We start from the raw sequence: 108,153 nt of genomic DNA on the forward strand, positions 1-108,153 counted from the left end.
CGGCAGGGCAGAGGGGGGTGCCTCGCGATTGCATCAAAACAGGCCCCACCTAACTCGCCTCCGGCAGCCAGATCGAGAACGTGGTGCCTTTTCCAGGTGCGCTTTCCAGTGAAATCTTGCCGCCCTGACGCGTGACGAGTGTCTGGCTGATCGACAGGCCAAGCCCGGTACCTTCGCGCCGCTTGGTCGTGAAGAACGGATCGAACACCTTCGCAATGATCTCCTCGCTCATGCCGACACCGGTATCTGCAATCTCGATCACCAGACCGGCGCGGCCATCCAGATCCTGATCGAAGTCGCGCAATGTCAGCGTGCCGCCATCCGGCATCGCGTGAATTGCATTGACGATCAGATTGACCAGCACCTGCTGCAATTCCGTGCGGTTCATCAGCACGAGGCGCGTCGCGCGGTCGTCGCGCACCAGTTCGATTTGCGCCCGGTTCATCAGATGCTGAACGAGCGGCAGGCAGTCCGAAATCACCTCCGGCGCGCTGTGGCGTTCGACATACCCGGCATATTCCTCCGGCTTCGCGAATTGCAGAAGCTTGGTGACGATCTGGCTGATGCGATGAATTTGCTCGTCGATCAGCCGGAATTCAGTGCGCGCGACTTCCGTTTGTTCGCCAAGCAGGCTGCGCACGACTTCCAGATTTCCCTGCATGACGGCGATCGGATTGTTCATTTCATGCGCGACACCAGCGGTGATTTCGCCGATTGCCGCCAGCTTTTCGGACATTATGAGCTGTTTTGTCGTCGCTTCGAGCTGATGGTTCGCCATTTGAAGTTCATGCGTTCGCTCCTCGACCCGTCGATTGAGTTCCTCGTTCCATTCGCGAAGTTCCCGGTCGCGCTGCTGCAACCGGTCGAGCAGCCCATCGAGGTGAAGCGCGACCCGGCCAACCTCGTCATGCGCCCGCGTGACCCCGGTTCGGGCGCCGAGATCGCCGCTTTCGACCTTGGTGATGGTGCCAGCCATGTTTTCAAGCGGCTTGAAAATGCCGCGCGCCCAGCGCAGGAAAATCGGCACGCTGATCGCAGTCACGACGAGAAACGCGAACGCAATTGTCAGCCACGTCTCGTATTTCGCCGTTTTGAACGGTGCTTCCAGAAAGCCGACATAGAGCATGCCAACGCGCTTGCCGAAACTGTCGGTAATTGGTTCGTAAGCGGAGACATACCAATCGTTGACGACGAAAGCGCGGTCGAGCCACACCTTACCCTCATCCAGAACCGCAGCGCGGACAGCGCCTGAAACCCGCGTGCCAAGCGCACGGCGTCCCTCGAACAAGCGCACATTCGTACTTATGCGAACATCGTCGAGGAACAGCGTCGCGGTGCCTTGGCTGCCTTCGGGAAGGCTCGCCTCGCGATAGACGAGATCGTTGATCGTATCGATGAAAACCAGATTCTGGTTGAGCAATATGCCGCCGACCAGCGCCGCCTTGCTACCATCGGCCAGTGTAACCGGACTTGCCGAATGCACGACCATGCCCCGCGTTTCAGTGTCCTGCGCGGTCGGCACGGCATTGGGCGTCGGCACGAGTTCAAGCCGTGCACGCTCTGCAAGCACAGGCGCAATTGCTTGCAGTTCGTCATTGGAAAAAAGATCCATCGCTGTCGATGATGTACCCGCCAATGCGCTGCCAATGACCGGCCAGTCGGTGCGGGTCTGGCCAGCGCGAAATGGCGCGGAGGCAGAAATCCTGCCCTGACGATCGACCATAAACAGGAAATCGAGGCCCAGATTCTGGCGGCTGCGCTCCAGATAATTGGCGAGCGCGGCAGGCGTACCCGCGCCCAAAGTATCGCGGAATTCCGAAGAAGCGCCAAGTGCAAACACATGCTCGCCGGATGCTTCGAGAAGCCGTGAAAGATACTGGTGTGCGATGGTCAGATCGCCGTTTACCTTCGAGATCAGAAGGGAATCGAACTTCGCGCTCCAGCGATACATGGTAACGCCGAGAAGCAGCGGCAGGATGACCAGCGTCGGCAACAGCGCGATGGCCAGAAGCCGCACACGAACGGACCAGCCGCGTTTCAAAACAGGCTGGTTCGCGCCCGCTTCAGACATTCCACAACGCGCATTTGCGGTCGATTGTCTTGCGCGAGACGCCCAGCCTGCGCGCCGCCTCGTCGCGGTTTCCCCCGGTTTGCTCCAGCGTACCCAGAATATGCCGGCGCTCGACCTCGTCGAGGCTTAATGCGGAAGTTGCAGACTCGACGCCCCGCTGATTCCCGAAATCGACCGGAAAACGCCCAAGAATAAGCGAGCGCTCGATGAGATTGCGCAATTCGCGCACGTTTCCAGGCCAATCGTAGCGTGAAAGTGCGGCGCGCGCCTGCGCATCGATCAGCACCGGCGGCATGCCCAATTGCTGCGATAGCTTGCGCATGAACAGCGTGGCCAGATCCTGCACGTCATTGTCGCGCTCACGCAGCGGCGGCAGATGAAGCTGCATGACATTGATACGATAGAACAAATCGGCGCGGAAATGCCCCTCCTCGACCTGCTTTTCGAGGTCGGCATTCGTCGCGAAAATCAGGCGCAGATCGACCGGAACCTCGCGTTCCGAACCGACCGGCCGCACACGCCGATCCTCGATCACCCGCAGCAATTTGCTTTGTGTGGCAGGCGGCAACTCGCCGATTTCATCAAGGAACAGCGTGCCGCCCTGTGCATGCATGAACAGGCCTTCGCGCGCCGCGCCAGCACCTGTGAAGGCGCCTTTCAGATGGCCGAAAAGCTCGCTTTCGATCATATCGGGCGGGATGGCGGCGCAATTGATCGGCACGAAGGGCTTGTCCGCACGATCCGAAAGCGAATGCAGCGAACGCGCCGCGACTTCCTTGCCGGTGCCGGATTGGCCGGTGATCAGAACGGAAGTCGGCAAAGGTGCGACCCGCGCAATCGTATCGCGCACCTGCCGGATGGCGGCGGATTCGCCGATCAGCTTGTCACGCAGCAATATGTGGTCGGACGTCGAGCGCAGCTCATAGCGCAGCACGTAATTTTCGCGCTGCAGTCTGATCCGGTCGAGACAGCGCGCGACCGCGTTGAGTATCTGGTTGGAACGGAACGGTTTCAGCACGAAATCCACCGCACCGGCGCGCAAGGCGCGGATCGCGGTTTCGAGATCGGCATAGGCGGTCATCAGGATCGCGTCCGCGAAGAAGCCGATAGCGCGCTGCTCGGTCAGCCAGTCGACGCCACTTTTGCCGGGCATGATGTTGTCGAGGATCACGACATCGAAATGATGCGCGTCGAGCTTGCGCGTCGCCTCTTCCGTGTCGGCAGCCTCTTCGAGCCGCTTGCAGCGCGGACCGAGCGTCTTGACCAGAAAGTTGCGCATGCCGGGTTCGTCATCGACAACGAGGATCGACGCCTGCGCCAGCCACGGCCCGAATTCCGGATCGCGCGGCACGTCGGCGGCTTTTCGCATCGCGTCGGCGGTCATGCAGACTCTACCCCATTGGAAATATTTGCAATTCCGTTCAATCAATACCGGACAATCCCGGATTCCCAAACAAGGTAGACGCGCATTCTGGACAAAATGTCCGACCGGCATAAGCGCATGGCAACACGTTATGTTTCATCACATGCATCGGGATGTTGCGCATCGCTGCGCTTAACGCACCTCACGCAAGAATTTCTATCGCTCTGCGCTTCCCTTGTTATATTCAAGCGGATATATCGCTATTGAAGGGTTTCGGCACGATTGCCGTTTGCAGAGGGAGTGACATCATGATTTCACGCAGAATTTTCGGATTGCGCATCGCCACAACCGCCGCCGGTCTGGCCGCCATGCTTATGGCTGGCGTCGCGACATCGCAGGCTCAGGAAAACGTCACGGTCTTCGCCGCAGCGAGCCTCAAAAACGCCTTGGACAACATCAACACCGCCTGGCAGGCCGATGCAGGCAAGCAGGCAACCGTTTCCTATGCGTCGAGCTCCGCGCTTGCCAAGCAGATCGAGGAAGGCGCCCCGGCAGACGTGTTCATCTCCGCCGATCTCGACTGGATGAAGTATCTGGCGGATAAGAACCTGATCAAAGCGGACACCGAATTGAAGCTGCTCGGAAACCGCATCGTGCTGGTCGCACCTGCGGATTCGAAAGACGAAATCACCATCGCACCGAACTTCGACCTCGCAGGGCTACTGGGCGACGGCAGGCTCGCAATGGGCGATGTGAAGGCGGTGCCGGCAGGCAAATACGGCAAGGCTTCGCTTGAAAAGCTCGGCGTATGGTCCTCCGTCGAAGGCAAGGTCGCACAGGCTGAAAATGTGCGTGCCGCCCTCAAGCTGGTTTCAACCGGCGAAGCGCCGCTCGGCATCGTCTACGAGACCGACGCGGTAGCAGAACCGGAAGTGAAAGTGGTCGGAATATTCCCCGAAGACTCGCACGATCCGATCATCTACCCTGTCGGCGTGACGGCGGATTCGAAGAACGAGGGTGCTGCGGATTTCGTGACCTACCTTCAGTCGGCCAAGGCCAAGGAACTCTTCGAAGCGCAGGGCTTCACCGTGCTCGCGCCAACCAAATAAGGTCGGTCTGAAGCATGCAGTGGTTGGACCTTAGTCCGGACGAGTGGACTGCGGTCCAACTCTCCATAAAAGTCTCCATCTGGGCGATGATCGCGAGCCTCCCGCCGGGCATCGCGATCGCGCTTCTTCTGGCGCGCGGGCGTTTTTGGGGGAAGTCGATCCTCAATGGCATCGTGCATCTTCCGCTCATCCTGCCGCCGGTGGTCACAGGCTATCTGCTGCTTTTGAGCTTCGGGCGGCGCGGGCCGATCGGCGCATTTCTGGCGGAAAATTTCGGCATCGTCTTTTCGTTTCGCTGGACGGGCGCTGCCCTTGCCTGCGGCATCATGGGCTTTCCGCTCATGGTGCGCGCAATCCGGCTTTCCATCGAGGCGGTCGATCGAAAACTGGAAGCGGCAGCCGGAACGCTGGGTGCAAATCCGGTCTGGGTTTTCGCGACGATCACCCTGCCCCTCATCCTGCCCGGCATCATCGCAGGCATGATCCTGTCCTTTGCAAAGGCGATGGGCGAGTTCGGCGCAACCATCACATTCGTTTCCAACATTCCCGGCGAGACGCAGACCTTGCCGTCCGCCATCTACACTTTCACGCAAGTACCCGGCGGCGATGCAGGCGCAATGCGCCTTACCCTCGTTTCCATCGCCATCGCCATGGCAGCACTCGTCGCCTCGGAAGTGCTGGCGCGTCGCGTCGGCAAGCGGATGGACGTCGAATGACCCTCGAAGTCGCAATCGATCACCTTCAGGGGAAATTCGCGCTGAACGCCGCCTTTCAAAGCAGCGGTCGGCTGACTGCCTTGTTCGGGCCTTCCGGCTCGGGAAAAACGACGCTCATCAATCTGATCGGCGGGTTGATGCGACCTGAAAAGGGCCGTATCGCCATTGATGGCCGCGTTCTGGTGGACACCAAGGCGAATGTGTTTCTACCCAAGCACAAGCGCCGCATCGGCTATGTCTTTCAGGATGCGCGGCTTTTCCCGCATATGACGGTTAGCCAGAATCTGCGCTACGGTCGCTGGTTCACTCCAACGGGCGAGCGCTACGCCTCTTTCGAACAGGTCATCGAACTGCTCGGCATCGGCCATCTTCTGGAGCGGCGTCCGAGCCATCTTTCGGGCGGCGAAAAGCAGCGTGTGGCAATCGGGCGGGCGCTGGTGGCAAGCCCCAAGCTCATCCTGATGGACGAACCGCTGGCCGCGCTCGACGATGCGCGCAAGGCCGAAATCATGCCCTATATCGAAAGGCTGCGCGACGAGACGCGCATTCCTGTCGTCTATGTCAGCCACTCGATGGCCGAAGTGTCTCGCCTCGCGACCGACATCGTTGTGCTGTCGGAAGGAAAATGTGTCGCCTCCGGTCCCGCTTCCGACATCGTTCAACGATTGGATTTGCTGCCGGAGGAGGAACGCGGCGAAGGCGGCTCCATTCTCGATATGAATGTCGCGGAGCGCGACGAGCATTTCGGCATGACCGTGCTGCGCTCGGCGGCAGGTGAAATCCGCGTTCCCGGCAGTGCGACGGCACTCGGTCGCACCGTCAGGGTGCGCGTCAGAGCGCGTGACGTGATGATCGCGACCGAGCGTCCGCATGGCCTCAGCGCCCTCAATATACTTTCAGGCACGATCAGCACTATCGGTTCGGGCGAAGGCGCACTGGCCGATGTCGGCATCGATTGCAACGGCCAGAAAATCGTCGCCCGCATCACGCGCCAATCGGTTCACGCGCTGGATCTTGCCGTCGGAAAACCGGTTTTCGCGGTTGTGAAAACCGTCAGCTTCGATGGAGCATCCGCAGCACTCGGCATGCAATATTGAACGAATGCCGGAACGAAGCTGCGAACTCCCCGTTCTTCGCTTGATAATAACGCGGAGAAAAAAATGCCCTCGGCAAACGAACAAAAAGTAATCGAAATCCTGAACGACGGCTCGCTGTCCGACGACGCCAAGGTGATGCAGCTTCGCGAACTGGAAGTAGAAGTGCGCGGCCTGCAGCGCGCGGCATCCGAAAGCCCTATGAATGCCGATGACGGCCTTGAGGCGGATCTGCGCGAGGTACGGCTGGCTCTCGAAAAGCTCGGTGCCGAAGACAGCCCGAAGGGTGCCGCAACGCTTTGAGCCTCCAAAGGCGAGGCGCGCCCTCGCCTATTTTTTCGAGCGGGTGAACTCGACTTTCGTCTTCGCAACCGGGAAACCGAATTTCGTGACCCAGGCGTTGTTGAGCACCGTGCCATCATCCTTGAGAACCATCGTGTCGTGAAAACGCACGAGGTTCTTTTTCTCTTCCGGGCTCAGATAAACGAGGTAGGTGAATTTCGCGGTGTCGCCTTTGACAGTCACCAGCGTCTCGCCGACCACGTCCTCGCGCGTCCCGCTATAGGTGTTTTCGGTCAGCTTCGTGAAGCGCCAGGTCTTCGTGTCGCGCTTGCCATCGGCATAGATGAAATCTTCCCGTAGCGTCAGGACCTTGCCGTTCCACTTACCGGTCAGATCCACGTCGAAGCTATTGTTGGCACCATTGATCGCGCTGAAGCTGCCAACCGCGCGTGACTTTCCCGCGAAATACTTTTCAAGCACGAAATCGCGCGCCATTGCCGGAGCCGCGACAATCAAGGCTGTAAGGGCGAGCCCTGCTGCTACTGCTGGAGAAAAACGCATGGCGGGCACCTCGGTTAACATGGCTATTATACGCAGCTGGGACCGAGCCGGATCATGCCATTTCTTTCCAAAGCAGGTGGAGTCGACCGTTTGTGCACGACGGTAACAATCCGCTTCGAAACGACTGAACCTAAACGGCCATGCTTCGTTTTCGAAATAAAGGAGCACTACCAATGAAACTGTATTTTATCCCGATAGCGTTGCCGCTTCTGACCGCCTGCGTTGTAACAGAGTCTACACCCACCACTGGCGATCGACCACAGGACGAGGTGCCCAAGCAGCACCGTTCACCCGGCGGGGACCGGATATACAGTTTTGAAAACGGATGTTTGGTGATCCTGGAGGCAAGGCGTGCAGTCGTGAAATCTGAAGCCCCGGCCTGTGAGCTTTATCAGCGCGACATCGCATTGCTTTACGCATCGGGTGATTAGACACGTATAGTGGTGATAGCTGTGGACCACGGGCCGGAGTCCGAAAGAAATCGCAGCAGCGATTGATAAATGGCTGAAAAGCCAATGGTGGGCCCGGAGGGACTCGAACCCCCAACCAAGCGGTTATGAGCCGCCGGCTCTAACCATTGAGCTACAGGCCCCACGCGGGCTGGATAGTGGCTTTTTTCGGCGGACACAAGGGTCTCCGGCAAAAGGAATTTGCCGCTGCCCAAATCCGCACATAATCCACGAATATCGCTCGACACGGTGAGGTTGTTTAATGACCTCGCCGGGTTCTTTCGGATGAAAAGCGACGAATCGTTGCAACCCTTCCGCGAAAGCCGTTATTTTAGAGAGGCGACAGCCGCACGGGCTGCAAGACGGAGAATTTCATGACCAAAGCCTATTTGCCGCTAGCGCTCGCCGCCGCGATGACACTTCCAACCGCTGCGGCCTTCGCAGACCAGAACCCGCCGCCGCGCATTATCGTAACCGGCGAAGGCGAAAAGTCGGTCGAGCCCGATCTGGCGCTGCTTTCGCTGAGCGTCATGCGCGAGGCCAAGACCGCCCGCGAGGCGCTGACCGCCAACAACGACGCGATGGCGGCCGTGATTTCTGCAATGAAGGCGTCGAACATCGAAGATCGCGACTTGCAGACGTCGAGCATCCAGATCACGCCGCGCTACAACTACACCAACAAGCCCGATGGCACGCAGGATGCCGAACTCGTCGCCTATCAGGCAACGAACACGCTGTCGGTACGCGTGCGCGACATCGCCAAAACCGGTGAAATTCTGGACAAGTCGGTTTCGCTCGGCGTCAATCAGGGCGGCGGCGTATCCTTCGCCAATGACGACCCCTCGGCAGCGATGACCGAGGCACGCAAGCTCGCCGTTCAGGATGCGATTGCAAAGGCCAAGACGTTGGCCGAGGCTGCAGGCGTTGAACTTGGCAAGGTTCTGGAAATTTCCGACCAGGCATTCTCGTCGCCGCCCATGCCGATGATGCAGAAGGCGCGTGCTTTCGAGGCTGCGGATGCAGTGCCGATCCAGGCTGGCGAAAACTCTTACAAGGTGCAGGTCAACGTCACTTTCGAGCTGAAATAAGATACCAGCTCAAGCATGAAAAAAGCCCCGGAAGTCACCTTCCGGGGCTTTTTCTTTTCAGTTGGAATTAGCGGCCGCCGATGATCGGGCAGCCCGGCGCACGGGCATAGACGATGGTCATGCGCTCACCCCATTTGCGGCCGGTAACGCGAATGGAGTTGCGGTTCATGCCGGCGACACGCGCGCGGCGCAGACCCATGCGCTCGGCCTTGTTGACGGCGCGTTCTGCAGAGCAGCCGCGCGGACGATCCCAGCCGCGGCCAGGGCGCTGACGATGATGGCGATAGCCGTCACGGTGATCGACGAATTCGACACCTGCGCCCGACCGGTTTCCGAGATTGAAATAGACGCCTTCAGCACTTGCAGTGGCGGGCATTGCTGCCAGTGCGCCCAGACCGATGAGCGCTGAAAAGGCAACGGCTTTGAGAGATTTGAACATGAACATGTCTCCTTGTTGACATCGATCCTTCGTCGCCGAAGTGATGTGCAGACAATGCAGCAAGCTCGCTGAACGGATTACGAACCCGCCATTCATATTCAGTTCATTCGAAATTCGGCCAATTCATGTCGCCCGCAAGTCCTATGGCTCGTCAGCGAGCATATGGTCGAAATATTCGTCAGGCTCGGCAAGATCATCCTCATGCGCGGTGATGCGTCCGCGCATGGAAATGCCCGCCTCATGCACCGTCTCCGGGCTGCCTGAAACCAGCGGATGCCACCAGTAAAGGTCGTGGCCCTCCGAAATCAGCCTGTAGGCGCAGGTGTTTGGCAGCCAGCTTATCGTGTGAACGTTTTCCGGCGTCAGACCGACACAATCGGAAACGCGCGCAAGCCTGTTTTCATAATCGCTGCAACGGCAGGTATCGCCATCGAACAGGCGGCAGCCGACGCTCGTCCAGTAAATATCGCCGGTATCTTCGTCTTCCAGCTTGGAAAGGCAGCATTTGCCGCAGCCGTCGCACAGCGATTCCCATTCGACAGGGGTCATCGCTTCGAGCTTCGTGGTCTTCCAGAACGGCATTTCCATCGCCCGCATGTGGCCCGCTATGTGCCTGTCGTCAAGCATTTTGGCCCATTCAGGCTGCGTTCAGCCGCCTGTGACCTAAAGTAGCCGGAGGATTGCCACATGGCGGCCCTAATACAGGCCGCGCCGGAACAAATTCGTGACTAGTCTATTTTTGAAGCCAAGGGACACAGACAGGAGACGACCGTATGAAACGCCAAACCAGTATTCTGGCAGGGACGGCACTTGGCCTGCTGATGGCATCCGCGCCACTCGGCGCCAATGCTCAGCCCTTCGGCATCGACATGGCTGTGCAAGCGCGCGGCGTACCGGCAAACAATGAAGCGCGTCCGCTGATCCTCGCACAGGCGGAGGGAGAACAGACGGAAGAAGAACTGCGCAGGCAGCAGGAACAGCAGGCACCGGCGGAAGAAGCGCCTCCCGCGGCCGAAGAACCTGCACCGCAGCCGCAACCCGAACCACAGCCCGAGCCTGAACCGGAAGCCGCCCCCGCGCCTGAGGTCGAAGAACCTGCCCAGGCCCCGGAACCGCAGGTTGAAGAACCCGCTCCGCAGCCCGACCCGGCACCAGAGCCCGCTCCCGACGTTGAACAGCCGGCGCCCGAGCCACAGGCAGAACAGCCAGCACCTGAGCCTGCTCCAGAACCGGAAACTGCCCCGCCGCCCGTCGATACACCGGCGGCCCCGGAACCTGAGCAGCCTGCGCAGGAAGCTCCCGAGCCAGAGGCTCCAGCGGAAGAGCCTGCTCCCGCACCGGCTGAAGAACCCGCACCTGTACCTGAAGCCCCGGCTCCCGCTCCAGAGCAGCCAGCAGGAGAAGCCCCTGCCGCGCCTTCGCAGGAAGAACCGGCAGCACCAGAGGCGGAACAGCCCGCTCCTGCCGATCCCTCGGCACCGGCGGCACCATCCGGCGAAGCGCCCGCGCCTCAACCCGGTGAGCCTGCAGCACCCGATGCTCCTGCACCGGCAGATGGTGCAGCACAGCAACCTGCAGAACAGGCTCCGCCGGTGAACGATGGCAGTGCTGCGCCCATTTTCGACAGCCAGAAAAGCGAGCCGCAGCCAGCACCGGCCGCACCCGCACCGGCTGACGGAAGCCAGCCGCAACAGCCGGCACAGCAAGCACCCGCTGCAGAACCGGTTGCACCGCCAGCAGATGACGGCTCCGCGCAGATCGATCTCGTGCGGCCAGCCGAAATCCAGCGCGTGCTTTCGGAAGAAGGTGTGCGGGTTGAGCGCGCGCCCGATGCGCCGTTCCGCCGCGAGCGGCCACGCAATGCTGAAGTCGTCCGCGAAGTCGGCGACCGTACGATCATCCAGATCAACAATCAGGTCATCGTGCAGAGCAACGAGCGTCCCCGTATGACACGCGGCGCACGCGACGTCTATTACGAAGACCTTCCGCGCGGCCGCACACGCGAGACGATCGAACGAGAGGACGGCACGCGTGTCGTCACCATTCGCGATGAATATGGCGATGTGATCCGTCGTTCGCGCATCATGCCGGACGATCAGGAATATGTGCTCTTCTACGTGGACGAGGACAATTACGACCGTGGCCGTGACTGGCGCGATCCGGGCCTCGACCTGCCGCCGCTTCGTGTCGACATCTCGGCCGAGGACTACATTCTCGACGCCGAGCGCGTGGACGACCCGGAAATGTACTACACCTTCCTCGACCAGCCCCCGGTCGAGCGCGTCCAGCGCCTCTACTCGGTCGATGAGGTCAAGCGTTCGGCCCGTGTTCGCGACATGACCCGCCGCGTCGATCTCGACACGCTGACCTTCGAATTTGGTTCGGCGTCGATTGCCGAAAGCGAAATCCAGAGGCTGGAAGGCGTGGCGAATGCGATGGAGAAGATGATGCAGAAGAACCCTGCGGAAACCTTCCTCATCGAAGGTCACACCGATGCGGTCGGTTCCGATGTCGCCAATCTGGCGCTCTCGGACAGGCGCGCCGAAGCGGTGGCAGATGCGCTGACCAACGTGTTCGGCATCCCGCCGGAAAACCTCGCAACGCAGGGCTATGGCGAAACCTACCTGAAAATCAGGACGCAATCGCCGGAGCGTGAAAACCGTCGCGTCGCAATCCGGCGCATCACCCCGCTGGTGGCTCCGATCGCCAGCGCCAAGTAAACGGTCGAAATTCAGGCTGGCCACATTTCGTGGCCGGCCTGAGAGACGGTTTGATAATTCGCCCTGCCGCGGCAGATGGCCGGCAGGGCGAATTTGCAAGCAGTCTCGGAAACCTTTTTGCGTTCAAGACGTTATTGGAGCGATGTGAATCACTTTGAGAGATTGTTTGGACGTTCACAGTTTCGCGATCACGCCCATCGGCTGTTGAATCGAGACGATGAAACCACCACCTTGGTATCGAATTCAGTTCCCTGCCCCATCCCGAATATCGGGATTGAAGGCAAAATGACCCGGTCCACCTCCAGTGGCCGGGTCTTTTTTATGGGCGCCGTGGACTACAAAAACCCCACAACCTTCGTATCGCTCGCCTCGAACGCCGCATCCGGTACAAAGAAGTCCGCGGCCAGCGGCCCGGAGACATCCGGCGAATATTGCTTGAAATCGGTAACGCCTGCCTCGCGCAGCACCTGCTCGTCGATGAAGAAATTGCCCGTCGTCTCCCGCGAAGGCCGCGTGAGTATCTCATAGGCCGCATCCGCCATGATCGTCGGCAGGCGCGTCATGGCAGCCACCGTATCCCCGCCCAGAACATTGCGCACGGCGGCGGTATCTATCGCCGTCAACGGCCACAGCGAGTTCACCGCCACGCCCTCCTTGGCAAACTCCGCACTCATGCCCAGCGTGCACATCGACATGCCGAACTTCGCCATCGTGTAGGCCACATGGCCCTTGAACCATTTGGCCTCCATGTCGAGCGGCGGCGCCAGATTCAAAATGTGAGGGTTTTGCGCCAACAGCAGATGCGGAATACATAATTTCGAGATCAGGAACGTCCCACGCGTATTGACCTGATGCATCAGATCGTAGCGTTTCATATCCGTTTCGAGCGTGTCGGTGAGCTGGATCGCGCTGGCATTGTTGATGCAGATATCGATCCCGCCAAACGTCTCGACAGTCTTGTCGACGGCAGCACGTGACTGTTCCTCGTCACGAATATCGCAGAGAACGGCCAGCGCCTTTCCGCCTGCCTTTTCGATTTCAGCCGCAGCCGTATAGATCGTGCCCGGAAGTTTAGGATGGGGCTCAGCGGTCTTGGCAGCGATGGTCACATTCGCGCCGTCGCGGGCTGCCCGCAATGCAATCGCCAGACCGATGCCGCGTGAACCGCCGGAAATGAAAAGCGTTTTCCCTTTAAGTGACATTCTGCCCTCCTCTTTTACGGAGAGGCTACATTGGTTTTTTCAGAAAGCCACCGCAAGCGGTACGGCAACAACCAGAAAAACCACTGCAGACCATGACGGCCATTTGAGCCAAACCAGCATGGCAAAGGCGATGAGTGCCAGCACGAAGTCGAGCGGCGTCAGAACTGCACTCGTCCAGACCGGATCGTAGAAAGCTGCGGCCAGCAGCCCGACGACGGCAGCATTCGCGCCGCGCATTGCCGCCTGCGCATTTGCACGGCTACGCAACGCGCTCCAGAAGGGCAATACGCCATAGGCAAGCAAAAAGCCGGGGAGGAATATCGCAAAGACCGCAATAACCGCCCCTGCCAAGCCATTCGGCCAGGGCGCAGACAATGCGCCCATATAGGCCGCTATGCTGAACAGTGGGCCAGGCACGGCCTGCGCAACGCCATATCCGGCGAGAAACGCCTCCTGCGAAACCCAACCCGGCGAGACGACGCTCGCTTCCAGCAAAGGCAGCACGACATGGCCGCCGCCAAAGACAAGCGCACCGGACCGGTAGAACGCATCGAACATCGCAAAAGCATGAAAGCCGGTAGCGGCGAGCAACGGCCCCGCAACGAAAATAGCCGCGAACAGCGAAAGGGCCGTCACGCCTGCCCTTCGCGAAACCGAAAACATCAAGCCGCCCGGCTTCGGTTCAACGCCTTTCCGGCAAAGCACCACGCCTGCAAGAGCGCCAAGCGCAATGGCCGACAATTGTCCAATGGCCGCGCCAGCAAGCAGCACGATCGCCAGTGCCACAATGGCAATTGCAATGCGGGTCGCATCCGGCGTCAGTGTTCTGGCCATGCCCCATATCGCCTGCGCAACCACTGCAACGGCCACGAGTTTGAGACCGTGTAGAACACCTTCCGCAATCGGCCCATCGAAACTCGCCGCGCCATAGGCGAAAGCCAACAGCAGCAGCACGGAGGGCAGCGTAAACGCGATCCAGGCAGCAATGCCGCCGGCGAGGCCACCGGTACGCCCCACCCCGATCAGGAAGCCGACCTGGCTGGAAGCCGGACCGGGAAGAAACTGGCAGAGCGAAACGAGATCGGCATAAGCATCCTCGTCCAGCCATTTCCTGCGCAGAACGAAGGCATCGCGAAAATAGCCGATATGGGCGAGCGGCCCGCCGAACGAGGTCAGGCCCAGTTTGAAAAACGCCGCAAAGACCTCCGGGACAGATCCCGTAGCGGCTTCACTTGGCTCTGGGGTCGGCTGTGTGTTCAGGCTGGCGCTCGCAGATCGTTAAGCTGATCGCCATTCCGCGAAAGCCCCTCTGCGTCAAGCCTTAACCGGCTTTTGCGACAGTCTTGCGAAATCTGGAGCGCTTCGTTTCAAATAGAAACGTAGGCGGGACAGCACCCCCCTCTGCCCTGCCGGGCATCTCCCCCTCAAGGGTGGAGATTATCTTGTCATGAACGCGCGGCACCAATCGCTAACGTTGCAGAATAAAAGCCGAGCGCTGTGTCAGCCAATCTCCACCCTTGAGGGGGAGATGCCCGGCAGGGCAGAGGGGGGTGCATCGCGATTCCATCAAAACAGGCCACTCTAATAAACCGCATCAACCCGCGAGCGGCGCACATCCACGCCACCGGTTCCAGCCGTCACGCTTCCCGAACGACCGCTGGTACTGGTGGTGGTCGCGTCGCTTCGAACCCCGACCACAGTGCCTGAAACGCCAGCCGCGCAACCGGCCATCGGCAATGTTGCGGCGGAAAGTGCGATCGCGGTGATAATTCCTCGTGCCTGCATCTTTGCATCCTCGATTTTCGAAATCATGTGCTGCCACAGATTCATGGCAGCACATCGACAATCAGGGAAACGCCTGCGAATTGAATGCGTTCGGCGCGGCATTTGAATCAGATCATCACTTCAGGACAGATATTGCGCCTGAAACTCCGCACTCGGCGGTATCGGCTTGATCACATCGATCAGAACGCCATTCGGATCGGCGGTGATGAAATGGCGCTGGCCGAACGCCTCGTCGCGCAGTGGCAGCAGGATCGGCAATCCGGCAGCGCTTACCCTCTCATAGATGACATCAGTGTCGGCGACCTCGAAGTTGATGATGAAGCCGGATGCCGTCTTGCCTCGCGCTACTTCCGGGATCGTCTCATGATCGAATTGCACGATGCCGAGATTGACGCGCTTGTCCTCGCTCGACTGCAGATGAAAATACCAGTCGCTTTCAAACAGCGCCTTGAAGCGGAAATGCCGGATGTAGAAATCTGCCGTTTCCGAAACCTTGTCGGTCTGGATCACCGGATAGTAGCTGGTCGTTTTCATGACTTCCCTTCCTTCCCAAATAAACATACAGTCTGCATGTATATTGAATTAACATACAGGCTGCATGTATGCAAATGGAAAATACGCGTCGCTCCAATCGCGAACGCACTGAAACCACCCGCGCCGATCTTCTTGCGGCGGCACGGCGGCTTTTCACGGAAAAATCCTATGCGGAAACCGGCACGCCGGAGATCGTCGCCGCCGCAGGCGTGACACGCGGAGCGCTCTATCACCACTTCCCCGACAAGCAGGCGTTGTTCAAAACCGTCGTTGAGCAGGAAGCGAAAGCCGTTGCGGAAGAAATCGAGCAATCCAGCCCGGAAACTCTATCGGCTCGCGAAGCTCTGTTGCAGGGCAGCGAGGCATTTCTGAAGGCAATGCGCCAGCCCGGCCGTATCAGGCTGCTTTTGCTGGATGGGCCTGCGGTGCTGGGCCGTGCGGCCATGGATGAGATCGATGCACGTCACGGCGCACGCACCCTGCGTGCCGGTCTGGCAATCGCCATGCGCGAAGGCGCGATGAAGAAGCTCCCGCTAGATGCGCTGACCGCCCTCCTGTCATCGGCTTTCGACCGGGCAGCGCTTGCAATCGATGCTGGCGCATCGACCAACGAGCATATGGAAGTGCTGACTGGTATCATCGACGGGCTGATGACAAATCAACCTGCGGCTTCATAAAACGTTTGAATATGCGAAGCTGGTCTGTGTTATGGCAGACTTTACACTGCCCGGAGTAGAGAATGGCACGCGAAGCGCTGAATACCCCTGCCGAAATCCCTCAGGAGCTCGATCGATGGAATTGGGGAGCATTCTTCCTCAACTGGATCTGGGGCATCGGCAACAGCACATTCATCGCGCTTCTGGCGTTCATTCCGATCGTCAACATCATCGTCATGATCGTGCTCGGCCTGCGCGGCAGCCGCTGGGCTTGGCAAAACCGCTACTGGCGTGACGCGGAGCATTTTCGCAAAACCCAGCGCAGATGGGCCATTGCCGGTCTGATTGTATGGATAGTGGTCATCGGCGGCGCAGTCGCTACGATCATCAGCGTACCCTTTGCGATGAAAAGCAGCGAAGCCTATCAGATCAGCATGGAAACCCTGCGCGCCAACCCGGAAGTGCAGAACGCGCTCGGCGACAACATTGACAGCTCATTCTGGGTCAGCGGAAAGGTCGAGGTTCAGGCGGGCGGTACGGGTCAGGCACAACTCGGCATTCCGCTGAAAGGCGACAAGGGTGAAGGCAACGCCATCGCCGTCGCCATTCGTACCGGCGGAAATTGGGATATGCGCGTCCTTATCGTAAGGGTGGACGGCTCAGACGCACCCATCGTGCTGATAAACAAGGACAATCTGCCCGTGCCCAACAGCGCGATCGGGATTTAGTTTTTACTGAAACAGGCGGTCGCCCTGCTCGTTTACGAGCTGCTTGCCCTTGTTGAGCGAGACTTCGATTGCATCGTCCAGGCCGGCAAACCGGTCTGCGCGGATGAATTTGTGTTCCTTTACAACGCCGTCTATTTCTTTTGACACGACACCGCAGGTCTGGAACTGGCCGCCTTCGTTGAAGGGCGTCGCCTTGATCTGAAATCCGTTATGCTCGATTTCCTTGCCCGCCGGTGCCTCGGCCTTCGGCGCGTCGCCGCCACCGAACAATCGTTTCAGAAATGACATGAAGGCCTCCAACTGTACTGACTCTGGGCGTATTTTCTCGCAAACTTAAACGAATAAGTTCGAAAAATCAGGCCGGTTTTCGCGATTTTTTTGGGATTATGCCCCAAGATGCAGCACGATTTCGCGCCTGTGCGGGCGGTCGCGATGCTCGAAAAGATAAATTCCCTGCCAGGTACCCAGCGCCAAATGTCCATCAATGACCGGAATGGAGATGGAAACGGCAGTCAATGCGGACTTGATATGCGCTGGCATATCGTCCGCGCCTTCCATCCGGTGAACCAGATAATCCATCGAAGGATCATCGGCTGATGGCACCAGTCTGCGGAAAAACGCGTCCAGATCGCGCCGCACATCCGGGTCCGCATTTTCCTGAATGAGCAGCGAACAGGAGGTGTGCCGCACGAACACCGTCAGTAAACCGGTATCGATGCCCGCATCCGAAACGAAAGACGACGCCCGGTCGGTGAACTCATAGAGCCCCTGACCGGACGTCGTGATCGTAAATCTATCCGTATGATGAGCCATACGGATTAGCTGTCGAGGAAGCTCCGCAGCTTGCGCGAACGGCTCGGATGCTTGAGCTTGCGCAACGCCTTGGCTTCGATCTGACGAATACGCTCGCGCGTAACCGAAAACTGCTGGCCGACTTCTTCGAGCGTGTGATCGGTGTTCATGCCGATGCCGAAGCGCATGCGCAGCACGCGTTCTTCACGCGGCGTTAGCGAAGCCAGAACCCGCGTCGTGGTTTCGCGAAGGTTCGCCTGAATCGCGGCGTCGATGGGCAGTATCGCCATCTTGTCCTCGATGAAATCGCCCAGATGGCTGTCTTCCTCGTCGCCGACAGGCGTTTCGAGCGAAATCGGCTCCTTGGCGATCTTCAGGACCTTGCGGACCTTTTCCAGCGGCATTGCAAGCTTTTCGGCCAGTTCTTCCGGCGTCGGCTCGCGGCCGATTTCGTGAAGCATCTGGCGCGAGGTGCGCACGATCTTGTTGATCGTTTCGATCATGTGCACCGGAATGCGGATCGTGCGTGCCTGGTCAGCGATCGAACGCGTGATTGCCTGCCTGATCCACCACGTCGCATAGGTGGAGAATTTGTAGCCGCGGCGATATTCGAACTTATCGACCGCCTTCATCAGGCCGATATTGCCTTCCTGAATGAGATCGAGGAACTGCAGGCCGCGGTTCGTGTACTTCTTGGCGATGGAAATCACGAGGCGAAGATTTGCCTCGACCATTTCCTTCTTGGCGATTGTCGCTTCGCGTTCGCCCTTCTGCACCCGGTTCACGATCTTGCGGAATTCCGAGATCGAGATTGCCGTTTCGGTCGCCAGATTCTGGATCTCGGAACGCAGGTCGCGGATGGCGTCCTTGTCACGCGAGGTGAATTCCTTCCAGCCGCGCGTCGTCAGATTTGCAATCCGGCGCGTCCAGTTCGGGTCTAGCTCGGAACCCTGATATTCCTTCAGGAACTCCTCGCGGCGCACGCCATAGCTTTCGGCCAGACGCAGCAGCCTGCCCTCGTTCTGAACCAGCCGCTTGTTGATGTCGTAAAGCTGTTCGACCAGCGATTCGATACGGTTCTGGTTGAGCGACAGCGACTTCACAGCCGTAATCAGCTCATCCTTCAGTTCCTTCAGACGACGATCCTGGCTCGGCGAAAGCGTGCCGGCAGCCGCAAGGCGGTTTTCGACCTGCTGGTCCTGAAGACGGCGAAGCTTCTTGTAGGTGTCGGCAATCGTGTCGAGAAGCGTCATCACCTGGGGGCGAAGTTCGGCTTCCATCGCGGCGAGCGAGAGGCTTGCCTCATCGTCTTCGTCGTCTTCTTCCTCGGGGCGGCTGTCGCCGCCGACATTAGTGATGTCGTCGTCTTCGCGAATGCGGCGTCCGCGCTCATCGACCTTGGGCTTTTCGACTTCTTCCGTACGCTCGACAACCGGCGCCTGCTTGGCTTCGGGTCCTGCATAGGTTGCTTCCAGATCGATGATCTCGCGCAGTAGGATCTTCGATTCGTTCAGCTCGTCGCGCCAGATGATGATGGCCTGAAAGGTCAGCGGGCTTTCGCAAAGCCCGGCGATCATCGTTTCGCGGCCAGCCTCGATACGCTTGGCGATCGCGATTTCGCCTTCACGCGACAGAAGCTCGACCGAACCCATTTCGCGCAGATACATGCGGACCGGGTCGTCGGTGCGGTCTGTAGGCTCTTTCTTGGCAGGGGTCGCGGCAACGGCCGTGCCGGTACGTTCGGCGAGCTCGTTTGCCTCTTCCTCGGCGTCGTTTTCACCCGCCTCGGCTTCTTCGGCCTGCTCGTCGTCTTCAACGACATTGATGCCCATGTCGGAAAGCATAGCCATAGTGTCTTCGATCTGCTCCGAGGTCACTTCCTCGGATGGCAGAACCGAATTCAACTCGTCCATCGTGACGTAGCCGCGCTTCTTGGCGGCCTTGATCATCTTCTTGACAGCATCATCGGAAAGGTCGAGCAGGGGACCATCGGTCGCGCCCTCGCGTTCGTTTTCGACCTCTTCCTTTTCCTTTGTCGCCATGCCTTGCTTTCTCCAAGCATCCAGAATGCGTGGAAGCCCACTCAAACCGGAAAAATTCCAATTGCGATTGCCGCACCAACACTCTACGCCGTCACTAACGGCATCACCCTTAAGTACAGATTAACCGTGATAACTGGGGCGCGAACTTGCATCCGTCCAGTAGCCGGCATCCATTCCTGTGGCGGCGGCGCGGCATATTCCGCTGTTAACGTTTTCGAATCGATCTGATTCCGTTATTCTTGCGCTAGGTCAAGCGCATTGGCACGATTCGCGTGAAAAAAGCGAATCAATTGCCGACTCAGCGACCAATCATCACATTCTGCCAACCCTGCCGGACGAGACGCCGAAGCCTTCGATGAGCGCTTCTGTCGCCTGAACATCTTTGAACTGCGTCTGTATTTCGACCAGATGCCGGTAGTTTTCGTCGGTGGGCTCGGTTGCAAGCGCCGTCTCTGCGGCCTTGAGCTCCTTATGTAGAGAGTGCGCGCTTCTGTGCAAGTGCAGCGCCTGCGCAAAGGCTTCGCGGGCATCATCGACAGCCGCCGCTTCCATTGCGGGCCACAGACGCGCGCGGCGGATAAGCGCTTCGGCCTGTTCCCACACATCATCGAGACCAGCACCGGTGATGTATTTCAAAACGCTCTGCCGGTCGCGGGCATGGTGAGCGACCGCATCGATGAATGCTGCGTGAAGCTGTCGCAGGCCGGGATTGCTGAGATCGAGCGTCTCGACCAGATCGAAATACTCGTCGATCAGCGTCGGGTGGTTGATGAGCGTCACGACGATTGCCGTTTCGCGCAGCGGCATCAGCACGCCTGCCCGCTTCACCATTGCCGAGCGAGACAGGCTTTCCGAAACGGCCAAACGGCCCGCCGCCTGTCCGCCACGCGCAAACTGCCCGCCTTGCGTCTTTTTCTCGAAGCCCTGCCCCTTTTTCGGCGAAAAGCCCCGCTGCGACCCGAAAAAGGCCTGTACGCGCTCGCGCATGTCCTGCTGATAATGAAACCGCAGGCTTTCATCCTTGATGCGCCCAGTCAGTTCGCGCAGCGTCTTTTCGAGTTCGGCGCGGCGCTCCGGCGTGTCGAACACCCCGCCTGACGTTTCGCGCATCCAGAGCAGATCGGCCAGCGGACGTGCTTCGGCAAGCACATTCGTAAAAGCATCACGACCCTGCGCCTTCACCAGATCGTCGGGGTCTTGGCCCTCCGGCAGAAGCGCGAACCGTGCGGTGCGTCCGGGCTGCACGACCGGCAGTGCGAGATCAGCAGCGCGCCATGCAGCACGCAATCCGGCCTGATCGCCATCGAAGCAAAGCACCGGCTCGCCGGTCATGCGCCACAGAAGTTCAAGCTGGTTTTCCGTCAGCGCAGTGCCGAGCGGTGCGACCGCATTCGGGAAACCGGCCTGCGCCAGTGCGATGACATCCATATAGCCTTCAACGGCGATCACCGTGCCGTCGCGACCCATGCCTTTGCGGGCGCGGGCGAAATTGTAGAGCACATTGCCCTTGTGGAAGAGCTCCGTGTCGGGCGAGTTCATGTATTTGGCGGGCTGATCGGCCGACAATGCCCGCCCGCCAAAGGCGATGATGCGTTCGCGTGAATCCGGGATCGGGAACATGATCCGGTCGCGGAACCAGTCATAGGAAACCGGAATATCGTTGCCGTGCCGCACAAGGCCGCAAGCCTCGATCTGAGATTTCTCGACACCCTTGGACGCCAAAAACTCCTTCAATGCATTCCGGCTTTCCGGCGCATAACCAAGCCGGAATTCCTGCTGCGTGGCAGGCGTCAGGCCGCGTTCGCGCAGATAGGCGCGCGCTTTTGCGCCATCCGCGCTCTGCAGGCGATCCTCGAAAAACTTCGTCGCCATTTCCATGACGTCGTGAAGGCTCGCCCGTTCGCGCTCGCGCCGCTCCTCCTGAACGTCGCGGGCCGGCAGCGGTATGCCTGCCATATCGGCGATGCGTTCAACCGCTTCGGGAAAGCCCAAGCCATCGAGTTCGGTCAGAAATTTGAAATGATCGCCGGAAACGCCGCAACCAAAACAGTGATAGCGGCCTTTCTTGTCTTCGCAGTGGAAGCTTGGAGACTTTTCGCCATGAAAGGGGCAGCACGCCCAATAATCGCCGCGCGGCGCATTGGTTTTGCGCTTGTCCCACGACACGCGTGTACCGATCACGGCCGAAATCGGCACGCGATCACGTATTTCATCGAGGAATGAGGGTGAAAAACGCATTTGTAAGGTCTTCTCCGTGCTCCATATAAGCACGTTGGGCCGCGCAAGCGAGAACCCTATCAATCCTTCACCGGTATCCACAGGCTTTCAACAGCCCGAATAGCGGTGTCGCATCCATTTCCGACACAAAAGGTCGGATGTAATCAAGAGTCGGTAGTGGATATATTTTATTATCCGGCTAATGTAAAAATGTAGATCATGACGCCGATTCGCCACAGGGAATGTCCCGCTTCCAACATTAAAAACAAGCGTTGTTCGCCTGTTACGGGAAGTGCTGCGCAATGAGTGGCTCGGTCGTTCTCCTCAATCTCGCAGGCGCTGTTGCGCTGATGCTTTTCGCCACCCGCATGGTGCGCACCGGTGTAGAGCGCGCCTATGGCGACGTGCTGCGCCACAAGCTGCGCTCGACCATGCGCAATCCGTTTCTGGCAGTGATTCTCGGCACGGCACTGGCAATCGCTTTTCAAAGCTCGACCGCCGTCACCTTGCTCGTCGGCTCCTTTGCGGGTGCAGGCATCGTCAGCGGCATAGCCGGACAGCTTGCGGTGCGCGGAGCCGAAATCGGCTCGGCGCTGGTCGTCAAGATCCTGACCTTCGACCTGACACTGCTCGTGCCCATCTGCCTCGTTGCAGGCACGTCGATGTTCCTGGCGACCGAACGGCGCGACTGGCGCCAGATCGGACGCATCCTGATTGGCATCGGCCTGCTGGTCATGTCGCTCGAAATGATCGGCCACGCCGCCGAACCGCTGCGCGACAGCAAGCTCCTGCCGGTCATCGTCGATTATTTCTCCGGCGATCCGATCACCGCCTTTCTGCTCGCCGCGCTGATGACATGGCTTTTCCATTCCTCGATTGCCGCGGTGCTTCTGCTGGTGACTCTGTCGGCGCGCGGTTTCATTCCGGCAGAACTCGGCATCGTCATGGTGCTCGGCGTCAATCTCGGCAGTTCGGTTATCGCGCCGATACTCACGCGCGCTGCGGCACCCGGTGTTCGCGTCGTGCCGATCGGCAATCTTTTGATGCGCGGCATGGGCTCGCTGGTCATGCTCAGCCTGTTTTTATGGCTGCGCCCGCCGCTGGAATTCCTTGGCTCGACCGCCGCTGACCGCATTATCAACGCGCATATCATCTTCAACTGCGTGATTCTGATCGCGGGTATTCCGCTTGCCAGCCTGATCTACAAGGCATCCGAACGCATCGTCGCGCTCGGCACGCCGGCGATTGCGCCCGAAAATCTCTACTCGTCAGAACTCAGCGCGCTCAACGAAAGCGCCCTCGACACCCCTTCGCAGGCACTCGCCAACGCGACGCGCGAAGTCGTGCGCCTGTGTGAGATGATCGAGATCATGCTGAAAAACGTCATCGAACTTTATGAGAAAGCCGACCCGGACCGCATCAAGGCGCTCGCCGCGCTCGACGACCGGGTGGACGCCAGACATGCCGCGATCAAGCTTTATCTGACGCGGCTGACACTGCGCACGCTGACCGACGAGGAAGCGGCCCGCTGCAAGGAATTGCTCGGCGCATCGCTGAAACTCGAACAGGTCGGCGACATCGTCGTGCGCAATCTGCTGGTGCACGTCAAAAAGAAGATGGAGCGCGGGCTGGAGTTCACCGATCAGGGCTGGCGCGAACTGGCAGCCTTCCATTCGGCGGTCCTTGCAAATGCCCGCCTGGCGTTCAACGTCCTGATCTCGCGCGACGCCGAAGCTGCCCGCCAGATCGTTCTGGAAAAGGACCGGCTGCGCGACATGGAACAGGCATCCAACCAAAGCCATTTCGTGCGCCTGCGCGACGGCGCTGCGAAGAGCCTGGACACCAGCTCCATCCATCTCGACACGATCCGCGACCTGAAGCAGATCAACTCGCTGCTCGCCTCGATCGCTTATCCGGTTCTTGAGGAGCACGGCCTTCTGCGCGGATCGCGGTTGAAGGCGAGCTGAATCAGCTCCTGATTTCATTGAGGCGCGAGGCACCCCCCTCTGCCCTGCCGGGCATCTCCCCCTCAAGGGTGGAGATCGGCTGACACAGCTCTCCGCTTTGATTCTACAAAGTTAGCGATTGGTGCCGCACTTTTATGACAGAGTAATCTCCACCCTTGAGGGGGAGATGCCCGGCAGGGCAGAGGGGGGTGTTGTCCCGCCAGCATTCCTATTTAAAAGATGAAAGGCTCTAACAGAAGCAAGGGCTTACCCCGTCTTCCGGAATCAGATCGGCAGGCGCTTAAAGCTCGATCCTGTAGCGCAGGCTTTCGCCGCCGCCATAGGCATCGACCTTGCGAAAGCGGCCGAGAAGCACGCCGCCATTGGCCAGCATCACCTTCTGCGAAGGCTCATTGTCCGGGTCGGCGGTCAGTTCGACATAGCGAAGGCCGCGCTGGCGCGCCTCGTCCAGCATCAGGGCAAGCCCACGTGTGGCGTAGCCGCGCTGCCGCTTCCACGGAACGATGGAAAAGCCGATATGACCCAGCACATGGTCGGGCAGCGCCGAGCCGTCCGCCTGCCAGCGCAAGCCGAACGAGCCGACGAAATCGCCATCCCACGCCCAGCGCCTGACGCTTGGCAGACGCGGCACGGTAGATCCGTCCGGCAAGATCAGCGGACCGCCCCTGCCCTCGGGATCGTCGAGACTTTCAACGAAGGCTGCCGGATCCTTTGCGACTGCCGCGATGTGTTCGCGCGCCACCTCCTCGCCGCGAACATTGTCGGGAGACCAGTGGCTCTTCAATGCTGCGACGTAGGAAGCGAGGCGATCGATGGAGGGCTTGATGAGTTCGAAAGTCATAGGCGTCTGAACTAGGGTCCGAAGCTGATTTGACGAGGGTTACTGCAACATCGTTTTCACGATGCCGCTTGCCTTGGCGAAATCCATCTGACCGGCATAGCGATCCTTGAGCGCATTCATGCAACGGCCCATGTCGCGAAGCCCGTCTGCCCCGACTTCCGAGATGACCTGGCTGCAAGCCTGACGCACGTCAGCCTCGCCGAGCTGCTTGGGCAGGAAGTCGCGGATGATCTCCACTTCTTCAAGCTCCTGCGCGGCAAGTTCCAGCCGGTTGCCTTCCTCGAAAACCTTCGCGGACTCCTCGCGCTGCTTCACCATCTTGGTAAGAATCAGCAGAATCTCCTCGTCGGCAACCGGGTCTTTGCCCGCGCCGCGATTGGCGATGTCACGATCCTGAATGGCAGCCTGAACCAGCCTCAGCGTCGAAATTCGGCGCTTTTCCTGGGCTTTTATTGCGGTCTTCAATGCCTGGGCGAGTTGCTCGCGCATGGCGTTCTCTCCTTGGTAAGCGGGCCGACATTACCGTCGCCAGGCTCTCGACGCAACGGATTGCGCCATCAAGCCACTGATTTTAATAGAGAAAATATTTCGCTATCGTCGTCGGTCGGCACATTGACCATGTGCCGGGCTTCGCATATTGTCCGCGCCTTGCATGGACTTGCTTTTTGTCTGGCACGGGGGATGCGGATTTCGCACCGGCCCGTGCTTTTCCTTGCGCGATATGGCCTTTGGCCGCGCATATTTCAAGAGCGGAGCCACGCGGGCGCGACCCTGCGCGAAGAGACATCTAAGGAGTCCTGAAATGGCCGAAGCTACCGCCCCCTGGTCCACCGAAGCACCGACCGCGATTCTGGTTCTGGCAAACGGCACGGTCATCGAAGGGCGAGGACTGGGCGCGACGGGAAGCGCTGTCGCCGAGGTTTGCTTCAACACGGCTTTGACGGGCTATCAGGAAATCCTGACCGACCCATCCTATGCCGGCCAGATCGTCACCTTCACCTTCCCCCATATCGGCAATATCGGCACCAATGACGAAGACATCGAAGATTTGAACCCGGCTGCGCGCGCAGGCGCTGTCGGCGCGGTGTTCAAAGCCGACGTCACCAACCCGTCGAGCTTCCGCTCCTCGGTCGATCTCGACCAATGGCTGAAGCGCCGCGGCATCGTCGCGATGAGCGGCGTCGACACGCGCGCCCTCACCGCGCTCATTCGCGAAAACGGCGCACCGAACGCCATCATCGCGCATGCGCCGGACGGCGTATTCGACATCGACGATTTGAAGAAGCGCGCGGCGGCATGGTCGGGCCTCGTCGGCCTTGATCTCGCCAAGGAAGTCACCTCCGGCCAGTCATCCGTATGGCGCGAAACGCCATGGGTCTGGGATGAAGGCTACGGCGAACAGGACAAGCCTTCCATGCATGTCGTGGCGATCGACTATGGCGTGAAGCGCAACATTTTGCGCCTGCTCGCCGGTCTTGGCGCGAAAGTCACCATCGTTCCCGCAACGACCGAAGCCGACGACATTCTGGCGCTCAAGCCGGATGGCATTTTCCTGTCGAACGGCCCCGGCGATCCGGCTGCCACCGGCGAATATGCCGTGCCGGTCATCAAGGATTTGCTGAAAACCGACATCCCTGTTTTCGGCATCTGCCTCGGCCACCAGATGCTCGCGCTGGCGCTCGGCGGACGCACGGAAAAGATGCATCAGGGCCACCATGGGGCAAACCATCCAGTGAAGGATCACACGACCGGCAAGGTCGAGATCGTCTCCATGAACCACGGCTTCGCGGTCGATGCGGACTCGCTTCCAGAAGGCGTCGAGGAAACCCACGTCTCGCTGTTCGACGGATCGAATTGCGGCATCATGCTTACCGGCAGGCCGGTATTTTCGGTGCAGCATCACCCGGAAGCCTCGCCCGGCCCGCAGGATTCGCACTACCTCTTCCGCCGTTTCGTGAACCTCATCCGCGAAACCAAGGGCGAGCCTGCATTGGCGGAACGCTAAAAGCTCAAATACGACAAGTCGTCCCTGTGGTCCGGCCTGTCGTTTCCGGGCCAGCGGGCGAAATGTTCCACCGCAATATTGGCGACGGCAAGCGATTGGACGCTTGCCTCAACCAGCCCTCCCTCGATCCCGCGATGGTGCCAAAGAAATGATCCGCCCTTCCCACATTTTGAACCTGTCCTGCGAAGATCGGCCCGGCATCGTGGCAGCCGTTACCACCCAACTGGCGGCGGCAGGCGTCAACATCGTCGAGAGCAACCAGTTCTGGGATCAGCAGACCAACCGCTTTTTCATGCGCATTTCCTTCGATGCGGGCGGTGCAAACAATGCGGCCATCGAAGAAGCGATTGCGCCCTCGGTGACACGCTTCGGCATCGAAGCGCGCCTGACGGAAACCGCGGTTCGTCCCAAGATCATCATCATGGTCTCGAAATTCGACCACGCGATGCTTCATCTGCTTTATCAGGTTCGGGTCGGCTGGCTGGACGCTGAAATCGTCGCCATCGTTTCCAACCACGAAGACAGCCGCAAGGTCGCGGAAGAAGCAGGCATCCGCTACCACTTCGCCAAGGTGACGAAGGACAACAAGCCCGAACAGGAAGCCGCACTCGCCAAGCTGGTCGAGGAAACGCAGGCCGAACTGGTCATTCTGGCGCGCTACATGCAGGTGCTGTCCGATGACCTCTCAAGCAGCTTCTACGGGCGCATCATCAACATCCACCACTCGTTCCTGCCAAGCTTCAAGGGTGCCAAGCCCTACCATCAGGCGCATGATCGCGGCGTGAAGCTTATCGGCGCGACCGCGCATTATGTGACGCCGGACCTCGACGAAGGCCCGATCATCGAGCAGGAGACCGAACGCGTGAACCACTCGATGAGCGCCGATGATTACGTCGCCGCCGGGCGCGATATCGAATCGCGCGTGCTTGCCCGCGCGGTAAAGCTTCACCTTGAAGGCCGCGTTATGCTGAGCGGCAACAAGACCATCGTTTTCGCCTGATCTATTCGGCGGGAGCCGCCGCGAGTCGCCGCTGCGCGCGCCGGCTCGCATAAAGCACGAGAAGTGCTGTTATCGGAAACAGCGCTGCGAAAAAGCCCAGATCGGCAGGAGCCGCGTTTTCCAGCACGTGGCCGCCGAGCGCGGTTCCGGCCGCTATGCCGAAATACATTGCAGAAGCATTCAGCGACAGCGTCAGATGCGCCACTTCCGGCGCGTAACCGACGATGCGGCTTGCCTGTGCGGGCGGGAACGCCCAGCCGATGATGCCCCACGGCAGCATGATGCCGATCAGCAGCGGGCCAGCCAGATGTTGCGGCAGGAAGTGCAGGCCGAACGCAATGGAAAGGGCGACCATCAGCGAGGCGATGAGCGATGCCGCCACCATTCGCGTGGCCCCGATACGGTCGGCAAGGTAGCCGCTCGACAGATTTCCGATCACCGCGCCGACACCAAAAGCGAGCAGAAGTCCCGGCAGAGCGAGCTTTGAAAGCCCTGCCCCCTCGATTGCCAACGGGGCCAGATAAGAGACGATCATGAAGCCGCCAGCCAGATAAAGAAACGTCACCGCCAGTGATGACGCGATACCTGCCCTGCCGATGATGCCGAAACGCTCCTTCAGTGTCAGCCTGGTGCCTTGCAATCCGCGCGGCAGGCGTAGCCACAGCACGCTGGCACATACCAGTCCCAACACCGCAATGGCGCCGAAAGTACCCCGCCAGCCCCAAACCGCCGCGATGAGCGCGCCAAGCGGCGCGCCGAGAGCAACCGCGAATGTGGTGCCGCCAACCACCACCGAAATGGCCAGCGCGCGATGTTCGGGCGCAGCCAGCGAAACGGCAGTCGCCTGCGCGGTGGCGGCAAACAGCCCGCTCGCCATTCCCATCACGATCTGCGCAAGCAGCAGCGTCGTGAAGGAAACGCTGGTAGCGGCGAGCACGTTACCGGCAACAAACGTCAAAATGGCCGCCGTCAGAACCCGGCGCCTGTCTGCGGCTCCGGCAAGCGCCGAAAGGAGCGGCGCACCGACGGCGTAGGACAAGGAGAAAACCGTGATCAGATAACCGGCGGTGGGAATGGTCGTGTGCGTGTCGGCTGCAATGAACGGCAGCAGGCTCGAAAAAACGAAGCCCACCGTGCTCATCGTGAATGAGCCTACAGCAAGCCAAATGAGACGCTTATCCAACGGATCGATCCTTGGTTCAAAAGTTATTGAACTATTGAACTTACAAGCTCGCCATGTCAATGTAGTCGCACACGCTTCCTGTCAGCCTGATGTCAGGAGGCCGTCAAACGCATTGAACCGGAACGCCAGCGCCGCTAGGTTTCAGCTATGACCTTGCCTCATCCTACTGCCGACCAGATTTCGCTGCCGAATGTGCTGACCGTACTTGGCGACCAGACACGGCTCGCCATCGTCGGCTATCTCGCGCTACGCGAAGGCCAGCAGACCAACTGCATGCAGTTTCAGGATTTCGGTTCGAAGACGAATATCAGCTACCATCTGGCGAAAATGCGCGAGGCCGGCATTACCCGCACAGAGGTTTCCGGCACCAGCCGGCTGATCACCCTTCGCCGCGATGAAATTGACGCACGGTTTCCCGGCCTGCTCGATTCTATCATCGCCGAAGCCGTTACGCTTCCAGTAGTGCAGAAAGTGATTGCCGCTGAAGAGGCGGTGGCGGTCTAAAGCGGTCCCTGTTTTTACGGAATCGCGAGGCGCCCCCCTCTGTCCTGCCGGACATCTCCCCCACGGGTGGGGAGATTAGATTTCATTTCCGATTTCGCCAATCTTGAGCATCGCAAATCTGGCGGCAACATTGAAGCTGCCAATCTCCCCCCTTGTGGGGGAGATGCCCGGCAGGACAGAGGGGGGCGCTGTCCCGCCAACGTTTCTATGGAAGGACTCCAGCAAAACCAATTGCAACGACCGTCGCGCCCCGAGACCCTTAAATCGGATTGTTGAACGTATCGCAGTCCGACAATTTCCCGCTCTCGAATCCGGCGGAAAACCACTTTTTACGCTGTGCAGACGTGCCGTGGTTGAAGCTTTCCGGCACGACATAGCCTTGCGTGCGGCGCTGCAGCGTATCGTCGCCGATCTGCTGCGCTGCATTCAGCGCTTCGTCCACATCGCCACTGTCGAGCAGGCCCTTCTGGTTGGTGAAGTGGCCCCAGACACCCGCAAAGCAATCCGCCTGCAATTCCACGCGCATCGACATCTGGTTGGCATCCGCCGCACTCATCTGCTGGCGCATCTCGTTGAACTTCGGCAGGATGCCGGTCAGGTTCTGAACGTGATGGCCGACTTCATGCGCGATCACATAGGCCTGCGCGAAATCGCCCGACGCGCCGAATTTCTGCGAAAGCTCGTCGAAGAAGGACGTGTCGAGATAGACCTTGCGATCGCCGGGGCAATAGAACGGACCGGAAGCCGACGATGCGTAGCCGCAGGCCGAACGAATCTGGCCGGAGAAAAGCGTCAGCTTTGGTTCTTCATATTGCAGGCCTTCGGTCTTGAAGATGCCGTTCCAGACGTCTTCCGTCTCGGCAAGCACGGTGCCAACGAACTGCTTCATCTCGTCGCTCGCCGGCGCGCCTTCGCCGGTCGGCGCAGTCTGTTGTTGCTGCTGCGTCACCTGACCGCCGCCGCCGGGCACAGAAGCGCCATCGCCACCCGCCAGAATGGCCAGAGGGTCGATGCCGCATGCGCGCAACGCAAAGAAGATGACGACCATTATGATAATGGTGGAGATACTGAGGCCACCGCCTCTGCCCCCACTGCCGATCGGAATTCGAAAACCGCCGCCGCGTCCAAGACCGCCGCCCAAGCCGCCGCCTTGACCGCGAGCGTCCTCTATATTGTCACTTTGCCGACGGCCTCTCCAGCGCATTGCGTGGTCCTCAAAAGGTTGCGAAACCGGCGGCTTTTGCAGCGGGTTTCCTCAAACCAATAAGTAGCCGAACGGTTGCATCGAGTCACAGGCTTTTTGCGGTTTGGCCCAAACACGGTGTGGCAGTGCAGCAACGCCGGCTCATCAACTCATATTGCAGTGCGAGAAAATGCGTGACGGGAGCGCAAGGATCATCTATCTGATGCGCCGTCCGGTGACCGCTTTTATTCTGAGGGAAAGCGAAATCCTGCCTCACGAGCATTGGCCGTGCCGCAGGTGGTTGATCGGGCGCAAAGAGATGTTTCCGCGATGAATGCGGCCATTCTTTGCAATGAGCGTAACCGACGCCGGATCAGACTTTATTTAACTTTTAACTGTCAGGATCGCCCACATGATCAGACACGCATTTTGCGCCCTTGCGGGTGCTGCAGCCCTTCTCACTTTTACCGCGGCAGGCTTTGCCGACAACACCGTGCCAAAAAAGAGCGCGGTATCGACGGCTGCCGAAATCTCGTCACCGGTGACTGCTAGTGCAGCACAAGGCGCGGTGTTGAAGATCGTGCCGGAAACGCAGTCGAGTATCTTGAGAAACAAGCTGTTCGTCCACCACGTCTACAAGCCCGAAAACGCGTCGGACCAGACGATCATTTTGATGCACGGCTCGGGCGGCAATGAGCAAAGCCTCGTTTCGCTTGCCTCGAAGATCGCGCCCCGCGCCACCCTCATCGGCATTCGCGGACGCGTCACGCAGGATGGCAAGAATCGCTGGTACAAGCGCATCACGCCGATTTCCTTCGACCAGCAGGACATTCGCGAAGAAGCGGACGCGTTTGCGGCATTCGTCTCCGACTTTGCCACACAGCAGAAGATCGATCTCGATCGCACGATTTTCCTTGGCTATTCGAACGGCGCGAATCTGCTGTCGTCGCTCAGCCTTCTTCATCCGGAAATCGTTCACCGCGCAGTGCTTCTGCGCCCGATGACGGTTCTGAACCAGATTCCTGCCGTCAGCCTGAAGAATTCCAACTTCCTCACCATCGCTGGCCGCACCGACAAGCTCTATGCGCCCTTCGCACCGGCGCTCGAAGACACGCTACGCAAGCGCGGCGCGAATGTCGAGGCGCACATGATCCCGTCAAATCACGGGCTCGGCGCAGAAGACGTCAAGATCGTCGCCGAATGGATAGCCGGCACAGGCCAGGTAGCCTCGCAGACGAGGTAGGGTTTTCGAGAATCAGCGCTGCTTCGTACCGGCGCTTTTTCCGTCCGAGCTTTTCGCTCTTTCGTCGAAACGCTTCTCGCCCTTCTTCAGGTCGGAGCCCTTTTTGGCCTCGACCTTTTTCTCATCGGCCATGGCGCTTTGTTTGAGGCCCTTTGCGGCGGCCTTGCCCTTGGCTGTCGGCGCTTCCTTAACACCCATCAGAATGTCCTCCCGGAACGGCGTCGCATGAGCGCGGCGCGTCGTTCAAACGCCACTGAACCCCACCTTGTTCCGGTCGCGTTCCATGCAACTGGTAAGAAGCTGTAAAAACCCCGCGCAAAGTTGCATTTTCGGGGTTACGTGCGCGCGCGCATTTCCCTATAAGGCCCTCCTAGCCAGATACATATCATATGCGCGCAACCGGCCGGGGAACCCCGTGCCCGGTTTTTCGCGCAGCCTGAAAAAGACAGGACGCCGCCATGCCTAGACGCACCGATATCAAATCCATCCTGATCATCGGCGCAGGCCCTATCGTCATCGGCCAGGCATGCGAATTCGACTATTCCGGCACGCAGGCCTGCAAGGCTCTGAAGGAGGAAGGCTACCGCGTCATCCTCGTCAACTCCAACCCGGCCACGATCATGACCGACCCGGAACTGGCCGACGCGACCTATATCGAGCCGATCACCCCCGAAGTCGTCGCCAAGATCATCGCCAAGGAGCGTCCCGACGCGCTGCTCCCGACCATGGGCGGCCAGACCGCGCTCAACACCGCACTGTCGCTGCGCCGCATGGGTGTTCTGGAACGCTACAATGTCGAGATGATCGGCGCAGATGCCGACGCCATCGACAAGGCCGAGGATCGCTCCCTGTTCCGCGAGGCAATGGCCAAGATCGGGCTTGAGACGCCAAAGTCGATGCTGGCCAACGCTTCCGACGTCAAGGACGCCGATCGCAAGAAGCATGAGGCCGAGCGCGCCGCACTGAAAGCGTCCGCTCCCGCCGATCTCGACGCGGCACTGGACGCGCTCGAAACTGCCTGGAACCTCGGCGAAGGCGACCGCAAGCAGCGCTACATCAACCACGCGATGGCGATTGCCGCACAGGCACTCGACCATGTCGGCCTGCCCGCCATCATCCGCCCGTCCTTCACCATGGGCGGCACCGGCGGCGGCATCGCCTACAACCGCACCGAATTCTTCGACATCATCGGCTCCGGCCTCGACGCCTCGCCCACCACTGAAGTCCTCGTCGAGGAATCGGTGCTCGGCTGGAAGGAATACGAGATGGAAGTCGTCCGTGACAAAGCGGACAATTGCATCATCATCTGCTCCATCGAAAACCTCGACCCGATGGGTGTCCACACCGGCGATTCGATCACCGTTGCTCCCGCGCTGACCTTGACCGACAAGGAATATCAGATCATGCGCAACGCCTCGATCGCGGTTCTGCGCGAGATCGGCGTCGAGACCGGCGGCTCCAACGTCCAGTTCGCGGTCAACCCTGCCGATGGCCGTCTCGTCGTCATCGAGATGAATCCGCGCGTTTCGCGCTCGTCCGCACTTGCCTCGAAAGCCACCGGCTTCCCGATCGCCAAGATCGCCGCGAAGCTCGCCGTCGGCTACACGCTGGACGAGCTCGAAAACGACATCACCGGCGGCGCGACGCCTGCGTCCTTCGAGCCGTCCATCGACTATGTCGTCACCAAGATCCCGCGCTTCGCCTTCGAGAAATTCCCCGGCGCAGAGCCGACGCTGACCACCGCGATGAAGTCGGTCGGCGAAGTCATGGCCATCGGCCGCACCTTCCAGGAATCGCTGCAGAAGGCGCTTCGCGGCCTTGAAACCGGCCTGACCGGCCTCGACGAGATCGAAATTCCGGGCATCGGCACCGGCGACGACAAAAACGCCATCAGCGCCGCCCTCGGCACGCCGACGCCAGACCGTCTGCGCATGGTCGCGCAGGCGATCCGCACGGGCACCTCGCTCGAGCAGGTGCACGACATGTGCAAGATCGATCCGTGGTTCCTCGAACAGATCGGCGGCATCATCGACATGGAAGCCCGCATCCGCGAGCATGGTCTGCCGCAGGACGCCGTTAATCTGCGCATGCTGAAGGCAATGGGCTTCTCCGACGCGCGCCTCGCTTCGCTGACCAAAAAAGACGCCACCGACGTCCAGAAACTGCGCACCAAGCTCGACGTGCACCCGGTCTACAAGCGCATCGACACCTGCGCTGCCGAGTTCGCCTCGCCCACCGCCTATATGTATTCGACCTATGAAACGCCTTTCGCCGGCGAGACGCGCTCCGAAGCGCTGGTTTCCGACCGCAAGAAGGTCGTCATCCTCGGCGGCGGCCCGAACCGCATCGGCCAGGGCATCGAGTTCGACTATTGCTGCTGCCATGCCGCCTTCGCACTGCGCGACGCCGACTATGAAGCCATCATGGTCAACTGCAATCCCGAAACCGTCTCGACCGATTACGACACCTCCGACCGCCTCTATTTCGAGCCGCTGACGGATGAGGACGTGCTGGAAATCCTGCGCGCCGAGCAGGCCGCAGGCACGCTGCACGGCGTCATCGTGCAGTTCGGCGGCCAGACACCGCTGAAACTGGCGGATGCGCTTGAAAAGGCAGGCATCCCGATCCTCGGCACCTCGCCGGACATGATCGACCTTGCCGAAGACCGCGACCGCTTCCAGAAGCTTTTGCAGAAGCTCGGCCTTACCCAGCCGAAAAACGGCATTGCCTGGTCGGTGGAGCAGGCGCGCACCGTCGCCTCCGAACTCGGCTTCCCGCTGGTCGTGCGCCCGTCCTACGTGCTTGGCGGCCGCGCCATGCAGATCATCTATGATGAGGGCATGCTGCAGACCTATCTGCTCGACACTGTTCCGGGCCTCGTGCCGGAAGACATCAAGCAGAAATACCCCAACGACAAGACCGGCCAGATCAACACGCTGCTTGGCAAGAACCCGCTTTTGTTCGACACCTATCTGTCGGGCGCGATCGAGGTCGATGTCGACTGCCTCTGCGACGGTGAAAACACCTTCGTCTCCGGCATCATGGAGCATATCGAGGAAGCCGGTATCCATTCGGGCGATAGCGCCTGCTCGCTGCCGGTCCATTCGCTGTCTTCCGAAACCGTGGACGAACTCGAACGCCAGACGGCAGCCCTTGCCCGCGCGCTGAATGTCGGCGGCCTGATGAACGTGCAATACGCCATCAAGGACGGCGAAATCTACGTGCTGGAAGTCAATCCGCGCGCATCCCGCACCGTGCCATTCGTGGCCAAGACCATCGGCAGCCCGATCGCCAAGATCGCCGCGCGCATCATGTCCGGCGAGACGTTGGACAATGCGTTTGCCCATTACGGCGCAAAGCCCGATCCGCGCAATCCGGGCCACATCGCGGTCAAGGAAGCAGTCTTCCCCTTCGCCCGCTTCCCCGGCGTCGACATCCTGCTCGGACCGGAAATGAAATCGACCGGCGAGGTCATGGGCCTCGACACCAATTACGCGCTGGCCTTCGCCAAGGCGCAGCTCGGTGCCGGCGTCGACCTGCCCCGCTCCGGCACGCTGTTCATCTCGGTGCGTGACGAAGACAAGCAAGGCGCCCTGCCCGCCGTAAAACGCCTGGCCGATCTCGGCTTCCGCGTACTCGCAACCGGCGGCACCCAGCGCTTCCTCGCCGAAAACGGCGTGAAGGCGGAAAAGATCAACAAGGTCCTGGAAGGCCGTCCCCACATCGAAGACGCAATCCGCAACCGTCAGGTCCAGATCGTCTTCAACACCACCGACGGCCAAAAAGCCGTCTCCGACTCCAAATCCCTCCGCCGCGCAACGCTTATGCAGAAAGTGCCGTACTACACGACACTCTCAGGCATGGGCGCAGTGGCCGAGGCGATTGCGGCGCTGAAGGCTGGGAGCTTGGAAGTCAGGCCGTTGCAGGATTATTTTTAGAGGGGTCTGAGTGTCCCTTGTTTCTTCCATTACGAAAAATAGGCGTTAGGCCGATCAGCAGCAAAGCAATAATTAACCAACTACGACCGTGGGTCGGCCAACTGGAATTCAAGCCGCTGCCAGACATTTCGAAGCGCTCATCTAAAGTGGAAATTTAGTGAACATCAAGGCCCACACTATCAGCCAAGAACTCGTCAAAGGCAGAAGCACTACAATAAATCGCACCGGCCATCGTAGAAACCGCTTCATTCCTTCAACTTGAACAAAAAATATATCTACAATTCTCTCAGTTAAAACATTAAGCCTGAACGCTAAAAATACTCCAAATAGACCAGATATCAGAAGCACAGGAATGCCCCAATACGATCCTTGCGTCCAAAGTTTTGTGGCTATTAATATCCATAAGGTCCACCAAGCGACGGTGGTCAAGAACATTCTTGCATAGTCAAAAGCTGATTTCTCAGCGTCTATTAGTTTCTGAATTTCATTTAAAATCAAAGATCGCCCTTTTTATTCGTCCTCTCAAGGAGATTACGAATAACATTATCATCTGCTTTTTTGGAAACCTAAATTTTCTGTGACTTCGTCCAAGCTGCGGATATTGTGCCCCGTCAGCCAACTCTTCCCTTCTCCCCTTGTGGGAGAAGGTGGCCGAGCGGAGCGAGGTCGGATGAGGGGTGCTGGACGGAGTGCTTCGTTACCGAACGGGTGTTGGGCGGCAATTTCCTGATGCGCCGCGCTCCCGCCAACACCCCTCATCCGCCCCTTTGGGGCACCTTCTCCCACAAGGGGAGAAGGAAGGTGGTGCCTCACCGCCACGGCTGCAAACTGGTATCCCGCACATAGGCGATGATCGTGTCGCAGACGCTGTTCATCTCGCGCAGCACATCGTCATTCCAGAACCGCAGCACGCGAAAACCGCGTGCCTTCAATTCCGCATCGCGTTCGCGGTCGTAGACGGAATCCGCGTGCTGGCTGCCGTCGATTTCTATGATCAACATTGCGTCGGCACACAGAAAATCGGCAACGAAGCGCCCGACCGGCGCTTGTCGGCGAAACTTGATTCCATCGAGACGGCGACTGCGCAGTTCCTGCCATAGTTTGCCTTCGGCCTCGGTCAATTCACGCCTGAGCGTTCTTGCGAAGCGGCGTTTTTCTGGTTGGACTGGCTGGTGGGGCATAAGGGCAGGCTACAGATTCTCACGCGTGGGAGAAAGTGTGATCGATGCGCCCTTTCCTTCTCCCCTTGTGGGAGAAGGTGGCCGAGCGGAGCGAGGTCGGTCGGATGAGGGGTGTTGGACGGAGTGCTTCGTTGCAGAACTGGTGCCGAGCGGTAATTTCTTGAAATGCCGCGTTCCCGCCAACACCCCTCATCCGCCCCTTCGGGGCTCCTTCTCCCACAAGGGGAGAAGGTAACGCCGTGCCCTTCAATGGCAGCAACTCCCGCCATACTGCAATTGCTCCTCAAAATCCGCGCGACCACCCGGCGTAAAGTCCATCAAATTCCACAGCGGCTCTATCGTGCCTGCGGCGCGCGGGTCCTGGCCGGGTTCGCTGTCGACAAAGCCCAGTTCCGAGCTCCAGAAATGGCGGATGCCATCGGCCTGACACTGAAAAACCGAGAGAAGCGGCAGTTGATAGCCGTTTTCGTCTTCCGTGTGATAGTCGCGGTTGAAGCTGTTATGCGCTGACGAAAGCAGCCGCATATTGCGCCAGCCACGGTCGCGCGCCAGCCCTTCAAGGTGATCGAGCGAGGTCTTGGCGATGACCGCGAAATTGAAACCCGCCGCTTCCAGATGGCCGACCGCACCATCAAGCTGGTCGAGCAGGCCGGTGCATGAGGGGCATGGCGCATCGGTAATGGACAGCTTCGCCGTCTCGCCGCCCCCCGCCTTTTCGCGCGTGTCGGTCGGGTAGCGCGGAAACATCATATTGTAGACGATGAGCGTGTTCTTGCCCGGCTGAAACAACTCAGCAAAGCTGATTTTCGCAGGCGCGCCTTCCGGTCCGCGACCGTCAAAGACATATTCCTGCGTCACCACCCCGCCCATCGGCAGCGCGCGGCGCGCAACCGCAACATCCTCCATCGCACGGCGAAGCTCCTTTTCCTTTTCGAGAAGCCTGTCGCGCGCGACGCGATAGTCTGCGGATTCATTGGGAAAACTGACCATTTTCAACCTCCATCTGCCGCCGCCTGCTGCAAGGACGTTCGAGAATGGCCAATTCCGACATGCTCGGTTTAGAACAAGGAGCAGCTAGGCTTCCGCGTCTGCTTTGGTGACCTTGCTCTTGGCTCTCTCGATCTTGTTGTTCGCTTTTCGGATACGCGTGGCGGCTTCTTTGGCCTTATCGCCTTCGATCGTTTCTCGCTTGATGACCTCGTTTTCGATCAAAGACGCAAGCGTATCGTTTCCAATCTTCACATCTGGAAACAGACGACGAATCTCGCGACGCACCACCGAGATGACCGGATCGGTCCGCATAACCGCGGAAACGGTAAATTTATTGAACAATTGAGCCTGCTGATGGAATGCATCCATCGCATCGGTCGTAAGCCCTTCCTTGGCGAAAAGGAACATGGACTGAAGATGGTCTTCATTCTTGGCGTTCATATCCGCGAAGACGATACGGCATACCTCTTCGTGGCTTATCTGGTTGGCCACGTAAATACGGACCAACCGCCATTCGACCGCATTGGTAAGAATTACCCAATGAATACCCTGATGGGCACCGTAATCGATCACTTGCCGCAAATGATTTTCCGACAATGCGCTGCCAGCAGATTTAACTTCGATAAGCAGTCGGAGTTGCCCTCCGATCTTAATCGCCAGATCACAAAATGTAGATTTTATCTGGTGTTCGGCAGTTAGCTCTTCATATTTATCGTAACCGAACACATCGGATAGAACATCCTTGATCAAGGTAACGGTGTCAGCTTCCGCTACATCCGATTTCTGCTGCGCAAGTGCAACGCGTTGATACTTCTTCAATGCCGAAGCAACACGCTCGACAAACTTCTTCGGAAGCTTATGCAATGAATCCCCTCCTCCATAACCCAGGATGATTGGAGGACGAAATAATTGAAAATACAAGCTGAAATTACCAAACGGCTATTTGGTACTAGGCAGCCTCTGCCGCCTGAACAATATCCCGCATCAACCCGTGCAGGCGATCGCGGTGGCCGTTGCGGGCGGAGGGGCCTTCGGTTGAGGTCATGACCACGGAAAGGCCGAGGTCCGGCACGATATAGAGCATCTGCCCGCCATAGCCCCAGGCGTAATAGGTCGGGTGGCCGACCATGTCGGCAATGAACCAGCTATAGCCATATTGCTCGCCGGAGAAGACGGAGCGCGTGCGCGGCTCCCATGACTGGTCGATCCAGCTTTCGGAAAGCACGCGCTTGCCATCGGCCATGCCGCGATTGCGGAAGAGTTCGCCGAAGGCCAGCAGCGAGCGTGGCGTCATCGCCATCTGGTTTCCGCCAAGATAGATGCCCTGCGGGTCGCGGTCCCAGCTTGCGATTGAAAAACCTTCGACCGGCCCCAGCCATTCGCGCGCCAGCTCGCGGGTGGATTTGCCGCCGACCCTTGTGAGGATCGCCGAAAGCAGATGTGTCGAGCCGGTCGAATAAAGCATGCCCGAACCCGGATCGTTTTCGAACGGTTGGGCAAGGGCTGCGCGCACCCAGTTGCGGCTGGCGACCCAGCGCCCGTAATTCGGGCCCGACGTGCGCCCAAGACCCGCCTGCATGGAAAGCAGATGGCCGATGGTGATGTCGTTGATGCGCGGATCGGCATTGTCCGGCAACGCGCCGGAAAGCAGCGGCGCGATCTTCTGATCGGGGCCGGTCAGTAGCTTCTTGTCGATGGCGATGCCGACAAGTGCCGAAACGATGGATTTCGAGGCGGATTTTATGTTGGTCGCGCCCGTCGTCCTATGGCCGCGAAAGCCTTCCTCGACCAATATCTCACCGTTACGCGAGATGATAAGCGTTTCCAGCGGCTCGATTTCGCCTGCGGCGTCGGCGATTTCGGCCAGCCGTGCATTTACCGGGCTTTGCGCGAAAGCGCTTGCCGGAAACAGGAAAAGGGCAATCGTGAAAGCGGCGATGAATCGGTTCATCGCGCTGTTGTAGTTCGCAAACTGGCCCTTTTGCAGCCCGTATCACGCCAAGTTGAGAATATGTGCGTTCAGGAAGCCGAAGGTGTGGCAGCCGTCTGCTCCGGCGAAGGCGCAGGCGTCGGTGCAACCGTCTCGACCTTGCGGGCCCGGCGGCGATCCTTGCCGAGACCGGTAATCTCGAGCATGCCCTTGCGCTTGGCGTCGTAATAATAGCCGGTCTGGTAAAGCCGGTCGGCGCGGTCATGATTGCCGTCTGCCACCAGATAGGCGCCGCGCAGGTATTTCACGGCATATTTGAGGTTGGTTTCGGCGTCCAGCAAACCGCTGGCCGAGCCAACATAGCCCATGCCCTTGGCGGTCTGGTGCTTGATCTGCATCAGGCCCCAATGGCCGCGATTGTAAGCTTGCGGACGGAAATTGCTTTCGCGCTTTACGACGCGGCGCACGAGTTCGACCGGCACTTCATAGACCTGCGCATATTTCGAAATGAGTTGATCCAGATTGCCGCCACCGCCTGCAGCAGGTGCAGCATAGGCTGAAGCTGCAATTTCCTGGTTAGGATACGCGACCTTGCTTTCGGCGGATGCGAATTGCGAAACCGGAAGGATCGCAACCGTCTCAGGCAGATCAAGTTGAATGTCGTTTTCGGTAGGTGCCAGGCTTGCCGACACATCGCCATTGGTCGTGCTGCAGCCACTGAGCGCAAGCAAAGAAAGCGCTGCTCCGGCAACAAAATTCACGGTAGAAATGTAACTTGGAAATGCAGGCAAACGGCCGCTCGCTTCCGAATATCTGGTCTCGCCCCGGCAGATTCATTACATCAGCAAAAGCCCGCAGGCAATCCGTTCATTACACAGAGGTAATGTTCATGATTTGTACTTGGCGTAAAAGCTGATATGCTGGGGTGAGGAATCGAACATGTCACATCAGTCTACAAAAGCCCCGGTCACCGGCAGCGCGGTCTTCGAGACGACGCTTGGCTGGGTGGGCATTGCCTGGAGCGACGAGGGCCTCGCCCGCCTTCAATTGCCCGAAAGCGATCGAGCAGGCACAGAACGAAGGTTGGCGCGAACCAGCAACGGCGTTGCTGCCAGCGAACCACCGCCGAAGATGGCGCTCCTGATTGGCAAATTGCGCGACTATGCAGCGGGTCGGCAGGTTGCCTTCGACGATTTTCCGGTCGATCTGTCCGGCATCGATGCGTTTCGGCTGGCGATCTATGACGCCGCTCGAAAGCTGAAATATGGTGAAACCGTCACCTATGGAGAACTGGCCTCACGCGCCGGCCATGCTGGTCTTTTCCGTGAGACGGGTCAGGCGCTGGGCGCGAACCCGGTGCCGATCGTCGTGCCGTGCCACCGCATTCTGGCCGCAGGCAATCTTATCGGCGGCTTTTCGGCGCCCGGCGGCTCGACGACGAAGGAACGCCTGCTCCTGATGGAGGGCGTACGCGTCGGCCCGCCACCCTCGCCTCAGGCGTCGTTCGCTTTCTGACTGGAGCAATTCCAGTAAAAGGGTGAAGCGGTTTTGCGTCCGGAATTGCGTCCTGTTCCTAGCGACGGCGCCACCAATCATCATAGTCAGGGCGTTCGCATTTATTCACGCGGCACGAGCGGGCATCGTTCGTCGGCACATAGGCCGGCACGGACACTTCGCCATATTCGCAGAAGCGGTTATCCGAGACATACCGGCCGTAGAGCGGCAGGCTTGGATTGCGCGTCGATTGATAGCGAAGAATGGCGGCTCCCTCGCCCGCCACACGTGACTGAACCGCATCGCAGCTCATGCTGGTGGTGACGTAACGGGAAATGGCTTCGGCCTCGCCGGACATGACGAAAAGTGCGGCAAAACCTGCCAATGGAATTGAAAAGCGCATCATGGCGTTCTCCTCGATGACCAGATAATTAAGCCAACGATTCACGAAAGAAAGCAGTTTCACGCTTTTGTGCAACTCGTTCGAAAAGGGTTTCAAACAGGCGCTGGTGATGAACCATCTTGTTTTTGACCCCAAAAGCGCTTATATGCCGTCCATTGATATTTCGGCCGATCGATATAGTGGCCCCGCGGTTCCGCGTTCGCTGACGTCTATCTCCAAAATCTCGATACCAAGTCGGTTATCCGACAATTACTAACGTTGCGAATGCAAGAAGGACTAGCGAAATGGCAACTGGAACAGTTAAGTGGTTCAACGCAACCAAGGGCTTCGGCTTCATTCAGCCTGACAATGGCGGCGCGGACGTATTCGTCCACATCTCCGCTGTTGAACGCGCTGGCATGTCGAACCTCGTCGAAGGCCAGAAGGTCAACTTCGAAATCGAACAGGACCGCCGCACCGGCAAGTCCGCAGCTGGCGCCCTCAGCAAGATTGGCTGATTTGGCGGCACGTCTCTGAAGGGTTAAACCTTCAAAACAGGATGTGCCTCACCAGACAATGCGCGCGCAGAACTTCGGTTCGAGCGCGCGGCAAGTCACGGATGTACTGGCGGCCGCGTTTTTAAGCGCCGCGCTCAGGGTAGAAATTCAAAAGCCTATGCAGCATATGCCTGCGGCCTTTTGAAAAGACCCTAAGTCAGTCTACTGAAACGGAAGGCGGGATAACATCCCGCCTTTTTGTTTGCCTGAAAGCAAGTCTTACCCGATCCACTGCATCGGAACATGCCCCGGATCGGCCGTCACCCGCTCGAGCCAGGCCAAAATATTCGGATAATCGGCAAGCACGAAGCCGCCCGCGCCCGCATCATGGGTGTACGCGTAAAGCGCCAGATCCGCGACGCTCAATGTCTTTCCGGCAAAGAAATCATGCGATGCCAGATGCACGTCCATCACGCGCAGCGCCTTGTTTCCGCGTTCCAGCGTTACCGCCAGCCGCTCCGGCGTCGCATTCTTCATCTTTTCGGGGATCGTCAGCAGCGCGCGCCGCACCGCGATGTAGGGTTCGTGGCTATACTGCTCGAAGAACATCCATTGATAGGCAAGCCCGCGCTCATAAGCATCGCCCGGCAAAAACTGCGTACCCTCGGCCAGATAGAGCAGAATCGCGTTGGATTCGGCCAGAAGCCGTCCGTCTTCCAACTCCAGCAAAGGCACCATGCCATTGGGGTTTTTCGCCAGAAATTCGGGAGACTGGGTCATGCCGTTTTGAAAGTTCGCCTCGATATGGCGAAACGGTTTTCCGAGCTTGCCCAGAAGCAGGCGCGGCTTGTAGCAATTGCCGCTATTCGTCATGCCGTAAACGGTGATCATCGCGCGCTCCTCCTGATAAAGCTTCTATGTAATTGAAACCATTACATTGTGACGATGCATTTCGGTTATTCCACATTGCGGTTGTGGTTGGTGTACCGTTGCGTTCAGCGCGGCCTGCGGCATCACAGGAGAAGAGTTTAGATTGTCCCATTCCATCGAAGAGCGAAACTATCGCAGGCGATCCTTTGTAGCCGACACTTTGGCGCTCATCGTATTTTTCACGGCTACCGGCATTATCAATGAACGCTTCATCGCTGGAATGACTTGGGAGCAGGTCTTTCACGCTCGACTTCTAGGCGCCGTACTCATGGTTCCAGTTGGCCGGCCTTACGGGGTCTGGCGCGATTGGATGATGCGGCATGCTCGCAAAAACCGGTTCTCTCAGTTGCTTTGGGATAGTCTGGCTCTCGTGAGCTTTCAGGTTCCCATTTACGCGACCATAATTGCCGTTAGCGGTGCCACCGGAGGCGGCTTGCTGCGCGGCATCCTTGGTGCAGCGGTGATGATGCTTGTTTTGGGGCGTCCATATGGAGCGTTTCTCAATTACGTAAGAAGCATGTTTGGCCTCCCACCCGGAGGAGAAAAACCGATGTCGCTGAATACCTAATATCGAAAAGGAACCAGCTTCTTTCGCCCGCCGAGCATTTCATCGATGTCCAGAACGCCCTCGTCCATATCCGATCCAACAGGCGCGAAATCGGCCAGAAACCGGCCCTGGACCTGATCGGCACCGGCATCCAGTGCGATCCGCAATTGGCCGGCGTTTTCAATGCCTTTGACCAGCACCGTGATCCCATCGTTGCGCATCGTTCCGACAAGCGCGTGAAACAGCGAAATCGTCGCTTTATTGCGGCAGATATCTGCAAAAAACCGCGTGCTTATGCGCACAATGTCCGGCGCAATGCGCGGCAGAACTTCCATCACGCGCGGCTCTTCGCCGAAATTGTCGAGTGCTATCAGAATGCCATCTGCCCGAAGCGTCTCGGCCAGAGATTCCACACGGCTTGTATCAGCATTGCCAATGTCGAGCATCGCACAGCCGAAACGGGGCGGCTCGAGTCCCAGCTCGCCCAGCATCCAGTTCAAGCCGCGAAAATCAGCCAATCTGCGTTCCACCCCGCCATCCTCGGCGTTGCAGCGCATCAACAAGCTCAACCCTTCCAGCCCCAGATTGGAGAAGTTCGCCGTTTCCAGCGTCGCTTCGACATTCTTGGCCATTTGGCGCTCGTCATCGTTCAGAGATGCCGGAAACTCTTGCTCGCCACATGGCTCACCAGCCCGAAACGCCTTTGCTGCATGCTCGACGGCGCAGATTTCAAGCGAATGCCGGTGGCATTGAAAGATCGGCTGATAAAAGCTTCTCAGTTGAAAATTACGGATTCTGGCGGTCTGAACGCCGATCTCGTCGATCGAGATCGCGCATTCCGCAGCACCGTTCCGATCTGCACCCTCCGGCATCAGACCGCTTTTCGGCCGAACCGCTTGGTCTTCTTGCCGCCTGGTTTGGATGGATCGTTGTCGTCGGTCGCAGGAGCAACCGGCTTTTTCTTCTGAAGGCCTTTGGGCACTGCCCGAAACTGATGCGGCACCAGCGCCGGGCGCGCCAGAACGAAGCCCTGCACCATCGACGCGCCGGATTTTTCAGCGAGTTCGAGCTGCCAATTCTCTTCTATGCCTTCGAAAACGGTGCGGATGCCCTGCGCTTCGAAACGCTCGACCATCGTGGTCAGCAGCGAAAATCCCGGCCCGGATTCCATCAGGCGGGTAATCCAGTGGGAATCGAATTTCACCACATCGGGGCTGAGCGACCTGATGCGCTGCAGGTCGGATTCTTCTGCGCCGTAATCGTCCACGGCAACGCGAAATCCGTGTTCCTTGAGCGATTTGACGAAGCCGCTCAGAGCCTCGGGCGAAGCCGATTTCTGCTCCGTCACCTCGCACACGACGCGCTCGACGCCAATTCCGGTTTCCTTCAGCACGACGAGCATATCGTCGAGCGCTGCGTCGCAAATATCCAGATCCTTGAACAGCGACGGATCGAAATTAACATAGACGGCAAGATCATCGGGCAGAAAGGTCGCCGCATTCATCAGATGCAGAGTCCGCGACAGGGTCTCGACGTTCAGCCGTTCGTCTTCGGGAATACCGGGAAAAAATACAGCAGGCGAAATTTCCTCGCCGCCCCGGAACGGGCGCAGCAGGCCCTCGAAGGCGACCATTTCGAGCTTGCCTTTGGTGAAGGAGAATATCGGCTGGAAAGCGCTTCGAAGCTCGTAATGCGCCCAAAAACCGATGACGGACCCGTCATCCTGTCGGACGATTTTTGTTAGCCCGATACTACGCGACACGATCCTTGATGCTCCGCAATCAGGGCTGCTTATGGACCGCGACCTTAGACGGCAACGATTTATCCGGCGTTAACGGGAATTGTTGGTCCACGCAAGGCCCGCGCCCCGGAAACTCTTGCGATTTTGCCTCCGATGGGACATTAGAAACGCGGTCGCAGACCGCGGCCGCAACCCTCCAAGGAGTTTACCTGCCATGGCCTTTCTTGCCGACGCCCTTTCCCGCGTGAAGCCTTCTGCGACGATCGCCGTCACCCAGAAAGCGCGCGAGTTGAAAGCGAAAGGCCGTGATGTCATCGGTCTTGGTGCGGGCGAGCCGGATTTCGACACGCCGGACAATATCAAGAATGCGGCAATCGACGCGATCCGCCGCGGCGAGACCAAATATCCGCCGGTTTCTGGCATTGTACCGCTGCGCGAGGCAATCGCTGCTAAATTCAAGCGCGAGAACAATCTTGATTACAAGCCGGAGCAGACCATCGTCGGCACCGGCGGCAAGCAGATTCTGTTCAACGCCTTCATGGCGACGCTGAACCCCGGCGACGAGGTCATCATCCCCCGTCCATACTGGGTCAGCTATCCGGAGATGGTGGCAATCTGCGGCGGCACGTCGGTCTTTGCCGAAACCTCCATCGACAACGGCTTCAAGCTGACGGCAGCAGAGCTGGAAAAGGCGATCACGCCGAAGACCAAGTGGCTTCTGATGAACTCGCCGTCGAACCCGTCCGGTGCTGCCTACACCGAAGCGGAACTGCGCGCGATCGCCGATGTTCTGCTCAAGCACCCGCATGTCTGGACGCTGACCGATGACATGTACGAACACCTGACCTATGGCGATTTCGTCTTCAAGACGATCGCCGAGGTCGAGCCGAAACTCTACGACCGTACGCTGACCATGAACGGCGTGTCGAAAGCCTATGCCATGACCGGCTGGCGCATCGGTTATGCCGCTGGTCCGGTCCAGCTCATCAAGGCGATGGACATGATCCAGGGCCAGCAGACCTCCGGCGCCTGCACCATCGCGCAGTGGGCCTCGGTCGAAGCGTTGAACGGACCGCAGGATTTCATCGCCAAGAACAAGGCGATCTTCCAGAACAGGCGCGACCTCGTCGTCTCGATGCTCAACCAGGCGCGCGGCATCACCTGCCCGTCGCCGGAAGGCGCCTTCTATGTCTATCCATCCTGCGAAGGGTTGATCGGCAAGAAGACGCAAACCGGTACGGTCATCACCGATGACGCAGTCTTCACCTCCGAGCTTCTGGAAGCGGAAGGCGTTGCTGTCGTTCAGGGTTCGGCCTTTGGCCTCGGCCCGAACTTCCGCATTTCCTACGCCACTTCGGAAACGCTCCTCGAAGAAGCCTGCAACCGCATCCAGCGCTTTACGGCGTCTCTGGTCTGATCCGAAACAGCCGGTCGCAACACTGCTTGCGGCCGGCTTTCCGCTTTTAAAAGCGGCGCTACTCCAGCCATTCGGTGGAAAACGCACCGGTCACATGCAGATCGGTCGTTTCCAGCCGCCCCGGCCCGAGATTTGAGAATTTGTGAGGCGTATTCGGCGGGCAAAACAGAATTTGCCCCGGAACACCCTCGACCTGCTGATCGCCTATCGTGAACAGCCCGCGGCCCTGACGTACAATGAATACCTGCGCGTAAGGGTGCTTGTGAAGCTTCGGCCCGCCGCCGATCTTGTCCGTCGTGAAGAACATGACAGACACATCGGCGCCATACTGGCCGCCTTCGAACTCGCCTTGCCAGACATCCGGCTTTTCTGCCCAGTCTTCCCTGTTCAGTATTCTTCCGCTCATGCGTACCTCCTCAACCGGTGAATTGCTCGTCGGAAACTTTCTCTAGCCAGTCCGCCGTCTTTCCATCCTGCGCTTCCTGCATGGCGATATGCGCCATCGCAGTATCCGGCCCAGCTCCGTGCCAATGCTTTTCGCCGGGCGCGAACCATATCGTGTCACCGGTCTTGATTTCCTGAATGGGTCCGCCCCAAGTCTGGACGCGACCTGCTCCCGAAACCACATGAAGCGTCTGCCCCAGCGGATGCGTATGCCACGCTGTCCGCGCGCCGGGCTCGAAGCTGACCAGAAGCGCGCGCAGGCGCGCCGGGTCTTCCGCCTCGATGATCGGCGTTTGCAAAACCCGCCCGGTGAAATAGTCGGATGGCGCAATTTTTGTCGGCACACTGCCGCAGGCGATGATCTTCATAATCGTTCCTTTCGCAAACCTCATCTATAGCCCAAGGCGGGCGCCCGGCACACCGGTTTGACGCCGATGCTCTTGCTCTGACGGCAAAGCCGTGTGACGATGTTTTCCGGCAGGGGCAGAAACATGTTCCGCCACCGCGACGGTCGTCAGGCCGGCCGCCGCACAAGGGAAAACGCCTTTAAGCGGAGGTCAGCACCATGGAAAGCCGTGCCGGAGGAAGACGTACGGGACCGAAATGCATTGCCATCGTCGGTCCCTTTGCCAGCGGAAAAACCACTCTTTTTGAAGCGATCCTTGCCCGAACGGGCGCAATTCCCAGACAAAACGCCGTCGCCTCGGGCAACACCGTGTCCGATCATTCTGCCGAGGCGCGCGCCCACGCAATGAGCGTCGAGGCCGTCTTCGCGACGACCGATTTCATGGGCGAAAGCATCACCTTCGTCGATTGTCCCGGTTCCGTCGAATTCGCCTATGAGGCCGATCCGGTTCTGGCCGCATGCGATGCGGCAATCGTCGTTGCCGAGGCCGACGAGAAGAAAATCCCTGCTTTGCAGCTCATCCTGCGCAGGCTGGATGATATCGGCCTGCCCCGCATCCTTTTTCTGAACAAGGTCGACAAGGCACAATCGGCAGTGCGCGACGTACTCAAGCTGCTTCAGCCGGCCAGCAGCACCCCGCTTCTGCTTCGCCAGATCGCACTCCGCAACGATGGCGTCATCATCGGCTCCATCGATCTGGCGCTGGAGCGCGCCTATATCTATCGCGAATACGCCGAAAGCGAAGTGGCAAGCATTCCCGACGACGACCGCGCGCGCGAACTGGAAGCGCGTTTTTCCATGCTGGAGACGCTCGCCGACCACGACGACCGCCTGATGGAGCAATTGCTTGAGGAGATCGAGCCGCCGCGCGATGCCGTTTTCGACGACCTCGCAGCCGATTTGCGCGACGGCGCGGTAACGCCTGTGCTGATCGGCGCTGCCGAAAAGGGCAATGGCGTGCTTCGCCTGCTCAAGGCCATCCGCCATGACGCGCCGGACGTTGAGGCCACGCGCCAGCGGCTGGGAATTGCCGATAGCGCCAATGCCATCGTGCAGATCATGAAGACGATCCACACCGCGCATGGCGGCAAACTGTCGGTTTCGCGCATTCTTTCCGGCAAAATCCCGGATGCGACCGAGCTTTTTTCAAGCGATGGCTCGTCTTCCAAAGTCTCAGGAATCTACCGTCTGCTGGGCAAGGACCAAGCGAAACTCGCCTCCGCGGCAGTGGGTGAAACAGTAGCACTCGGCAAGCTGGAAGGTGCCAGGACAGGCCAGACGCTGACCACTTCGAAGAATGGCCTGGCCGCCCTCGCCTCGCTTGAACAACCGCACCCCGTCTATTCTTTCGCGCTGCGCCCGAAAGAGCGCAAGGATGAGGTGAAGCTGTCCGCCGCCGTACAAAGGCTTGCCGAGGAAGACCCCTCGCTCGGCCTTTCCTACAGTCAGGGTTCGGGCGAAACGGTCATTTCCGGCCATGGTGAAATGCATCTGCGTGTGACCGTCGAACGCCTCGAAGGCCGCAATCAGATTCCGGTCGAGGGACACCCCGCGACCGTGCCTTACAGCGAAACGATCCAGAAAAGCGCCCAGCAGCGCGGACGCCATAAGAAGCAGTCCGGCGGCCACGGCCAGTTCGGCGATGTCGTTTTGGAAATCAAACCGCTGCCGCGGGGATCGGGCTTTCAGTTTACCGACACGATCACCGGCGGGGCGGTGCCGAAGCAATATATCCAGTCGGTCGAGAGCGGCGTTCGCGACTATCTGAAAACCGGGCCGCTCGGCTTTCCGGTCGTCGATCTTGCGGTCAACCTGTCAGACGGCTCCTACCATTCGGTGGATTCCTCGGACATGGCGTTTCAGATGGCCGCTAAAATCGCGATGAAGGAAGGCATGGCTGCCTGCGCACCCGTCCTGCTCGAGCCGATCCTGAAAGTCGATATATTCACGCCGACCGACGCGACGGCGAAGGTCACGGCCATCGTGCCGCAGCGGCGCGGTCAGATACTCGGCTTCGATGCCCGCCCCGGCTGGACTGGTTGGGACATCGTTCAGGCGACGATCCCGCAGTCGGAAATTGGCGATCTCATCATCGAATTGCGCTCGGTGACTGCCGGTGTCGGCAGCTACATTTCCTCATTCGATCATCTGGCGGAACTGACAGGGAGGCTGGCTGAAGAGGCATCGGCAATGCGAAGCAAAGCAGCCTGAAACTAACCGGGCGTCGCGAGCGTTCCTGACGATATGCAAAATGTGAAAGACCTTGAATTGCGCAACTTGTAACGAGGACGCAAATTAGGGCACGCTGCTTTCAAGCATTGGATCGATACATGGCCTACATTCACCGCCGCCCGTCATGGGCAATCGCAGAATCGCTCGCAACGCCCGAATCCGCATTTCTGAGCCGCCGCAGCCTGTTGCAGGCAATGGGTCTCGGCGCAGTCTCGGCAGGCATGGCCGCGACATTCGCCACAAAGGCGCTCGCGCAGGACGAAAAAGACCCGACAGCAGACCTCTATCCGCCGAAAAAGAACGAGGCCTATAAGCTCGACCGCAGCATCACGCCGGAAGAGATCAACGCGAACTACAACAATTTCTATGAGTATGGCTCGCAAAAGACGATCGCGGCGGACGCTCAACAATTGAAGACACGGCCCTGGGAAATCGAAATCGGCGGTCTGGTGGATGCGCCTATGACCATTGCATTCGACGATCTCGTACGCAAAATCCCGCTCGAAACCCGCCTCTACCGCCACCGTTGCGTCGAGGCATGGTCGATGACCATTCCGTGGAGCGGCTTCCCGCTGAAATCTCTGGTCGCGCTGGCCAAGCCGCAATCGGGCGCGAAATTCGTGCGTTTCGAAACCTTCATGGACCCATCCATGGCGCCGGGCCAGAACAGCTTCGTCTACCCCTTCCCTTATGTGGAAGGTGTCACGATGGCCGAGGCTTCGAACGACCTCGCTTTCCTCGTCACCGGCGCTTACGAAAAACCGTTGCTGAAGCAGTTCGGCGCGCCGATCCGGCTGGCGCTTCCTTGGAAGTACGGCTTCAAATCAATCAAGTCGATCCGCAAGATCGAATTCGTCGAAGAGCAGCCCGTCGGGCTATGGGAAGCGCTTCAGTCCAGCGAATACGGCTTCTGGGCCAATGTGAACCCCGAAGTCCCGCATCCGCGCTGGAGCCAGGCGCGCGAACGCGTGCTCCACACCGGAGAGATGGTGCCGACGCTGCTTTTCAACGGCTATGGCGAGCAGGTGGCCGACATCTACAAAGGCATGGATCCGGCCAACCTTTATATGTGACCTCAAAAAAAACGGCACCCGACGAATTCATCGAGTGCCGTTTTCGCGGTCTGCCTCGGGAGGCAGGCAGGTCCGCCGCATAGCCTGCACACATATTCATCACGCCTAAAAATAAGGCACCCGAACATGTAGAAATCTTGCCGGACGCGACGGCTGCCTAAGCCTGTCACGACCGAGTGATGCCCCCATCTCCCGAACGAACAACGCCGCGTCCTGCATCAAGCCATAGTGAATCGAACCGGAACCGCACGTTACAGCAGGTTACATGAGACCGTTACGAGCTGGATTTCGAAATTTTGGCAACAAAAAAGCCGGATCTGATAGACCCGGCTGAGTTTGATGGAGTTTGCCAAAAAGGCTAACCTCCAGAGGGGAACACTCACCGAACGCTAATGGGAGGAGAACGCGTCCGGGAGATGATGTTTATATCGGCCCTTTCTGCTTAAGAAACAAGCATGAAGCTTGCACATCTGCCATGCAAAAAGGCAGGGACTGTGGACCTATGACAATGCTCAATAGGCCCAGTTGCGCGCCTTGGCGATGATGAAGTCGCGAAAGACATGCAGCTTCGCCTGGTTCTTCATCGCATCCGGATAAGCGAAATACGTGTCGAAGGAAGGCACTTCGGTTTCCGGCAGAAGCTGAACCAGCCCGGAATCCTTGCTCACCACGTAATCTGGCAGCATGGCTATGCCCGCACCTGCCTGCACCGCGCGCTTGATCGACAGGATATCGTTGATCTGCAGTGTCGCGACGCGTTGCCCGCCATCGAAATCGCCGACCGTTTCCAGCCAGTTCAATTCACTGAGATGCGCCGGAACCGGCAGGCCGAACGTCACGATCCTGTGGTTTTTCAGATCACCGATGGATGCCGGTTTGCCATGCTTGGTGACATAGGATGGCGACGCATAGAGATGGAAATGCACCGTGAACAGGCGGCGTTGGATGAGGTCCGGCTGTTGCGGCTGGCGCAATCTGATCGCGCAATCTGCCTGGCGCATTGTCAGGTCGAGTTCTTCGTTCGCCAGAATGAGCTGCAACTGGATTTCGGGATAAAGCTCGACAAATTCCGGCACACGCTCGGTCAGCCATCCGGCACCAAGGCCAACTGTCGTCGTTACCCTCAAAACGCCAGAAGGACGATCCTTCGTCTCTTTCAGCCGCGACTTGATGGTCTCCAGCTTCATCAGCACGTCATGCGCCGTGCGGAAAAGCATTTCGCCCTGCTCGGTCAGTACGAGGCCGCGCGCATGGCGATGAAACAGCGGCACGCCGACATCATGTTCCAGCGCGCTTACCTGACGCGAAATCGCCGATTGGGAAAGGCGCAGCGTTTCTGCGGCGTGCGTGAAAGACCCGGCCTCCGCTGCCGCGTGAAAAACACGTAACTTGTCCCAGTCGAGTGCCATTCGGCCTTACTTCCCCTCATGTCGCGCCCGGATTTCCGGGCGCAGACGGCTTATTCCGCCGCTTCCCGGTGCACTTCCAGACCGGCCAGATATTTTTCGGCTTCAAGTGCGGCCATGCAGCCAAGCCCCGCGGCCGTTACCGCCTGACGGTAAATGTCGTCGGTGACATCGCCCGCTGCAAACACGCCCGGAACATCCGTGCGCGTCGAATCCGGCGCCGTCCACAGATAGCCGTTCGGCTTCTGCTTCAGCTTGCCAGCAAACAATTCGACCGAAGGCGCATGACCGATTGCCACGAAAATACCATCGACCGGGAAATCCGTGACCGCACCGGTGACGACGTTTCTGAGCTTCAGCCCGCTGGCCGATGGCGGCATCGGCGCCTTGCCCGGCGTGCCGGTGATTTCATCGACGACCGTGTCCCAGATCACCCGGATATTTTCCTTGGCCATCAGGCGCTCACGAAGAATGCGCTCCGAGCGGAATTCATTGCGGCGATGAATGACAGTGACGCTCTTTGCCAGATTGGAAAGATAAAGCGCTTCCTCGACTGCCGAATTGCCGCCGCCGATCACTGCGACATCCTTGCCGCGATAGAAGAAGCCGTCGCAGGTCGCGCATGCCGAAACACCGAAGCCCATATAGGTCTGTTCACTCGGAATGCCGAGCCACTTCGCCTGCGCGCCCGTCGCGATGATGAGCGCGTCGCAGGTATATTCGGTGCCGGAATCGCTCTTCAGGCGAAACGGCCGCACATCGATATTCACTTCGGTAATCAGATCGGTGATGATTTCCGTGCCGACATGCTCCGCCTGCTTGAGCATCTGCTCCATCAGCCAAGGCCCCTGAATGGGATCGCCGAAGCCCGGATAGTTTTCGACATCGGTGGTGATCATCAACTGACCGCCCTGCTGCATGCCGGAGATAAGCACCGGATTCAGCATGGCGCGCGCGGCATAGATTGCCGCCGTGTAGCCCGCTGGACCGGAGCCGATGATAAGAACTGGCGCGTGCTTGGCTGTCATGACTGGCCTTCAAGAAAATGTCGGACGCGAAATAGGAAGAGAACAAGGCTAATTTAGGTGCTGCCATGCACCTCGTGCAAGGCTGCGCGGCGCCTGGCCGCATGCTTTCAGGGCATATCCACCAGATTCGCATAGCTTGAGGCGATTCAAGCCCTCTTCGGGGCTTTCAACGAGGCCAAACTAGTTTAATTTCACAAGCGCGACAGATTCTTGCGCCGAACTCCACTGAAAGTTTTCAATGCCGCTTAAAGCCGACCTCGACTCGATAGATTGGAAAATCCTTCGCGAATTGCAAGACGATGGCCGGATGACCAATGTGGAGCTGTCCCGGCGCGTCGGCATTTCAGCGCCGCCCTGCCTGCGACGCGTCAAGCGGCTGGAAGATTCCGGCATCATCCGCAGCTACCGTGCCTTACTCAACGCTCCAGCCCTCGGCATGGATGTCGTTGCCTTTTGTCTGGTCGGCCTGAACCATCAATCGGACGCAGAACTGAAAGCCTTCGCAGACCGCACCCGCGGCTGGCCCATCGTGCGCCAGGCATGGATGGTATCGGGCGAATCCGATTTCATGCTTCATTGCGTCACCAGCGACCTGACCACTTTCCAGACCTTCGTCATCGAGGAACTTACCTCGACGACCAATGTCGATACGGTTCGCACCGCCCTCACCATCCGTCAGGTGAAAGACGAGGGTGCCGTGGCGATGAACGAAAAGACGTAAGGTTTGTCGATGCCGCAATCGCAGAAAAAGCGCTTGGTGGTCGTCGGAAACGGCCCGCTGTCACGCGACTTCTCAAGCGAAGTCGACAGCGCCGATTTCGTCATACGGTTCAACGAGCCGAAAGCCTCCATCGGGATGAGTGGCGTGAGAACCGACCGGCTCATCATGGCCAATTCCGGAAAGCCCATGCAGCGGCGCCTGGAAGACCCCAAGCTCATCACCTCGCCGATCTTTCAGGCCGCGAAAGAACTGATGTTCGCCTATCACCCGGAGATCATCGCGCGCTATTTCCGCCGTCCTAACATCCTGTCGCGCCTGAAAGGCAGACGCACCGACTGGACGCTGCCTGCAATCGAGAAGTTCGGTGGTGCGGGCAAGGAAATCCGTATCATGCCGCCGCAATTCTATATGGAAGGCTGCCGCATACTCGGCGTACCGGCGGACAAGATGCATGAGGTATTCCCCAGCACAGGATTTTTCGGCATATGGCATGCTCTCGAGCATCATTCTGCCCAAGAGTGGCGTTTAGAAGTGTGCGGCTTTACATGGCAGGGATGGCAACGTCATGCCTGGGCCGACGAGCGGCGCTGGATCGGCGAAAAGGTCGAACAGGGCCGAATAGTCCTCATCGATGAGGGCGTTTAACTTGTGGACGCCAGTCTAAGGGGTCAGGGCCGGTTAATATGGTCGAATGGTGGGAGGCCATTTGTTTGGATACACGAAGCGGAGGCGCAGGAAATGTCTGCATTTTCAAGTCTTCGCGACAAAGTAGCCGAGCAAATGGACCGCACCATTCGAGCAGATTGACAGGTTCTGACCCCAAGTAGCCCCACATCGACAAAAGGAATGATTGATGAGTGAAGCACTGAGAATCTTTATCGGATGGGACTCCCGCGAGCCCATCGCCTATGAGGTCGCCAAGGCAACCGCTTTGGCAAACTCCTCGATCCCGCTCGACATCCAGCCGATCAAGCTGGACGATCTGGTCGAACAGGGCCTTTATTCGCGTGACATCGATCCGCTGGCCTCGACAGAATTCACCTATTCGCGTTTTTTCACGCCGAAGCTCGCCGGCTTCAAGGGCTGGGCGCTTTTCTGCGATTGCGATTTCCTGTTTTTCGGCGATCTGGCCGAGCTTCGCAATTATCAGGACGCTTCCAAGGCAGTTCTGTGCGCCAAGCATGATTACCAGCCCAAGGATGGCGTGAAGATGGATGGCAAGGTGCAGACCAGCTATCCGCGCAAGAACTGGTCGTCCTTCATGTTCTTCAATTGCGACCACCCTTCCACGCAAAAGCTCACCCCCGAAGTCGTCAACAGCCAGAGCGGCGCCTATCTGCACCGCATGCAGTGGGCGGCAGACGACGAAATCGGCGATCTGCCGATCGAGTGGAACTGGCTGGAAGGCTGGAACGAAAAGCCCGCAAATGGTGGCCTGCCAAAGGCCGTGCACTACACGCGCGGCGGTCCCTGGTTCAAGGATTGGCAGGACGTCGACTATGGCGACAAATGGCGCGCCGAGGCGCTGAAAATCGACCCAACTTTCAAGCCGTTCTGATTGTTCAAAAACACGGAAATGCGCGGTCAACAGCCGCGCATTTTTCGTTTTAAGAGTGCTTTTTCGACATCATGCGCAATGACAGCCGGTAAATCGACCGCTTGATCTCGCGCGAAATCACTTCGCCCAGCGGCTTCGATTTCTTCTGAACGACCGTGCCGCCCAGCAGATGCCCGATCTGGCGAATGCACACAGGCGCGACTGCCAGAATGCGCGCTTTGATCAGCCAGCGCATCTGGATCGTCGTATCGACGGGACGGTCGAAAATCTCCGTCGCTTTCAGCAAAGCCGCCGCTGCATCCCGCCCCACAAGCTGCATCTGCATGCCCAGCCCGACGAGCGACGGCTGGACTAGCGAAACCCCGCCCTCACCCGCGACCTGCTCACCCTTGTCCGTATGGCTGCGATAGGGGAAGCGGATGTAATCGCCGGGCCGGATGTTTTTCAGCGCCACGACCAGCGCATTTGGAAACAAGACCTCATCCGGCGCGACATCGTCTTCGACGATCAATCCGGCATCCAGACCGTGATCCAATATCTCTCGCCACGCCCTGCGATGCGATAAGAAGCAACCGACCTCAGCCTTGCCAAGTTCGAACGGATAGCGCGGACGGTGCAGATTCTTCCTGTAGACGGCGGCAATTTCAACGTCGTTCAGTTTCAGCCCATCCACCGCATCGATGATGTTCACCGGCAGCGGCAGCGAAGCCTGCAACGCCTCGACCTGAGGCCTGCGCTTTTCCGCCCGGCCAAGATGAATGATGAATGCCTCGGCCTTCATGGCTTGCCAGCCCATACCGCATCATAGACGCGGCGAACGCTATCGGCCTCTTTCTGCAGCGGGAAATGCTCGCGCACATGCGCCAGCGCGTTCAAGCCTTGAGTTTCCGCCAGTGCCGGATCGGCCAGATAGGGCCGAATCGCCTCGCGCAGAGCGGCGCCATCGCCTGCCGGAACCACCGCGCCGGTGCGCCCCGGCTCGATCATTTCGGCATAGGCCCCCGCATCACTCGCAACAACCGCCGTCTGCGAAGCCATCGCCTCAAGCGGCGTCAGGCCGAAACCCTCATTGCGCGACGGCGCGACGTAGAGCGAGATACGCCGATACCAGACCTTGATGTCGGGCACTTCGCCCAGAAAAAGAATGCGCTCGGAAAGACCCGCAGCCGCAATCCGCGCTTTCAGGTCGCGCGCAAAACCTTCGTGCTCCGCCGTCACGCGCCCGGTAATCACGCATGTCCATTCGGGATGATCTGGCAACAGCGCAATCATCGCATCGACGAGGAGATCCGTGCCCTTCTGATGCCGCACGCGCCCGAAGCAGCCAATTGCATAGCGCCCCGGCAGCTTTGCCGCAGCAAAAGCGTCATCGGCGTCACGCGGCGGGTGAAACAGATCGAGATCGACCCCATGCATCACCACCTTATGCGGCACTTCGAGAAAGCTGCCCGATTTCGTACTGGTCGCAATCACCGCTTCCATGCGCCGGATCAGCCATTTCGTGAACGGCCTGTGGTGCCTCTGCGCAGCGGAGGTGAAAATCAGATGCATCGGCGCCCGAAACACATGCCGCAGGATCAGCCCCGCGACCATTTCGGTATTGCGTCGCGCATGCCAGATGCGTTTGCGGCCCGAATCCGGTCGCTTCAATAGCGAAAAGACCTGCCACCATTTCATGCGCGGCAGGCTGTCGGGCAGCCCCGGCCCAAGCGTCGCAATGCCAAGCGTACGCGCCTGAACGGGTACGAGCTGCATGATCGTGCTCGTCACCCCCGAAAGCCGCTTCTTGAGATTGGGTGCAACGACTTCGACGCGGCTCATATCGACGCCGCGCCTGTCGATGGCGGACGACCGCGTATTTTCAACGGTGTCCGCCACTTTGCTTCTCAGATGAACTGGACCTGGACGATCTCGTAGCCGCGCGCGCCGCCCGGCGCGTTGACTTCGATTGCGTCGCCCACTTCCTTGCCGATCAGCGCGCGCGCGATCGGCGATGAGATGGAAATGCGCCCGGCCTTCACGTCTGCTTCCTGGTCGCCAACGATCTGGTAGGTCTTTGTTTCCTCGGTGTCTTCATCGACCAGTTTCACGGTCGCGCCGAACTTCACCTTTTCGCCGGAGAGCTTGGCCACATCGATCACTTCGGCGCGAGCGATATAGTCCTCGAGCTCGTTGACGCGGCCTTCATTCAGGCTCTGCGATTCCTTCGCAGCATGATATTCCGCATTCTCGGAAAGGTCGCCATGCGAGCGTGCTTCCGAGATGGCTTCGATGATGCGCGGACGCTCTTGCTGCTGGCGCCAGCGCAGCTCTTCCTTGAGAGCTTCAAACCCGCCTGCGGTCATCGGAACCTTGTTCATTATATCGGACCTTTCATTCCAACCCCTCGCTGCCTTCCGGATTGCCGGAACACCCCTGCGAGACACAAAAAGAAAACGGCCCGCCAGCTTGGCTGTCGGAACCGTCAGACCTCAGTTGCGTCTAATATAGCAACGATCTCGGCTTTTTCACATCAAAAAAGCATATGGATTCCATCAGCCGCAGACATTACCCAGCGTGATCCACCGCCCGTTCACAGGCTTGTGAGGAAATGTCATCACGCTATTTCTTGCTGCGAAGGGGTGATGGCCTATGTCGGATTGTGAACCAAAAACCTTTCAGGAGCTCGGATGACCTTCAAAACGGCCAGAACAACCCTTCTTTCTCTCTCTTTGGCGATTCTCACGCCGGTCGCGGTCCATGCACAGCCCAAAACCTTTGAGACGGATACGGTAAACGTTCAGGCCCAGATTCTGGCTGACGGGTTGGAGCATCCCTGGGGCATGGACTTCCTGCCCGATGGCGACGTGATCGTCACCGAGCGCCCCGGCCGCATCCGCATTCTCTCAGGCGATGCGCTTTCCGATCCGGTCGAAGGCGTTCCCGATGTTGCCGCCACCGGTCAGGGCGGCCTGCTTGACATTGTGATCGCGCCCGATTTTGAAAGCTCCAGCCTCATCTTCTTCAGCTTCTCCGAGGCGGGCGATGGCGGCGCCGGAACCGCAGTCGCCAGCGCTAAACTGGTACGCGATGGCGCATCTGCACGCTTGGAGGACGTGAACACCATTTTCTCCATGTCGAAGAAAACCGGCGCCGGCCAGCATTTCGGCTCCCGCCTCGTCTTCAACACGGATGGCACCCTGTTCATCACGACGGGTGATCGCGGCGACGGCAAGCGCGCGCAGGACATGAACGATCATGCCGGCGCAGTTCTGCGCATCAATCAGGATGGCACCATCCCCGCCGACAACCCCTCGCCGGATGGCTCCGCCCACCTCCCCGAAATCTGGACCAAGGGCCACCGCAACCCGCAAGGTGCGGTGCTCGATCCGGTCACCGGCACGCTCGTAACAGCCGAACACGGCGCGAAGGGCGGCGACGAGATCAATGTCGTCGAGGTCGGCAAGAATTACGGCTGGCCGATCATCTCCTATGGCGTGAACTATAACGGTACGGCAATTGGCGAAGGCACGGAAAAAGAAGGGCTGGAGCAACCCGCCTTCTATTGGGATCCCTCGATCGCCCCATCCGGCCTCATTAGCTATCAGGGTGAAATGTTCCCCGAATGGAAAGGCGATTTGTTCGTCGGCGCACTCAAATTCTCGCTGCTCTCGCGCCTGGAACGCGACGATGCGGGCAAGATCACCGGCGAAGAGCGCATGTTCGAAGGAGAATTCGGCCGCATCCGCGACGTCAATCTCGCACCCGACGGTGCGATCTGGCTGCTGACCGATGAAAGCAACGGCGCAATCGTCCGCCTCTCCCGCGCGGACTAATGTAACCTTAGGGGGCGGTTCCTCTTTTGGTGGAATCGCGAGGCACCCCCCTCTGCCCTGCCGGGCATCTCCCCCTCAAGGGGGGAGATTCGCCGACACCGCTCTCCAACTTCATATTGCAACGCCAGTAATTGGTGCCGCGCTTTCATGACAGAGTAATCTCCCCCCTTGAGGGGGCATTGTTTACATCTGACTGTTTTTGAATTCTTCTGCTGCCTGTCATGTGATTTGGTGGGAGAAGAAGGATGGACTGTCCAAATTGCCAGAGCCAGGATTTGCGCAAGACCGGTCGCAAGGACGGGGCGCAACGCTATTGCTGCCGGTCGTGCGGACGCTACTGTACGGATAGGCCTCGCCGGTTCAGCCCGCAAACCAAAGCGCAGGCTGTGGACATGTATCTCAACAATGTCGGCATCCGCAAAATCGCGCGCTTTGTCGGCGCCTCGCCGGCCGGCGTGTTGCGCTGGATACGCAAGGAGCATGAGGCCGTTCAGGCGCGGCTGGCCAAGTCTGGCCCAGCCTGTGTGGCTGAGGCCGACATTATCGAGATGGACGAGATCTATACTTTCGTTCAAAAAAACAGCAGCGGGCGGTGATCTGGACCGCCTTCAGCCGCCGTCAGAACCGGGTCGTTGCCTATCATATCGGCGACAAGGGCGTGACGAGCGCCATGACCATCTACCGGCTCGTCAAACAGGCCGTGGGCACGATCGAGGCGATCTATACCGATGCCAACTCCAGCTATCATCTGGCCTTCGAGCGCATGGGGATCGGCGAGCCTCATACCCAGACCAAGGCGCAGACACATCTGATCGAGGCATCCAACTCATCGATCCGCGACAACCTCGCCCGCTTCAACCGTCGATCAAAGCGCTTTTCAAAAACCCATCAGATGCTCGACATAACCCTCGCTCTGTTCTTCAACAGGCATCTAATTACGAGTCCAATGTAAACACTGCCCCTTGAGGGGGAGATGCCCGGCAGGGCAGAGGGGGGTGCCTTGTGATGCCGTCATGAAGCGGCTCTGGAAAACCGCCATTTGCAGGCCGCTCTCACCTCAATCTCTAGCCCTTCGTATAAGCCTCGATCTGCGACGCCAGCACCGCGAACTCCTTGCAGCCTTCACCACAGCGCTTGCCGATTTCCGACAATTGCTCGCGTGCCGAAGCGACGTCGCCGAGCAGCAGATGCGCTTCGCCGAGATATTCGCGCGCCAGCGTGTAATCGGGGTTCGCTTCCAGCGCACGGCGATAATAGGTCAGCCCTTCCTCGATGCGGCCCGCCTTGCGGTTCGCATAGCCGAGATAATTCAAAATGCGCGGATCATCCTGGTTCTTCGCCAGCTTGAGAACGGCGATCGCCTCTTCATAACTGCCGATGGCCGCCAGATCGCGCCCGCCCTCATAAATGCTTTCGTCGTCGATCATGCCGCGCTGCGGCGGCACGCATTTCTTGGCCTCTTTGTCCCATATCTCGCCGTTCTTGCACTGTGTCGCGGTATCGCCGCTACCGGCATCGTCTTCACCGGCGGCCATTGCCGAGAGCGGCAGCAGCAGCGCGAAGCCTGCGGCCAAAAGCTGAATGCGCATATCGTTCTCCTCCAGAAGCCCCGTGCAAGTCTGGTCTCGCAAACACTTCTGCGCAAATCATTTTTCTGTTCCTGCCCTGTCGAATGCGTCTCGCTGGCCCTGTAAATCCGGCGCAACGGTGCTATCAGGCCGCTTTCGACATGAAGAGCGGACAATGACGCGTTCACAGGCCAATCTCTTGCTGCTCATGGCAGGCGCCATCTGGGGCATGGGCTTTGTCGCGCAATCGACCGCCATGCAGTCCATCGGCCCGCTTTTCTTCACCGGGCTGCGCTTTCTGGCCGCGACGATTGTCGTGCTGCCTTTTGCCCTGCGCGAAAGCAAACGCGCTGAAAAACCGCTTACCCGGTCCAACTGGCTGGCATTTTTGTGGATCGGCCTGATGCTGTTTGGCGCAATCGCCTTCCAGCAGATCGGCCTTCTCTATACCAGCGTCACGAATTCCGGCTTTCTGACCGGGCTTTATGTGGTGATGGTGCCGCTGCTCGCCGTGCTTCTCTTTAGAAACTGGCCGCATATCGTTGTCTGGCCCGCCGCGATCACCGCTTTCGTAGGCATCTGGTTTCTGTCCGGCGGCGAGATCGACAGTTTGAACAGAGGCGATTGGCTGACGATCATCGCAGCAGCCTTCTGCGCCATGCAGCTTATCTTCATCAGCCGCAGCGCCAGCAATACAGGTCGTCCGCTGACGCTTGCGGTAACGCAATTTGCCGTCTGCTCCGCCCTTGGCCTCGCACTCGCGCTGGTTTTCGAGCCGATTTCCTTGGACGCCATCGTCAATGCCGGCTTCCAGATTCTCTATGCCGGCATCTTCTCCGGTGGCGTCGCCTTCACACTGCAAGTCATCGGGCAGCGCTACACGACCGCCCCGCAGGCAGCGATTTTCCTGTCGTCGGAAGCGCTCTTCGCCGCCCTGTTCGCCGCACTTTTCCTCGGCGAAAGACTGCCGCCAACCGGCTTTCTCGGCTGCGCGTTCATCTTTGCCGCCATATTGCTGGTGGAGTTGCTTCCGCCGCTTCTGGCGCGGCGGCGTTCACTCAACCCTTGAAGATGAAGGCCGCCCCGCCCGCAATCATCGCGAAGCCGATCGCGTGGTTCCAGGTGAAGCTTTCTTTCAGATAGAGCACCGAGAACACGGCGAAGACCAGAAGCGTAATGACTTCCTGTATCGTCTTGAGCTCGGCTGCCGAATAGGCCTGAATACCGATGCGGTTTGCCGGAACCGCCAGCCAGTATTCAAAGAACGCGATAAACCAACTGAACAGCACGGCGGCATAAAGCGGCGACGTTCTGAACTTCAAATGCCCGTACCAGGCGAACGTCATGAACACGTTCGAGGCGACGAGCATCAGTATCGGGAGGATTTTGGGGGACAAAAGCGCTGCCATGACCGGACCGTTGCTGGAGTGGATGCGCCATTGCTGCCGAACGGTGGCGCTTGTCAATCGCGATCATATAGGGTGACCTCGCGGCCAAATCTTGTATCATCACCCCGAACGGACGGAGGATGATCGTGCAGCAACGCCGCGAACCCGAATGGGACCTGACCATTGGCCCCGACACCGTGCGCCTTTTCATCCTCAAGGCGAAAAGCATCAGTGCCGCCGTCAATGACGATTACGTCGATGGCAATGAGCATGAAATCGAATATGACGGCGACCGCGGCGACAATCACCATCATGACGGTCTGGCCGAAGAGGAAGAAGAGGACCTGACCACCGAGGAATTGCGCCAGCTCATCGGCGATCTGAACGTCGATGAGGCAGCCGAACTCGTCGCGCTGGCCTGGATCGGACGCGGCGATTACGACGCATCCGAATGGAATGAAGCCCTGGCCGAGGCACGCAATCGCGGCAACAAGCGCACCGCGAAATACCTGCTCGGCATGCCCATGCTCAGCGATTGGCTGGAAAGCGGACTGGAAGCGATCGGCGCTTAAATCTCAGGCGTCCGGCGAGCCCTTTGAAACAAGCCGGTAACGCTTTGTGATCTGCTCCTGGCAACCGTAGGCTGTCACAGCCGTTTATGCTGCAATGATCCGCGCTGCACGCTCTTTGACGATTTGGGTTCCATTGCTGCTTGCGGCTTCATCGCTGGCATCTTTCGCGCAAACAAATCCCCTTCCCCAATCCGCGCCAGTCCCGACCGAAAATCCCGCACCCGACCTTCCAGCCGGCGAAGACACGCAGTCGAAAACGCCGCCAGAAGAAGCTCCCGTTCCAGCGGAAAAACCCGCCGACATGCAGGCAAAACCGGCAACCGAGGATACGCAGGCTGAAACACCGCCGTTAAAAGCGCCCGTCCCGGAAGAAAAACCTGCGGACAAGCAGGCCGAACCGGAGTTGAAAAAGCCACCCTTGATCGTGGAGCCCGCGCTTCCCCAAAAACCGCCTCTGCCGGAAAAATCGCCCGAAGACGACAAAAAGGCCGAAACGAAGCCGGAAGACGAAGGCCCGAAACCTTTGTCCGCAGACGATATGGCCTGCCGCAAGCGCCTGACCGAACTCGGCGTCGAATTCGAAGAGCGCCCGCGCCTGTCCGACCCCGCCGGTTGCTCTGTGCCGCATCCCGTTGCCATCAAATCGCTTGGCAAAACCATTTCACTGGAGCCGGAAGCGGTCGTGAATTGCGCTATGGCGGAAGCTTCCGCCCGGTTTGCGCAGGATGTCATCTCTCCCGCCGCCAAGGCGGATTACGGCGAAGAGCTGAAATCCATCTCGCAGGCATCGGGCTATGTCTGCCGTCCGCGAAACGGCACGACCAAGCTCTCCGAACATGCTTTCGGCAACGCGCTCGACATTGCACGCTTCACGCTGACCAAAGGCACCGAGATCGACGTCGAACCGGCACCCGACGACAAGGCGCAAAAATTCCTGATGAAGCTCAGAAAGGCCGCCTGCGGCCCGTTCAAGACCGTACTCGGCCCCGGCAGCGATGCCGATCACTCGCTGCATTTCCATTTCGATCTGGCGCAGCGCCGCAATGGCGGAACCTTCTGCCAGTAAAACTCAACTGCGCCGCCCCTTCTCCCCTTATGGGAGAAGGTGGATTGGCGCGAAGCGCCAAGACGGATGAGGGGTGCTGGAAGAAACTCCAGCGTCTGCGATCTGTCCAACACCCCTCATCCGACTTCGCTTCGCTCAGCCACCTTCTCCCGCAAGGGGAGAAGGAAAGGCGTTTATCCCTCGACCGCCGGAAAAGGCATCCCGGACACTCGCCCATAGATTGCGTACCAATAATGTTACCGCACGAAGGTTTCATTACGTCATGCTGATATGTAAGAGGAACTAAGCACTCAGCCGCAACGATCCGGACCCTTGGAACATGCTCGTGCCCCTGAAGACGCCCGCCGGACCTCCGCCATTCTACCGCGCCGATGCCCTCGCAACGATGGACCGGTTTCCGGAAGGTCTTTCCTTGTCTGCCAAATGGCTTCTGGAGACCCATTTGGCTCTGCCTCGCGAGGTTCGCTTTGTCGCGGATCTGCAACGATGGCTTATCACCCAAGTTGTGATCGCCATGCATTATGAACATAAGCTCGACCCGGCATTTCCGCCGATTTCTCACAGCAATCTCGTTCGAAATCTGGCGACAACCGGCATTGCGAGCAGGAATACGATCTATGCGCTCCTGCTGGAAATGAAACGCTACCAGATCATCACTCCCCTCCAGAGTTCGGATAAAAGACAACAGGCGATGCAGGCGACGGAAAAGTCGGAAGGACTTATCCGTCACTATTTCGACATTCACTTGAAGTCCCTCGATGGTATCGACGATGGAAACCGCTATATTTTGTCCTGCGAAATCCCGAATTGTTGCATCACGCCCAACCGCGTTTCGCATGGCTTCTACTCGCCGACCCCAAATGGCATCAGCCGCCTGCCAATATTGGCAACTTCGTCCGCTCCGATTCAGGAAGCAGCATCCTGCACGACCTCATCTCCGGTATCATGATACCGCCTGCGGACATGACATCCCCGATCTGGATTGGAAAAGTGTCACCCAGCATGTTCGCCAAACGCTATGGCATTTCCAGAACCCATATAGCCCGCCTTTTCCGGCAGGCGCGGGAGGCAGGGCTTCTCGGTTGGGCCAAAGACAGCAACAGGGGCGACTGCTGGGTATCTCCTGAACTCGTCCAGGCCTATCGCTTCTGGCAGGCTGCCAAGCTTGCCGCGGCTTCGCAGGCCTTTCATGACGCCTGCCTAAAGATAGGCATTACGGAAGTAATACCGGCGATCAACCAGATCCAAACGTTCCGACATAGGTCAATTTCAGCGTTACAACCGGTCGCGATTTGATAACTTCGCCAATCATCTATATATAAAAATAATTATATTTCATATAATTTCATTTATTCATAATTTTAAATCATAAAATAAAGTCTATACTTATGTTTATTATTTAAGTTCGTTTATTTTGAATTTCCACGCAATTCCATTCGTTAAATAAAATAAAACAACTGCAAAATAAAAATTCTTGCACTCAACCGTTCATCTGGCGTTCACTGTTGTTTCCCTAATGAAAGTATTGCTCGGTCCGCTTGGGGGCAGGGTTAAACGGGAGACGAGATTTTGATTAAGTATAGCTCTTTTTTGATTGCAGCCGGAATGATGGCCTTCAGTGGTGGGGTGGCCAGTGCTCAAACTGCAGGTGATTGGGTACTCGGAAATTACAAAGGCGCAGGCTACTGGTTTCCGGGCATTGCCGAAAAGATTCAGGGCGACAAGATCACGATCCGCTACGACGACGGCGATCGGGAAACTGTCAGCATAGACAAGGTTCGCCCCTATGACTGGATGATCGGCATGAAGGTCCAGTGCAACTACAAGAACGCTGGCGAGTGGTATCCGGGCACGATCGCTTCGCTGGCGGGCGAGAAGATCGGCATCAACTACGATGATGGCGACAAGGAAACGACCAAAACCGGTCGTTGCCGGACGAACTAAAAAGCCGGCCCATCCCACTGACAAACTCACTGACAAACCCGTCGAATTTTCGGCGGGTTTGTTTTTTCGGATGGTTATTTCAGTTGTTCGAAAAGACGGCCTCTCAGGCAATGCGCAGTCTCCCGGCAGATCCGCCTTCGAAATCGGGATCGCCTTAACAATTGCACTGACCTTTTCTTTACCCTTGGCACCTACCCTGCCCTCATCTGGGACAGGAGCCATTTATGGCAAAGGACATTCGCCGGCAGACTTCTGCCCGTGCAATCCTTGGCGGAGCAGCAGCGATCGGGCTGGCGGCACTGGCTGCCGCCTGCACGACGAGCGGCGTTCTCACACTGACGCCGGAGGTCGATGTCGGCATGCAGACTGCTGCGGTCATGCCGCGTGCGGAGGTTTCCACCCCGGCACCTGAACCACGCGCGACCGGCATGCAGACGCTGGTTCCGTCGAACCCCTACATGGTTTCCTATCCGCGAATGGACAATCCGGCTGCGCCATCCAATGTGATGCCCGCCGACGAAATTGACTGCCGCAAGGAACTCAAAAAGCTGCGCGTCCAGTACCAGGACATGGAACGCATCAATGATGGCGGAAGCTGCGGCATCGATTTCCCGGTCAAGGTCAGCGCCATCGGCAATATCGAAATGAAGCCTGCCGCGACGCTGAGCTGCTCCATGGCCGCGTCCTTCGCAAGCTGGACCCGCAACGAGCTGCAATCCTCTGCGCGCTGGCGTTATGTTTCCGGCGTCAAGACGATCCATCAGGGATCGAGCTATTCCTGCCGCCGCATTCGCGGCACGGCGGTCGCTTCGGAACACTCCAAGGGCAACGCCCTCGACGTCATGAAGATCGAGCTGAACAACGGCAAGTCCATCGACGTGCGCAAGCCCGGCTGGTTTTCCTTCCGCCAGCGCGGCTTCCTGAATACGGTGCGCGCCGACGGCTGTTCCTACTTCACCACGGTTCTCGGCCCCGGCTACAATGCCGATCACGCAGATCACTTCCACTTCGACATAAAGCAGCGCCGAAACGGCTACCGCGCCTGCCGGTAGCCACTTTATTAACGGCATTCTCGGCTTGTTAATAATTGTGGCGATGCCCTATTCCCGATCATATCGTCGCAATGCTATGAACGGCGATCATGCTCTATGTAGAAATCGCCATCGTCGTCGCCCTGATACTGGTCAACGGCCTGCTTGCAATGTCGGAACTTGCGGTCGTCTCGTCGCGGCCCGCGCGCCTCAAGGGCATGGTCGACCGGGGCGTGAAGGGGGCGGCAAGCGCGCTCAAGCTTGGTGAAAACCCCGGAAAATTCCTGTCCTCCGTTCAGATCGGCATCACGCTTGTCGGTGTCCTCTCTGGCGCATTCTCCGGCGCAACGCTCGGCCTTCGCCTGACGCAGTGGCTGTCCGAAATGGGCGTGCGCAACGGCATTGCGGATGCGCTCGGTGTCGGCATCGTCGTCGCCATAATCACATACGGCTCGCTCATCATCGGCGAGTTGGTGCCCAAGCAGATCGCGCTGCGCAACCCTGAAGCTGTCGCCTCGAAGGTCGCACCGGCCATGAGCCTCATCGCCGTCATCGGCGCGCCGCTCGTCTGGCTGCTCGACATTTCCGGCCGCACCGTGCTCTGGCTGCTCGGCCAGCGCGGTGAAAGCGACGAAAAAGTCACCGACGAAGAAATCAAGATGCTGGTCGCCGAAGCCGAGCATCACGGCACTATCGAATCCGACGAGCGCAAGATGATCGCAGGCGTCATGCGCCTTGGCGACCGCGCCGTTCGCGGTGTGATGACCCCGCGCACGGAGATCGACTGGATCAATCTGCAGGCCGATGAATCGGTCGTGCGAAAAATGCTTATGGAAACCACCCATTCGCGCCTTCCGGCAAGCGAGGGCAGCGTCGACGCCATGATCGGCGTTATCCAGACCCGCGAAGTACTCGCAGCAGCATTGGCCGGCAAGAAGTTCGACACACGCGCCCATGTGCGCCCCGCCCCGATCGTTCACGATCAGGCGGACGCGCTGGATGTTCTGACCACGCTGAAAGGCTCCGATGTGCCGATGGCGCTTGTCCATGACGAGTACGGACATTTCGAGGGCATCGTCACGCCTGCCGACATTCTGGAAGCGATCACCGGCGTATTCAAAGCGGATGCCGACCAAGACGACCCGATGTCCGTGCAGCGCGAAGACGGCTCTTGGCTGCTCGCAGGCTATATGCAGGCTGACGAAATGGCAGACCTACTCGGCCTGAACCTGCCCGAAAGCCGCGACTACGAAACGGTTGCTGGCTACATTCTCTCGCTGCTGCATCACCTGCCCGCAACCGGCGAAATCGTCGATGCGCAGGGCTGGCGTTTCGAGGTCGTCGATCTGGACGGCCGCCGCATTGACAAGGTCATCGCCTCGCGCCTGTCAGGCGCCCGCCGCGAGATCGTCTCGTAAACGCTCGGTCCAAATTCAGGTCAGGCCGCGCCGAAAATGGCGGGTTGCGAGAACCGGCGCGCAGCGTACATTTGGGTACGTGAGCACCGGAAGCGCAGAAAGCCGCCATCCGCAGGCCGGCCTCACCTGAATTTCATTTAGGCTGCTTGTGCCTGTGCCTCGTCGGCAGCCCGTGCCGTCTTCAGCACCTTGCCCCACCAGACGACATCGTCCAGCAGCGCCTTGCCTGCCTGGTTGAGATGGTCGAACTCGCCGAGGTTCTTGCCCTCATTGGCAGCCACCATGTCGGCCCATGCGATGTGGACGCCGGCCTTGACGGGAGCCATCTGCAGCTCGACCGCGATCAAGCGCAAATGCTCGACCGCACGCGCACCGCCAACACCGCCGTAACCCACGAAACCGGCTGGCTTGCGCACCCATTCGCGACCCGCATAATCCAGCGCGTTCTTCAAAACGCCGGTCGGCGCGTGATTGTATTCCGCAGCCGTGAAAATGTAACCGTCGAACTCGCCAAGCTTGGCCTGCCATTTGCGGGCGATCTCGTTTTCCGATTCAGCCCAAAGCGGCGAACGTGCTTCTGCAAAAAGCGGCAGCGGGTAATCGGCAAGATCGACGATCTCGACTTCGACATCGCCGCGTGCCTTGGCAAGGTCGGCAATCCAGCTTGCCGGTTTGTCCGCAAAGCGTCCTGCGCGTATCGATCCGACGACGACCGCGATCCTGGGTTTAGACATTTGAATTTCTCCGTGAAAGATTCATGGTATAAAATGGATACTGGCGCTATATAGGATACCTATCAAAGACCGCGCAAGGAGGCACCTTTTTGAAACCTACATACGTCCACAACACCGAGGATTGCCGCGCCGTCAGTGAGATTCTCCAGCGCGTCGGCGACAAATGGACCGTCCTCGTCGTCAGCAAGCTTGGCCAGGGCACCATGCGTTTCAACGAGTTGCGCAATGCGATCGGTGGAATTTCACAAAAAATGCTGACCACGACGCTGCGCGGTCTGGAGCGGGACGGGTTCGTTACCCGCACGGTGTTCCCGACGATCCCGCCGCGTGTCGATTATGCACTCACGCCGCTTGGCGAAGAGCTGCTCGTGCCGGTTCACGCACTTGGCGAATGGGCAAAAATAAACACCGCACGCGTCAACGCCGCACGCGCGGAGTTCGACGCCTGCTGCCCGGAGCGCGCGAAAGCTTAATTGACCGAGAATACTTTGACTTGCGCAACATGCTCGAAACCGGCTTTCAAATAGAGGGGCTCGCCTTCTACCGTCGAGACCAGCAACGCGGTTTTTATGTCCCGTAAGCTCGCATGAGCGACGATCGCCGCCAGCAATCTGCTCGCTAACCCCTGTCGTTTGTAACAATCGAGCGTTCCGACACGATCTACAACGATAAAGCCCTTCCCGGCCGTTCCGTACCGCGCCGTTGCGACATACGCATCGTCCTTTTTAAAAGCGAAAAGAAACGCTTCTTCGCTTGGATCGAATGACGGAAAAACACCGGAGCGATTGAATATATCGATTTCGTCGTTGGATTTCAGCCAGGTTAAGTCCATGTCGCCGTCCGATCTGTAGAGACCGGCAATATCCGCCTTCATCATATATTCGTTGGCCAGATGCAAAAACTTGCTCTCGTCGAACAGGTCCGGCTGTTTGCCGAAAAAAGTTACCCACTCTCCAGATCGCAACGAACTTTCATCCAAAACGCCACCCTCGAGTATGAAATGCTCGGCGGACCTCATCATCCCATCTTCATACTCGGAGAAAAATCCATAATCCTTGCCGGTTGTTCGCCGGCACTTGCCAGCACGGGCCGCGCAGTACCCCTGAAGGAAGCTTTTTAAAAGGTCTCGTGAAACCGGCATGCATCCGAGATTGATCAGCGCCTAAAGCGATGTCAAACGAAAACAGCGGGCCTGAACCCGCTGCTTCTCATCAAATACCGATGATCTATTTTGCGTCTTTGATCGTCTCGCAGAACGAGTCGCGCGGAGAAGTCACATTTGCGCACTCTTCCTTGATCTTGGCCTGATCTTCAGCGGCCATCTTGCCGTACATGCCCATGACTTCTTCCTTCGAACGAAGCGTTTTCATGCTTTCGTCCGTGTAGAATGGCGACATCACGGTCGGGTTATCCATTATGCCGCCCATTGAGCTGTTGGTGCCCTGAGCACTGCTACCTGGATCGTTGCTCTCTGCCTGAGCAAATGCAGCGCCGGTGCTGATTGCGAAAGCCATTGCGGCAACCGAAAGCAATTTCATTTTCATGATAAATCCTCCTTCAAATCTGCCGAGTATTTCGAAATCGGCAATCACAGGAAGAACGAGGATGCTCGTCTAAAAGTTCCAGCCATCACAGCAAGTTATTCCGTAATGCAAAACAACGGCAGTATCGGCTTTCTTCTTTCTAGCCTTCGGATGGCACGGGTTTGGGCTTTCCGTCCTTGTCCAGCGCGACCATCACGAAATCGGCATCTGTCACCTTTTCCATGAGGTCCGACAGATAACGCTGCGCCCACGCTTCGACCTTCAGCGTCATCGATGTGCGCCCCACGCGATTGACATGCGTATAGATGCACAGCGTGTCGCCAATCTTCATTGGCTTGGCGAAGGACATCTCCTTCACCGCCGCCGTCACCACGCGACCCTTGGCGCGTTCGGCAGCGCGGATGCCGCAGGCAAGATCCATCTGCGCCATCACCCAGCCACCGAAAATATCGCCCGCCGCATTGGCGTCCGAAGGCATGGCCAGCGTGCGCAACGTCAATTCGCCGTTCGGACTGCCTTCCGCGTATTGAACCATGATCGCTTCCTCGTTTCTCGCTCGACAATCGCCCGCCCTCGCGCCCTTCGCAAGCGCGGCACCTGCAATCCACAGATTGTCCGTCGCTTTTTTCACAAGCCATGCCGGATGACAGGATGCGCAAATCGAACGCCCGGCGATACGCTTGAATCGAAATCTGAACTCCTTCGTCAGGCGCTTTCCATTACACATGCAAACCTATGATTTCATTATTGTCGGCTCGGGCTCAGCCGGATCGGTAGTGGCCGAGCGCCTCTCCGCCAGCGGACGCTATACCGTGCTGGTTCTGGAAGCTGGCGGCACCGACCGCCGCTTTTATGTCCAGATGCCGCTCGGCTATGGCAAGACCTTCTTCGACCCGAAAGTGAATTGGAACTACCGAACGGAGCCCGACCCCGGCTTTGCCGGAAATGCCGATCATTGGCCACGCGGCAAGCTGCTTGGGGGCTCAAGCTCCATCAACGCGATGGTCTGGATAAGAGGCCAGCGCGAGGACTATGACGCATGGGCGGCAGCCGGAAATCCCGGCTGGAGCTATGACGACATTCTCCCCCTCTTCAAGTCGCTGGAAGACAATGAGGCTGGCGCCGATGAATGTCGCGGCAAGGGCGGGCCGATCCACATCACCGACAACCGCCAGCGCTGCCATCCGCTTACCGATCGTTTCCTGAAGGCTGGACAGCAGGCAGGCCTCGCGCTCAATCAGAATTTCAACGGCGCGACGCAGGAAGGTGTGGGCATCTATCAGCTCACCACGAAAAACGGCAGGCGCATGTCGGCCGCGCGCGCATTCCTTCGCCCGGCCATGAAGCGCACGAATGTCCGCGTCGAAACCAATGCTCTGGCAACGAAAATCCTCTTCGAAGGCACACGCGCCATCGGCATCGAATATGTTCAGAACGGCAGGACCATAAAGGCGCGCGCGGGCCGCGAATTAATCCTCTCCTGCGGATCGATCAACACGCCGCAATTGCTGCAACTGTCGGGCGTCGGCCCATCGGCGCTCCTGTCCGGCCTCGGCATATCCGTGCACCACGCAAACGAAAATGTCGGCGACCATCTCCAAGACCATCAGGGCATCAACTACACATGGCGCGGCAGGCAGCGCACGCTGAACCAGATCCTGCGCCCATGGTGGGGCAAGGCGCTCGTCGGCGCACAATATCTGCTGATGCGCAGCGGTCCCCTGTCCATGAGCATGAACCAGGGCGGCGGCTTCTTCCGCACCGATCCGGCGCAAAAGCGGCCCAACATGCAACTCTATTTTCAAGCCTTTTCGACCGTCCTGCCAAGAGTCGGCGAACGCCCTATTCTGACGCCCGACCCATGGCCGGGCTTTTCCATAGGCCTGTCAAACTGCCGCCCATCGAGCCGCGGCTCGATCATGATCCGCTCGGCAAACCCGCATGAATATCCAATCATCCGCCCCAACGCCTTTTCAACGGACAATGATGTCTCGGAGATGCTCGACGCGGTGAAATTCCTGCGTAGGATAGCGTCCATGCCGGCAATCGCTGAAATCATCGAGGAGGAAGTACTGCCCGGCGCGGCCTGCATCGGCGACGAAGCGCTGATCGACGATTTCCGCCGCCGCAGCGGCACGGTCTATCACCCCGTCTCGACCTGCCGCATGGGGCCTGATCCGCAAAATTCCGTGGTCGATCCGCGCCTGCGCGTCCACGGCATACAAAACCTTCGTATCATCGACGCCTCGATCTTCCCCGACAACATCACCGGCAACACCAACGCCGCCGCAATCCTCACCGGCGCAAAGGGCGCTGCCATGGTGCTGGAGGATAGCGTTGGATAGCGCTTTGCCGCCCCTCATCCGCCTGCCGGCACCTTCTCCCCGTTTGCGGGGAGACGGAAGTTGTTTGCAACGTTTCCGCTTGTCCCTTCTCCCCATTCTCTACGGGGAGAAGGTGCCGGCAGGCGGATGAGGGGCGACGCAACTAGATGCCAAGACCAAGGAGAGCCCGATGAAAATCACCGACGTAAAAACCTTCGTGGTCGGCAATCCCCCTCCCGGCATCGGCGGGCGCTATTTCATCTTCGTCAAGCTCATCACCGACTCCAATATCGTCGGCTATGGCGAGGCGTATAACGCGACCTTCGGCCCGCACGTCACCGCCCGCATGATCGAAGATCTTGCCGAGCGCTATCTCCTTGGACGCGATCCGCACGACATTGAAACCTTCTTCCGCCGCGCCTATTCGTCGGGCTTTTCGCAGCGCCCGGACATTTCCGTTATGGGATGTTTTTCAGCGCTCGAAATCGCCTGTTGGGACATTATCGGCAAGGAGGCAGACAAGCCCATCTACAAGCTTCTCGGCGGACAGGTGCATGAGCGTCTGCGCACCTACACCTATCTTTACCCTGAAACCGGCAGTGCCGTTCCCGCCGAGGCCGAGCCGGAAAACGTCTACAACACACCCGAACTCGCCGCCGAATGCGCCCTCTCCTATGTACGCCAGGGCTTCAACGCGGTGAAGCTCGACCCTGCCGGGCCATACACAATCCATGACGGCCACCAGCCGCGCCTGTACGACATCGACCTCGCGACGCGCATGATGAAGGCGATCCGCGAGGCGGTCGGCAACAAGGCGGACATTCTGTTCGGCACGCATGGCCAGTTCACCGCGTCTGGCGCCTTGCGCATGGCCCGCGCCATCGAACCTTACGACCCGCTCTGGTTCGAGGAACCGGTGCCGCCGGATATGCCCGAAGTCATGGCGCAGGTCGCGCGCGGCACATCAATTCCAATCGCCACCGGCGAGCGCCTGACCACGAAATTCGAATTCGCGCGCATCATCGAGCAGCGCGCAGCCGCCATTCTCCAGCCTGACCTCGGCCGCTCCGGCGGCTTGCTTGAAACGAAGAAGATCGCGGCAATGGCCGAGGCCTATCACATCCAGATCGCCCCGCATTGCTATTGCGGACCGATCGTCGGCGCCGCCAACATCCAGCTCGCCACGACCCTGCCGAACTTCCTCATTCTGGAATCGCTCAAGCAGTGGGGTGGCTTCCACGAAAAGCTGCTGAACCGGAAAATCGAATGGGAAGATGGCTACGTCATACCATCGAAAGAGCCGGGCCTCGGCGTCGAACTCAACGAAGAAGTATGCGAGACGCACCCCTACAATGGCAGGCAGCTTCACCTCGACATGATGCAGGAAGCGCTGTTTCCCTGATCAAGAAAAAGCGCTTCGAATCATACAGTTGAAAGACAGCGCGGAATCATTCTGAAAACCGCATGATTCAACGCTTGAGCCTTCATTTTTTTAGATAGAAACGCTGGCGGGACAGCGCCCCCCTCTGTCCTACCGGACATCTCCCCCACAGGTGGGGAGATTGGCTGACACAACTCTCCGCCTCTTCATTCTGCAACTTCAGCGATTGGTGCCGTGCTTAAATGATAGAGTAATCTCCCCACCCGTGGGGGAGATGTCCGGCAGGACAGAGGGGGGCGCCTCGTGATTCCGTCAAATAGGAAAGGCACTACTCGGCAGGCACCACGCGCCAGATCTTGTTGCCGACATCATCAGCCACCAAAAGCGCGCCCTTTGAATCGATAACGACACCGACAGGACGGCCCTGCGCCTCCTCCTTGTCGTTCAGAAACCCGGTCAAAATATCCTGCGGCGCACCCGAAGGTTTGCCATCGACAAACGGCACGAAGATCACCTTGTAGCCGCTGCGCGGCCTGCGGTTCCACGAACCATGCTGCCCGACGAAAACGCCATCGGCATAATCCGGCCCGAACAGATCGCCCGTGTTGAATGCCAGGCCAAGCGAGGCTGTATGAGTACCCAGAGCATAGTCCGGCGCAATAGCCTTCTCCACCAGATCGGGCCTTGGCGGCTGCGGGCGCTTGTCGATATTCTGACCGAAATAGCTGTATGGCCAGCCATAGAACGCACCCTCTTTCACCGAAGTCATATAATCCGGCACCAGATCGCTACCGATCTCGTCGCGCTCGTTCACCGCGACCCAAAGCTCGCCATTGGCCGGGTTCCAGGTCAGGCCGTTCGGGTTGCGCAGGCCGGATGCGAACAGCGTCAGCGACTTCGCTGCCGGATCGATGCGCAACACAGCGGCGCGGTTTTCCTCTGCCTCCATGCCGTTCTCGCCGACATTGCTGTTGGAACCAGCCGTCGCATAGAGCGTGCTGCCATCCGGGCTGGCGATAAGATCCTTCGTCCAATGATGGTTGATCGGCCCGCCGGGCAGATCAACGATTTTCTCGCCCTGCGCGGTGATGCTGGTTGCGCCTTCCTCATAAGGAAACGCCATCACCGCATCGGTGTTCGCGACGTAAAACGTATTGCCCACCAGCGCCATGCCGAAGGGCGAGTTCAGGCCTTCGAGAAAAGGCACCTTCATCTCGGCAACGCCATCGCCATCCGCATCGCGCAGCAGCGAAATTCGATTGGCGGTTTTCGCTCCGGCACCGGATCTACCCATCACCAGACCCATGACGAGCGCGCGCGGGCTAAAACCTGACTCTTCCTTGGCAGGCTTGTTGGTCTCCGCAACCAGCACGTCGCCATTCGGCAGAACATGCATCCAGCGCGGATGGTCGAGTTCACCTGCGAACTCGTTCACAGTCAAGCCTTCAGCCGCCACCGGCTTGGCGCCTTGCGGCCAGGAATTCGCCTTGGCGATGTTCACCGTGGGGATCAGCGTCGGGTTGGGCTGCGGCAGTGTCGGGCTTGGCCCGAATGTCTGTTCTTCCGGTAGGCTCGATTTCTCATATGAGAAGTAAAAGACGCCGCCCAGCGCGAGCGCCACGACGACAACCAAAGCAACGACGAATTTTATCATGATCCAAGCTCCCTATCCGCTTAATGCGCGAGAGCGCATCGGGTTCACTCCAGACCGCTGAAGGACGGCGAGTAGTCGATCTGCCCCGTCGAGACCGGCAAAGAGCCGCCCAGCGGCAGCACCATGAAATATTCGCCCGCATAGGGCGTCGAGAACCCAGCGGCGAGATCGGCGCGGAATCCGAAACGCCCGTAATAGGCAGGGTCGCCCAGCACGAAAATCGCCCGGCTTCCCATCTTTTCGGCGCGATCGATCGCAGCCTTTATAAGCGCGGCCCCGATGCCTTTTTTCTGAAAATCAGGCTCCACCGCCAATGGCGCAAGTCCAAGGGCGGGAAAAGGTGCAGCCATGGTCGAAAGCATCACATGGCCGACGATCCGTGCATTGTCCACCGCGACCAGCGAAACCACGGCTTCGCCTGACTTTCGCAATTGCACGACAAGCTGCGCCTCGGCGGGCTGACCGAACGCCTGCTCGACCAGCCGATTCACCGCCTCTTCGTCGTCACTGCGCTCGTCACGAATTTCCATCGCTTCACTATTCCTTGATTGTCAGGCTGTCCCAGAACCGGTCGATGATCTTGCCGTCTTCATCGCGATTATTCTGGTCGATCCGCGTTATCGCGATCAGTCCCTCACTATCCTTGCCGTAGGTGACGATCTCGTAGTCCACCGACTCGCTCTTGCTTTTCACTGTCGCAAGAATGCCGGAAAGACTTTCGCCCTGCTTCAATTGCCTTGTCGTCGGCTTCTGCTCGAGTGTAGCGCCTGCTTGAATGGACTCTTTCGTCAACTGTTGCAGCATCAGCGGCGCCAGCATCGAAGGATCCATACTGGTATATTCCTGCACGATCACCATCGAGCCCAGTGCGGATGAGATAAAATACTGCGCGATGTTTTCGCCAAGCTGCGACATCGCAACCGTCATATTTCCCGGATAGACGAACGCGAACTTGTCGCCTTTGAAGGTCGAGAATTCGTTCCGGCTGATCGATACGGTGGTTTTCTCACCATTCGGAAGCGTGAATTCTTCCGTCTCGCCCGCATCGAGATCGATCGTCTGATCGCCGATCGTCAATTTGTATGTCTTCAGCTCTTCCGCAACTGCAGGATGTCCCGCAAATGCCAACACCAGAACCAGCAGAACAAGCTTTTTCATGTGAAGCCCCGTTTTGATCAGAAACGGATAGCGCGGCTCAAGCCGCATGGCCACATAAAAAGGCCGCCCCGAAGGGCGGCCTTGAATTCGTTTTTCAGATCCTGGGATCTACGATGCGGTTTCGACGCCGGTAATCGCGCCGGTTGCATCGTCCACGGAAATCACGATTTTCGTGCCTTCGGTCATAGCGTCGATGGCAACGTTTTCAGGAGCGACAAAAGACTGTCCATCCTGAAGAGTAACCGTCCGCGTCGCCGGATCGACACCCTGCACGACGCCCTCTACCGTGGCGGCATAGGCCGCGCCGATGAATGCGAGGGAAGCGATCGTGGTTGCAAGGATTTTCTTCATTGCGTGTACTCCGGTTTAAATTTGCTCCGTCGAATTCGCTGCTTGGTGGCTCAGCGAGCTCGTCGGAACACCCCGGACCTAAAACGCGATCGGCCCTTCCCGCAAATCACGAACAATGAAATTATCAAATAAAAACATAGACTTGATTTGAACACATTCGAGCGTTCCCCGAACGAACGGGCTGTTTCGCGTCATTCTGAAAAAGCCGCGATTGCACGTTTTGCGCGTAGTCTGGCGATTGTGGCTGCTCTTTGCGCCGTCACTTCACCGCCAGATTTTCCGGCAGCCCGAAGTCACATCATGGCCGTGAAAAAATCCGCGGCCGAATTTTTATTGGCCGTCGCAGTGCCTACCAGCGCAGATCGGCCGGATCCTTGAAGTAGCGGCGGCCGCGATCCCTGGCGCGTTCCAAGGCATCGAAATAAACCTCATCCATTTTCGGCTGCACGGCTTCGGGTGCAAGCTTTTCGACGACCATGCGCCGCGCCGCAGCACCCTTTGCCCGCCGCATAGCCTCATCCGCCGCAAGCCGCGAAACCGCGCGACCCATACCGTCCATATCGCCGATTTCGAACAGGGATGCAGGCGCCAGCAATTCGTCCATATTGCCGACCTTCGTCGACAGCACAGGTATTTCGACAGCCATCGCCTCGACGGGCGCTATCGGCGCTTCCTCGCGACGCGACGTGCAGACAAACACATCCATCGCATGAAGCAGCTTCACCGCATCGTTGCGATGACCGGCAAGATGCACGCGCCCTGCAATGGCCGGATCGGCGAGCATCGCGTTCCAGCCCGGCATCGGCTGCTTGTTCTCGCTCAGATGGCCGATCAGCAGAAGGTCGGCGTCGAGACCTTCTAAAACGAGCTTCTTCAGAAGCCGCAGTATATCGACCTGGTTCTTGCGATCCGAGATTTGCCCGATCGATCCCAGTACAAACGCCTCGTTGCGAATGCCGAGTGTTGCCCGCGCGGCCATGCGCGAGCTTTCTGTGACGGGCGCGATCTGCGAGGCATCGAACAGATTGGACAGAACATACATGCGCTCCGTCGGAACGAGCTTGCGCAATGTGTAATAATCCGCGGTTTTCTTGTTGAGGCCGATCACGGCATGCGCCGCGCGCCAGGGAAGCTGGAAATGCCTCAAATGCGCGGTCATCACCGAAGGCACGCCATCGGCGATACGGAAAATCATCAGTGTCTTGTTTGCCGGCGAGCCATGCGCGTGGACGATCGTCCTGCCCCAGTCGCGTATCGCATATCCGGTCTTGCGCAGATCGCCCGGCTTCATCGAGAACCGCGCCTCGACCATCTTCACACTGCCCGCGAAACTCTGCGCCTGTATCCAGGATTTCGGCCTGTGCACCAGCATGATCTGATGGCCTGCGCGCAACTGGGCGTCGATGAGTTCTTTCAGGCTGGTCGCGACACCGTTCTGCGATTTGTGGCTTATCAGATGCGCGATCTTCATCGGACGAAGCGAAAGCGGAAATGCCCTGCTTCGTTCCTCTGGGCGTTTAGCCTGATCTGCAGCCAAATACGCGTTCATAAGAATCGAGTGCCCTAAACCCTGTACAACCGGCATAATACCCTGCGACAATTTGTTCAAGGCGAACCATCTATCGCACACGAAGTATTGAGGCCGCGCACTCCTGACAGCCTCCTGTCAGTAATCGCCTTCACAGCGTTGCATGCGCGCTTCCGACCCTTTCCATTTGCCTCGACTTTCCCCATATTCCGGCCATGGCCAAATCTCCTGAAAAACCATCGCCGCGCGAAGCGGCCAAAGGTGCGACGAAAGCCGCGCGCCGCAGCCCGCTGACCGAATATCTCGACGCCGCAGAACCGCTGGAGCGCAACGGCTTTAGCGAAGCGCCGCAGCCTGAGCTTTCCGGCACACCGCTCTCCGGCTCGATTTCGGATTGGGCCAAGGAAATTGCGGATGAGGCTGACACCGAACCGAGCAAAGCTCGGCAAGGCCGACCGGCCGCCGCGCCTGACAATTCGAGCGCCAAAAAGAAAAAAATCCCCGAGCGTTCCTCCGCCCCGACAAAGTCGGCGCGCGGCACATCGATGGGCGGAGCCGCGACCGCCAAAGAACGCGCCGCCGCTGGCCTGAACCCCGTCGCAGGTCTCGACATCGATCTGGAAGACGCGGCCTCGCTGTCCAATTCCGGCGTCACGGCGACCGTCGCGGCACTCTCGGCTTTGATCGAATCCGGCAATCCGCTGCACAAGAATGGTGAGATGTGGGTTCCCCACCGCCCTGCCCGCCCGGAGAAATCCGAAGGCGGCGTGGCGATCAAGATGGTGTCGGAGTTCGAACCGGCAGGCGATCAGCCGACCGCGATCAGGGATCTCGTCTCCGGCGTTTCGGAACATGATCGTACGCAGGTTCTGCTTGGCGTCACCGGCTCCGGCAAGACCTTCACCATGGCCAAGGTCATCGAGGAAACCCAGCGCCCCGCGCTCATTCTCGCACCGAACAAGACGCTGGCGGCCCAGCTTTATTCGGAGTTCAAGAAGTTCTTCCCCGAAAACGCGGTCGAGTATTTCGTTTCCTACTACGATTACTACCAGCCGGAAGCCTACGTCCCGCGCACCGATACCTTCATCGAGAAGGAATCCTCGATCAACGAGCAGATCGACCGCATGCGCCACTCAGCCACGCGCTCGCTGCTGGAGCGCGACGACGTCATCATCGTCGCTTCGGTCTCATGCATCTACGGTATCGGCTCGGTCGAAACCTACACCGCCATGACCTTCCAGATGAGCGTCGGCGACAGGCTCGACCAGCGCCAATTGCTGGCCGATCTCGTGGCCCAGCAATACAAGCGGCAGGACATCAATTTCGTGCGCGGCTCGTTCCGTGTGCGTGGCGACACGATCGAAATCTTCCCGGCCCACTTGGAAGACAGCGCCTGGCGCATTTCCATGTTCGGCGACGAGATCGAGCAGATCACCGAGTTCGACCCGCTCACCGGAAACAAGACCGGCGATCTGAAATCGGTCAAGATTTACGCCAATTCGCACTATGTCACGCCGCGCCCAACGCTCAATCAGGCGATCAAATCGATCAAGGATGAGCTCAAGGGCCGCCTTGTCGAACTTGAAAAGGCAGGCCGCCTGCTGGAAGCCCAACGCCTTGAACAGCGCACGCGCTTCGATCTCGAAATGCTCGAAGCAACCGGCTCCTGCGCCGGTATCGAAAACTATTCGCGCTATCTCACAGGCCGCCGCCCCGGCGATCCGCCGCCGACCCTGTTCGAATATATTCCCGACAACGCGCTCGTCTTCGTCGATGAAAGCCACGTCACGATTCCACAGATCGGCGGCATGTATCGGGGCGACTTCCGCCGCAAGGCGACGCTGGCCGAATATGGCTTCCGCCTGCCCTCCTGCATGGACAATCGCCCGCTGCGCTTCGAGGAATGGGACGCAATGCGCCCTCTTTCCGTCGCTGTGTCCGCCACCCCCGGCGGCTGGGAACTCGACCAATCCGGCGGCGTATTTGCGGAACAGGTCATCCGTCCCACCGGCCTCATCGATCCGCCGGTCGAAATCCGTCCGGCCAAGAGTCAGGTCGATGATGTCGTCGGCGAAATCCGCGAAACGACCAAAGCGGGCTATCGCACCCTCGTCACCGTTCTCACCAAGCGCATGGCGGAGGATCTGACCGAATACCTCCATGAAAACGGCATCCGCGTGCGCTACATGCACTCCGACATCGACACGCTGGAGCGCATCGAGATCCTGCGCGATTTGCGCCTTGGCGCCTTCGACGTGCTTGTCGGCATCAACCTTCTGCGCGAAGGCCTCGATATTCCCGAATGCGCTTTCGTGGCGATCCTCGATGCCGACAAGGAAGGCTTCCTGCGTTCCGAAACCTCGCTCATCCAGACCATCGGTCGCGCGGCACGCAACGTGGACGGCAAGGTCATTCTTTACGCCGACCAGATCACCGGTTCGATGCAGCGCGCCATGGACGAAACCTCGCGCCGCCGCGAAAAGCAGGTGGCGTGGAACGAAGCCAACGGCATCACGCCTGAAAGTGTGAAGTCGCGCATTTCCGATATTCTGGACTCGGTCTACGAGAAGGATCACGTCCGCGCCGACATTTCGACTTTCGCCGCAGACGGCAACATGGTCGGCAACAATCTGAAAGCGCATCTCGAAGCGCTGAGCAAGCAGATGCGCGATGCCGCCGCCGATCTCGACTTCGAAAAGGCCGCCCGCCTGCGCGACGAGATCAAGCGTTTGCACGAAATGGAACTCTCCATTTCCGACGATCCGCTCGCGAAATATGCCGATATGGAAAGTCCGGTATCAGGCCGCGAAAAGGGCAAGCACAACAAAGGCCGCGCCATCCATCGCGCGGTCGATGAAAACGCACCCTCCCCGCAGGAAGAACGCACCAAACAGCGCGCCGCTTCCGGCAGATCGCTTTTCGCCAAGCCCGAACTCGACGAAATGGGCCGCGCCGGCGACCACACCACCCGCTCCGGTAAAACACCGCCCGAAAAACCACTGTTCAAGAAGCAGTCCGCACAGGAAGCGCACGGTGCCGATTACGGCTTGCCGGATGATCAGAGCCGGTCATTGTTCAAGAAGAACTCGCTTGACGAAATGACCGTCCGCCGCACGGAAAAACCTGTCCAGGGAACGCCGCCGCAAAAGCTGCCAATCTCCCCACCTGTGGGGGAGATGTCCGGCAGGACAGAGGGGGGCGCGAAGGATCGCAATCTCTCCGACAACCCCGCCCCTGTCCGCCGCGAACGCACCGGTATCGGCTCTTATGAAGACCCGTCCGACGCAGCCCGCCAGAAGCGGCGCCCCGGCAAGACTGGCCGGCCGGGGAAGTAGCCTCCTCTAGAGCATTTCCATTTTGAAGGATTCGCGAGGCACCCCCCTCTGCCCTGCCGGGCATCTCCCCCTCAAGGGTGGAGATTGGCTGACACCACCGTCCGCTTTCATTCTGTAACGTCAACAATTAGTGCCGTGTTTTCATGAAAGAGTAATCTCCACCCTTGAGGGGGAGATGCCCGGCAGGGCAGAGGGGGGTGCTGTCCCGCCAGCGTTGCTATTTAAAAAATGAAGGCCTCCGAGCCTACCGCTCGCTGTCCAGCATCGCCATCTGCGACTGGTCGTAACGTTCACCAGCCGCCGCATCCTTCGGCACGGCCTGCTCGATCCGCGCCAGATCCTGCGGTGAAAATGTAACGTCTGCCGCGCCGAGCGCTTCCTGCAGACGGTCCCGCTTTCGCGCACCCACCACCGGCACGATCATGTCGCCTTGCGCGGCGACCCAGGCGATTGCCAGTTGCGCAACCGTCACGCCCTTTTCCTCGGCGATCTGGCGCAATGCCTCGACCAGCGCCAGATTGGCCTCGACATTCTCCGCCTGGAACCGTGGGCTCATGGCGCGGAAATCGCCCTTGTTCTGCCCCGAAGCCTTCTGCCAATGTCCGCTGATCAGCCCGCGCGACAGCACGCCGTACGCGGTAATGCCGATACCGAGTTCCTGCGCGGCAGGCAGGATCGTCGCTTCCGGCCCGCGCGAAATCAGCGAATATTCGATCTGAAGATCGCTGATCGGATGCACTGCCGCCGCCCGACGCATCGTATCGGCGCCCACTTCCGAAAGCCCGATATGGCGCACATATCCGGCCTTCACCATATCGGCGATCACGCCCACCGTTTCCTCGATCGGCACAGCCGGATCGAGCCGCGAAGGCCGGTAGATGTCGATATGATCCACGCCCAGACGCTGCAGCGTATAGGCGAGAAAGCTCTTCACCGCCTTAGGCCGCGCATCATATCCCATCCAGCCACCGGCCGGATCGCGCAGCGCGCCGAACTTCACGCTTAGCTTGTAATTGTCGCGTGGAATGCCTTTCACCGCTTCGGCAATCAGCATTTCATTATGCCCCATGCCGTAGAAATCGCCCGTGTCGAGCAGATCGATCCCGGCATCGAGCGCAGCATGTATCGTCGCGATGCTTTCAGCACGATCCGACGGGCCATACATGCCCGACATGCCCATGCAGCCGAGCCCGATCATCGCGCTCTCGATGCCCGTTTTTCCTAATTGACGTTTTTCCATGTCGAATGACCTCCTGTGTCGAAAGCCACTATGCCACTGGGGCGAATGTGCGATAATCCTTCAATATCGATACAGGCTGTACGGAAAACCGGACAATGAACAATCTTGATGATCTGACCATGTTCGCCGCCGTGGTCGAGGCGGGCGGCTTCCGCCTTGCCGCGCACCGCAACCGCATGTCGGCCTCATCCCTAAGCGATGCGGTGCGCCGCTTGGAAGACAGTCTCGACGTGCGCCTGCTCAACCGCACGACGCGCAGCGTCACACCCACCGAAGCCGGGCAGCGCCTGTTGCAGCGCATACGCCCCGCCCTTGCCGAAATCGCCGAGGCAGTTGATGGCGTCGCCAGCGACTCCGGCCGACCGAGCAGCACTTTGCGTCTCAACGTGCCGACCATCGTCGCCGATTACATTCTGCCGCAGATCGCCGCGCGTTTCCTCGCCGCCCATCCCGGCGTCCGGCTCGACATCGTTGCGCAGGACAGTTTCGTCGACGTGCTTGCCGCCGGTTTCGACGCGGGCATCCGCTACGAGGAAAGCATCGCGCAGGATATGATCGCGATCCCCATCGGCCCGCGCCGCCAGCGCTTCGCGGTCTGCGCCGCGCCCGCCTATCTCGAACGCCACGGCACGCCGCGCCATCCGCGCGAACTCGCCGACCATGCCAAGCTCGGCTACCGGTTTGCAGGCGGCGCACTCAGCGTCTGGGATTTCGAACGCGAAACACGCCGCATCCGCGTCGTGCCGGATGGACCGCTGATCGCCTCGTCATGGCCGATGGTGCGCACTGCTGCCATCGCAGGCCTTGGCGTGGTGGCAGGCTTCGAGGAGCATCTGCGCGCCGAGGTCGAATCCGGCGCGCTCATCCGCATTCTGGCCGATTGGCAGACCGATTTCTCCGGCCCCTTCCTCTATTACCAGACCCGCCGTCACATGCCCCCGCCCCTGCGCGCCTTCGTGGATTTCGTCAGAAAAGCCGAAAACCCCGCCTGATACCTCCATTTGAAAAAATATTCACCCATATGGTTGACTATTTTTTCAACCCCTCCTATATTCAACCAATCGGGAGAATAAATGGACGAAGATGCTCTGTCACGAATTCTGAAGGCCGCCGGCGATACCACAAGGCGGCAAATCCTGACGCTGCTTGTTCAGGAGAATGCATTGAGAGTGACCGCCCTCGCCGCCCATTTCGACATGTCCCTGAATGCCGTTTCCAAGCACATCAAGGTGCTGGAGGAGGCCGGACTTGTCACCCGCCGCACTTTGGGCCGCGAGCATTTCATCACCGCGGAGCTCGAACCGCTAAGGCTCACCGAGAGCTGGTTCGCGCAACTGAAGTCAATTTGGGAACTGCGCCTTGCGGCGCTGGAAAAGGCACTCGTTTCAAAGGACGAAGACGATGAATGAACTCGAACTGACAGTAACCCGCACGATCCCCGCCCCGCGCGAAAAGGTGTTCGACGCCTGGCTTTCGCCAAAGATTCTGGGGCAATTCATGAGGCCGTCGAGCAGCATGACCAGCCCGTCGAAAGTCACCAACGACCCGGTCAAGGGCGGTCAATTCACGATCCTCATGATTTCCGAGGGGCGCGAACTTCCGCACACCGGCACCTATCTCGAAATTGACCCCTATTCGCGCCTGTCTTTCACATGGGCATCGGAGAACTCGCTCGACGATAGCGTCGTCACCATCGACTTCACTGAACCCAAACCCGGCACGACCGACATCACGCTGAAACAGGTAAAATTCCGCAGCGAGGCAGAGCGTCAGGGCCACACGCAGGGCTGGACCGCAATCATCGAACAGCTCGAAAAGATACTCGCCTGAGTTCTTTCGAAACATCACCGGGCGCTTTCGAATAGCGCCCGGTGATTGGACCATCCCTATTCGGCAAGCCGCGACAAGACCTGATGGGCGGCCTTTACACGCACTTCATTGGGATAGCGCTTGTTGGCGAGCATGACGATCCCGATCTTCTTGCCCGGAACATAGGCGACGTAAGCGCCGAAACCGTTGGTCGATCCGGTCTTGTTGATGATCACGTCCCCCCGCGGCTGCATCGGCGGATCGATTTCTTCCGCCGGGATCGAGCCCCGTGTCGTCGCGCCGGAATTGCCCGCAACGATCTTGTTCAGCTCGACCGGATACGGGTACTGCTCCCAGATAAGATCCTGCACCAATTCACCGGCACGGAAATAGCCGATATGCGTCGCACTCACGGCGCGGGCGAGTTTTTCAGGCACGTCGCCAATACCCATATTCACTTCAAGGAAGCGGACCATATCGACGGTGTTCGACTTCACGCCATACGCTTCTGCCGCGAGCATGCCGGGACCCGCGCGGACAGGCTTGTCATTGTTGTTATAGCCCCAGGCATATGATTTCATCTCCGCCGCAGGCACGTCGATATAGGTTCTTTCAAGCCCGAATTCCGGAAATATCCGCTTTTCCATGAGCGTCTTGAAATTTTCCCCCATGCTCTTTACAGCAACCATGCCAAGCAGCCCGACGCTCGGATTTGCGTAAGTACGGTGCGTACCGGGCGTAAATTCCGGTTTCCAGTCCCGGTAATAGGCGATGAGCTGGCTTCGGCTCTTCACGCCATCGGGGAACTGAAGCGGAAAGCCGCCTGCCGTATGCGTGCCCAGATCGAGCACCCGCACATCGTCCAGTGCGCTTCCCTGCAATTCGCTCATATGCCTGGTTACGCTGTCCCTCATCGACAGCTTGCCCTCGACTTCGGCATAGGTCGCCAACGTCGCAGTAAATGTCTTGCTGATCGAGCCGAGTTCAAACAGCGTCTCGCGTGTGATTTCCTCTCTCGGCTTTTTCGCAGCCACGCCATATTCGAGGAAATAGCGCTGACCGTCGATCGTCAGCCCGACCGCCAGTCCGGGAACACCATGCTCTTCGATGACCGGTTTCATCGCTTCATCGACGATCTGGCGAACCATCGCCTCCCGATCCGAACTCTGCGCATTTGCGCTCGAAAAACAGCCAAGGGCGGACAGGAAAACGCCGGCCGCAAGTCTCCAGGTAACGGGCTGGGACAAATCTATCTCCTTTCAATTTGGGGTCCATCTCGTTTATGGCCCCTTCGTTTCCTGTACAAACGATGATAAATCAGACCAGCTATAAGATAAACTTGGGCATAGATGGTTCGACCTTTTCTTCCACTGAATGCGCTGCGGGCGTTTGAAGCGTCGGCCAGACATCAAAGTTTTACGCGCGCCGGGATCGAGCTTCGCGTGACGCAGGCGGCCGTAAGCCAGCAGGTCCGGTCGCTCGAAATACGCATGGGCATTCAGCTTTTCCGCAGGCTGCCCCGCGGGCTAAAGATCACCGCCGAGGGCGAATTCCTGCTCCCCATCGTCAGTGACGCGTTCGATCGCCTGGCAACGACGCTCGATATTGTGGGATCGGGAAAGGTCCGTGAATTGCTGGTGGTCGGCGCGGTCGGAACATTCGCAGTCGGGTGGCTGCTGCCCCGGCTGGATCACTTCCGGCAAACCTATCCCTTTGTGGAATTGCGGCTATCGACGAACAACAACCGCGTGGATATGGCGGCGGAGGGGCTGGATTACTCGATCCGTTTCGGCGACGGCGCATGGCACGGCATAGACGCGACCGAAATATTCGACGCCCCTCTCACCCCGCTCTGCACACCTGAACTCGCTGCCAAACTCCGCGCGCCGGAAGATTTGAACGGGCTGACCCTGCTTCGAAGCTACCGCATGGACGAATGGGCACGCTGGTTCGTCGCCGCCGGTACGGAAGTTCCATCAAACATCGCAAGCGCAATCGTCTTCGATTCATCGCTGGCCATGATGGAAGCCGCAGAGCAAGGCGCCGGCGTCGCCCTGGCCCCCGCCCTCCTGTTCTCACGCCAGCTTGCAAAAGGCTCGATCGTAAGACCCTTTCCAGACTCCATCTCGCTCGGCAGCTATTGGCTGACAAAGCTCAAATCACGAAAACAGACTGCCGCAATGAGCGCATTCGCCGAATGGATCGAGGCACAGACGGCGGAGATTTGAGGCGACGGGGTATGAACCGTCAGGCCCGCCTTTCTCATGCTGAGCCTCAGCCAATTATCTCCCCCGCTGCCTGAGCAGGCAGACCAACGCACGTTGAAAGCCATCATTTTTGTCGTCGTGTAGCCGCAATAAGCCTCTCTCTCAGGCGCGCCCTGTCCGGCAAAGCAATGCCCCCCATGTCTGCCAGCCAGAGCCCGTCAGCCGCCAGCCGGGTGATCGCAAGCTGCAGATCGTTGTCGGTTTCATGGTGCCGCTCGACGCGTGCGTCGAACCATTGCGCCCATAAGGCTCGAAGTTTTGCATCCGTCAGCATCGAGATAGACAACGGAGCCCATGGCCCGGCAGCTACATCTTTTTCGGCGTCGAAAACCGACTCGACATAGGCTCTTGTGAAAGTGCCGTATGCCTCGGAATCGGCAGCGATGCGCGTATCTAGATCGCAGTCTATCGCTTCAAGCATGTCTTGAAACACAGCGTCGATAAGCGCCTGCTTGCTCGGAAAATGATGCATGAAGCCGCCCTTGGTGACGCCCGCCGCATCGGCGACGGCCTGAACGGTGACAGCCGCCAGCCCTTGCTCGACGGAAAGCTTCGCCGCTTCGTCCAGCAAGGCGCGCCTTACCAGTTCGGGCTGCTTCTTGCGGGTATAACCGCTTTCCCGATCCATCAGTGCGACACGCTGCCAGAGAAGACATTCATGACGACGACACCTGAAACGATAAGCGCAATGCCGATCAACGCTGCACCATCCAGCGTGAATCGGAACACGAACACACTGATAAGCGCAGTAAGCACGATGCCGAGCCCGCCCCAGATTGCATAGGCGACGCCCAGGGGGATGATTTTAAGCGCTTGCGAGAGGAAGAACAGCGACGCGCCGAAGCAGACCGCCATGGCAACGGTTGGCCACAGGCGGCTGAACTGCTCGGACTTCTGAAGCAGGGACGATCCGGTGACCTCGCAGACGATTGCGAGCGCGAGGGCACCATAGGCGACAAGAGCGGGATTCATGAAAAAACTCCAATTTTGAAAAGATACCATATGTTCGGTTTCTTTTGAAGTCAAGTACTCGACCGCCTTGCCTATGAACGTCATTTCCTCCCTCACGCGTGAATAAAAATCGCAGATTTCAAGAATTGTCCCAACGGCGAAATCCGGTTCGCCCCCATTAAGCGGTTAAAATTGTGCGTCCTTCGAGGCTCGTTTCACTCGCACTCAGGATGAGGGAGGCAGCGGATTTCAGAGGCTAAACCTTTGAAGTTGTGCTTTTATCACCCAACCTCCCTCATCCTGAGGTGCGAGCGAAGCGAGCCTCGAAGGACGCACTCAGCACCCACTTCCCTCATGCTGAGCCCGTCGAAGCACGCACCACCAACTCCCTCAACGTGGATAAAAACCTCAAATTCCAAAAACTTTATCCACCCCCATTTCCCTCGCTCCTATCATCTCCCCACTGTTCGAGCGGGAACCGGGTGCGCACCGGGTATCAGGTCGAACGGCGATGACCTCCCGCCAACAGCTACGGTAGCTGCGGGCTCCGAGGGGTGAGACATGTTCGACCGAAGGTCGGCAAAAAGCCAACGATTTGGCTTTTTGAGTGTTGAACGCCCGGAGCCATAGCGGAGGGCTGGGACAGGCCGGCGCGTTCAAGGTGCGTCATGGCGGGAAGTGACAAACCCCGTCAATGAAATGCCGGACAGCGTGCGGAGAAACCGCGGCGTCTCTCTCCTGCAGACCAATCGCAGGAAAAGAGCGTTGTGCCCGGCCAAATGGATAGTAGGTGAGGAGCGGTCCGCGTAGCGGACGGGAAGCCAACGATTTGGCTTTCCGAGCGAGGAACGACGGGCGGTGCGAGGTTCGCACCACCAACACACACTGATGAGCGAGCCCGCACCGCCCGTCTTCCCAACCACCATCGATCCGGCTTCGTTTGAAGTGCGGAAGCGATCCATCACGCCAAGGAAAACGCCAGATGCTGAAAACCGACAATCTTCCGCCCCTGCCCGGACGCCCGGAGCCGCTCAAGGATGTGCTTGAACAATTGATCCCGGTCATGGCCGATATTTTCACCGCGCCGGAGTTTCCGGTCAAAATCCTGATCGCGAATGTGCGCTACAAGGCCAATCAGGCAGGCTTCCACACGCAATGCCCGAAGCAGTCTTGCCGTCGCCGCAAATCCTGCTGTGCTGTCGAGGAAAACGACCCGCCCTGCGCCAAATTCCGGGACGACGACCATCGCGCCGCCCTGCATGACATGCGCTACGGCGTCTTCGCCTATTGGGCACAATTGACCGCAGACGCCGAACGCGAGCAGGACATGTTCCTGGGCGGCCTTCAGAAAAAAGCTCCCGAAGCCAACCAATAGCCCCCGCCGGATCGACGCCGTTAGAAGACCGTCGCGACAGGCAGTCCGAGCCCCATCGATCCGGCATAGGTCGCTTGCGGGCCTTGCTGCAACGGATGGAACCGCGCGCCCTGAATGTCGCGGAAATGCCGTTCCAGCCTGTTGCTGCGGTAGAAGCCCGCGCCTCCGGCCACTTCCATCGCCAGTTCCACGGCCTTGATCGCATGCTCCGCCACCAGCGCACGGCCGATCATCATCTCGTTGACGGTTTCAGCCGTGGCGCTCGTTCCTTCCGCTGTGGCGATCATATGCCGATGTGCAAGCTGCGCGGCGCGCAGGCTGGTTTCCATGCGTCCCGCAAGCTCGATCGTGTGCGGGCTTGGCGTCTTTTTGGTCGCGAGGCCGATTGCGATGTCGCGCGCGCTTTCGGCAACGCCCAGATAGGCCGAATAGATGAGCGGGAATGCGACAGTCGCGATGATCTGAAACACCGGATGCCATTCACCGGCAGTGCGCGAGAAGGAAACACCGGCATCGGGAATGAACAGATCCTCGATGACGACATCGTTGGAACCGGTTCCGCGCATGCCGAGTGTGCGCCACGTCTCGACGATCCGCACTTCCTTGGCCTTCATCGGCACGCCAAAATGGATCACCTTGGCCGGTTCCTCGCCTTCCAGAATGGCGCCCGTCATCAACAGGTCGCCAGCGTCGGCCCCCGAAGTGAATGCCTTGCGCGCCGTGATGCGATAGCCGCCCTCGACTTTCACAGCTTTGCCCGATCCGCCGATCCAGTCGGACCCGCCGCTCGAAAGCAGCATCAGCTTTTCGGCGGCAACGCGCTTCAAAAGCGGCTCCACCGCCGCGACCTTCTGGTTGCGCCAGCGCCACGCAGGAATGGCGACCTGATGCGTATGCATGGAAAAGGCGAGCGCGGTCGAGCCGCAGCTATGCGCGATCGCGCGCAGCATGGCGCAAAGCTCTGCGACTTCCGCGCCATGCCCGCCGAATTCGCGCGGGACTGCTGCTTCCAGAAGACCCGCATTTTTCAACGCTGCGATATTTTCCGAAACGAAGCGATCCTCGTCGTCGTGTTCGGCAGCACGCGCTGCAAACTCCGGCAGCAGACGCGTAACGATGTCCAGGATGCTTTCCGCATCGAGTTGATGAATTTTGTTTGCAATGCTCATGACGGCGTTCCCTTTGTTGTTATGGTTGAACGCTGTCATTGTGACCTCCGCACCGCTCCGGTCCAGTTCCAGAACTGTACTGCCCCGCCGCTTTTGCGGTTCATCCGCATAAGTGCTAAATTACGCCAATTATCGCTAAAGGTGCCCGGCAATGCTGGAACGCGGCGGCTACGGACAATTCTGCCCGGTTTCCATGGCGGCAGAGGTTTTCTGCTCGCGTTGGACGCCGCTAGTCGTTCGCGAACTTCTGGCAGGCACCACCCGCTTCAACGATCTGCGCCGCGGCGTGCCGCGCATGTCGCCCGCCTTGCTGTCGAAGCGTCTGAAGGAGCTCGAAAAGGCAGGCATCCTCTATGTCGAACGAAACGCCGGTACGATCGAATACCGTCTGACCGATGCAGGCGAGGATTTGCGCGAAATCGTCATGGGGCTTGGGTTTTGGGGAACGCGATGGGTGGAATCCCAGCTTTCGCTGCGCAATCTCGACCCTTCACTGCTGATGTGGGACATGCGCCGTCATTTGGTGATAGAGCCGTTCCCGCCGCGCCGCTGCACGATACAGTTTCAGTATCCCGATTTACCAAATGCGAAACAAAACTTCTGGCTGGTTGTCGAAAGCGGCACGGTAGACCTGTGCGGCTTCGATCCGGGCTTCGAAATCGACCTTCTGGTGCGCTCGCCGCTTCGAACGATGACGGCCATCTGGATGGGCATCGCGAAGATGCGCCAGGAAATCGACGCGGGAAATCTGGAGGTCAATGGCGACCCTTCCATTGCGGGTGCGATGCAGCAATGGCTGGGCCTCAGCCCGTTCGCTCACAAAAAGGCTTAAAAACGCCGGGCGTCACCGAACCCTCGATAACGCCCGGCGATCTCTCTGGACTAGCAGCGGTCCTCGTAGATCACGCGGAAGCCTGCAGCCTGCGCTTCGCAAGAATTGCCGAAGGTGCGCTGCGTGCCGCCGCGACGGGCGCAAACCGGCGCATATTGCTGGGTGCACATCTGCGGACCCGGCTCAGGGCGCGGCGGGCGCGTACCCGGGCCTCCCGGACCTGGACGCGGTGGACGCGGCCTGTCCCATCCGCCTCCGCCACCGCTATTGCCGCGGCATTCGCCGGGATAGGCGATATTGTAGCCTGCCCTGTCGGCTTCGCAGCCATTCGGGAATGTCTGCCTGTCACCGCGGCGCTGGCCGCACACGGGCGCATATTCGCGCGTACAGAATTCAGGCCCTGGTCGTCCCGGACCGGGGCCTGGTCCGATTGGACCCGGGCCTGGCCCCGGCTCAACCGTACAAGCGGAAACCGCCACCGCCATCAGAAAAACCGACGCGGAAATCTTGCCGAAACTTGGAATGCGCATTTGTCCTCTCCTTGCCACCCACGGGACAATAACACCGTTTTTGGATGTTTGATCCGGTTGGACGCCCAGCCAAAAGAAAAAATTGCGCAGAGCACGAAAACTCGCGTAAAACGCGTATGCGACAAACTGTCTTGCGAACTATATATTTCCATGCAATAAAATTAGAGCTCGGGCATTTGCTGACCCGGAGAACTGGAACGTTTTGGACGACCCTTTCCCCGAAACCGTGAATATCTGACAAACCCCGTTTTCTGGCGGGGGATTTTAGTATGCGCGAATGCATAAGCAGCAGGCAGAAATACGATCCACGAAAGCAGCGAGCTGAACGGATCGAAGAACAACGAAACGGGCGAAGGAGTTCACCCAGATGTCCCAGAGCGGAACCGTAAAATTCTTCAATGCAACCAAAGGCTTCGGCTTCATTACGCCTGACGATGGCGCGAAGGACGTCTTCGTGCACATTTCGGCGATCGAAGCTTCCGGGCTGCGCACGCTGGTCGATGGCCAGAAAGTGTCGTTCGACGTTGAGCCGGACCGCATGGGCAAAGGCCCGAAGGCGGTCAACCTCAGCGCGGAATAAGCTCCGCAGCGAACCTGCCCGCAGGACCGAGATTTAATGGCGCGGCCTTTCTGGCCGCGCCATTTTCATTTGCAGCCTGCCCCGATAGCTTCCAGCTATTGGCCCTAGGGCAGCATCGTCGAGTAAAACTAAGGTAGCGCACCGGCTGCGAGATCGCCTTGAAAGTTTCGCTTGCCCCCGGCGTTAAAATATGGACAAATTTCGGCTTCGGGCATTTGCCGGCCCGGAGACTGGAATGGCTTGTTCCATAAGAACTTTACAAGTTCTTTGGGAAGTCGCGATCAGCGGGAAGCAACTCCCGGCGCGATTACTGTTTCTTCTCCTCCAGTGAACGGCCGATATTGTGCGGGATATCGCCTATCACGCATGACATGGAGTGGAAGGGACTAAAGGAGTTTCCCATGCCGCAGACCGGCACCGTTAAATTCTTCAACCATGCCAAGGGGTTTGGCTTCATCACACCGGACGACGGTGAAAAGGACGTTTTCGTGCATATTTCGGCGGTTCAGGCATCCGGCCTGCCCGGTCTGGAAGATGGCCAGAAAGTTTCCTTCGAAACCGAACCGGACAAGCGCGGCAAGGGTCCCAAAGCGGTCAATCTTACCGTCGGCTGACAGCTCCTCTGGGCTAGCGCCAAAGCTCAGATCAGAACGAGTGTGCTCAGGCGCGCATTCTGGCAGGTATAAAGCCGCCTTTCAGGGCGTCACATGAGTTGACGCCCTCTTCCTCTATGTATCGGAACGAAACCACTCTCCCTCACGTTCATGAAACGGCCTTTCTTGAAGCGCATCTTCGTTCAGGTGCCGTTCAGGTGGGGCGTCCTAAAAATGCGATACACCGACCCGAAATTCTCTAAGGGCCGCGCGTGATGGAGACTAAGATGAACCGTTTTCTCAAGACCGCAGTTCTTTCGGCAGCAGTTGCCGCAACGACGCTGGCCGTCATTCCCGGAGCACAGGCGCGTGATCGTTGGCATCACCGCGATCGCGACCGTGGCGGCGAGATCGTAGCTGCGGGCGTCATTGGCCTGGCAACAGGTGCGCTGATTGCAGGCGCTGCAAATTCGCAGCCGCGATACTATTCGGCACCTCCGCCCCGTTATTACGAGCCGCAGGACAGCTACTATTACGATGATTCACCGCGCTACTACCGTCCTGCCCCGGTACGGCGCGTCGTGGTTCCTGCCTATACGGAAAGCTATGGCCTCGAGCCATGGAGCCCGGAATGGTATCGCTATTGCGAAAACCGTTACCGCAGCTTCGATCCGCGCTCAGGCACCTTCGTCGGCTATGACGGCGTACAGCGCTTCTGCGCCGCAAACTAAGCATATAATTTGAGAAAAAGGCGCTGCCGCATCGCGGCAGCGCCTTTTTCTTTTTGTGCTTATTCGTTGAGATACGGATTGGTCCGGCGTTCTTCGCCAAAACGACCACCCGGCCCATGCCCGCAGATGAAGCCTATTTCATCGCCGAGCGGCAACAGCTTTTCCTTGATCGAACGGATCAGCGTTGCATGATCGCCGCCCGGTAGATCGGTGCGGCCGACCGATCCTTGAAAAAGCACGTCGCCGACATGAGCGAAGCCCGCCTCGCGATTGTAGAAGACGACATGGCCCGGCGCATGGCCGGGGCAATGCAGAACTTCGAATTTGTGGTCGCCGAAGGATACCGTCTCGCCCTCGTTCAAAAACCGGTCCGGCACACAGTTTCGCACAACACCCGGTAGGCCGAAGCGCTGTGCCTGATTTTCCAGATTGTCGAGAAGCATCCGGTCCGCTTCGTGCGGTCCGATAATATCGATCCCGAGCTGATCCTTGAGATCCATCGCGCCACCGGCATGGTCGATATGCCCATGCGTCAGCCAGATCGCTTCTACGGTGATGCCGTTGCTTTCGAGCACTTCCGTAATGCGCTCAATGTCACCGCCCGGATCGATGACGACGCCTTTCTTGGTTTCCTCATCGAAAAGTATCGTGCAATTTTGCTGAAACGGCGTGACTGGAACGATGCCGGCATTCAAACGACCCATGATCTTCCTTTCTTGAAGCAGACACCGATTTAGGAAAGCCGGGCTTTGCTGTCCACCATCCAGAAAAACAAATGGGCGGCCAAAGGACCGCCCATCGCATAAATTGGAGTGTCGATTATCGTTTCATCGAGCTCATGATGGCGCCGACGATGCCCGTCAGGATCGCACCGCCACCGGCACCGCCGATCGCATTTGTCAAAAGGCTGCCCATCTGGCTGCCGGTGGCTGCCATGTCGGCTCCGCCCGTCGCACCGCCGAGCAAACTTCCAAGCAAAGCGCCGCCGCCGATACCGCCGATACCGCCTGCGAGCAATTTTGGAAGTTGGCCCATCGCGGCTGTTTTGAACGCCGCGCCGACGGCCTGTCCGCCTATAACACCAGTCACCACCTGTATAACAAGTTGAACGATAACACTCGTGTCCATCGGATTTCCCTCTCCGTTAGCGACCGGACCGAGCCGGCCGACAAGCAAGATGAAACTCCGTTCTGCAAGAAAGTCAAATGGCGGTGCTTAAAATAAAAGCGGGCGACATCTCTGCCGCCCGTTTCAGTTGCTTCTAATTTAACAGAAGAATTCTTATTCGGCGGCCATTGCATGCTTGGGGCGAACGGCCTGAGAATAGTCTTCCATAAGGGTTTTCGCGATTTCACCCACAGTGAAAGTATAGGGTCCGATCTCGGAAACAGGCGTAACTTCGGCTGCCGTTCCTGTCAGGAAGCATTGCTCGAAGCCTTCCATCTCTTCGGGAAGAATAGCGCGCTCGATTACTTCATAGCCACGAGCTTTTGCAAGATCGATGACGGTGCGGCGGGTGATTCCATCAAGGAAACAATCCGGCTTCGGCGTGTGGATCTTGCCGTCTTTCACGAAAAAGACGTTTGCGCCTGTGGCTTCTGCCACCTGACCACGCCAGTCGAGCATCAGCGCATCGGCATAACCCTTGGCTTCGGCAGCGTGCTTGGACAGCGTGCAGATCATATAGAGGCCGGCAGCCTTGGCCCGCGACGGCGCAGTGCGCGGATCGGGACGACGGTATTCAGCCATATCCAAGCGAATGCCCTTGAGCTTCTGCGCCGGGTCGAAATAGCTCGGCCACTGCCAGATTGCGATCGCCAGATTGATGCGGTTGCTCTGGGCCGCGACGCCCATCATCTCGCTGCCGCGCCACGCGACGGGACGTACATAGGCGTCCTGAAAGCCCTGCTTCTTCAGAAGCTCGCGGCAGGCGGCGTCGATCTCTGCCACGGAGTAAGGAATGGTGAAACCCAGAATGCGCGCTGATTCATGCAGGCGCTCAGTGTGCTCTGTCAGCTTGAAGATCTCGCCGCCATAGGCGCGCTCGCCTTCGAATACGGAGCTTGCATAATGCAGGCCGTGCGTCAGTACGTGGACCTTGGCGTCCGCCCATTTGACGAACTCGCCATTCATCCAGATAAAACCGTCCAGTTGATCAAAAGGAACGGATGCCATCATAACCTCCCGCGGTGTCATTTCCGCCGTCGTTTCGTGCCGTTTGTTGATGTGGCACGACAGATTTTCTGTCATGCAGCGTAGGCGGATAACAAATCCAAGGCAAACTCAGATAATTACGGAAAAACCGGCCCGAAATGGCCTTTTTGTTCGCAATCCGTCGAAAAGCTTGCCAAAAATTATCATTGGCCCCAAATTATGTCAACATCACTGACATAATTTACAGGACTCGCGAAAAACAGCATGAGCGACAAGGTTGGAAAAGGCGTGCAGCCCATAAAAACGCCTATAACGAACGAGGACGGGATCGATTTTTCGATCATTGAGCTCGTCTTCTTTGCCTATCGCGATTTTACGTCCGATCCCGACAAGATTTTGTCGGATTACGGTTTCGGCCGTGCGCACCACCGAATATTGCACTTTGTGAACAGAATGCCGGGCCTGACGGTTGCAGAGCTGCTCGATGTGTTGAAGATAACCAAGCAAAGCCTCGCAAGAGTGCTTAAACAATTGATCGATGGCGGCTATATCGTTCAGCTTCAAGGTCCGCGCGACCGAAGGCAGCGCGAGCTGTATCCGACCGCAAAGGGGCGTGAACTTGCACTCGATCTGGCGCGGCCACAGTCGCGCCGCATCCATGCGGCATTTGAGGGAATTGGGCACTCCGAACGTGAGAGCATAGCGGGCTTCTTGAAGGCAATGGTCGATCCGGAACTCAGGACACAGATCGACAAGCCGGGAAAGGCGACAGGAAACGAAGATGGAAACCAATGAGTTGACGGACAACCCGTCTGCACCTCTCGACGATGCGCCCCATCTTCTGGTCGTCGACGACGATACGCGCATCCGCAACCTGCTGAAGCAATATCTGAGCGAAAACGGCTTTCGCGTCACCGTTGCCGGTAATTCCGCGGAAGCGCGGCGCAAGCTGATCGGGCTCGATTTCGACCTTCTGATCGTCGATGTGATGATGCCGGGCGAAAACGGCGTCGATCTCACCAAATCGCTGCGCGCCGAAAAGGACGTACCGATCCTGATGCTGACCGCACTTTCCGAGACGGACAATCGCATTACGGGTCTGGAAGCGGGCGCGGACGATTATCTGCCCAAGCCGTTCGACCCGCGCGAACTTATCCTGCGCGTCAACAACATCCTTCGCCGTGGCGGCCCGGTCGCCGTGCCGAAGGTAGAGCAGATCGTTTTTGGCCCCTATACGTTCCAGATCGCCAAGCGCGAACTGAAAAGGGGCGGCGAACTGCTGAAGCTGACCGACCGCGAACAGGAAATTCTGGCGATTTTCGCAGAGCGTGCAGGCGAGACGATCCCGCGGCACGAACTGGTTTCGGGCGATACGGATGTCGGCGAACGCACGATCGACGTGCAGATAAATCGCCTTCGCCGCAAGATCGAACGCGACCCCTCCAACCCCGTATGGCTGCAGACGGTGCGCGGCATAGGCTATCGCCTCAGCGTCGAATAGAGCAGGCTGGCGTTTCGAACGCCGAACGGAAGGTGGATGGCAACAACTGATTTAAACGCGCCAAAGGAAAGCGGATTGGCGGAAGGGCAGACCCGCTCGGCTATCGCGCGGCAGTGGAAACGATTCTGGCGGCTTGTCGCGCTCTATATGCCCAAGCGCCTCTATGCGCGCTCGCTGATCATCATCATCACCCCGATGATCCTGCTGCAATCGGTGCTCGCCTTTGTCTTCATGGAGCGCCACTGGCAGACCGTGACGCTGCGTCTTTCACAGGCAGTGACGCGCGACATCGCTGCGATCATCGATATGATCGAGACCTATCCGCAGGACGACAATTACGCGAATGTGATCCGCATCGCGCAGGACAGATTAGCCCTCAAGATAGATATCCTGCCGTCCGACCCCCTGCCCGCGCCGGGGCCGAAACCGTTCTTTTCCATACTCGACCAGATCCTCTCGTCGGAAATCACCAAGCAGATCAACCGGCCCTTCTGGCTCGATACGGTCGGCAATTCCAACATCGTGGAAATCCGCGTCCAGCTCGACAAAAAGGTACTGCGTGTCTTTGCCCGCCGCAGCCAGGCCTATGCGTCGAACACGCATATCTTCCTGCTGTGGATGGTCGGCACGTCGCTCGTTCTCCTGATCATCGCGATTCCCTTCCTGCGCAACCAGATCAGGCCGATCCTGCAATTGGCGGAAGCCGCCGAGAGCTTCGGCAAGGGCCGCCCGATGCCGGAGGATTTCAGGCCGCGCGGCGCGGAGGAAGTACGGCGCGCAGGCTTTGCGTTCATTCAGATGCGCGAACGTATCGAACGCCAGATCGAGCAGCGCACGGCCATGCTGACCGGCGTCAGCCACGATCTCAGAACGATTCTCACCCGTTTCAAGCTTCAGCTTGCGCTAGCAGGGGGCTCGAAAGCCGGCATGCAGGCGCTGAACCACGACATCGACGACATGCAATCGATGCTGGAAGGCTACCTCGCCTTCACGCGCGGCGAAGCTTCCGAAGACACCGGCCTGTTCGACCTCAATGCCTATTTCCAGAAACTGTCGGATCAGGCCAAGCTTCAGGGCTGCAAACTGGAAACATCCCTGATCGGCTCGCCGGAAGTTCATGTGCGACCGAACGCATTCTCGCGGCTTCTGGCAAATCTGGTCGGAAACGCCTTCCGTTACGCACAATCGGTAAAAGTCGAGGCGGTGCACAGTGACGGCTCGCTTCTGGTGACGATCGACGATGACGGCCCGGGAATTCCAGCGGAAAAGCGCGAGGAAGTGTTCAAGCCATTCGTAAGGCTGGACGAAGCACGCAATCTCGATGCCAGCGGTACAGGACTTGGCCTTGCCATCGCCCGCGACATCGCGCGCAGCCATGGCGGCGATATTTCGCTGGAGGATAGCCCGATGGGGGGGCTACGGGCACGGATACGGGTTCCGGCTTAGGAACTCACCCCCTCACCGATTACCCTCCAACCACCGGAAAACCAGCGTTTCCTCTTCATCCAGCCCGGCAAGCGGTTTGCGGAACGAGCGGCGGGCTTTTGCCATTTCGTCCGGCAGCGCGCCCTGCGACCAGCGGTCCAGCACATTGGGATGAATGTAGCATTTGCGACAGACGGCGCGTGTATTGCCAAGGCGCGTTGCGACCTTGTCGATCACGGCATTCATCACACGCGCGGTTTCGTGCTTCGTCTCAGGCAGAGGCGTGGCGGAAAACAGCGTCGCGGCATTGATCGTGCCGCCCCATGTGCGGAAATGCTTGGAGCTGAAATCGGCATTCGTCGCCTCGCGAATATACTCGTTCACATCCTGCGAACGCACCATGCGGCGCGCGCCATCCTCATCCAGATATTGAAACAGATGCTGGCCCGGAATGTCCTGAATGCTTTTCAGGATGCGCGCGATGCGCCGGTCGACCAGCTTCAGATTCCACTCCTTGCCGGACTTTCCCTTGAAGGCGAACCGCAATTTCGAGCCTTCGACGGTCAGATGCCGGTCACGCAAGGTGGTCAGCCCGAAACTCTTATTGTCGCGGGCGTAAGCGGCGTTGCCGACGCGGATCATCGTGTTGTCGAGCAGCCAGACGATGGACGCCAGCACACGCTCGCGCGGCAGACCTTGCCGCCGCAGATCGGCATCGATCCTGTCGCGCAGGCTGGGCAGAGCCTCGGCAAATTCCGGCAGGCTGGAATATTTCACCTCATCGCGGCAGGCCGACCAGCGCGGATGATAGCGATATTGCTTGCGCCCGCGAACGTCCCTGCCCGTCGCCTGCAGATGCCCATCCGGGTCCGGTGAAATCCAGACATCTGTCCAGGCAGGCGGGATAACGAGACTTTTGATGCGCGCGATGGATTTTGCATCCACCTTCGAGCCATTCGGCCCGCGATACGAAAACCCCTTGCCCGCACGCTTGCGCGAAATACCCGGCTCCAGATCGTTCGCATGAACCAGCGACGCGCTTTTGGCCGACGCTTGCGCGTCGGGCCGTTCAGTTTTCAGAGTTTTTCGGGACGGACGATCCAGCACGCAACGCTCCACCACTCGGATGGACAATAAGCTGCGGATTGCCTGCTGGTTCCGTTTGCTCCTAATGGCGGATCAGAAAAGACGCCCGCCGTCCGGCACCTTGCGCTCGATGGCGCCCAGCACGACATCGCCTTCCTCGTCGGGAAAGCCCAGCGTCAGCACTTCCGACATGAACTTGCCGATCTGGCGCGGCGGGAAATTGACCACCGCGAAAACCTGCCGCCCGACCAGCGTTTCCGGCGAATAGTATTTCGTGATCTGCGCCGAAGACTTCTTCACGCCGATCGAGCCGCCGAAATCGATCTTCAGCTTGAAGGCCGGTTTGCGCGCTTCCGGGTAAGGCTCCACCTCGACGATTGTGCCTGCGCGGATGTCGACCTTGTCGAAATCCGCAAATGTGATCTCTGGCTTTCTTTCGGAAGAAGACATGATGGATCAGGCGTTCCCGAAAGTCTCAAAAAGCACGCTTGCCAGCGCATCCTTGGCCGAGGTTCCCGACCAGACGACGAACTGAAACGCCTGGAAATAGCATTCGCAGGCTTCGAGCGCGCTCGACAGCAACACTTCGACCTGCTGGCTCGTCGGCTCCACGCCGCCTGCCAGAAGCAGCGACTGGCGGAACATGATCGCGCCTTCCTGCTCCCACAGGTCGAAATGACCGAACAGCATCTGCTCGTTGATCTGCGACAGCAGGCGCATCACTTCAAGGGTGCGATTTTCCGGCACCTTGATGTCGAAGGCGCAAGCCAGATGCAGCGCTTCGAAATCTTCCATCCAGGAGAAGGAGACGTGATAATCGGTCCAGTTGCCTGCGACGGAAATCGAAATCTCGTCATCGCCGGCGCGTTCGAACGACCACTCATTGTTGTGAGCGACCTGCTCGATCACGTCCACCGGATGGATTTCGCGAGAATATTCGAGTTCGAGAAGTTCCATGAAAAATTCCTGACGTTCTGGGAGCGCCACCGCAGGCTCCCCGGAAACGCATGCACGCAAACTTTAGGCGACCGACAGGAGGCGAGGCGCAACACACCCCGAACTCGGACCCCGCCGTCCGGCGACATGACCCGGTTCCGAATCATGCAACAAATTCAGTCTATTGATGCAGAGTCGCGTGAACAGCCCCTTTTTGGTTCAGGGCCAAATCGCATGTGGACAGAGCTTACCGCAGAGATTCACGCGAATGCGGTAAGCGATTCACGACAAAGCGCTTTTTCGTGCAGCACCTTGTGGAAAAAATTCTTGTTATTTTTTGGTTTTGGGCTTCGCAGCGGACGTTGCGGAAGCTTTCGGCGCGCTTGTGCCGGACAATTCGGCAATACGTGCCTCTAAAGTCTCGATGCGCGCGAGCAGTTCCTTGTTCTCCGCACGCGCCCGAAGGGCGATGTCGCGCGCGACGTCAAACTCTTCACGCTTGACCACATCCATCGAGTTCAGGACCTTTTCGGCCTGTCCCTTGACGGCGGTTTCGACTTCGCGGCGCACGCCCTGGGCGGCCCCTGCTGCGTCTGTCATCAGCTTGGCGAATTCATCGAGAATGCGATTTGGTCCGGTCGACATGGCAAAACCTCGCTCGTTTCATTCGAGGTAATGGCGTATGGGCGCGAATGCAAGCTGCATCGTCGCCGCAGCGCCTTGACCGCGCCCCAAGCCTGCCGCATGTTCCGCCCGCTGTAAAAGGCCATGCCGCCATATCAATCGTTCGAGGCACCTGAATTGACCGACTATCTGCTTCTGCCGCTGGCGGCGTTGCCCTTTCCCAATATCGACCCTGTGATCGTGCAGATCGGCCCGCTCGCCATCCATTGGTATGGGCTGGCCTATATCGTCGGCATCCTGTTCGCGTGGTGGTACGGCAAGCGCCTGGTGACGAACTCCGCGCTCTGGCGCAACAAAACCTTGCCGATGAAGCCGGAAGACCTCGACGATTTCATCGTCTGGGCCGCCGTCGGCGTCGTGCTTGGCGGACGCATCGGCTACATTCTGTTCTACGATCTCGCGCGCTACATTCAGAATCCGCTCGATATATTCGCGGTCTGGCAGGGCGGCATGTCGTTCCATGGCGGCTTTGCCGGAACGACGATCGCGATGATTCTGTTCGCACGCTCGCGCGGCGTCAAGGTCTGGAGCATGTTCGACGTGATCGCTGCTGGCGCGCCTGTCGGGCTGGGGCTGGTGCGCAGCACGAATTTCATCAATTCCGAGCTCTGGGGCCGCGTTACCGATGTGCCATGGGCATTCGAATTCCCGACTGGCGGGCCGTTTCTGCGCCATCCGAGCCAGCTTTATGAGGCAGCGCTCGAAGGGCTCGTTCTGTTCATCATCCTGCGAATTCTGACCCACACGCTGTTCAAGCTGAAAGCGCCGGGCTTCGTCGCCGGAGCCTTCGTGGCAGGCTATGGCGCGTCACGCATCTTCGTCGAATTCTTCCGCGAACCCGATCCGCAGCTCGGCTATCTGCTGGGCGGCTGGCTGACGATGGGCATGGTGCTTTCCGTGCCTATGGTTCTGGTCGGGATATGGGCGATGCTGCGCGCAAACCGTGCCGCGAAGGCGCTGGCGGGATGACACCGCTCAACGAGCGGATAAGGGCGCAAGTCGCCACGGAAGGCCCTATGACGGTCGCCGACTATATGGCGCTGTGCCTGTTCCACCCGCAGCTTGGCTATTACACGACCCGCGAACCCTTCGGCGCGGCTGGCGATTTCACGACCGCGCCGGAAATCAGCCAGATGTTCGGCGAATTGATAGGTGCATGGCTGGCCAGCGCGTGGCTGGATGCCGAACGCCCGATGCCTGTGACCGTTGCCGAGATTGGCCCCGGTCGTGGCACGCTGATGAAGGACATCTTGCGGGTGTTGCAAAGGCTCGACCGCGACCTGTTTAGCAGCGCTCATTTCGCGATGATCGAAACCAGCTCGCGCCTGACGGAAATCCAGAAAGAAACGCTTTCAGGCATCGACGCCAATGTGGTTTGGCAAAATTCCATCGAAACCCTGCCGGATTTTCCGCTTTTCATCATCGGAAACGAGCTTTTCGACGCGATTCCGATGCGGCAATTCGTATTTTCAGGCGGAAAATGGAAGGAACGGGTCGTCGGGCTGGACGAAAATGGCGCGTTGCGGTTTGCGGCAGGTGCCGGTTCGCTCGACCCGGCATTGCTTCCGGCCGATGCAGACAAAGCTGAAGACGGCGCGATTTTCGAGATAGCGCCTGCCCGCAACAACCTCATGAGTGGCATTGCAGAGCGCATTGCAAGATCCGGCGGCGCTGGCCTGTTCATCGATTATGGCTACCGCGAAACGGCACTCGGCGACACGTTTCAGGCGCTTCGCAAACATGACTATGAGGATGTTCTCGCCTCGCCCGGTGAAGCCGATTTGACCAGCCATGTCGATTTTTCCATGCTCGCGACCAGCGCTGAAGCACAGGGTCTTGCCACGAAACTGACCACGCAGGGTGAGTTCCTGCTCTCCATGGGCCTTCTGGAAAGAGCCGGTGCGCTTGGCGCGAATGCCGATGAAGCAACGCGCGAAAGGCTGCGTGGTGAAGTCGAGCGCCTCGCCGGACCAGACGCCATGGGCGAGCTTTTCAAGGTGCTTGAGATTTCCCGAAAGTCTCGATGAACCAGCAGCATGATCCCGATCCGGGATTGACGAGAGACGGTCGGCTGTTTCACTGTTACCAGTTCCGAGGTCGCATTCGGCCTTGACGAGACGGCTCCCGCAGAGAACAAGGCACATATGTCAGAACAATCCAGACCGGAGCCTGTCCGATCATCCCTGCTCGACCACGCGAGCGCAAACGGTATCAGACACGGCTATTTCACACGCACGGGCGGCGTTTCCAAAGGCATCTATGAAGGGCTGAATATCGGCGTCGGCTCCGATGACGATCAGGAACTTGTGCGGGAAAACCGCAGCCGCGTTGCCGAATGGATGGGCGTAAAGCCCGGTGCGCTGCTCAGCCTTTATCAGGTTCATTCGCCCGACGTGGTGATCGCCCGCGAACCGTTTTCGGGCGAACGCCCCAAGGCGGACGCGCTGGTGACGGACAGGCCAGGACTGGCGCTCGGCTCGTCGAGTGCCGATTGCGGGCCGGTCCTTTTTGCCGATGCGCAAGCGCGTGTGATAGGTGCAGCTCACGCCGGATGGAAAGGCGCCTTCACCGGCGTTCTCGAAAACACGATTTCCGCGATGGAAAGCATCGGCGCGAAGCGCGACAACATCTTCGCCGTGCTCGGCCCTTCGATAAGCGCGAAGAATTACGAGGTGGGGCCTGAATTCGTCGCGCGTTTCATCGAGGCGGATGCAGGCAATGATGCGTATTTCTCGCCTTCATCGAATGCCGGGCATTCGATGTTCGACCTGAACACCTATACGGTGGACCGGCTGCGGGCGGCAGGTGTGACGGCGGAATGCCTGAACCGCTGCACCTATGAGGAAGAGGCGCTTTTCTATTCCTACCGGCGCACCACGCACCGCAAGGAACCCGATTATGGACGACAAATCTCGGCAATCGTGTTGGAGAATATTTGATGGCGCTGCATTTTGAACGCTCCGAATTTGACGCAAGACGCGACCGGCTGATCATTGAAATGGCCGAGCGCAAGCTCGACGCGATCCTGCTTTTCGCGCAGGAAAGCATGTACTGGCTGACCGGCTACGACACGTTCGGCTTCTGCTTCTTCCAGTGCCTGGTGATGAAGGCGGACGGCTCGATGATCCTGCTGACGCGTTCCGCCGATCTGCGGCAGGCGCGCCACACCTCCACCATCGACAATATCGTGGTCTGGACCGACCGCGCCGACGCCAACCCGACGACCGATCTGCGCAATCTGCTGAACGATCTCGACCTTCTCGGTGCACGTATCGGCGTCGAATACGACACGCACGGCCTGACCGCCTTCAACGGCAGGCGGCTTGACGAGCAGTTGCATTCATTCGGCCAGATCGTCGATGCGTCCGGCATTGTCGGACGTCTGCGTCTGTTCAAAAGCCCGGCCGAAATCGCCAAGGCGGAGAAGGCGGCAAGCCTTTCCGACGATGCGCTGGAAGCGGCATTGCCGCTCATCAAGCAGGGCGGCGACGAGGCAAAAATACTGGCAGCGATGCAGGGCGCTATCTTCGCGGGCGGCGGCGATTATCCCGCCAACGAATTCATCATCGGCTCCGGTGTGGACGCACTGCTTTGCCGGTATAAATCGGGCCGCCGCAAGCTCACCAAGAACGACCAGTTGACGCTGGAATGGGCGGGCGTGTTCAACCATTACCATGCGCCGATGATGCGCACGGTTTTGACCGGCAAGGCCTCCAAGCGCCATCAGGAATTGTTCGAAGCCGCACGCGATGCGCTAATCGCCGTCGAAAAGGCGATGACCTCCGACAATACATTCGGCGACGTGTTCGACGCCCACGCCCGCACGATGGAAGCGCACGGCCTGACCAAGCATCGGTTGAATGCATGCGGTTATTCGGTCGGCGCGCGCTTCACGCCATCATGGATGGATATGCCGATGTTCTTCCAGGGCAATGCCGAGCCCATCGCACCGAACATGACGCTTTTCGCCCATATGATCATCATGGATTCGGAAACGGAAACCGCGATGACACTGGGTCGTACATATCTGACCACGGAATCGGAGCCGAAATCGCTTTCACGCCTTGATCTCGACTTGATCGTGAAGTGATAGAAAAAATAGGGACAGGTTGCGGAGTAAGCCCGCGTTTTTGGGAGACCTGCTTTATGAAAAATTTGCGTTTCACGGCGATTTCCCTGATCGCCGCGACTGCCCTGTCTGCATGCACGAGCACGCAGGATGTGCTGGATCCGGCAGCGATCGAGCCGCCGGGAACCGCAGCGGCAACGCCATCGGCTAATCCCGGCACGTCGAACGCACCGGCCAATGCGGTTGCCAAGCGCGCGCGCATTCAGATAGCGCCGATCATCGGTGCGTCTGCCGAGGCCGCAACGCCCCTCACCGCCCGGCTGGTGACAAAGGCGCGCGAACGCGGCCTGACGGTTTTCGGCAGCGCTGAAAGCAGCACTGCGACCCATAGTCTGAAAGGCTATTTCTCGGTTTTCTCGGAAGATAACGAAACGACGGTCATCTATGTCTGGGACATTTACGACCCTGCAGGAACGCGTCTGCACCGTATAAACGGCCAGCAAAAGATGCAGGCAAGCCCGACTCCCGGCTGGCCGGGCGTGCCTGCCTCGGAGATGGAAACGATCGCCGACAGCACGGTCGATCAGCTCGTCACATGGCTCTCGTCACAGACCGGATGATCGCCCGCACACAGGTTTCTTCAGGAATCGAGCCATCAATGCTTGCATTACCGGCTCATCCCGCTAAAAGCCCCCAAATATCCTTCGCCGGGAAAAATTCATGAAACTCTTTGCGGGCAATTCCAATCGGGTGCTGGCTGAAGCCGTCGCCCGTTATCTCAACATCCCGATCGGCAAAGCCAGCGTCAGGCGTTTTGCGGATCAGGAAATCTTCGTCGAGATTCAAGAAAATGTGCGCGGCGAGGACGTTTTCGTCCTTCAGTCGACCGCCTTCCCCGCAAACGATCACCTGATGGAACTGCTCATCATGATCGACGCCTTCCGCCGTTCGTCGGCACGGCGCATCACGGCAGTCGTCCCCTATTTCGGTTATGCAAGGCAGGATCGCCGCGCATCGGGCCGCACGCCGATCTCGGCGAAGCTCGTCGCTAACCTGATCACCCGCGCAGGCGCCGACCGCGTTCTGACGCTCGACCTGCATGCCGGGCAGATCCAGGGCTTCTTCGACATCCCGACCGACAATCTCTTCGCAGTGCCTGTCATGGCGCGCGACGTGAAGGCCAACTACAACCTTTCGAACCTGATGGTCGTCTCGCCGGATGTCGGCGGCGTGGTTCGCGCCCGCGCATTGGCAAAACGCGTCGATGCGCAGCTCGCCATCGTCGACAAGCGCCGTGAGCGTCCGGGCGAATCCGAAGTCATGAACATCATCGGTGAAGTCGAAGGCAAGGATTGCATCCTGTTCGACGATATCGTCGATTCGGGCGGCACGCTCTGCAACGCGGCGGATGCGCTCCTCGCAAACGGCGCGACCAGCGTTACCGCCTACATCACCCACGGCGTGCTTTCGGGCGGCGCTGTTGCCCGCATCACCGGATCGAAGCTGAAGGAACTGGTGATCACCGATTCCATCCAGCCGACGCAGGCCGTCGTCGATGCGCACAATATCCGTGTCGTCTCGATCTCCGATCTGATCGGCGAAGCGATCTCGCGTACCGCGACCGAAGAATCGGTTTCCAGCCTGTTCGACTAGAATCCTTCATTTTAAGTTGAAACGCTGGCGGGACAGCGCCCCCCTCTGTCCTGCCGGACATCTCCCCC

The 108,153-nt window shown here is 58.8% G+C and carries 115 protein-coding genes and 1 tRNA gene; 57 read left to right on the forward strand and 59 right to left on the reverse strand.

Annotated features, from left to right (window positions below):
* Window positions 1-49 precede the first annotated feature (49 nt).
* A complete protein-coding gene (locus tag ABFT80_RS21805; protein WP_347974070.1) occupies window positions 50-2,071 on the reverse strand; it encodes a sensor histidine kinase in 2,022 nt (673 codons plus the stop codon).
* A complete protein-coding gene (locus ABFT80_RS21810; protein ID WP_347974071.1) occupies window positions 2,064-3,455 on the reverse strand; it encodes a sigma-54-dependent transcriptional regulator in 1,392 nt (463 codons plus the stop codon). The genes ABFT80_RS21805 and ABFT80_RS21810 overlap by 8 nt, the downstream gene beginning before the upstream one ends.
* Before the next feature lie 287 nt (window positions 3,456-3,742).
* On the opposite strand from ABFT80_RS21810, the gene modA reads away from it, so the two are divergent.
* From modA to ABFT80_RS21830, 4 genes are all read left to right on the forward strand, one after another.
* Window positions 3,743-4,543: a molybdate ABC transporter substrate-binding protein gene (modA, locus tag ABFT80_RS21815; RefSeq protein WP_347974072.1), complete on the forward strand. Its 801-nt coding sequence runs from the start codon at window positions 3,743-3,745 to the stop codon at window positions 4,541-4,543.
* A gap of 14 nt (window positions 4,544-4,557) precedes the next feature.
* Window positions 4,558-5,259 (forward strand): molybdate ABC transporter permease subunit, encoded by a 702-nt coding sequence (gene modB, locus ABFT80_RS21820; protein WP_347974073.1) that lies wholly within the window; start codon window positions 4,558-4,560, stop codon window positions 5,257-5,259.
* On the forward strand, window positions 5,256-6,356 hold the full coding sequence (gene modC, locus ABFT80_RS21825) for a molybdenum ABC transporter ATP-binding protein (RefSeq protein ID WP_347974074.1): 1,101 nt from the start codon (window positions 5,256-5,258) through the stop codon (window positions 6,354-6,356). Before modB ends, modC begins: the two co-directional genes overlap by 4 nt.
* Before the next feature lie 63 nt (window positions 6,357-6,419).
* Window positions 6,420-6,656 carry a hypothetical protein gene (locus ABFT80_RS21830; RefSeq protein WP_347974075.1) on the forward strand — a complete coding sequence of 79 codons (237 nt, stop codon included), beginning with the start codon at window positions 6,420-6,422 and terminating at the stop codon, window positions 6,654-6,656.
* A gap of 27 nt (window positions 6,657-6,683) precedes the next feature.
* Here ABFT80_RS21830 and ABFT80_RS21835 read toward each other — a convergent pair whose 3' ends face one another.
* Entirely contained in the window at window positions 6,684-7,196 is a 513-nt protein-coding gene (locus tag ABFT80_RS21835) for a DUF3833 family protein (RefSeq protein WP_347974076.1), read from the reverse strand.
* Window positions 7,197-7,369: 173 nt separating this feature from the next.
* On the opposite strand from ABFT80_RS21835, the gene ABFT80_RS21840 reads away from it, so the two are divergent.
* Complete coding sequence (locus ABFT80_RS21840) at window positions 7,370-7,627, forward strand: hypothetical protein (protein ID WP_347974077.1); 258 nt, start codon at window positions 7,370-7,372, stop codon at window positions 7,625-7,627.
* An 85-nt stretch (window positions 7,628-7,712) separates the two neighbouring features.
* Here the strand turns inward: ABFT80_RS21840 and ABFT80_RS21845 are convergent.
* Window positions 7,713-7,788: transfer RNA gene (locus ABFT80_RS21845), tRNA-Ile, on the reverse strand.
* A 231-nt stretch (window positions 7,789-8,019) separates the two neighbouring features.
* On the opposite strand from ABFT80_RS21845, the gene ABFT80_RS21850 reads away from it, so the two are divergent.
* A complete protein-coding gene (locus ABFT80_RS21850) occupies window positions 8,020-8,733 on the forward strand; it encodes an SIMPL domain-containing protein (protein WP_347974078.1) in 714 nt (237 codons plus the stop codon).
* A 67-nt stretch (window positions 8,734-8,800) separates the two neighbouring features.
* Here ABFT80_RS21850 and ABFT80_RS21855 read toward each other — a convergent pair whose 3' ends face one another.
* The gene (locus ABFT80_RS21855; protein ID WP_347974079.1) at window positions 8,801-9,172 is read right to left on the reverse strand and encodes a hypothetical protein; all 372 of its coding nucleotides are present in this window, start codon (window positions 9,170-9,172) and stop codon (window positions 8,801-8,803) included.
* Window positions 9,173-9,313: 141 nt separating this feature from the next.
* Entirely contained in the window at window positions 9,314-9,760 is a 447-nt protein-coding gene (locus ABFT80_RS21860) for a YcgN family cysteine cluster protein (protein WP_347974268.1), read from the reverse strand.
* Window positions 9,761-9,945: 185 nt separating this feature from the next.
* Between ABFT80_RS21860 and ABFT80_RS21865 the strand changes: the two genes are divergently transcribed.
* On the forward strand, window positions 9,946-11,892 hold the full coding sequence (locus tag ABFT80_RS21865) for an OmpA family protein (protein WP_347974080.1): 1,947 nt from the start codon (window positions 9,946-9,948) through the stop codon (window positions 11,890-11,892).
* Window positions 11,893-12,227: 335 nt separating this feature from the next.
* On the opposite strand, the gene ABFT80_RS21870 is transcribed toward ABFT80_RS21865, so the two are convergent.
* The 4 genes from ABFT80_RS21870 to ABFT80_RS21885 all read right to left on the reverse strand — a co-directional run bounded on the left by ABFT80_RS21870 (window position 12,228) and on the right by ABFT80_RS21885 (window position 15,413).
* Window positions 12,228-13,094, reverse strand: coding sequence for an SDR family oxidoreductase (locus ABFT80_RS21870; RefSeq protein ID WP_347974081.1), 867 nt, complete (start codon window positions 13,092-13,094; stop codon window positions 12,228-12,230).
* Between the two features lie 39 nt (window positions 13,095-13,133).
* Window positions 13,134-14,354 carry a chromate efflux transporter gene (gene chrA, locus ABFT80_RS21875; RefSeq protein WP_347974269.1) on the reverse strand — a complete coding sequence of 407 codons (1,221 nt, stop codon included), beginning with the start codon at window positions 14,352-14,354 and terminating at the stop codon, window positions 13,134-13,136.
* 321 nt (window positions 14,355-14,675) lie between these two features.
* On the reverse strand, window positions 14,676-14,924 hold the full coding sequence (locus ABFT80_RS21880; protein ID WP_347974082.1) for a hypothetical protein: 249 nt from the start codon (window positions 14,922-14,924) through the stop codon (window positions 14,676-14,678).
* A 75-nt stretch (window positions 14,925-14,999) separates the two neighbouring features.
* Window positions 15,000-15,413, reverse strand: a complete 414-nt coding sequence (locus ABFT80_RS21885; protein ID WP_347974083.1) for a VOC family protein — start codon at window positions 15,411-15,413, stop codon at window positions 15,000-15,002.
* A 68-nt stretch (window positions 15,414-15,481) separates the two neighbouring features.
* Here ABFT80_RS21885 and ABFT80_RS21890 point away from each other — a divergent pair, with 68 nt between their 5' ends.
* The gene (locus tag ABFT80_RS21890) at window positions 15,482-16,090 is read left to right on the forward strand and encodes a TetR/AcrR family transcriptional regulator (RefSeq protein WP_347974084.1); all 609 of its coding nucleotides are present in this window, start codon (window positions 15,482-15,484) and stop codon (window positions 16,088-16,090) included.
* 62 nt (window positions 16,091-16,152) lie between these two features.
* Complete coding sequence (locus ABFT80_RS21895; protein WP_347974085.1) at window positions 16,153-16,797, forward strand: cytochrome c oxidase assembly factor Coa1 family protein; 645 nt, start codon at window positions 16,153-16,155, stop codon at window positions 16,795-16,797.
* A gap of 3 nt (window positions 16,798-16,800) precedes the next feature.
* On the opposite strand, the gene ABFT80_RS21900 is transcribed toward ABFT80_RS21895, so the two are convergent.
* From ABFT80_RS21900 to dnaG, 4 genes are all read right to left on the reverse strand, one after another.
* A complete protein-coding gene (locus ABFT80_RS21900) occupies window positions 16,801-17,085 on the reverse strand; it encodes an HlyU family transcriptional regulator (RefSeq protein ID WP_347974086.1) in 285 nt (94 codons plus the stop codon).
* Window positions 17,086-17,181: 96 nt separating this feature from the next.
* Entirely contained in the window at window positions 17,182-17,610 is a 429-nt protein-coding gene (locus tag ABFT80_RS21905; protein ID WP_347974087.1) for a secondary thiamine-phosphate synthase enzyme YjbQ, read from the reverse strand.
* A 5-nt stretch (window positions 17,611-17,615) separates the two neighbouring features.
* Window positions 17,616-19,631 carry an RNA polymerase sigma factor RpoD gene (gene rpoD / locus ABFT80_RS21910; protein WP_347974088.1) on the reverse strand — a complete coding sequence of 672 codons (2,016 nt, stop codon included), beginning with the start codon at window positions 19,629-19,631 and terminating at the stop codon, window positions 17,616-17,618.
* 312 nt (window positions 19,632-19,943) lie between these two features.
* Entirely contained in the window at window positions 19,944-21,869 is a 1,926-nt protein-coding gene (gene dnaG / locus ABFT80_RS21915) for a DNA primase (protein WP_347974089.1), read from the reverse strand.
* 281 nt (window positions 21,870-22,150) lie between these two features.
* Here dnaG and ABFT80_RS21920 point away from each other — a divergent pair, with 281 nt between their 5' ends.
* Window positions 22,151-23,815 carry a Na/Pi cotransporter family protein gene (locus ABFT80_RS21920; RefSeq protein ID WP_347974090.1) on the forward strand — a complete coding sequence of 555 codons (1,665 nt, stop codon included), beginning with the start codon at window positions 22,151-22,153 and terminating at the stop codon, window positions 23,813-23,815.
* A 280-nt stretch (window positions 23,816-24,095) separates the two neighbouring features.
* Here ABFT80_RS21920 and ABFT80_RS21925 read toward each other — a convergent pair whose 3' ends face one another.
* Complete coding sequence (locus tag ABFT80_RS21925; protein WP_347974091.1) at window positions 24,096-24,656, reverse strand: GNAT family N-acetyltransferase; 561 nt, start codon at window positions 24,654-24,656, stop codon at window positions 24,096-24,098.
* Between the two features lie 39 nt (window positions 24,657-24,695).
* On the reverse strand, window positions 24,696-25,145 hold the full coding sequence (locus tag ABFT80_RS21930; protein ID WP_347974092.1) for a GatB/YqeY domain-containing protein: 450 nt from the start codon (window positions 25,143-25,145) through the stop codon (window positions 24,696-24,698).
* Window positions 25,146-25,458: 313 nt separating this feature from the next.
* On the opposite strand from ABFT80_RS21930, the gene carA reads away from it, so the two are divergent.
* Entirely contained in the window at window positions 25,459-26,661 is a 1,203-nt protein-coding gene (gene carA / locus ABFT80_RS21935) for a glutamine-hydrolyzing carbamoyl-phosphate synthase small subunit (protein ID WP_347974093.1), read from the forward strand.
* Window positions 26,662-26,809: 148 nt separating this feature from the next.
* Window positions 26,810-27,661 (forward strand): formyltetrahydrofolate deformylase, encoded by an 852-nt coding sequence (gene purU, locus ABFT80_RS21940; protein ID WP_347974094.1) that lies wholly within the window; start codon window positions 26,810-26,812, stop codon window positions 27,659-27,661.
* Window position 27,662: 1 nt separating this feature from the next.
* On the opposite strand, the gene ABFT80_RS21945 is transcribed toward purU, so the two are convergent.
* Window positions 27,663-28,844, reverse strand: coding sequence for an MFS transporter (locus ABFT80_RS21945; RefSeq protein ID WP_347974095.1), 1,182 nt, complete (start codon window positions 28,842-28,844; stop codon window positions 27,663-27,665).
* Window positions 28,845-28,991: 147 nt separating this feature from the next.
* On the opposite strand from ABFT80_RS21945, the gene ABFT80_RS21950 reads away from it, so the two are divergent.
* On the forward strand, window positions 28,992-29,348 hold the full coding sequence (locus ABFT80_RS21950) for an ArsR/SmtB family transcription factor (RefSeq protein ID WP_347974096.1): 357 nt from the start codon (window positions 28,992-28,994) through the stop codon (window positions 29,346-29,348).
* A 259-nt stretch (window positions 29,349-29,607) separates the two neighbouring features.
* Here ABFT80_RS21950 and ypfJ read toward each other — a convergent pair whose 3' ends face one another.
* Window positions 29,608-30,552, reverse strand: a complete 945-nt coding sequence (gene ypfJ / locus ABFT80_RS21955; RefSeq protein WP_347974097.1) for a KPN_02809 family neutral zinc metallopeptidase — start codon at window positions 30,550-30,552, stop codon at window positions 29,608-29,610.
* A gap of 391 nt (window positions 30,553-30,943) precedes the next feature.
* Between ypfJ and ABFT80_RS21960 the strand changes: the two genes are divergently transcribed.
* On the forward strand, window positions 30,944-31,774 hold the full coding sequence (locus ABFT80_RS21960; protein WP_347974098.1) for an alpha/beta hydrolase: 831 nt from the start codon (window positions 30,944-30,946) through the stop codon (window positions 31,772-31,774).
* 12 nt (window positions 31,775-31,786) lie between these two features.
* Here ABFT80_RS21960 and ABFT80_RS21965 read toward each other — a convergent pair whose 3' ends face one another.
* On the reverse strand, window positions 31,787-31,972 hold the full coding sequence (locus tag ABFT80_RS21965) for a hypothetical protein (protein ID WP_347974099.1): 186 nt from the start codon (window positions 31,970-31,972) through the stop codon (window positions 31,787-31,789).
* Window positions 31,973-32,232: 260 nt separating this feature from the next.
* On the opposite strand from ABFT80_RS21965, the gene carB reads away from it, so the two are divergent.
* Window positions 32,233-35,712: a carbamoyl-phosphate synthase large subunit gene (carB, locus tag ABFT80_RS21970; protein ID WP_347974100.1), complete on the forward strand. Its 3,480-nt coding sequence runs from the start codon at window positions 32,233-32,235 to the stop codon at window positions 35,710-35,712.
* A gap of 809 nt (window positions 35,713-36,521) precedes the next feature.
* Here the strand turns inward: carB and ABFT80_RS21975 are convergent.
* The 5 genes from ABFT80_RS21975 to ABFT80_RS21995 all read right to left on the reverse strand — a co-directional run bounded on the left by ABFT80_RS21975 (window position 36,522) and on the right by ABFT80_RS21995 (window position 40,544).
* Window positions 36,522-36,893, reverse strand: a complete 372-nt coding sequence (locus ABFT80_RS21975; RefSeq protein WP_347974101.1) for an endonuclease domain-containing protein — start codon at window positions 36,891-36,893, stop codon at window positions 36,522-36,524.
* A gap of 246 nt (window positions 36,894-37,139) precedes the next feature.
* Window positions 37,140-37,883, reverse strand: a complete 744-nt coding sequence (locus ABFT80_RS21980) for a DUF899 family protein (RefSeq protein ID WP_347974102.1) — start codon at window positions 37,881-37,883, stop codon at window positions 37,140-37,142.
* A gap of 84 nt (window positions 37,884-37,967) precedes the next feature.
* Window positions 37,968-38,747, reverse strand: a complete 780-nt coding sequence (locus ABFT80_RS21985) for a hypothetical protein (RefSeq protein ID WP_347974103.1) — start codon at window positions 38,745-38,747, stop codon at window positions 37,968-37,970.
* A gap of 85 nt (window positions 38,748-38,832) precedes the next feature.
* Window positions 38,833-39,834, reverse strand: a complete 1,002-nt coding sequence (locus ABFT80_RS21990; RefSeq protein ID WP_347974104.1) for a serine hydrolase domain-containing protein — start codon at window positions 39,832-39,834, stop codon at window positions 38,833-38,835.
* Between the two features lie 68 nt (window positions 39,835-39,902).
* On the reverse strand, window positions 39,903-40,544 hold the full coding sequence (locus ABFT80_RS21995) for a lytic transglycosylase domain-containing protein (protein ID WP_347974105.1): 642 nt from the start codon (window positions 40,542-40,544) through the stop codon (window positions 39,903-39,905).
* 208 nt (window positions 40,545-40,752) lie between these two features.
* On the opposite strand from ABFT80_RS21995, the gene ABFT80_RS22000 reads away from it, so the two are divergent.
* Complete coding sequence (locus tag ABFT80_RS22000; RefSeq protein ID WP_347974106.1) at window positions 40,753-41,328, forward strand: methylated-DNA--[protein]-cysteine S-methyltransferase; 576 nt, start codon at window positions 40,753-40,755, stop codon at window positions 41,326-41,328.
* 58 nt (window positions 41,329-41,386) lie between these two features.
* Here the strand turns inward: ABFT80_RS22000 and ABFT80_RS22005 are convergent, their stop codons facing one another.
* Complete coding sequence (locus tag ABFT80_RS22005) at window positions 41,387-41,713, reverse strand: hypothetical protein (protein ID WP_347974107.1); 327 nt, start codon at window positions 41,711-41,713, stop codon at window positions 41,387-41,389.
* Between the two features lie 281 nt (window positions 41,714-41,994).
* Between ABFT80_RS22005 and ABFT80_RS22010 the strand changes: the two genes are divergently transcribed.
* Window positions 41,995-42,207 (forward strand): cold-shock protein, encoded by a 213-nt coding sequence (locus tag ABFT80_RS22010; RefSeq protein WP_347974108.1) that lies wholly within the window; start codon window positions 41,995-41,997, stop codon window positions 42,205-42,207.
* A 258-nt stretch (window positions 42,208-42,465) separates the two neighbouring features.
* Here ABFT80_RS22010 and ABFT80_RS22015 read toward each other — a convergent pair whose 3' ends face one another.
* Window positions 42,466-43,077: a glutathione S-transferase family protein gene (locus ABFT80_RS22015; RefSeq protein ID WP_347974109.1), complete on the reverse strand. Its 612-nt coding sequence runs from the start codon at window positions 43,075-43,077 to the stop codon at window positions 42,466-42,468.
* A gap of 142 nt (window positions 43,078-43,219) precedes the next feature.
* Here ABFT80_RS22015 and alaE point away from each other — a divergent pair, with 142 nt between their 5' ends.
* On the forward strand, window positions 43,220-43,684 hold the full coding sequence (gene alaE / locus ABFT80_RS22020) for an L-alanine exporter AlaE (protein WP_347974110.1): 465 nt from the start codon (window positions 43,220-43,222) through the stop codon (window positions 43,682-43,684).
* On the opposite strand, the gene ABFT80_RS22025 is transcribed toward alaE, so the two are convergent.
* Window positions 43,681-44,535 (reverse strand): EAL domain-containing protein, encoded by an 855-nt coding sequence (locus ABFT80_RS22025; protein ID WP_347974111.1) that lies wholly within the window; start codon window positions 44,533-44,535, stop codon window positions 43,681-43,683. The two genes, alaE and ABFT80_RS22025, sit on opposite strands and share 4 nt — an antisense overlap.
* Entirely contained in the window at window positions 44,535-45,425 is an 891-nt protein-coding gene (locus tag ABFT80_RS22030; RefSeq protein WP_347974112.1) for an EAL domain-containing protein, read from the reverse strand. Before ABFT80_RS22030 ends, ABFT80_RS22025 begins: the two co-directional genes overlap by 1 nt.
* Before the next feature lie 193 nt (window positions 45,426-45,618).
* Here ABFT80_RS22030 and ABFT80_RS22035 point away from each other — a divergent pair, with 193 nt between their 5' ends.
* Window positions 45,619-46,821 (forward strand): pyridoxal phosphate-dependent aminotransferase, encoded by a 1,203-nt coding sequence (locus ABFT80_RS22035; protein WP_347974113.1) that lies wholly within the window; start codon window positions 45,619-45,621, stop codon window positions 46,819-46,821.
* 58 nt (window positions 46,822-46,879) lie between these two features.
* Here the strand turns inward: ABFT80_RS22035 and ABFT80_RS22040 are convergent, their stop codons facing one another.
* The gene (locus tag ABFT80_RS22040) at window positions 46,880-47,227 is read right to left on the reverse strand and encodes a cupin domain-containing protein (RefSeq protein ID WP_347974114.1); all 348 of its coding nucleotides are present in this window, start codon (window positions 47,225-47,227) and stop codon (window positions 46,880-46,882) included.
* Between the two features lie 10 nt (window positions 47,228-47,237).
* A complete protein-coding gene (locus tag ABFT80_RS22045) occupies window positions 47,238-47,633 on the reverse strand; it encodes a (R)-mandelonitrile lyase (RefSeq protein ID WP_347974115.1) in 396 nt (131 codons plus the stop codon).
* A 197-nt stretch (window positions 47,634-47,830) separates the two neighbouring features.
* On the opposite strand from ABFT80_RS22045, the gene ABFT80_RS22050 reads away from it, so the two are divergent.
* Window positions 47,831-49,882 carry an elongation factor G gene (locus ABFT80_RS22050; RefSeq protein WP_347974116.1) on the forward strand — a complete coding sequence of 684 codons (2,052 nt, stop codon included), beginning with the start codon at window positions 47,831-47,833 and terminating at the stop codon, window positions 49,880-49,882.
* 119 nt (window positions 49,883-50,001) lie between these two features.
* On the forward strand, window positions 50,002-50,976 hold the full coding sequence (gene msrP, locus ABFT80_RS22055; protein WP_347974117.1) for a protein-methionine-sulfoxide reductase catalytic subunit MsrP: 975 nt from the start codon (window positions 50,002-50,004) through the stop codon (window positions 50,974-50,976).
* Window positions 50,977-51,488: 512 nt separating this feature from the next.
* On the opposite strand, the gene ABFT80_RS22060 is transcribed toward msrP, so the two are convergent.
* Together ABFT80_RS22060 and trxB are read right to left on the reverse strand one after the other, a co-directional pair.
* On the reverse strand, window positions 51,489-52,385 hold the full coding sequence (locus ABFT80_RS22060) for a LysR family transcriptional regulator (protein WP_347974118.1): 897 nt from the start codon (window positions 52,383-52,385) through the stop codon (window positions 51,489-51,491).
* 50 nt (window positions 52,386-52,435) lie between these two features.
* Window positions 52,436-53,410, reverse strand: coding sequence for a thioredoxin-disulfide reductase (gene trxB, locus ABFT80_RS22065; protein ID WP_347974119.1), 975 nt, complete (start codon window positions 53,408-53,410; stop codon window positions 52,436-52,438).
* Between the two features lie 238 nt (window positions 53,411-53,648).
* Here trxB and ABFT80_RS22070 point away from each other — a divergent pair, with 238 nt between their 5' ends.
* The 3 genes from ABFT80_RS22070 to ABFT80_RS22080 all read left to right on the forward strand — a co-directional run bounded on the left by ABFT80_RS22070 (window position 53,649) and on the right by ABFT80_RS22080 (window position 55,689).
* Entirely contained in the window at window positions 53,649-54,131 is a 483-nt protein-coding gene (locus ABFT80_RS22070; protein ID WP_347974120.1) for an Lrp/AsnC family transcriptional regulator, read from the forward strand.
* A gap of 9 nt (window positions 54,132-54,140) precedes the next feature.
* Window positions 54,141-54,776, forward strand: a complete 636-nt coding sequence (locus ABFT80_RS22075; RefSeq protein ID WP_347974121.1) for a hypothetical protein — start codon at window positions 54,141-54,143, stop codon at window positions 54,774-54,776.
* Window positions 54,777-54,984: 208 nt separating this feature from the next.
* Window positions 54,985-55,689, forward strand: a complete 705-nt coding sequence (locus ABFT80_RS22080; protein ID WP_347974122.1) for a glycosyltransferase — start codon at window positions 54,985-54,987, stop codon at window positions 55,687-55,689.
* 49 nt (window positions 55,690-55,738) lie between these two features.
* Here the strand turns inward: ABFT80_RS22080 and ABFT80_RS22085 are convergent, their stop codons facing one another.
* The 3 genes from ABFT80_RS22085 to greA form a co-directional block, all read right to left on the reverse strand.
* Window positions 55,739-56,470: a glycosyltransferase family 25 protein gene (locus ABFT80_RS22085; RefSeq protein ID WP_347974123.1), complete on the reverse strand. Its 732-nt coding sequence runs from the start codon at window positions 56,468-56,470 to the stop codon at window positions 55,739-55,741.
* Entirely contained in the window at window positions 56,467-57,510 is a 1,044-nt protein-coding gene (locus tag ABFT80_RS22090; protein WP_347974270.1) for a glycosyltransferase family 4 protein, read from the reverse strand. The genes ABFT80_RS22085 and ABFT80_RS22090 overlap by 4 nt, the downstream gene beginning before the upstream one ends.
* A 65-nt stretch (window positions 57,511-57,575) precedes the next feature.
* Entirely contained in the window at window positions 57,576-58,049 is a 474-nt protein-coding gene (greA, locus tag ABFT80_RS22095; RefSeq protein ID WP_347974124.1) for a transcription elongation factor GreA, read from the reverse strand.
* A gap of 309 nt (window positions 58,050-58,358) precedes the next feature.
* Here greA and ABFT80_RS22100 point away from each other — a divergent pair, with 309 nt between their 5' ends.
* The 3 genes from ABFT80_RS22100 to ABFT80_RS22110 all read left to right on the forward strand — a co-directional run bounded on the left by ABFT80_RS22100 (window position 58,359) and on the right by ABFT80_RS22110 (window position 60,456).
* Window positions 58,359-59,504: a PQQ-dependent sugar dehydrogenase gene (locus ABFT80_RS22100; RefSeq protein ID WP_347974125.1), complete on the forward strand. Its 1,146-nt coding sequence runs from the start codon at window positions 58,359-58,361 to the stop codon at window positions 59,502-59,504.
* 245 nt (window positions 59,505-59,749) lie between these two features.
* Window positions 59,750-60,100, forward strand: coding sequence for an IS1/IS1595 family N-terminal zinc-binding domain-containing protein (locus ABFT80_RS22105; RefSeq protein ID WP_347971029.1), 351 nt, complete (start codon window positions 59,750-59,752; stop codon window positions 60,098-60,100).
* The gene (locus ABFT80_RS22110) at window positions 60,097-60,456 is read left to right on the forward strand and encodes an IS1 family transposase (protein ID WP_347973226.1); all 360 of its coding nucleotides are present in this window, start codon (window positions 60,097-60,099) and stop codon (window positions 60,454-60,456) included. The genes ABFT80_RS22105 and ABFT80_RS22110 overlap by 4 nt, the downstream gene beginning before the upstream one ends.
* Before the next feature lie 112 nt (window positions 60,457-60,568).
* On the opposite strand, the gene ABFT80_RS22115 is transcribed toward ABFT80_RS22110, so the two are convergent.
* Window positions 60,569-61,093, reverse strand: coding sequence for a tetratricopeptide repeat protein (locus ABFT80_RS22115; RefSeq protein WP_347974126.1), 525 nt, complete (start codon window positions 61,091-61,093; stop codon window positions 60,569-60,571).
* Window positions 61,094-61,247: 154 nt separating this feature from the next.
* Here ABFT80_RS22115 and ABFT80_RS22120 point away from each other — a divergent pair, with 154 nt between their 5' ends.
* Window positions 61,248-62,141 carry a DMT family transporter gene (locus tag ABFT80_RS22120; protein ID WP_347974127.1) on the forward strand — a complete coding sequence of 298 codons (894 nt, stop codon included), beginning with the start codon at window positions 61,248-61,250 and terminating at the stop codon, window positions 62,139-62,141.
* On the opposite strand, the gene ABFT80_RS22125 is transcribed toward ABFT80_RS22120, so the two are convergent.
* The gene (locus ABFT80_RS22125; RefSeq protein ID WP_347974271.1) at window positions 62,131-62,481 is read right to left on the reverse strand and encodes a DMT family protein; all 351 of its coding nucleotides are present in this window, start codon (window positions 62,479-62,481) and stop codon (window positions 62,131-62,133) included. The genes ABFT80_RS22120 and ABFT80_RS22125 overlap by 11 nt on opposite strands.
* Before the next feature lie 125 nt (window positions 62,482-62,606).
* Between ABFT80_RS22125 and ABFT80_RS22130 the strand changes: the two genes are divergently transcribed.
* The 7 genes from ABFT80_RS22130 (at window position 62,607) to ABFT80_RS22160 (ending at window position 68,491) form a co-directional block, all read left to right on the forward strand.
* The gene (locus ABFT80_RS22130; RefSeq protein WP_347974128.1) at window positions 62,607-63,032 is read left to right on the forward strand and encodes a DUF3775 domain-containing protein; all 426 of its coding nucleotides are present in this window, start codon (window positions 62,607-62,609) and stop codon (window positions 63,030-63,032) included.
* Window positions 63,033-63,147: 115 nt separating this feature from the next.
* Window positions 63,148-64,098 (forward strand): extensin-like domain-containing protein, encoded by a 951-nt coding sequence (locus tag ABFT80_RS22135; protein ID WP_347974129.1) that lies wholly within the window; start codon window positions 63,148-63,150, stop codon window positions 64,096-64,098.
* A 325-nt stretch (window positions 64,099-64,423) separates the two neighbouring features.
* Window positions 64,424-65,047, forward strand: coding sequence for a hypothetical protein (locus tag ABFT80_RS22140; protein WP_347974130.1), 624 nt, complete (start codon window positions 64,424-64,426; stop codon window positions 65,045-65,047).
* A gap of 53 nt (window positions 65,048-65,100) precedes the next feature.
* Window positions 65,101-65,394 carry a hypothetical protein gene (locus tag ABFT80_RS22145; RefSeq protein ID WP_347974131.1) on the forward strand — a complete coding sequence of 98 codons (294 nt, stop codon included), beginning with the start codon at window positions 65,101-65,103 and terminating at the stop codon, window positions 65,392-65,394.
* 309 nt (window positions 65,395-65,703) lie between these two features.
* Window positions 65,704-66,042, forward strand: a complete 339-nt coding sequence (locus ABFT80_RS22150) for a tudor domain-containing protein (RefSeq protein WP_347974132.1) — start codon at window positions 65,704-65,706, stop codon at window positions 66,040-66,042.
* A 224-nt stretch (window positions 66,043-66,266) separates the two neighbouring features.
* A complete protein-coding gene (locus ABFT80_RS22155) occupies window positions 66,267-67,094 on the forward strand; it encodes an extensin-like domain-containing protein (protein ID WP_347974133.1) in 828 nt (275 codons plus the stop codon).
* Between the two features lie 89 nt (window positions 67,095-67,183).
* Entirely contained in the window at window positions 67,184-68,491 is a 1,308-nt protein-coding gene (locus tag ABFT80_RS22160; RefSeq protein ID WP_347974134.1) for a hemolysin family protein, read from the forward strand.
* A gap of 137 nt (window positions 68,492-68,628) precedes the next feature.
* Here the strand turns inward: ABFT80_RS22160 and ABFT80_RS22165 are convergent, their stop codons facing one another.
* Complete coding sequence (locus ABFT80_RS22165) at window positions 68,629-69,225, reverse strand: NADPH-dependent FMN reductase (RefSeq protein ID WP_347974135.1); 597 nt, start codon at window positions 69,223-69,225, stop codon at window positions 68,629-68,631.
* An 89-nt stretch (window positions 69,226-69,314) separates the two neighbouring features.
* On the opposite strand from ABFT80_RS22165, the gene ABFT80_RS22170 reads away from it, so the two are divergent.
* Window positions 69,315-69,698 carry a winged helix-turn-helix transcriptional regulator gene (locus ABFT80_RS22170; RefSeq protein WP_347974136.1) on the forward strand — a complete coding sequence of 128 codons (384 nt, stop codon included), beginning with the start codon at window positions 69,315-69,317 and terminating at the stop codon, window positions 69,696-69,698.
* On the opposite strand, the gene ABFT80_RS22175 is transcribed toward ABFT80_RS22170, so the two are convergent.
* The 3 genes from ABFT80_RS22175 to ABFT80_RS22185 all read right to left on the reverse strand — a co-directional run bounded on the left by ABFT80_RS22175 (window position 69,695) and on the right by ABFT80_RS22185 (window position 71,304).
* Window positions 69,695-70,366, reverse strand: a complete 672-nt coding sequence (locus ABFT80_RS22175; RefSeq protein ID WP_347974137.1) for a GNAT family N-acetyltransferase — start codon at window positions 70,364-70,366, stop codon at window positions 69,695-69,697. The genes ABFT80_RS22170 and ABFT80_RS22175 overlap by 4 nt on opposite strands.
* Window positions 70,367-70,451: 85 nt before the next feature.
* Window positions 70,452-70,769 (reverse strand): hypothetical protein, encoded by a 318-nt coding sequence (locus ABFT80_RS22180; protein ID WP_347974138.1) that lies wholly within the window; start codon window positions 70,767-70,769, stop codon window positions 70,452-70,454.
* Between the two features lie 139 nt (window positions 70,770-70,908).
* Window positions 70,909-71,304, reverse strand: coding sequence for an acyl-CoA thioesterase (locus ABFT80_RS22185; RefSeq protein WP_347974272.1), 396 nt, complete (start codon window positions 71,302-71,304; stop codon window positions 70,909-70,911).
* Window positions 71,305-71,494: 190 nt separating this feature from the next.
* Here ABFT80_RS22185 and ABFT80_RS22190 point away from each other — a divergent pair, with 190 nt between their 5' ends.
* Window positions 71,495-73,114: a GMC family oxidoreductase gene (locus tag ABFT80_RS22190; RefSeq protein WP_347974273.1), complete on the forward strand. Its 1,620-nt coding sequence runs from the start codon at window positions 71,495-71,497 to the stop codon at window positions 73,112-73,114.
* Between the two features lie 169 nt (window positions 73,115-73,283).
* Window positions 73,284-74,495: a mandelate racemase/muconate lactonizing enzyme family protein gene (locus ABFT80_RS22195; RefSeq protein ID WP_347974139.1), complete on the forward strand. Its 1,212-nt coding sequence runs from the start codon at window positions 73,284-73,286 to the stop codon at window positions 74,493-74,495.
* A gap of 307 nt (window positions 74,496-74,802) precedes the next feature.
* Here ABFT80_RS22195 and ABFT80_RS22200 read toward each other — a convergent pair whose 3' ends face one another.
* The 5 genes from ABFT80_RS22200 to ABFT80_RS22220 all read right to left on the reverse strand — a co-directional run bounded on the left by ABFT80_RS22200 (window position 74,803) and on the right by ABFT80_RS22220 (window position 79,186).
* A complete protein-coding gene (locus tag ABFT80_RS22200; protein ID WP_347974140.1) occupies window positions 74,803-76,128 on the reverse strand; it encodes a PQQ-dependent sugar dehydrogenase in 1,326 nt (441 codons plus the stop codon).
* Window positions 76,129-76,172: 44 nt separating this feature from the next.
* Window positions 76,173-76,658 (reverse strand): GNAT family N-acetyltransferase, encoded by a 486-nt coding sequence (locus tag ABFT80_RS22205; RefSeq protein WP_347974141.1) that lies wholly within the window; start codon window positions 76,656-76,658, stop codon window positions 76,173-76,175.
* A 7-nt stretch (window positions 76,659-76,665) separates the two neighbouring features.
* Complete coding sequence (locus ABFT80_RS22210; RefSeq protein WP_347974142.1) at window positions 76,666-77,286, reverse strand: hypothetical protein; 621 nt, start codon at window positions 77,284-77,286, stop codon at window positions 76,666-76,668.
* 108 nt (window positions 77,287-77,394) lie between these two features.
* A complete protein-coding gene (locus ABFT80_RS22215; RefSeq protein WP_347974143.1) occupies window positions 77,395-77,637 on the reverse strand; it encodes a DUF1344 domain-containing protein in 243 nt (80 codons plus the stop codon).
* A 349-nt stretch (window positions 77,638-77,986) separates the two neighbouring features.
* Entirely contained in the window at window positions 77,987-79,186 is a 1,200-nt protein-coding gene (locus ABFT80_RS22220) for a glycosyltransferase family 4 protein (protein ID WP_347974144.1), read from the reverse strand.
* Between the two features lie 194 nt (window positions 79,187-79,380).
* Here ABFT80_RS22220 and uvrB point away from each other — a divergent pair, with 194 nt between their 5' ends.
* Window positions 79,381-82,500, forward strand: a complete 3,120-nt coding sequence (gene uvrB, locus ABFT80_RS22225; RefSeq protein WP_347974145.1) for an excinuclease ABC subunit UvrB — start codon at window positions 79,381-79,383, stop codon at window positions 82,498-82,500.
* A gap of 244 nt (window positions 82,501-82,744) precedes the next feature.
* Here the strand turns inward: uvrB and ABFT80_RS22230 are convergent, their stop codons facing one another.
* Window positions 82,745-83,740, reverse strand: coding sequence for an aldo/keto reductase (locus ABFT80_RS22230; protein ID WP_347974146.1), 996 nt, complete (start codon window positions 83,738-83,740; stop codon window positions 82,745-82,747).
* 95 nt (window positions 83,741-83,835) lie between these two features.
* On the opposite strand from ABFT80_RS22230, the gene ABFT80_RS22235 reads away from it, so the two are divergent.
* The 3 genes from ABFT80_RS22235 (at window position 83,836) to ABFT80_RS22245 (ending at window position 85,570) form a co-directional block, all read left to right on the forward strand.
* The gene (locus ABFT80_RS22235) at window positions 83,836-84,732 is read left to right on the forward strand and encodes a LysR family transcriptional regulator (RefSeq protein ID WP_347974147.1); all 897 of its coding nucleotides are present in this window, start codon (window positions 83,836-83,838) and stop codon (window positions 84,730-84,732) included.
* Between the two features lie 81 nt (window positions 84,733-84,813).
* Window positions 84,814-85,149: an ArsR/SmtB family transcription factor gene (locus ABFT80_RS22240; protein ID WP_347974148.1), complete on the forward strand. Its 336-nt coding sequence runs from the start codon at window positions 84,814-84,816 to the stop codon at window positions 85,147-85,149.
* On the forward strand, window positions 85,142-85,570 hold the full coding sequence (locus tag ABFT80_RS22245; RefSeq protein WP_347974149.1) for an SRPBCC family protein: 429 nt from the start codon (window positions 85,142-85,144) through the stop codon (window positions 85,568-85,570). The genes ABFT80_RS22240 and ABFT80_RS22245 overlap by 8 nt, the downstream gene beginning before the upstream one ends.
* A 56-nt stretch (window positions 85,571-85,626) precedes the next feature.
* On the opposite strand, the gene ampC is transcribed toward ABFT80_RS22245, so the two are convergent.
* Window positions 85,627-86,754 (reverse strand): class C beta-lactamase, encoded by a 1,128-nt coding sequence (ampC, locus tag ABFT80_RS22250; RefSeq protein ID WP_455189986.1) that lies wholly within the window; start codon window positions 86,752-86,754, stop codon window positions 85,627-85,629.
* Between the two features lie 144 nt (window positions 86,755-86,898).
* On the opposite strand from ampC, the gene ABFT80_RS22255 reads away from it, so the two are divergent.
* On the forward strand, window positions 86,899-87,777 hold the full coding sequence (locus tag ABFT80_RS22255; protein ID WP_347974151.1) for a LysR family transcriptional regulator: 879 nt from the start codon (window positions 86,899-86,901) through the stop codon (window positions 87,775-87,777).
* A 103-nt stretch (window positions 87,778-87,880) separates the two neighbouring features.
* Here ABFT80_RS22255 and ABFT80_RS22260 read toward each other — a convergent pair whose 3' ends face one another.
* Entirely contained in the window at window positions 87,881-88,444 is a 564-nt protein-coding gene (locus ABFT80_RS22260) for a TetR/AcrR family transcriptional regulator (protein ID WP_347974152.1), read from the reverse strand.
* The gene (locus ABFT80_RS22265) at window positions 88,444-88,788 is read right to left on the reverse strand and encodes a DMT family transporter (RefSeq protein ID WP_347974153.1); all 345 of its coding nucleotides are present in this window, start codon (window positions 88,786-88,788) and stop codon (window positions 88,444-88,446) included. The genes ABFT80_RS22260 and ABFT80_RS22265 overlap by 1 nt, the downstream gene beginning before the upstream one ends.
* A gap of 961 nt (window positions 88,789-89,749) precedes the next feature.
* Here ABFT80_RS22265 and ABFT80_RS22270 point away from each other — a divergent pair.
* Entirely contained in the window at window positions 89,750-90,142 is a 393-nt protein-coding gene (locus tag ABFT80_RS22270) for a hypothetical protein (protein ID WP_347974154.1), read from the forward strand.
* Between the two features lie 20 nt (window positions 90,143-90,162).
* On the opposite strand, the gene ABFT80_RS22275 is transcribed toward ABFT80_RS22270, so the two are convergent.
* Window positions 90,163-91,311, reverse strand: coding sequence for an acyl-CoA dehydrogenase family protein (locus ABFT80_RS22275; protein WP_347974155.1), 1,149 nt, complete (start codon window positions 91,309-91,311; stop codon window positions 90,163-90,165).
* A gap of 151 nt (window positions 91,312-91,462) precedes the next feature.
* Between ABFT80_RS22275 and ABFT80_RS22280 the strand changes: the two genes are divergently transcribed.
* The gene (locus ABFT80_RS22280; RefSeq protein WP_347974156.1) at window positions 91,463-92,143 is read left to right on the forward strand and encodes a winged helix-turn-helix transcriptional regulator; all 681 of its coding nucleotides are present in this window, start codon (window positions 91,463-91,465) and stop codon (window positions 92,141-92,143) included.
* A 50-nt stretch (window positions 92,144-92,193) separates the two neighbouring features.
* On the opposite strand, the gene ABFT80_RS22285 is transcribed toward ABFT80_RS22280, so the two are convergent.
* On the reverse strand, window positions 92,194-92,673 hold the full coding sequence (locus ABFT80_RS22285; RefSeq protein ID WP_347974157.1) for a Kazal-type serine protease inhibitor domain-containing protein: 480 nt from the start codon (window positions 92,671-92,673) through the stop codon (window positions 92,194-92,196).
* 367 nt (window positions 92,674-93,040) lie between these two features.
* Here ABFT80_RS22285 and ABFT80_RS22290 point away from each other — a divergent pair, with 367 nt between their 5' ends.
* The 3 genes from ABFT80_RS22290 (at window position 93,041) to ABFT80_RS22300 (ending at window position 94,577) form a co-directional block, all read left to right on the forward strand.
* Window positions 93,041-93,253 (forward strand): cold-shock protein, encoded by a 213-nt coding sequence (locus ABFT80_RS22290; RefSeq protein ID WP_347974158.1) that lies wholly within the window; start codon window positions 93,041-93,043, stop codon window positions 93,251-93,253.
* Window positions 93,254-93,654: 401 nt separating this feature from the next.
* Window positions 93,655-93,867 carry a cold-shock protein gene (locus ABFT80_RS22295; protein WP_347974159.1) on the forward strand — a complete coding sequence of 71 codons (213 nt, stop codon included), beginning with the start codon at window positions 93,655-93,657 and terminating at the stop codon, window positions 93,865-93,867.
* Window positions 93,868-94,133: 266 nt separating this feature from the next.
* Complete coding sequence (locus tag ABFT80_RS22300; protein ID WP_347974160.1) at window positions 94,134-94,577, forward strand: BA14K family protein; 444 nt, start codon at window positions 94,134-94,136, stop codon at window positions 94,575-94,577.
* Window positions 94,578-94,636: 59 nt separating this feature from the next.
* Here ABFT80_RS22300 and ABFT80_RS22305 read toward each other — a convergent pair whose 3' ends face one another.
* The 3 genes from ABFT80_RS22305 to ABFT80_RS22315 all read right to left on the reverse strand — a co-directional run bounded on the left by ABFT80_RS22305 (window position 94,637) and on the right by ABFT80_RS22315 (window position 96,752).
* The gene (locus ABFT80_RS22305; RefSeq protein ID WP_347974161.1) at window positions 94,637-95,281 is read right to left on the reverse strand and encodes an MBL fold metallo-hydrolase; all 645 of its coding nucleotides are present in this window, start codon (window positions 95,279-95,281) and stop codon (window positions 94,637-94,639) included.
* Between the two features lie 115 nt (window positions 95,282-95,396).
* Window positions 95,397-95,705 (reverse strand): hypothetical protein, encoded by a 309-nt coding sequence (locus ABFT80_RS22310; RefSeq protein WP_347974162.1) that lies wholly within the window; start codon window positions 95,703-95,705, stop codon window positions 95,397-95,399.
* 153 nt (window positions 95,706-95,858) lie between these two features.
* A complete protein-coding gene (locus ABFT80_RS22315; RefSeq protein ID WP_347974274.1) occupies window positions 95,859-96,752 on the reverse strand; it encodes a branched-chain amino acid aminotransferase in 894 nt (297 codons plus the stop codon).
* 243 nt (window positions 96,753-96,995) lie between these two features.
* On the opposite strand from ABFT80_RS22315, the gene ABFT80_RS22320 reads away from it, so the two are divergent.
* From ABFT80_RS22320 to ABFT80_RS22330, 3 genes are read left to right on the forward strand one after another with little or no spacing between them, the layout of a single operon-like run.
* The gene (locus ABFT80_RS22320) at window positions 96,996-97,526 is read left to right on the forward strand and encodes a MarR family winged helix-turn-helix transcriptional regulator (protein WP_347974163.1); all 531 of its coding nucleotides are present in this window, start codon (window positions 96,996-96,998) and stop codon (window positions 97,524-97,526) included.
* Window positions 97,513-98,232, forward strand: a complete 720-nt coding sequence (locus ABFT80_RS22325; protein WP_347974164.1) for a response regulator transcription factor — start codon at window positions 97,513-97,515, stop codon at window positions 98,230-98,232. The genes ABFT80_RS22320 and ABFT80_RS22325 overlap by 14 nt, the downstream gene beginning before the upstream one ends.
* Before the next feature lie 36 nt (window positions 98,233-98,268).
* Window positions 98,269-99,678 carry an ATP-binding protein gene (locus ABFT80_RS22330; protein ID WP_347974165.1) on the forward strand — a complete coding sequence of 470 codons (1,410 nt, stop codon included), beginning with the start codon at window positions 98,269-98,271 and terminating at the stop codon, window positions 99,676-99,678.
* 12 nt (window positions 99,679-99,690) lie between these two features.
* Here ABFT80_RS22330 and ABFT80_RS22335 read toward each other — a convergent pair whose 3' ends face one another.
* From ABFT80_RS22335 to ABFT80_RS22350, 4 genes are all read right to left on the reverse strand, one after another.
* Window positions 99,691-100,764: a DNA topoisomerase IB gene (locus tag ABFT80_RS22335; RefSeq protein WP_347974166.1), complete on the reverse strand. Its 1,074-nt coding sequence runs from the start codon at window positions 100,762-100,764 to the stop codon at window positions 99,691-99,693.
* Window positions 100,765-100,836: 72 nt separating this feature from the next.
* Entirely contained in the window at window positions 100,837-101,196 is a 360-nt protein-coding gene (locus tag ABFT80_RS22340) for a tRNA-binding protein (RefSeq protein WP_347974275.1), read from the reverse strand.
* A gap of 3 nt (window positions 101,197-101,199) precedes the next feature.
* Window positions 101,200-101,700 carry a type III secretion system chaperone family protein gene (locus ABFT80_RS22345; protein ID WP_347974167.1) on the reverse strand — a complete coding sequence of 167 codons (501 nt, stop codon included), beginning with the start codon at window positions 101,698-101,700 and terminating at the stop codon, window positions 101,200-101,202.
* Between the two features lie 309 nt (window positions 101,701-102,009).
* The gene (locus ABFT80_RS22350) at window positions 102,010-102,324 is read right to left on the reverse strand and encodes an accessory factor UbiK family protein (protein ID WP_347974168.1); all 315 of its coding nucleotides are present in this window, start codon (window positions 102,322-102,324) and stop codon (window positions 102,010-102,012) included.
* A 156-nt stretch (window positions 102,325-102,480) separates the two neighbouring features.
* On the opposite strand from ABFT80_RS22350, the gene lgt reads away from it, so the two are divergent.
* The 6 genes from lgt to ABFT80_RS22380 all read left to right on the forward strand — a co-directional run bounded on the left by lgt (window position 102,481) and on the right by ABFT80_RS22380 (window position 108,085).
* Window positions 102,481-103,332, forward strand: coding sequence for a prolipoprotein diacylglyceryl transferase (lgt, locus tag ABFT80_RS22355; protein WP_347974276.1), 852 nt, complete (start codon window positions 102,481-102,483; stop codon window positions 103,330-103,332).
* Window positions 103,329-104,390, forward strand: a complete 1,062-nt coding sequence (locus tag ABFT80_RS22360; protein WP_347974169.1) for a class I SAM-dependent methyltransferase — start codon at window positions 103,329-103,331, stop codon at window positions 104,388-104,390. Before lgt ends, ABFT80_RS22360 begins: the two co-directional genes overlap by 4 nt.
* Window positions 104,391-104,507: 117 nt before the next feature.
* The gene (gene pgeF / locus ABFT80_RS22365) at window positions 104,508-105,302 is read left to right on the forward strand and encodes a peptidoglycan editing factor PgeF (protein WP_347974170.1); all 795 of its coding nucleotides are present in this window, start codon (window positions 104,508-104,510) and stop codon (window positions 105,300-105,302) included.
* Window positions 105,302-106,453, forward strand: a complete 1,152-nt coding sequence (locus tag ABFT80_RS22370) for a M24 family metallopeptidase (RefSeq protein ID WP_347974171.1) — start codon at window positions 105,302-105,304, stop codon at window positions 106,451-106,453. Before pgeF ends, ABFT80_RS22370 begins: the two co-directional genes overlap by 1 nt.
* Window positions 106,454-106,509: 56 nt before the next feature.
* Window positions 106,510-107,052 carry a hypothetical protein gene (locus tag ABFT80_RS22375; protein ID WP_347974172.1) on the forward strand — a complete coding sequence of 181 codons (543 nt, stop codon included), beginning with the start codon at window positions 106,510-106,512 and terminating at the stop codon, window positions 107,050-107,052.
* A gap of 100 nt (window positions 107,053-107,152) precedes the next feature.
* Window positions 107,153-108,085 carry a ribose-phosphate pyrophosphokinase gene (locus ABFT80_RS22380; RefSeq protein WP_347974173.1) on the forward strand — a complete coding sequence of 311 codons (933 nt, stop codon included), beginning with the start codon at window positions 107,153-107,155 and terminating at the stop codon, window positions 108,083-108,085.
* Window positions 108,086-108,153: the final 68 nt, after the last annotated feature.

This window comes from Foliimonas ilicis, assembly GCF_039939195.1.
Taxonomy (GTDB): domain Bacteria; phylum Pseudomonadota; class Alphaproteobacteria; order Rhizobiales; family Rhizobiaceae; genus Foliimonas; species Foliimonas ilicis.

What these genes read in the sequence shown, in the direction of transcription:
- ABFT80_RS22185 (WP_347974272.1), bottom strand. Translation starts at nt 71,304, where the DNA reads ATGGTTCAATACGCGGAAGGCAGTCCGAACGGCGAATTGACGTTGCGC.
- ABFT80_RS21810 (WP_347974071.1), bottom strand. Translation starts at nt 3,455, where the DNA reads ATGACCGCCGACGCGATGCGAAAAGCCGCCGACGTGCCGCGCGATCCG.
- ABFT80_RS22075 (WP_347974121.1), top strand. Translation starts at nt 54,141, where the DNA reads ATGCCGCAATCGCAGAAAAAGCGCTTGGTGGTCGTCGGAAACGGCCCG.
- ABFT80_RS22005 (WP_347974107.1), bottom strand. Translation starts at nt 41,713, where the DNA reads ATGATGCGCTTTTCAATTCCATTGGCAGGTTTTGCCGCACTTTTCGTC.
- ABFT80_RS21805 (WP_347974070.1), bottom strand. Translation starts at nt 2,071, where the DNA reads ATGTCTGAAGCGGGCGCGAACCAGCCTGTTTTGAAACGCGGCTGGTCC.
- ABFT80_RS22145 (WP_347974131.1), top strand. Translation starts at nt 65,101, where the DNA reads ATGTTCGCCAAACGCTATGGCATTTCCAGAACCCATATAGCCCGCCTT.
- ABFT80_RS22150 (WP_347974132.1), top strand. Translation starts at nt 65,704, where the DNA reads ATGATGGCCTTCAGTGGTGGGGTGGCCAGTGCTCAAACTGCAGGTGAT.
- ABFT80_RS21900 (WP_347974086.1), bottom strand. Translation starts at nt 17,085, where the DNA reads ATGTCATTTCTGAAACGATTGTTCGGTGGCGGCGACGCGCCGAAGGCC.
- ABFT80_RS22000 (WP_347974106.1), top strand. Translation starts at nt 40,753, where the DNA reads ATGTCACATCAGTCTACAAAAGCCCCGGTCACCGGCAGCGCGGTCTTC.
- ABFT80_RS22070 (WP_347974120.1), top strand. Translation starts at nt 53,649, where the DNA reads ATGCCGCTTAAAGCCGACCTCGACTCGATAGATTGGAAAATCCTTCGC.
- ABFT80_RS22160 (WP_347974134.1), top strand. Translation starts at nt 67,184, where the DNA reads ATGCTCTATGTAGAAATCGCCATCGTCGTCGCCCTGATACTGGTCAAC.
- ABFT80_RS21980 (WP_347974102.1), bottom strand. Translation starts at nt 37,883, where the DNA reads ATGGTCAGTTTTCCCAATGAATCCGCAGACTATCGCGTCGCGCGCGAC.
- ABFT80_RS22105 (WP_347971029.1), top strand. Translation starts at nt 59,750, where the DNA reads ATGGACTGTCCAAATTGCCAGAGCCAGGATTTGCGCAAGACCGGTCGC.
- ABFT80_RS22260 (WP_347974152.1), bottom strand. Translation starts at nt 88,444, where the DNA reads ATGGATCGGGAAAGCGGTTATACCCGCAAGAAGCAGCCCGAACTGGTA.
- dnaG (WP_347974089.1), bottom strand. Translation starts at nt 21,869, where the DNA reads ATGCGTTTTTCACCCTCATTCCTCGATGAAATACGTGATCGCGTGCCG.
- ABFT80_RS21855 (WP_347974079.1), bottom strand. Translation starts at nt 9,172, where the DNA reads ATGTTCAAATCTCTCAAAGCCGTTGCCTTTTCAGCGCTCATCGGTCTG.
- ABFT80_RS22125 (WP_347974271.1), bottom strand. Translation starts at nt 62,481, where the DNA reads ATGGCAGCGCTTTTGTCCCCCAAAATCCTCCCGATACTGATGCTCGTC.
- ABFT80_RS22205 (WP_347974141.1), bottom strand. Translation starts at nt 76,658, where the DNA reads ATGGAAATTCGTGACGAGCGCAGTGACGACGAAGAGGCGGTGAATCGG.
- ABFT80_RS22310 (WP_347974162.1), bottom strand. Translation starts at nt 95,705, where the DNA reads ATGGACACGAGTGTTATCGTTCAACTTGTTATACAGGTGGTGACTGGT.
- ABFT80_RS22380 (WP_347974173.1), top strand. Translation starts at nt 107,153, where the DNA reads ATGAAACTCTTTGCGGGCAATTCCAATCGGGTGCTGGCTGAAGCCGTC.
- ABFT80_RS22360 (WP_347974169.1), top strand. Translation starts at nt 103,329, where the DNA reads ATGACACCGCTCAACGAGCGGATAAGGGCGCAAGTCGCCACGGAAGGC.
- ABFT80_RS21840 (WP_347974077.1), top strand. Translation starts at nt 7,370, where the DNA reads ATGAAACTGTATTTTATCCCGATAGCGTTGCCGCTTCTGACCGCCTGC.
- ABFT80_RS22050 (WP_347974116.1), top strand. Translation starts at nt 47,831, where the DNA reads ATGGAAAGCCGTGCCGGAGGAAGACGTACGGGACCGAAATGCATTGCC.
- ABFT80_RS22240 (WP_347974148.1), top strand. Translation starts at nt 84,814, where the DNA reads ATGGACGAAGATGCTCTGTCACGAATTCTGAAGGCCGCCGGCGATACC.
- ABFT80_RS21930 (WP_347974092.1), bottom strand. Translation starts at nt 25,145, where the DNA reads ATGCGCGAGCAACTCGCCCAGGCATTGAAGACCGCAATAAAAGCCCAG.
- ABFT80_RS22200 (WP_347974140.1), bottom strand. Translation starts at nt 76,128, where the DNA reads ATGATAAAATTCGTCGTTGCTTTGGTTGTCGTCGTGGCGCTCGCGCTG.
- ABFT80_RS22165 (WP_347974135.1), bottom strand. Translation starts at nt 69,225, where the DNA reads ATGTCTAAACCCAGGATCGCGGTCGTCGTCGGATCGATACGCGCAGGA.
- ABFT80_RS22230 (WP_347974146.1), bottom strand. Translation starts at nt 83,740, where the DNA reads ATGGAAAAACGTCAATTAGGAAAAACGGGCATCGAGAGCGCGATGATC.
- ABFT80_RS22290 (WP_347974158.1), top strand. Translation starts at nt 93,041, where the DNA reads ATGTCCCAGAGCGGAACCGTAAAATTCTTCAATGCAACCAAAGGCTTC.
- ABFT80_RS22155 (WP_347974133.1), top strand. Translation starts at nt 66,267, where the DNA reads ATGGCAAAGGACATTCGCCGGCAGACTTCTGCCCGTGCAATCCTTGGC.
- ABFT80_RS22040 (WP_347974114.1), bottom strand. Translation starts at nt 47,227, where the DNA reads ATGAGCGGAAGAATACTGAACAGGGAAGACTGGGCAGAAAAGCCGGAT.
- ABFT80_RS21960 (WP_347974098.1), top strand. Translation starts at nt 30,944, where the DNA reads ATGATCAGACACGCATTTTGCGCCCTTGCGGGTGCTGCAGCCCTTCTC.
- ABFT80_RS21990 (WP_347974104.1), bottom strand. Translation starts at nt 39,834, where the DNA reads ATGAACCGATTCATCGCCGCTTTCACGATTGCCCTTTTCCTGTTTCCG.
- uvrB (WP_347974145.1), top strand. Translation starts at nt 79,381, where the DNA reads ATGGCCAAATCTCCTGAAAAACCATCGCCGCGCGAAGCGGCCAAAGGT.
- ABFT80_RS22100 (WP_347974125.1), top strand. Translation starts at nt 58,359, where the DNA reads ATGACCTTCAAAACGGCCAGAACAACCCTTCTTTCTCTCTCTTTGGCG.
- ABFT80_RS22315 (WP_347974274.1), bottom strand. Translation starts at nt 96,752, where the DNA reads ATGGCATCCGTTCCTTTTGATCAACTGGACGGTTTTATCTGGATGAAT.
- ABFT80_RS22060 (WP_347974118.1), bottom strand. Translation starts at nt 52,385, where the DNA reads ATGGCACTCGACTGGGACAAGTTACGTGTTTTTCACGCGGCAGCGGAG.
- ABFT80_RS21925 (WP_347974091.1), bottom strand. Translation starts at nt 24,656, where the DNA reads ATGACTTTCGAACTCATCAAGCCCTCCATCGATCGCCTCGCTTCCTAC.
- ABFT80_RS22180 (WP_347974138.1), bottom strand. Translation starts at nt 70,769, where the DNA reads ATGAAAATGAAATTGCTTTCGGTTGCCGCAATGGCTTTCGCAATCAGC.
- ABFT80_RS22080 (WP_347974122.1), top strand. Translation starts at nt 54,985, where the DNA reads ATGAGTGAAGCACTGAGAATCTTTATCGGATGGGACTCCCGCGAGCCC.
- ABFT80_RS21850 (WP_347974078.1), top strand. Translation starts at nt 8,020, where the DNA reads ATGACCAAAGCCTATTTGCCGCTAGCGCTCGCCGCCGCGATGACACTT.
- ABFT80_RS22275 (WP_347974155.1), bottom strand. Translation starts at nt 91,311, where the DNA reads ATGAGCATTGCAAACAAAATTCATCAACTCGATGCGGAAAGCATCCTG.
- carB (WP_347974100.1), top strand. Translation starts at nt 32,233, where the DNA reads ATGCCTAGACGCACCGATATCAAATCCATCCTGATCATCGGCGCAGGC.
- ABFT80_RS22010 (WP_347974108.1), top strand. Translation starts at nt 41,995, where the DNA reads ATGGCAACTGGAACAGTTAAGTGGTTCAACGCAACCAAGGGCTTCGGC.
- ABFT80_RS21965 (WP_347974099.1), bottom strand. Translation starts at nt 31,972, where the DNA reads ATGGGTGTTAAGGAAGCGCCGACAGCCAAGGGCAAGGCCGCCGCAAAG.
- ABFT80_RS22375 (WP_347974172.1), top strand. Translation starts at nt 106,510, where the DNA reads ATGAAAAATTTGCGTTTCACGGCGATTTCCCTGATCGCCGCGACTGCC.
- ABFT80_RS21870 (WP_347974081.1), bottom strand. Translation starts at nt 13,094, where the DNA reads ATGTCACTTAAAGGGAAAACGCTTTTCATTTCCGGCGGTTCACGCGGC.
- ABFT80_RS22215 (WP_347974143.1), bottom strand. Translation starts at nt 77,637, where the DNA reads ATGAAGAAAATCCTTGCAACCACGATCGCTTCCCTCGCATTCATCGGC.
- ABFT80_RS22090 (WP_347974270.1), bottom strand. Translation starts at nt 57,510, where the DNA reads ATGAGCCGCGTCGAAGTCGTTGCACCCAATCTCAAGAAGCGGCTTTCG.
- ypfJ (WP_347974097.1), bottom strand. Translation starts at nt 30,552, where the DNA reads ATGCGCTGGAGAGGCCGTCGGCAAAGTGACAATATAGAGGACGCTCGC.
- ABFT80_RS22330 (WP_347974165.1), top strand. Translation starts at nt 98,269, where the DNA reads ATGGCAACAACTGATTTAAACGCGCCAAAGGAAAGCGGATTGGCGGAA.
- ABFT80_RS21835 (WP_347974076.1), bottom strand. Translation starts at nt 7,196, where the DNA reads ATGCGTTTTTCTCCAGCAGTAGCAGCAGGGCTCGCCCTTACAGCCTTG.
- ABFT80_RS21905 (WP_347974087.1), bottom strand. Translation starts at nt 17,610, where the DNA reads ATGGCTCATCATACGGATAGATTTACGATCACGACGTCCGGTCAGGGG.
- ABFT80_RS22210 (WP_347974142.1), bottom strand. Translation starts at nt 77,286, where the DNA reads ATGAAAAAGCTTGTTCTGCTGGTTCTGGTGTTGGCATTTGCGGGACAT.
- rpoD (WP_347974088.1), bottom strand. Translation starts at nt 19,631, where the DNA reads ATGGCGACAAAGGAAAAGGAAGAGGTCGAAAACGAACGCGAGGGCGCG.
- ABFT80_RS22045 (WP_347974115.1), bottom strand. Translation starts at nt 47,633, where the DNA reads ATGAAGATCATCGCCTGCGGCAGTGTGCCGACAAAAATTGCGCCATCC.
- ABFT80_RS22220 (WP_347974144.1), bottom strand. Translation starts at nt 79,186, where the DNA reads ATGAACGCGTATTTGGCTGCAGATCAGGCTAAACGCCCAGAGGAACGA.
- ABFT80_RS22280 (WP_347974156.1), top strand. Translation starts at nt 91,463, where the DNA reads ATGCTGGAACGCGGCGGCTACGGACAATTCTGCCCGGTTTCCATGGCG.
- ABFT80_RS21830 (WP_347974075.1), top strand. Translation starts at nt 6,420, where the DNA reads ATGCCCTCGGCAAACGAACAAAAAGTAATCGAAATCCTGAACGACGGC.
- modA (WP_347974072.1), top strand. Translation starts at nt 3,743, where the DNA reads ATGATTTCACGCAGAATTTTCGGATTGCGCATCGCCACAACCGCCGCC.
- ABFT80_RS22305 (WP_347974161.1), bottom strand. Translation starts at nt 95,281, where the DNA reads ATGGGTCGTTTGAATGCCGGCATCGTTCCAGTCACGCCGTTTCAGCAA.
- ABFT80_RS21860 (WP_347974268.1), bottom strand. Translation starts at nt 9,760, where the DNA reads ATGGAAATGCCGTTCTGGAAGACCACGAAGCTCGAAGCGATGACCCCT.
- ABFT80_RS22195 (WP_347974139.1), top strand. Translation starts at nt 73,284, where the DNA reads ATGAAAATCACCGACGTAAAAACCTTCGTGGTCGGCAATCCCCCTCCC.
- ABFT80_RS22345 (WP_347974167.1), bottom strand. Translation starts at nt 101,700, where the DNA reads ATGGAACTTCTCGAACTCGAATATTCTCGCGAAATCCATCCGGTGGAC.
- ABFT80_RS22235 (WP_347974147.1), top strand. Translation starts at nt 83,836, where the DNA reads ATGAACAATCTTGATGATCTGACCATGTTCGCCGCCGTGGTCGAGGCG.
- ABFT80_RS22320 (WP_347974163.1), top strand. Translation starts at nt 96,996, where the DNA reads ATGAGCGACAAGGTTGGAAAAGGCGTGCAGCCCATAAAAACGCCTATA.
- ABFT80_RS22300 (WP_347974160.1), top strand. Translation starts at nt 94,134, where the DNA reads ATGAACCGTTTTCTCAAGACCGCAGTTCTTTCGGCAGCAGTTGCCGCA.
- ABFT80_RS22295 (WP_347974159.1), top strand. Translation starts at nt 93,655, where the DNA reads ATGCCGCAGACCGGCACCGTTAAATTCTTCAACCATGCCAAGGGGTTT.
- ABFT80_RS22115 (WP_347974126.1), bottom strand. Translation starts at nt 61,093, where the DNA reads ATGCGCATTCAGCTTTTGGCCGCAGGCTTCGCGCTGCTGCTGCCGCTC.
- ABFT80_RS22015 (WP_347974109.1), bottom strand. Translation starts at nt 43,077, where the DNA reads ATGATCACCGTTTACGGCATGACGAATAGCGGCAATTGCTACAAGCCG.
- msrP (WP_347974117.1), top strand. Translation starts at nt 50,002, where the DNA reads ATGGCCTACATTCACCGCCGCCCGTCATGGGCAATCGCAGAATCGCTC.
- ABFT80_RS22085 (WP_347974123.1), bottom strand. Translation starts at nt 56,470, where the DNA reads ATGAAGGCCGAGGCATTCATCATTCATCTTGGCCGGGCGGAAAAGCGC.
- ABFT80_RS22035 (WP_347974113.1), top strand. Translation starts at nt 45,619, where the DNA reads ATGGCCTTTCTTGCCGACGCCCTTTCCCGCGTGAAGCCTTCTGCGACG.
- ABFT80_RS22025 (WP_347974111.1), bottom strand. Translation starts at nt 44,535, where the DNA reads ATGCCGGAGGGTGCAGATCGGAACGGTGCTGCGGAATGCGCGATCTCG.
- ABFT80_RS21975 (WP_347974101.1), bottom strand. Translation starts at nt 36,893, where the DNA reads ATGCCCCACCAGCCAGTCCAACCAGAAAAACGCCGCTTCGCAAGAACG.
- ABFT80_RS22270 (WP_347974154.1), top strand. Translation starts at nt 89,750, where the DNA reads ATGCTGAAAACCGACAATCTTCCGCCCCTGCCCGGACGCCCGGAGCCG.
- ABFT80_RS22370 (WP_347974171.1), top strand. Translation starts at nt 105,302, where the DNA reads ATGGCGCTGCATTTTGAACGCTCCGAATTTGACGCAAGACGCGACCGG.
- modC (WP_347974074.1), top strand. Translation starts at nt 5,256, where the DNA reads ATGACCCTCGAAGTCGCAATCGATCACCTTCAGGGGAAATTCGCGCTG.
- ABFT80_RS21950 (WP_347974096.1), top strand. Translation starts at nt 28,992, where the DNA reads ATGACCTTGCCTCATCCTACTGCCGACCAGATTTCGCTGCCGAATGTG.
- ABFT80_RS22265 (WP_347974153.1), bottom strand. Translation starts at nt 88,788, where the DNA reads ATGAATCCCGCTCTTGTCGCCTATGGTGCCCTCGCGCTCGCAATCGTC.
- ABFT80_RS22190 (WP_347974273.1), top strand. Translation starts at nt 71,495, where the DNA reads ATGCAAACCTATGATTTCATTATTGTCGGCTCGGGCTCAGCCGGATCG.
- ABFT80_RS21880 (WP_347974082.1), bottom strand. Translation starts at nt 14,924, where the DNA reads ATGAATCTGTGGCAGCACATGATTTCGAAAATCGAGGATGCAAAGATG.
- ABFT80_RS22285 (WP_347974157.1), bottom strand. Translation starts at nt 92,673, where the DNA reads ATGCGCATTCCAAGTTTCGGCAAGATTTCCGCGTCGGTTTTTCTGATG.
- purU (WP_347974094.1), top strand. Translation starts at nt 26,810, where the DNA reads ATGATCCGCCCTTCCCACATTTTGAACCTGTCCTGCGAAGATCGGCCC.
- ABFT80_RS22175 (WP_347974137.1), bottom strand. Translation starts at nt 70,366, where the DNA reads ATGCCGGTTTCACGAGACCTTTTAAAAAGCTTCCTTCAGGGGTACTGC.
- ABFT80_RS22325 (WP_347974164.1), top strand. Translation starts at nt 97,513, where the DNA reads ATGGAAACCAATGAGTTGACGGACAACCCGTCTGCACCTCTCGACGAT.
- ABFT80_RS22350 (WP_347974168.1), bottom strand. Translation starts at nt 102,324, where the DNA reads ATGTCGACCGGACCAAATCGCATTCTCGATGAATTCGCCAAGCTGATG.
- carA (WP_347974093.1), top strand. Translation starts at nt 25,459, where the DNA reads ATGGCCGAAGCTACCGCCCCCTGGTCCACCGAAGCACCGACCGCGATT.
- ABFT80_RS22245 (WP_347974149.1), top strand. Translation starts at nt 85,142, where the DNA reads ATGAATGAACTCGAACTGACAGTAACCCGCACGATCCCCGCCCCGCGC.
- ABFT80_RS22255 (WP_347974151.1), top strand. Translation starts at nt 86,899, where the DNA reads ATGGTTCGACCTTTTCTTCCACTGAATGCGCTGCGGGCGTTTGAAGCG.
- greA (WP_347974124.1), bottom strand. Translation starts at nt 58,049, where the DNA reads ATGAACAAGGTTCCGATGACCGCAGGCGGGTTTGAAGCTCTCAAGGAA.
- pgeF (WP_347974170.1), top strand. Translation starts at nt 104,508, where the DNA reads ATGTCAGAACAATCCAGACCGGAGCCTGTCCGATCATCCCTGCTCGAC.
- ABFT80_RS21920 (WP_347974090.1), top strand. Translation starts at nt 22,151, where the DNA reads ATGAGTGGCTCGGTCGTTCTCCTCAATCTCGCAGGCGCTGTTGCGCTG.
- ABFT80_RS22120 (WP_347974127.1), top strand. Translation starts at nt 61,248, where the DNA reads ATGACGCGTTCACAGGCCAATCTCTTGCTGCTCATGGCAGGCGCCATC.
- ABFT80_RS21865 (WP_347974080.1), top strand. Translation starts at nt 9,946, where the DNA reads ATGAAACGCCAAACCAGTATTCTGGCAGGGACGGCACTTGGCCTGCTG.
- ABFT80_RS21895 (WP_347974085.1), top strand. Translation starts at nt 16,153, where the DNA reads ATGGCACGCGAAGCGCTGAATACCCCTGCCGAAATCCCTCAGGAGCTC.
- ABFT80_RS21885 (WP_347974083.1), bottom strand. Translation starts at nt 15,413, where the DNA reads ATGAAAACGACCAGCTACTATCCGGTGATCCAGACCGACAAGGTTTCG.
- trxB (WP_347974119.1), bottom strand. Translation starts at nt 53,410, where the DNA reads ATGACAGCCAAGCACGCGCCAGTTCTTATCATCGGCTCCGGTCCAGCG.
- modB (WP_347974073.1), top strand. Translation starts at nt 4,558, where the DNA reads ATGCAGTGGTTGGACCTTAGTCCGGACGAGTGGACTGCGGTCCAACTC.
- ABFT80_RS21890 (WP_347974084.1), top strand. Translation starts at nt 15,482, where the DNA reads ATGCAAATGGAAAATACGCGTCGCTCCAATCGCGAACGCACTGAAACC.